This is a genomic window from Burkholderia sp. Bp9015, assembly GCF_003853505.1.
GTDB lineage: Bacteria > Pseudomonadota > Gammaproteobacteria > Burkholderiales > Burkholderiaceae > Burkholderia.
Map to the genome: position 1 here is coordinate 57,672 of NZ_QTPZ01000007.1, position 114,795 is coordinate 172,466.

Genomic DNA, 114,795 nt, shown 5'->3' on the forward strand with positions numbered 1-114,795 from the left:
GCAATCGACGGCGGGAGCCAGCTGTATCCGATCACGTCAGCGAGGATCGAGGATCGAGGATCGAGGATCGAGGATCGAGGATCGAGGATCGAGGATCGAGGATCGAGCCAGTGTATTCGACAGATGCAATTTTCTGCGTCTTCGTGCCGATTCTTGCTCGTTGAGTTCGCAGTCCGACCGACTAAGTTACGTGTTCGGTCCGTCGATCTTGTTGCGTCGTCTGCAAGTGACACGATCACTCTTCTCGCTCATAACACGTGGTTTTCCGACGTCACGTAGCCGATTCATTGACATGACGCAACCCGTGCCGTCCGCTGTCTTTTTTGATTACATGCGGATCGTCTTGTTGCGCGAGACGCGTTCCCTTCCTACGCACTACGAATACAACTTTTTTCAACCATGACTCCATCTTTCTGCATGGCCGCACTGCATCGCGCGTCGCAATTTGCAAACGGCGAAATAAAAGGATAAAAGAAACGGAACTGCAGGATAGGCTACCGCCGGTTTTTGGCGCCATTGCGATGCTGCTCGAAACATCAAGTCCGATCCAATGTCCCAGGTGTTTTCTAGATCAACTCCTACAGCGCGCGCCGCCAAGTATTTCCTGTTGTCCCCCATTCATCCACGTCTTCGCTCTTAGCGAGAACCTGAGTTCCTCAGCACGCAGAGATTCACGAAACAACGATCCACTGAAATTTTCGAAGTCGAGATTGTTCGTTCGTGGCCTAGCCGTCTATATTGGAAGGAAGGGCAGTCGACACATCACATTTCCCGGTTGTGTCATTCATGTCGGCAAAGGAGGCGTCCTGATCGGGGCGACAGTCTGGAGGAGTGTTCCGTGGAATTTCTTAAACTTGCAATCATCTTTGGTACAGTCATCGCGATTGCAAAGAGCATTCAGCTTTTTAGTCGTCACTCGCGACACCAGTACGGTTACAGCCTCTTCACGGCACGTGGATTTTGGCTTGCCGCAGTCGGCATCAATCTCACATGGTGGGGATACGTCGGATGGGGAACCGCACTACTGCATCACGAATCGACGTGGGCCGGTCTCGCCCTCATGGCAATGGGACTTGCTACAATCATCCGGTTGATCTACGAAAACGTCAGGAACACGGCATCCATATATGGTGTTCCCGGGTCGATCCTGCAACTTGTGCTGTTTTTTCCGGTCGCAGTCTACGGCATCCCGCTTCTCGCGATCACGCTCCTGTTTCTGCTCTTCGTGACGTTCAAGGCCGGACCAGCGTGGTTTTCCGATCGGGAATGAACCCAGCGGCGTGAAACTGCAGTCTCAAGTCGAGACACACGGAGCAATATCCGCGGCACTGTTCGAGATTACCATCAAGCCGGGTCCGACGGATCATCCGGGGTCCAGCGTAGAAGACCGCGTCGCATTTGCGAGTAAAAGGCGCCGCGTACCCAAACGGGCACTAACTTTCCACACACCTGGGATTTGGCTCACTAATACGATTGCTGCCGATTCGCGGCATGATAGCTATAGCCATCATGCACTCTGGTCATCAGCGTTCCACATCCGGCCTGGCGCCGTCTGAACGCTCTACGGTATCTGGCACCTGACGATCGGGCTTCTCGCCTCTATCATCCGGCTCACGCCCTACCATTGGTCGATTTCGTTGCACCGGCATGGACCCGACGAAGTACGCCATTTCAACGGCCATCGCGCGATCCTCGCGCGCCCCCGACCTCGCCATTGCGTAGGCCATTGCTCGCCAGGCGGCAAATACGCCACCTTGCGCGACCCATTCTGCATCCCGCTGCGCATCGGTCGGCATTGATTTCCAGTACCTCAGCGTTTCGCCACGCGCGACCATATGGATGACGGGCTGCTTCGGGTAGCGCTGCGTCACGCCACGCACACGCCGCTGCGTCGCATTCGCCTCGACACCAAGCTCACGCAGTTTCTCCGCAAAACGCTCACGCCATCGCTGAAGATCCTTGTGACGTGGATTCAGACGACGACCATCCGGTCCACGTACCTGCACGCTCAGATGCACATGCGGATGTGCTTCGTCGTTGTGCGCGGCGAAAACATATGCCCTACCATCACCGAACTCAAGTGCCGCGAAATCTCGCGCCGCATCGCACACCGCTTTCCGATCCGTTCCTGGTGGCATCGACAGCAGGATGTTGAAAGTCTCGCGACGCGTGCTGGTCTCGGGGATGCCCCACCCGCCGAGTTGCCAGGTCTTCGCTAGATCGCTCACCGCATCCTTGCCTTCAATCCGGTCACCGTTCTGATCTTCCAGTTCGATCCTGCCGTTACGAGAGATATAGCGCAGATGTCGACGTACGGCTCCCATGCCCTGCGCACCCGCCGTCTTGTTGGTAATCTTGACCATGACTTCCGGGGTACGCCTGAGCGTGCGGACAACCTGCGCGCGCATGCGAGCAGCAGCGTTGCGAATACCCACATGTGAGAGCCGCGACGCTTGCGCATGTCGTAGCGGATCATGAAACAGGCGATCGCCCCAGTTCACGAGCATCGCGTCGATGTAGATTTTCGGGTATGGCATGTCAGCGGCTCCATCGATCAAGGTTCGCACGCATGATCGCGGCCGTCGTACGCAGGTGTTCGTCAACACACTTTCGCAATTCCGCCCACTCGAACATCGAATCTCGACGCACTGGCTCGATTTCGTCGGCACGTGCAAGTTTGCCCAACAAACGGCTGATCTCAGCAAGTCGCTGGTTTGATACGAACAGTGCATTCAACTCGGGCTCACCCAACTGCGGTTCCCGGCTCAATTGCGCCCGAACCAGCGATACGATCCAGCGATTACTGCGTAGGCCCATTGCTGCGGCGCGCCGCTCGACTGCATCCAGCTCCGCACTGGTCAGTCGGATTTCGACGCGATGGCGCGGCTCCCCAACGATCGGTCGAGGCAAGCGCCACATGGTTGTGCCGGACTCGCCGTTCGCATCGGCGCAAATCGCGATTGCGACCAACTGGCGCACGCCCTCGCCCGCCGTCAAACCTCGGCGAGCGCACCAGTCGTCCCAGCGCAACCTGACTGCCCCGAGTTCGACGCACAAACGCTCGCGCACGACCACGATTCACCTCAGCGAGAAGGTGATGATCGCGACGGCTCGGCCGGCGTGGGCTCGAGTTCGCGGGCTGGCGTGCGTTCGGGAGCCTGATGCTTGCGACGATTCCGGCCCGATGGCGCGCTCGGATCGAACACCTTCGGCACCGGGAGCGGAGTGCCTTCGCGCTGGAACGCCGCCAGCATGCGTTCAGCGTGCTGCCGCACTCGGGTAACGGAGCGCTCGCTGAAACCCTGTTCTCGCATGGCGGCAGTCAGCACGGCCACATGCAATGCCCGTTCGCCGCCCAAATGGCGCGCATCGTGACTGCCGTGCAGTTCTGTCTCACCGACTGGAGCACCGAGTGAATCTACAGATCGTGCTTCGTCATCCTGCGGATAGTCCGGCTTGTTTGAGGCTGCAACGTCATGGCCGCGCTGTATGATCTCTACCTGCCAGGTATTGCGATGCACGACCTTCTCTTCTTCACCGATCACACTTCCTTCGTCGTTCAGGACCGGCATTCGCACGGTGACGAGGCGTTTGCCGAGATTTTCGAGTGTCACCTGCTGCCCGATCTTGGCATTCGCTTCACGCACCGCCCGCTCGAGATCCACACCCCATACGACCTGATCGACGCCCGCCACATCGCGAAATACCACGTAGTACGATTCGCTGCGCGCTGGATTGTGCTGATACGGGGCATCGCCATGCTCGAGCAGTTCCCCGACGTATCGTCGAGGGATATCGGCTTCGTCGTTTGCAGCACTACGGCTGCCTTCAGGAATAGGCGGTTCCGACACCGATGCTCGGACCGCAGGGGCTGAAGAATCTCCGTTACGATTCTCGCCTGGGTCAACCCGGGATGGGCTTGAAACCATGGCCTGACTATCTGCGAGAGTCGGCGCACTCGCAGCAGCTGGCGGCCCGACTTGCGCGACCACCTCGATGCGATTGTCCAACCTCGCCTGCCGCGCATCTGTCAGCCGCGCCAGATCTGCGGCTTTCGGCTCGTAGCCGCTCACTTCAATGCAGAGCAACGTGCCCTGCAACCAGGCCTCGCTACGAAACATTTCGTGGCCCGACACACGAATGCGCCGCCACGATTTCGCGTGCACCATGTCAATCATCGACTCGACCACGTCCGGCCGGTTATGCTCGGTGACGAGATATGGCCCTAAATCTTCGAACGCGAGTTGATACGGCGCATCCTTCAGGAAATACTGGTTCCCCGCGCGCAGGTAACGCTTGCGCACGCGTTCTGGCGGTTGGTCGAGCGGCACATTCGTCAAATCCATGTCCGCAGGCGTCCTGCTCGGCGAGCGAGTCTCGGCCTTCTGCAGCGTGGCCGCATCGTCACGGATCGCCTGCTCCCGCAATCTCGCCCGGGCGGCATCGAACTCACGTCCGCGCCGAACCGAAACGGCAGCAATTGCAGCCGATTCCAGCCTGTCCCGACGTTCATCCGACGCAGCCGGTCCGCCACCTATGGCCGGCAAATCCTGTTCAATCACGTTGATAACCGGATCGGTTTCGTCCGCGGAATTTCTCAGAGCCATGTGGCACCTCGCATGCTAGAGATCGGCGTTGAATGTCGGCGCGATGCTGGTATGCCTTATCGGTCGGGCATTGAACCGGCTTCGCGAGACGCTTCCTGTTCTCGCGACTTCTCGAGTGCGGCCGCACGCGCTTCGCGGATGCGTGTCCAAGATCTCGCCTGCAACTGATCGAGCATCGCCTCCAGATTGGGGCTGTAATTCAACTCGCGTGCCGATTTCTTCAGCGAACCGACCATACGTTCCAGCAGATCGCGCGCCCGGTCCCACGGATAGACCTTCGCCTGGCAGCCGTCATAACCCACTTGCAACTCGGATCCGTTCAGCCGGGCGTTTTCATCCATCCATTTCAGACGGTCGGATACAAACGTCATCTGATCCTTGCGGTGGAACACGACACTGCGTGTCGCGACCTGCTGGATCAGATAGTGTTCCGTATTGAACACCTCCCCCCGATAGGGGCCACCGTTTTCGCGCGGCGTCCCCATCTTGAGCGGTGAGCCAAACCGATGTTCCGCTAGCGCCTTGACCTCGTTTGGCACGTCACCCGCGCCAAACAACGGCTCGCCAATTGACGGACTCGTTGACGCGAATCGAGGTGGATCGGCAGCCGATGGCAACGCAACCGGCAGAACGGGCGGAGAGTCCACCGCGGGTGATGCCGAACCGGATGCACTATCCGTTGCCGACACCTCCGGTGTGGCCTGCTTCGGGGCACCGCGCTTTGCAGGCCGGCGACGCGACGTGCCGTCATCTTCTGCCAACAGCTTTTCCTTGACGTTGCTCATTTTCCTGCCCTCCTCATGCTCATTCACCTCAACCATAGTCACACCGGATTCGGTGGAGATTTCCGATTGACCATCTGCCCTTACAACGGAACGGACCACTGCGCGCAAGTATTCGCCGACCGCTTCAAATCCGCTCAGTACCACCATGTCACTGAAGTCGTTCGGTACCATGTCGTGGATGCGTGCATCTGCGGCGAATCGTGGCCAAACCAGATGTGCCCTCGCGTCTTGCGCCGCACGCCGAGCCTGCGCCTCGCCACTACCCAGTTCACCTAGCAGGATCAGCTCCGCGGCGGGATACTGTTCACGCAAGCTCTGCGCCACCAGCCCCAGGTTCCCACTGGACAGCGCCGCCGTCGCAAACCAGCCTGTGGCTCTTGAAGCCGCCAATGCCGTCGCCATGCCTTCCGCGATCAGAACCCGCGAGGGTGCGCTGGCCGGAACCCATATCGGCTCCGTCGTCCAATAGCCTCCCCTCTTCGCGCCGCCAGCTAGGGACGATTTGCGACCGTGTTCGTCGATCAGTTCGAGCGTCGAGATCGATCCATTCCAGACCGGCACGACCAAAACACGTCCATTCAGCGGTAGTTCCTCGCTGACCGGCAGGTAGCCAAGCAGCGCACGCAGTTCAAGTGCATCGAGCTCACGCAGCGTGTATGCAGGCTCAAGGTGCTTACGTACAAGATAGGGATGCTCCGGGCCGACTGGTCTCGCCCACTGCCAGATCGCTTCGGCCTCGTGGGCAACAGCTGCGTGACGTGCTTGCAGTTGCGCCTCCTCCCGTGCGCGCTGAGCCAACACCTCGGGTGACGCCGCCAGTACGGCGGTCATGCGATCCGGATAATTCGCCCGCTTCAGATCGAAGCCGTACTGACGTGCCTGCCAGAAGAGCGTCGCGAGCGTCTTACCACCCGATGCACTGGCCGACCGCCATGTGGTCCGGGCGGCACGCTCGTCGTAGTTGGCTGCCGTCCGGCTCCACGCGTCCCAGATTTCAAAGCCTTCGTCACCGAAGCCCTGCTTGAGCGCGAACGCCATATCGACCCAGGTCTCGTAGTCGTCGGCCGGAATCACGGCAAGCGCTGCACGTGCACGGTCCGAATCACGCACATAGGGCGCTGTCATTGCCGGGCTCCGACGACTGGCGGACCGTCCATGGCGCCCTGGCGCGCCGGTTCAACAAAATCGAGCTCAGCCACATCAAGATCATTCACGCTCAGGTAACGTCTCGCCTGCTCAACCTTACTGACCGGCACGCCCAGCAGCATGAAATGCCGGTCCACGTAGGCCACAGCCTCCTCCTCGCTGATGTCGGCCAGATTCGGCGGTAGATCACGCGGATCCCACGCCTGCAAGACTTCCAGGTACTCGTGCGGCAGATGGATGAGCCCCGCACCCTCCGGGTCGAGCTCATCAGGATGCAGATCGCGCAATCGGCGCTCGACCACTGCAGAGAAATGCGCCATGTTCAGGACGGGCACGGACGGCGCGGGCACGACGCGGGAGGCGAACTCGGGATCGCGCCAATAGCAAATCTTGTCGGCCAAAATCGGCTTGGTGTTTTCGAGCAAGATGATTTCCTTATCTCGCTCCAGTTCCTTCAACTCCTGCGGCAACAGCAACGGCCGGCGCTGTTCGGATACGCTTTCGCTTGAGCCACCTCGGCCGCCAAAGAATGCATTGGGGCGGCTCACACTGCGCGACTGGTCGGTGAACGTACCGAGCATTTCCGAGTATTCGTTCGCGTCCTTCTGCTCGCGCGGCGCATAGAGGATCTGCATCGCGTGGTTCGTGATGATGGTACGGGCATCGGATCGCCCGTAAACAGATTCGAATTGCGCGATCGATTGCACGATCGACAGCACGCGCAGGTTGAAGCCCGGCATATAGGCAATAGCGCGCGGAAGAATGTGGATCTTTCCGATTGCCGTCATCTCATCGAACAAAAGCAGGCATTGGAACCTGAGCGTAGGATCAGCTTCGGGCAGCTGCTTCGTGTTCAAGTTGATAATTTGCGAAAAAAGCAGGTTCACGATCAAGGCCGCTTCCGACAGATGATCGGGCGTGACACCGATATAGATGGAAATACGTCGACGCCGCAGATCACGCACATCAAAATCGTTCGCGCTCGTTGCTGCGTCGACAATCGGATTGGCCCAGATCGTCAGCGGCGCATTGAAGGTCGCCAACACGCTCGCCAGCACCTTGTCGTCATTGGACAGGAAGCGATTCAGTGCATCCACGCACGGTCCCGAGAGCAAACCACGATGCCGGACCAGCGCGCGCTGCAAATAGGGTTTGACCGGCATGCCATTGCCCGACGACTGCCGCAGCACTTCTCCCATCGTGACGGGAACATCGGGAGTCGACGCATCCTTGCCGGCCCGGTACGCATCGCGCCATTCGCACAGCAGAAGCACAATGCCGAGGAACAGATTTCGCGCCTGATCTTTCCAGAAATCGTCGTGGCCGCCTGGTGGATAAAGTGCATAGCCGATCGCGAGAATGTCGCCCACGCGGAACAAGCCATCGGAGATTGCCGAGAGGGGGTTGTAGCGGTGTGTCCGGCCATCTTCAGCAAACGGATTGAACAGAAACACATCCTGCCCATTCGCACGACGGAAACCGGCTGTGGCCGCATAGTTTTCCTGCTTGATGTCGAGCACCACCACCGAATCTGGAAAGGTGAGAAGATTCGGGATCACGACGCCGACACCCTTGCCGGAGCGGGCAGGTGCAGCAAGTAACACGAACTGCTGACCGGCAAACCGCAGATAGCGGCCGCGCCATACCCCCACGACAATCACAGGCGACGTATTGAGGTGGGCTTGCGTCGTCATAGCAACCCCGCCCGCCGAATTTCAGCCTCGTTCGCAAAACGCGCACTGCCATAGAGATGACGTCGACGTGAGCTCACCCATAGCGCATGGACGCCAAATACCGGACCACCCAAAGACACGAATACGCCAAACAGCGCCGCCCCCACCAGTTTGCGTCCGACGTTCGGCATCATCCCGTCTCGCCACATCAGCACCGCATCGAGCCAACCCCACAGTCCCGCGTGCAGCGGATTAATGCGCAGGCTGGCATAGAGGAGGAACGACGCAAGCCAGAGTGACGCTGCCAGTCCAGCCATCAAGCAAGCTAGCGCGACCAACGTCACTCCAGCTGTCCGAATGTGCTGGCACAAAGGAGAAGACGGATGGTCCATGGTCGCCCCCTATACAAACGCGGTGCGCGCCTTGCACCCCGGATCGAACCACACTTCGGTCATGCCCCAGCGCCTGCCGGTCTGGTTACCCTCTGCGTCGAACACCGGGCGTGATTCCATGTGCGCGACGACATCGACTGTCAGGAACAGCAACCTCTTGAGTGCAGCATCGTCCCAGGCAGCGGCCTCCGGATGTTCCTTTGCCATCAGCGCGAATCGCTCGATCGCGACGGTTACGTTGGGTGCGTGAAAGCTCGTGATCGACCCTGCGTGCCCCGTCGTCAGCAGTTTCAGAAAGTCGTAGGCTTCGGCACCACGCAGTTCTGCCAACAGCACGCGATCCGGACGCATGCGCATCGCGCATGCAATCAGGTCCGCAGGCGTCACCTGCGCGTGGCCATGCCCGCCCTTGCTGTATAGAAGATGTACGCAGTTCTCAATGTGCCGGATGAATAGCTCACGAACGTCCTCGATCGTCACGACCCGCTCAGTCGCAGGAATCGAGCGGCACAGGGTCTTCATGAAACTGGTCTTGCCGGACCCTGTATTGCCGACCACTGCGATGTTGCGTTTGCCCGAGACAGCGCGCTCGAAGAAGGTGCACCAGTCATGCTCTTCCAGGCACCGGACGAGATTGCGGTCTTCGACGGGCAAGTCCGCCAAAGCTGAATCGAGTCCGTCCGGCCTACGCCATACCGTAGCGTCGAACAATCCCTCGTCCCGACACGTATCGAGCGTCTTTTCGTCTGGGGACGGACGGCGGATCGTGACCGACACCGTCCGCGCCTGCACGACAGGCGGAACCACGATCTGGAGACGTGCGTCGTCCGGCAACAGTGCCGACAGAATCGGATGCTGCGACGACACTTCCTGGTTGGTCAGGGTAGCGACCGACACCGCGAATGACATCAACCGGTCGAAATCGAGATCGGCGTAGTCGTGGCCGTGCCAGCCAAGCGAGTTCTCGGTCAACACGCGCTGCGGCCGATTGATCACCAGTTCAGTCACATCGGGATCGTCGAGCAGCGGCGCGAACGGTCGCATCAGTTCGCGCACGGATGCGTCGTCGGGCAACCGAGCCAGCACCACATCGCGCGATCCATCTAGCAGGGGCGAATGAATCATCATCGCGTGCCCTCCGGCTGCAGGGCATAAACCGATCCGAAGTCCAGATCACGCGCAATCACGATCGTGAACTCCCCGCCTTGGTTTTGGGTGAGAGTCGGTGGGATACCGATCGTGCTGTCGAGAACGCGCGTGGCCATGTCGTTGCCCTGCTGTTGTGTGCTCTGGAACACCACCGATCCGTTGGTGTTGCCACCGCGAGTCGATAGATAGCCGATCGCGTCCTGGGTAACGCCAAGCAGCATTGCTGCGCCAATGCGCTGACTCCAGTGGTTGTCCACGTAGCCGTCGACGCCCATGCGGCCGAGTGCGTCGGCTGCCGGGGAATCGATCTCGACCGTGACACCGTTGGGTGTCTTAATACGGGCCGACAGCACGAATACCCGCTTCTGCCCCGGAGACATGTTCGAGCGATATTGACTGTTGATCTGCGAACCCCGTTCAATCAGCACGACGTTGCCATCGTCGGAATACACGTTCTTGGTCACCGTGCAGGTCGACAAACCGGCCTCGGTCGAATCAAACGCCGTATCCCCCGCGCAGTCGATCTTGGCGCCCTGCGCAAGCACCAGGCTCCGATTGCCGAGCGTCCCGGCCTGAACACGCGGTGTCACGGTCGGCATCAGCGCTTGGGCGAACCCGCCCCCGATCTGCCCCGAACCTTGAGCTGACGCGCCTGCACCGCCGTTTACGCCGGCGGCAAGCGGGAAAGGTGCACCACCCAACCCCGGCACGCCTGGCCCCGCACCTGTGGTTTCCTGTCCACCGCCCGTTGCAAGCAGTGGCGCATCGTAGTAGCTGTGAGGTGTCGCAGCGTGTGCGATGCGAGCAGGCGTGACCACGCCTGAATTCGATGCGGGGCGTACGGCAATCGCGCTTGCTGGTACCGTTGCCGAAGCGGCACTACCGGCCGACGACGCGGGCAGATCGTTGAACATGCGCCCCTGGGAAGACGTACCTGCCATCGAATCGCGCCGCGCCTTCGCTTCGGCATCGTGCCGCGCGAGAAAACCGTGCACGGTCCAGACGGCGCCCACCCCGACGATCAGCACGATCACGATAGGCGTCAGCCACCAGGCGCGCGGGCGTGCACCACGGTATTGCCCCAACGCTGGCATACCGCGATCAGCCGACGCATTTAATGCGCTCGCGTTCTGGCCATCTTCAGACTGACGGTCGGAGCCCTCGTCTGGCTCAATCACGTTGTGCGGGGTATCGTCATTCATCGCGATGGCTCCGCAGAATGCGCTTCACCCCGTTGACCGTCGTGCCGTCATGAGCCGGCACGCCGTCGATGTCGTAGGCGTCATTCCAGATTCCAACGACCTCCCGTGCGAGCCGCAGCACGAATCGCTTCGCCACCTCGTGCACGACGATCGTGTCACCGTCGATGTGCTTGTCGACCACGCTTTCCGTACCGTCGTCGGCCACCCGGAAAATCGCCGGCATGCGCCGGTTGTTCGGAATACGCAGATACGTAAAACGTCCGTCGTCCCATGCCGCGGTCGGCGCGATGTCGTCGGAGCTCGGCATCACCTGCATCGAATACCGTGCGTTACGCACGGTCGCCGGCTGCGCCAGGCGCTTCGCAACCAACTCGACATCCGACTCCCCCGACGCCCGCTTCGCCAACTCGTCCGGATAGACGAAAGTCACGCGATACATCACGCGGTCATTGCCGAACTTCGACTTCAGCGGAAGCACCACGAGATCAAAGCTGTAGCTATGCCGGTCGGTGCGAATTTCGAGATTTGAATCGTGGGCGGCAAGCTGCGGTTTCAAGTACACATCGTGATCGCCCTTGCTCGCGACCACCTGCCAGCCGTCTCGATCACCAGGCGCGACTACCTGAATGTGTTCGTTGGAACCCAACACGATATGCGTCGCAAAGCCGCGTTGAGCCTCCACGCGCACCACCTCGTCGGCTCGATAGATCACCTGGCGAACGCGCGAGTCACCGTTCCAACCGGGCAGATCAACCGCCCTCGCGCCCCCCACGAACAGTAGGCTCACCAGCGCGATGCCAAACGGAAGCACTCTCATGGCGTGCCTCCTACCGCCGAGGCCGACGGCGTATATTCCGCATCCCGGCTATAGGCCGTGACCTTGAAGCCGAATGGATTGACGATCGCCACGCTCTCACGCGTAAACACGGGCGGCCGGTAGGTATAGGCCAGCGTGATCACGAAGCGCTGCGTCGGCTCGGCATGGGCTTCGCCATTCTTGAACGAAGTCCGTTCGACATGCACAACCGCCCGACCAGGTTCGTCGGGCGGCAGCGTGACCGAGAGAATCCGGATGCGCCGCTCGACGCCAGCACCCAATTGCCGATCCAGTGCATCGGGACCGCTGTAGATGCCACGGAAATCGCGAGCAACCACGTCATCGCTCATCGTGAGCACGCTGTCGTAGTCCATCTGCAGCAGACCCCAGTTATAGCGCTCGCGTGCGCGCACATAAGTCTCGACCCAGTGCTTATCCTGGATTTCCTTCGTATGCACATGACGGGCGTCGAGCACGTCGATCACCTGGGATTCGCCCGTCAGACGATCGACCTCGATGGGTAGAGGCACGACTCGATAGAACGGCACCATCACTGCGAGTGCTACCGTGCTCAGCACAGCAATGCCAACTGCAGCGTAAGCGACATGCCACGCACGACGTTCGGAGCATTCCTGCAGGTACGTCAGCGACGCCTCAATGTCGAGGACGCGGCCATAATCGTGCGAGCTCATGAGTGATCCCCTGCATCCGGCGGCTGATCTGGAGCGGCCGGCACGGTCGCTGGCACGTCAGGCACGGGCGGTACACGATTGACTGGCACGCGATGCAGGCCGTCCGGCAATACGGTCTTGGGTGGCCCACTGCTGCAGGCGGCAAGACTCCAGGCAAGGCATCCGGCGAACGTCAACGAACTCAGTATGGACATGGTGTCGCCTCAGTTTCCGAATGACGCGGGCACCATCTGGTCCTGGAGCCGGTTGGTCTTACCCGCTCGGCTCAGCACCAGTTCACTTTGCTGCTCGGCTACGAGCTTGTCCTCCGTCTCGGCCAGCATGCGAAAGAGCTGCAGTTTGGTCATCTCGTTGCCGACCGCCGTGGATTCGGTCTGAATACGCGCCTGCAATTCCGCGACGCCCTTCGGGTCCTGCGTCGCGTTGATCTGTTGCGCAAGACTCTGGATCTGGTCCAGCTCCCGCAGCTCGGTCTGGTATGCCTGCAGGCCGAACGCCTTGTCCTGATAGGGTTTGTTGAGCGTGCGCCAGCACAACTGCTGATCCACCCCGGTTTGGTCATCGCAGTCGTAGACCTGACTGGCCGAGCGCAATGCCTGCGCACTACCCGTCAGGCCTGCATAGCCGCCGTTCTGGATCGCGGTATAGACGCTCTGCCAGTTCGACGGTAACGAGTTGGCGACGACCGGATTGCTCAGAAGCGTGCCGAAACCGCGTGAACCAATCGTCGACTGATAGATCTGCATTTCTTGCTGCACTTGCTGCTTGAGTTGGCCCACGGTGGCAATGGCCTGCACAACGTTCTGTGCGTCGTAAACCGGGATCCCTTGCGCGTGAGCGCCAGCGCATTGCGCCGCACACACGAATGCGACAGTGATCCATTTGCTTCGTCCATTCATGGTCGTTACCTCCTGGTCAGCTGTCCTGCTGGCCCAAATTCGCGCGCGCAGCGCGCTGGTAAGCTGGGGCCCCGTCGCCGCCCGACCCAAATCTCCCGCCCGAACCCGTCCGATCGCGAATTTCGCCACCGGAGGGCGGGCCTCGTCCGTTACGGCTAAACGCCCGCCCGATCGCCGTAACGAGGCTTCGCGATGCCATGCCGGCCACAAACGCACCGAAACCCGACAGCGTGGCGCCGCCAGACAAGCCCGCTGCAACCGAAGGCAACTGCCAACCGACCATCGCGAGAAACACCCCGGTCGCAAAGACCCCAATCGCGGCAGCCGCTGCGGCGGCATCGTCTAGAGAGGCGGAAACGGCTTGCATCAGGGCTGACGAGCCGTCACCGGGTGAACCGCCCGTCGCGTGGAACGAAGTGAGATCGGCCGAGAACGCCGTGAGCGCCATGCCAAGGAAGGCAGCAACCAGAACCTGTAGCAACGCGTAATTGGCAACCTTCGCGGTCCACGCCTCGAAAAATCGCGCAGTGGGCGCAAACGCGGCGCACGCGATGAAGATCGGGCCCAGTCCGAGCACGAGATCGAGCAGCATCCTCGCCATCACGACCTCGAAGGCCAGCACGATCAGAAAGATGGACCCGCCCAGCGCAGCAATGAGGCCGCAGAGGAAATCCCCAATCGCGGCGGCCAGACCGCTCGGACTGATTCCCTCATGCGTCGCCTTGTTGAAGTAGGCGTCCATCACGAGGTCGACTTGTTGGTCGTAGCAGTCGAGTGTCTGGTAAATGCTGGTCGCGGCGCCTTGTCCCGTCACGGTGCTGCCGTTGGCCGACCCGCATCCCGGGTTGCCCCCGCCCGTCGTGTTCGCCGCGTTCTGGATGGTCTGGGCCAGCCCAGCCGTCGCGCCGTTGACTGCTGTGACGACTTGCTGCTGGTAGATCCCGGTGCTCAGCGCGAACGCGAGCGTGATCGACACTTTCAGCCCTCGCCAGGCAAAGGCCGGCACCGCCTCGTGGGCTTCGCCGCGCACCACCGCGAGACCATAGGCCAGCACCCAGATCGTGACGCCCGTGGTCACGACGGGCACGAGTGCTCCGGAAAGCGCCGACGATACGGTCGTAACGTAGGTCGCAATGCCGTTTTCGAGCGTGCCCCCTACGGCGGTAAAGAGGCCACTCATCGCGCACCTCCCGGCCCGGGCGCTGGCGACAAGCGCGAGCTCGCCTGTGCCGCCCGGCGCTTCGCTAGTCGGTCATGAAAAACGGGCAGCCAGTCTTTCGGCATATCTCCGACTTCGGCACGGATCGCATCGAGCAGTTCGACGTTGTCGGTCGTGCCGGACAGGACATCGAGCACATCGCCAAGCCCTGCGAGATCGAGTCGGCCGATCGCGGAGCGATGGCCCTGCTTGACGAGGAACAAGCGGCTGCTCTCGCCCAGGTTGCGCACGATATTGAATTCGGCTTCGGTCAGCTTGAAGCCACGCACGTAATCGTCGTAGTCGGCGCGTGGATTCGGCAGGAAGAAAAAGGTCGCGCTCTGCTCGATCAGCGCACTTGCGATTTCGCTTCGCAATACGTCGGCCGGCGACTGGGTATCAAAAATCCCCAGCCCGTTCTGCTTGCGGATTGTCTTCTGCTTGTTCTTCGCAAAATCCGTGAAGACTGGATCGCCGAGCCGCTTCCAGAACTCGGTCATCACATAGATGAAACGTCGCCCGTCGATCAGGTTTTCGGTCCGGTGCAGCAGGTACATTGTCACCGGCGTCGACACCTCAGGGTCGTCCAGCAACTCGGTGTCATCGAAGCCAAACAGTTTCGCGTGCGAGAGATCGATGCGGTCCGTCGGGTTGTCGAGTACCCACCCCAGACGTCCGCCCGCACACCATTTGGCCAGTCGCGCATGCAGGCTGTTTTCGCCTACGTTCGGGAGAAGCTGCCGTACCATCGACAGACGGCGCAGGGACTTGTTCATACGCGCAACCTCTCGTACGGCACGTGAGATGTCGAGTTCGTCCTTTGCAGACAATGGCTCGCCGACGTCGACGAGCTTGCGCACGAGGCGCTCCCAGAAATCGATCACCGGCTCATCCGGTTCCATCTGGAACGCATTCAGCTCGGTGGGTTCGCCGCGACGGAACACGGTATAGGTGCCGCCCATCGCACGGATCGCGATCTCCGTGCCGCGATCCTTGTCGAACAACACCGCCGTCAGGTCGTACTTGGTCGCCATCGCGAGCAAGAACAGCTCGAGCACCGTCTTGCCGGCTCCTGCCCGGCCGATGATCTGCGAGTTGGCGAGTGCCTTCTCGTCGAGTGAGTCCTGCTTATCCGGTGTTGCGTGGAAGTTCAGATAGAGCGGCTGGCCGCTCGGTGTCTTGACGATCGTGATTGCCTCGCCCCACGGATTGCCTTCGCGCTTTCCGGTCGCGAAGTTGTGCAGGTTTGCCAGACCGCAAAAATTGCGCGACGTGAGCTTCGCTTCGCGCGGTCGATAGCGCCAGTTGGCCGGTAGTTGCGCAAACCAGGCCGTGTCAGCCACGAGATCGATCAATGCTGTCTGGAACCCAGCATCGGCCAGTTGCGTTCGTGCCTTCGCGACACTGCGAGACACTTCATTCAGCGAGTCACCGAGCACCGCCAGCGAATAGTGATACTCGCCAAGAACGAAATTTCCGTTGATCAGATCATCGAGCGCGCGGTCGATCGCGTCGACCTGAGACAGCGCAACGTCCTCACCGGCGATAAGCTGATTGCGCTGCCGCTCCAACGCCTCCTTCGCCGTCGGTTTATCCAGAATCGTGAAGCTCTGTGTCTCGATATATTCGAAGTCGCCGTACAGCAGGCCATTGAGCATGCCCGGTTCAGTGTCTTCCGGATAATCCTTGAGGTCGAGCATCGCCGCGAACCGCGTTGCCGTCGGCATGCGAATCTCGATTTTCTCGGCACCAACAAAGAGCCGCGAAATCGGTAGCGCCTCGCGAATCGTCCCGGTCGGCACGGGCTCAGGCTCCCAGACTCCGTTGACCAGATATCCGAGCAGTTCCAGCGCTGACGAATAGCGGCGCAAAGTGGCCACGATGGGACTCGGCCGGCGATAGACACCAAGTGCGACCGGATCATAGGGTTTCAGGCTGGATTCGACCTGGGCAGCGAGTTCCGACATCATCTTCAGTGCGTCGAGCTGATCGCGCCGAATATCGTCGCGCGTGCGGCGTGCCGCATGGCTGAAGACACGTCCGAGGCGGGTGCGGTTGGGCCGGTAGACCACCGTCAAATACAACTCGTTGGCCATCATCCGATAGCCGGCAAAACTCGCGTAGTAGCGCGTCGCCAGGTCCTCGCAGAAGCGGTTGTCGTACTGCGTCGAGAATCGGTCCGACACCCGTCGGCGCAGACGATGCGACCACAGCGCCACGTGGCCGCCCGCCAATCCGCGCACAAATTGGTTGAACCCATCATGTCGCGCGAGGATGTCGGCGGGATCGGCCGCCTCAAACGCAATGCCGGCTATCTTCCAGATCTGCAGGTAGTCGCCTTCACGCGTCTTGATGACGTGGTCGGTCACATGCGTCGAGTACGGGATATAGCCGGCAAGCGGCACTTCTCGGCTCGCGACGGATCCGACATGCGATTTGCGCGGCATGTCATGCCCTCCTCTTCAGGCGTACCGGCACATAGGCATGTACACCCCAGAAGCGGCGATTGCCCTGACGCAGCGCCATGCGAACGCGTCGCGCGTGCTGGGCAAGCCGTTGATCGTCATGGCGCGTCGTCACCCGCATCGCAACGAACACCGGGATCATCAAAAGGAGGATCCCGACACCCAGCGCAGGACTGGCCAGTAGTGCCCAGATCGCCGGGATCAGCATGCCGCCGCCGACCATCAGGAAGGGCACCAGTGGCACACCCCAGAGCATCGCGGGACGCGTGCAGCCTTTGAATACGGGATCCTTGAGCGAATACATGGTTCGGCGCCCCAGGATCAGCTCGACGGAATCAGCATGCCGGCGATGACGGTCGCGCAACCGACGAATAGACCACCGATAAACACGTTCGCGATATCACCGAACCGGGCGTGCTGGAACATCATCCGAAAGCCCGCCCAGATGATCGAAATCGAACAGATCACGCCCCCGACGCTCAGCAGCGTCGTCTGGATCGTGTTGAGCAGCGTATTGACCTGTGAGAGTTGTGCGCAGGCCGGCGACGTGAACATCAGGGACGAAGTGGATAGAATGATCGTCAGCGCCGTCTTTTGGTCAGACAGCAATCGCATCGTCATTCCGACCAATCCCCGCCATTTAAATCGTATTCCTAAACACATATTCGGATCCTGTTCGATATATCGCCGTCTATTTCGTCAATGGCGAGTTAGAACACCACTGCGCTACTGTTCGGTTTGAGTCGCTCCTGGGTGTCGGGCGAAGCGGCGTTCACCCCATCACGGTCCCGTCGCGATAGCTTCCGAACCTCAGGTTCAGAACGGGGAGCGCGAATCGGCGCTGCGGAATCCATCGGTACGACCGGAATAGGTGCAATTGCCGGAACGAACGAATCAGAGGACGCTTGCGCCGCTGCGCTTTCCACGACACGCTGGACGTAGCCTGTCTGGTAGCCGGTCGAGAAATTGCCGCTCGCATAGCAGGAAAGGCTGGCGCGTAGTGAAGCCTGTAGATCAGCCTGATAATCGGTCCGTGCGTGGAACTTTCCTGTCGTCACCGCCGCTTTAAAACAGCGCTGGAGAATGGCGGCGCCTGCTGCCAGGTTGCGACAAGGCTCGAATGCGTTCTCGACGGTCAGGCCATAGGTCGGCCAGTTCGCTCGATTCACCTGCGTGAGCCCGACACTGAAATTCCAGCCGCCCGCCTCCAACGCGCGCACCGTCGCGACCGCTTCGGCCATATTCGATGGCTGTCGACGCAGCCGCCCGTGAACGACGCCGATCGCATAGGGATTGAATCCCGATTCGGTGCGCACGATCGCCACCATCGTGGCCGGGGCGATCTGCGGCGCGCAGTCGTGCGCGAGCGACAAGAAATCGAGCGGCATTATCAATTCCCCTCTCCTGGGCGGACGACCTGCTGCAGGAGATGCACTGCTGACGTCGCAGGATAGCGGGCGGCATGTGCGTTGTTGCCTGCCGCTCCGTTCAACGTCACAGTTGTAGCAAGATCACAGGTTGGAAAAGGATCGCCGTCTCGCAGCGCGGCCCATAGTCTTTCGATCGGCGGCACGCAATCGGCGTACTGCTCCGGGCCATCGGGATTAGACAGACACAAGCTCACCTGACAACCCCAATCGTCCCCTCGTGCGACGTCGACCCACGCCATCGACACGCCAAGCGCGACCGCAAGCGACAGTACGCGACGCCACACGTTTTGTCGCACGTCCGAAAGCAACGCGGAATTACGCATGGCATACCTCGGCTATTTCCGACTGCAATGCCGGTTCATGCGCAGAGCCGAGTCGCCGAGCGAGCACATCGAAACACCCTCGCATAGCTTGCCATTCTCGATTGGCTGCCAAATCGGCTGAGCCGAGGTCCATAATCGAGACCCCGTTCGCCTGCGCCTGCGAGACAGTGTCGAGCCGAGGTAGCAATAGATGGCCGCTTGGACTCTGATCATGCGGAACAAGCCAGGCAGTCATGCATGCCTCGAGCCGCTTGAATTGAGTCTCCTGCCGCAGGCTCGTCTCGACGCAGTTGGGCAGGGTGCCGATAAAGCACAAGGAGGGATTGAGCCGGGCTCGGACGCTACGCACGCCATTGCTGCCATTGACGAATTCGACCACCTGCTCAAGCGTGTCAGGCGACAACAGAACGGGACTGATCAGCGCATCCACGAGCGCCGCTGCACAAATGGCTCGCGAATCAGGCCACGGCGAACTATCGATCAGACATACGTCAAACAACGGCGCGACTTGGGACAGTAGATGTCGCAAGTTGGCGTAGCAACGCGTACCGATCGGATCGTCTCGGTACGCAATACCCGCAATGGCGTCCGCGGCAAGCACGCCAATACAGGATCCAGTCGAATTGGGCAGTCTGTCAGACCTAACATTGAGCGCCCCGTACTTCATCAACCGCGCGCTTGCGCCGCGTGTAAGCGAAATGGCACTACGCGCCGGCTCGGCCAGATCAAGCACCAACACACAATATCCACACACAAGACGAAGATAGTGGGCGAACTGACACACCACTGTCGTTCTGCCTGTACCACCATGGGCCGAAGCCACCAGAAGCGATTTCATGGTCGTCATTCCTCGGATGGGGCTCCGAGCATCGACGTCCCTTCATGGAAATGAGGGCTTGTGGCATGTGGAAGGCTCGCGAGGTGTTCAACAGGCATTGTCGATACCGCGCCAGAAAACAAAAAAGCCTGCGATTGCAGGCTTTCTCACGAGCGCTACGGCACATCACGCCATCACACAGACATCAATGCTGCGGGGCCGCTAACGCGTACTCGGTCGTGCTGCGCACGTTGACCGGATCAGATTGTTGGCTTCACTGTAGGCCAGCCGGCAAGCCGATTCAAGAGCCGACATGCGTCGACGAGATGACACGATAGCCCTGTCGTACCGTGAAGTTCCCGGCTATTCCTAAATTTATTTTTTTGCTCGGGGTGAACGGGATATTTCCACGACACACCGACGCGAAGCAACTGCGATTCATGTTTCACCAGCGCGGACATTCCGGGAATCGCCTCCGCATTCATCCCGCGAACATCACACTCGGGTCTCGGCTTCGGCAAGGGCGTGGGCAAGCGCAGACCGTGCCGCATGGAGCTCCAGATCGAAATGCTGATGCGGATGGCGGGGAATCTTTAGCCTTCGACACACGACTTCCCGACTCGCATGCCAGAGATAGACCATTCGCAGCAGGTTCCGATTTCGAGGCGTCAGCGTTCGCCACGCTCGGGTCACATACTCGGCATCAACGGGGTCATGAGCACCACGATTCGACTGCCCCCAGTTGCGAAGACGCTCATCAAGCGACGGCGGCGGCTTATCGTTTTCCATCGCTGCCGCCCTGCTCTTCAGGTTCGCACGCCTGCGACGCTCGATATCGTGCAGGATCTGCCAAGAACTGTTCGATATCGGCCGCCCGCCACCCTACCATTCGCCCGCCAAGCGCGATCGCGCGGGGAAAAGTTCCGTCTTGCATGCGCTTGTAGATCGTCGACCTCGATAGACCCGTGCACTGCTCGACCTGTCGTCGGCGCAAGATTGTCCGCGTTCCGTCATCATTCCAAGACATGATTCGCCCTCCATATTCGGCACAAACGTGGCCGGAAGTGAAGAGCATTCAAGCAGCGAAGATGACGATGGTCCAAACCCGTCGTATCGACGGGACATCCCGTCGGTTCAGCGCGGAATCCCGGCGGAAATCGCGGATGGTATGACCGAGGCGCGGTGCGAGGTCATCGTGCGTTGATGCAACGTCCACGCGGCGGCCTACTTCGCAAACTCCCCATAGGCGGGAAAGGTGATCTCCGGGTGCTCTACGCGAGACTTGTCGGTCTCACGACGCCGCGCTCGACGCCGTAATGGGTGACGCGAGTTGCCCCGTCATCAGTCGTTGGAGCTTTTCCCAGGCAGCGCAGTACCTGTGCATCGGCACGGCCGCCAACTGTTCGTCATGAACAACCAATATCTGCTCGATCGTGGACTGCTCGCGATCGAGCAACAGCCAAGCTGCACCCTGCTCCGCACGAGCAATGCATGCATCCAAAGCGGCCTCGGCTTGCCGATACATACTCAAATCCGCGCCCGGTCCGGTCTCGCTGCGCATATAAAACGCGAGATAGACGACCCGGAGCAGACAACTGATTTGCTCTTCTCCTCCATGTCCGGCCCGCACCGCGGCCAGCGCCATATGATTTTCGAGGGACAGCGCACGGACCTTCGCGGTCGGCAATGGCAGGAGATCGCCTTTCATAAGCGGCTTGCGACCCGAGCGTCGGACTTTCGGCAAAACCATGAGCCATGAAGTGTTCATAATGATGTTGAGACATGATACCGCGAGCCTCACATCAAGCCGAACGCAAGCTGAGGCCGGTCGGAAAAAATGGAAGCCAACGTTTCGTAAAATCGAGAAACGGAGGCATGAATGAATCGAATTCCAAGGGCGGTCTATACGAAGGAGCTTCGCGACGAAGCGGTCAAGCTTGCGTTGACGGAAGGTGTCGGGGTATCGGAAGCTTCGCGGCGGTTATCGATCCCGATGAAGACGCTGGCAAACTGGGTGCGTGCGGCGAGGGCCGGCAAGCTGCAAGATGTCGGTCGGCACCAGAAGCCACTGCCGGAGATGGAGGCCGAGCTGGCGCAGGTCAAACGGGAGCTGGCCGAGGTCAAAATGGAGCGCGATCTCCTAAAAAAGTTCGCGACGTACTTCGCGAAGGAGTCGCGGTGAAGTACGGCATGATTGAACAAATGCGACAGGACTACCCTGTGCCGCCGATGTGCCGCGTGCTGAGCGTATCGGTAAGTGGCTACTATGCGTGGCGCAAGCGCAAGCCGTCCGCAAGAACTCGGCAGGAACCTCGCCTGGAAGCGGAGGTGCTCGCGGCCCATCAGCGAACCCGGGAAAGTTTCGGACCCGAGCGCCTGCAGCAACATCTCGAGGAACGTGGCGTGCGAATCGGCGTGCACCGGATCAGACGGCTGCGCAGAAAACTGGGACTGCGCTGCAAGCAGAAACGTCGGTTCAAGGCGACGACGAATTCGAAGCACGACCTGCCTGTCGCGCCGAATCTGCTGAACCAGGATTTCTCGGTGACGGCACCCAATCAAGCCTGGTGCGGTGACATCACCTATATCGCGACCGACGAGGGCTGGCTGTACCTCGCTGGCCTGAAGGATCTGTACAGTGGCGAAATCGTTGGCTATGCGATGAGCGAACGGATGACGAAAAATCTGGTGATGCAGGCGCTGTTTCGCGCTGCCGTGACCCGACGGCCTCCGGCGGGCCTGATTCACCATAGCGATCGCGGGTCGCAATATTGTGCGCTGGCCTATCAAGCACTCATCAGCCAATTTGACATGCGAGCGTCGATGAGCCGCCGTGGCAACTGTTACGACAACGCCCCGATCGAATCCTTCTGGGGAACGCTGAAGAATGAACTGGTCTATCATCAACGCTTCGCCACGCGCGAGCAGGCACGCCGGGCGATCAGCGAATACATCGAAATCTTCTACAACCGGCAGCGCACGCAGGCGCGTCTGAACTACCAATCGCCTGTCGCGTTCACGCAGCGTTTCTATCTGAATCAGATCGCTGCTTAACCCGTTGGCCTCCACGAATTCCGTCCGACCTCAAGCTGCCGTCTCGAACTCCAGCGAGCGGTAGGCTGAAAGCCGGATACCCACTCCGGCGATGTTCGGCTCTGACGGTTCAGTGCTGCTCAGAACTTGACCCGCATCCCGGCACCCACGCTGTTGCCAGTCGACACACCTGTGATCGTGTCATAACGCCAAGCTGCATACACATCGGTCCGCTTCGACAACGGGTAGTCATAACCCAGCGCGACCGTCGACCAACGGATATGATCGCCTACCGACGGTCGCCGCCGCGTTCCGGCCCACGACATCAGTACGCTTCCTAACCCTATCCGAACGCTTGCCCCCAACTGCACCGTATCGTCCGTGACGTGATTGTTGTTGTCCACGCGCTCGTACTGGGCGAACAGCTTGACCACACGCAACCGATACGCGCTACCGACCATCCATGCGGTCTGCGCGGTGGCGCCGTTGAGAAACAGCGATGCCGTATGCAAACTCTGCACGGCGGCCGTCGCGGAAAATGGACCGGCGAAGTACAACACGTTCGCGCTGTAGTTGGCTTGCCCGGCATGGCCGGCAACGCCGGCATTGCTGTACAGCAGGCTTCCGGACAAACCGGCAACCTCAGGGGTCTGATAAAGGAGCGAATTATCGATCGCCGTGTCGCTCTGGAGTGACGCAGCACCCAGGGCCGAGCCAAGAAAACTATGTACGACAATCGGCGAGAAGACGAACGAATTGCCGAATGGATTGAACAGCAGCGTCGACACGAACAGTGGCGCGGTATTGCGCCCCAGCGTCAACGCTCCGAAATTCCCGCTCAGACCAACGAAGGCATTTCGCCCAAAAAATGACTGTCCAGGAAACGAGCCGACCTGGCCGCCGTTGATGCGATAAAAGCTCTCGAGCGTGAAGATGGCCTTCATACCTCCGCCGAGATCTTCCGTACCGGACATCCCCCAATACGAAGTCGTCATCCCGCCAGAGCCGACTTGCCACGCATTGCCGGTTGCACCGGCGGGATGCACTTCGCCAACGAATGCGTCCGCGAGCCCATACAGCGAGACCGATGATTGCGCATGCGCGATCCCGGCACATGTGCACACGCCCAACATTACAGCCAACTTACCCGCGCTTCCCCGAAGTCTTCTTATCTGCATGATGTCTCCTTCCTCATTTTGATTGTTTGTTCGTGTCGTGCCGTATTGGCATCGACACTGTTCAGTCCGGTCGCACACGCGCGAGCGGTCTACCGCTGTCGGCCAGCGCGATCGCCACCACGATCTCGTTCGGCGCTGGTGCATCGGCGAGCGTCAGCGAGACCGTGTCGAAGTGGTCAAAGCTCCACATATCGGTGCTGCCGTGCAGCGGAACGTCCACACAGGTCCCTGGCGCACCGCGCTTGGTGACTGACGGGATCAACGACGTGGCGCCGGGCAAGCTCTCGCGCATGGCCTTGCCCATGCGGGGATGCAAGATCGCCGCCGCACATTCGAGCGGTACCTCGCTGCCCACAAGCGCTGCCTTGCCGTAGGCCTGAATTGCCGACGGCGGGACATCCAGCGCCCATCGCGCGCGGCCTGTGAGCAGCGTGCCGAGCTCAGCGCCCAATTCATAGAGCGACTCAAGCGTCGCAAGCGGCTCATCCGCTCGCCAGCCGTCGAACCGCAGGACCGCCGCCACGACGACTTGTCGATGCGGCGGGTCAACCGGTACGTGTAGTTCTGTACGTCGCTCGGCCAGATGAACCAGGATCTTGGCAATAGGCGGACTCACGTGCGCACCTCCATGTCCTCGATCCGATCCCGGATCGCCTCTGGCGGAGCCGGAAACGGACCACGTGCGCACTCATACGCCCGTGCCGTGCGCAGCACCAGCGCATCGCCTCCCGGTGGTCCGATGATCTGTAGGCCCGTCGGTAACCCACCAGGCAAACCACACGGCACGCTCGCTGCCGGCAACCCAGTCTGGTTGCACCACGACGTCAACGGCGGTGCCATGCGCGAGTGCACGGGCCGTCCCTGCGCGAGTGGCGGGGCACAATGGAATGTCGGCGTGAGCAGTAGGTCATAGTTTTCAAAGAACGCGGCCATCGCGACCGTGAGCGCGTGGCGCGCCTGAAGCGCATCGACGAAGGTCGAAGTGGGGACGCTATCGCCCGCTTCGGCCAGCGCACACACATCCGGATCGAGCTGCGGCCGCGCCGAGGGAGGAAGCTGCCGAGCCCTTTGTGCAAAGAAGACGGCCCATTGGATTGCGTGCATGCGGCTCTCCAGATAGCCGTCAAGCGGCTTCACAGCCGTTTCCTCGACATGTGCCCCGAGCGCCTCGAACAGGCCCATCGCCTGACGGACGCTCGAGGTGATGTCGGGTTCGACCTGTACCCCCGCAGGGGCCGGGCAATAGGCAATGCGCAACCCGGCGATGCCATCATCCAGACCGATACGCAGATCGGGACAAGCTGCATCCAGTCTTCGCGCATCGCTCTGGCGCGCCATCACGGTCAGCATCAGCGCCGCGTCGCTTACGCAGCGGGCGATCGGTCCAAGCGTCGATAGGTTCGTCCAACTCACCGCCGCGCCGGCTGGCACCCGGTTGAACGACGGCTTCATCCCGACCACCCCGCTCCAGCAGGCTGGGACGCGGATTGAGCCGCCGCCGTCGGTAGCCAGCGACAACGGTCCCATGCCGAGCGCAACTGCTACAGCTGATCCGCCGCTGCTCCCGCCGGACGTGAGACGCTGGTCCCACGGGTTACGGGTAATGCCGGTGAGCGGGCTGTCCGTGACGATCTTGTTGCCAAATTCCGAGGTCGTGGTCTTGCCGAATAGCAGCGCGCCTGCCTGTCGCAGTCGCGCTACCGCGGGTGCGTCATCGGCCTCCGGCGCGCTGGGTGACGTGAGCGATCCGTATCGGGTAGGCAATCCGCGCACGGCGACGAGGTCCTTGACCGAGACCGGTACGCCATCCAGCAATCCACATGGCTCCCCACGCATCCAGCGTTGCTCCGACTCGCGTGCGGCGGCCAGCACGCCGTCCTCATCGAGGCTGCACACGCCGTTGACAAGGGGATTGAAGAGTGCGACCCGGTCCAGAACCGCGCAAATAACCTCGACGGGCGAGAACGAGCGGCGTCGGTAGCCGACCATTAGCTGCTCGACGTTCATTCCCAATACGTAATTCATATGCAATCCTTAATAAATGAGAGAAATTCGAACGCGTTTGACTACCTCATGCCTATCCCTCGCACTGCGGTGGAATCGGTCCGGCCGAGTCCAACACCACGAAACTATTGTCCGACAGTGCCCTGCCGATACGGGTTTGGCACAACACATGGTCGCCGTCCTGGCTCACGCCCGCCTTGCCACGCGGCAGGTTCAACGAAACACCCGGCAGCGCGGCTTTCACGCGGGCAACGTCGACGCTGCCTGCCGCCTTGACGGCCGCTGCAAACAGGCGAAGTCCGGCATACGTGCACTCGCCATGCGGTAGGACCACGGCCAACTGCCCTAACCGCGGGTCGTGGGGCCCAGCTTCATGCGCCGTGTAGCGCGCGAGAAAGTCCCGGTTCTCTGGGTTGTCGACGCTCATGAAATACGAGGACACGCCAACGATCCCGGTCGACGCGCCGGTGGTTGCGATCGACAGCGACTCGTGCGCAATGTCAGTTACTAGTTGCGATTTCATGCCGAACGAGCGGTACTGTTTGACGAAGGTGACCGGGTCGTCGCCGATGCTGTGCCAGACGATTTGTGGGCGCTGGCTTGCGATCTGCTGCAGCACCGCACCATAATCGCGTGTGCCGAATGGCAACCAATACACGTTGAGAAGCTGCCCGCCGTAACGCTTCACCGCTTCCTGCAGTCTGGGCACCAGCACCTTGCGGTTGCTACCGATGTCCGAGACCACCGCGCACACCGTGCGACCACCCTTGCGCATCAGCCAATCGATCAGTGGGTCGACACGCTGGTTGACAGTCAGGCCTGTAGTGAACAGATTCGGATCGCAGCGCCCCTCGTCGAAGTTCGGGTAGATCACGAGCCGCCCAGCGGACTTGGCGGCCTGCATCGCTGCTTCGCGCTCCGACGGTAGCACCATGCCGGTCAGGACCGCGACCTCATCGCGCATCAACAGTTGCCGAGCCTTCTGCAGCGTCACAGCAGTGGACATCTGGGTATCCTCGACGCTCAGTTGCAACGGACGCCCCAGCAAGCCACCGGCGGCGTTGATTTCGTCGACGGCCAACTGCGCGCAGTTGCGGTTGGTCTCACCCACACGGGTGAGCGGACCGCTCAGCGGTGCAAGCAAGCCAATCTTGAGCGGCGTAGTGGCCCGTACCAACGATGGCATTGCAGAAGTGGTGAGTGCGCCGACGGCACTGAATAAGGCGGTTCGGGTAAAGGCACGGCGGTTCATCATGTTCTTCATTGGGTGCAGTTCAGGTTGGAATGTGTCGAATGTGGTGAAGAGATTGAAGGTGTGTCAGACTCGGCGGCCGGCGACAGGTATTGCGCCAACGGATGAGCCCCCGCGGCACCGCTTCGTGGCTCGATGCGACCGACATGGGCAACTCGCCCGTTCTTGAGCACGATGCAGCGCTGCGCGCTGCGCAGCACGAGATCGAGGTTCTGCTCGACCAGGAGCACGGCGAGCTGCGATCGGCGGCACAACGTTGGGATGACCTCGCCGATCAGCTCGACCAGATTCGGCTGCACACCGTCGGACGGTTCGTCCAGCAACAGCAGTCTCGGCCGACCGCACAGCGCGCGGGCAATCGCGAGCACCTGTTGCTCACCGCCTGACAGCGTGCCGCCGTGCTGCGAGAGTCGCGACTTGAGAATGGGGAAATATTCGAAGACCTCGTCGAGAATCGCACCGCCACCCGCAGCCTGCGTGCCCATCATGAGGTTCTCGCGCACGGTCAACTTGGGAAAAATCCAGCGCCCCTGAGGAACCAATCCGATGCCGCGTCGGGCGATCGCATGGGTGCGCAAGCCGCTGATGGATTGCCCCTGAAACCGCACGTCGCCTGTCACGCGTGGCAGCAAGCCCATGATCGCTTTGACCAAGGTCGTCTTGCCCACGCCATTACAGCCGAGCACGCCAACAACTTCGTTTGGCCCGACGTCGAGGTTGAGTTGATGCAGCACTGCAACGTCGCCATATCCGGCAGACAGATTCTCAATGTGTAGCATGACCCGCTCCCTGACCGAGATAGATGCGCCGGATTTCTTCATCGCGCGCGATGTCCGCATAGGAGCCTCGTCGAACGATCTGGCCGCGGTGCATAACCCAGGTCTCGCACCGTAGCGCCTCGACAAAGCTCAGGTCGTGCTCGATCGCGAGTACCGCGCAGCGCTCGCGCAGACTGTGAATCAGGCCTACAAGCCGCTGCGCATCGGCGACCGACAGGCCGGCAGCCGGCTCATCGAGCAAGAGCAACGCGGGTTGGCACATCATCGCCATTCCGATCTCCAGCCACTGGCGCTCACCATGCGGCAGGGTCATCGCACATAAGTTGGCCTGGTCCGACAGTCCTATCTCGTCCAGAATGGCGTCCGGGTCCGGCATCGGCGTGTCCCGGTACGAGGCAACACCGAGGCCCGCGACGACGAGGTTCTCGCGCACGCTCATTGATAGAAATGTGTTCGTGCCTTGGAACTTGCGAACCACGCCGCGTCGGCAGAATCGGTGCATCGGCCGACCCGTCATGCGCTCACCGGCGAGGTACAACTCTCCGGCCCCCGGCGCGATCGCACCGGACAACAGCCCGACCAAAGTGCTCTTGCCGGCGCCGTTCGGGCCAATCACGCACAGCAGATCGCGTGAGCCAATCGACACATCGACGTTGTCGACCGCATGAATGCCACCGAACGCGCGCTGCAACCCTTCACCCTTTATCAGCGGCATATCCATTACCGGCCTCCTTCCACGCGTTCGGCACGATGTAAGGGGCTACGTCCCCGTCGAATTCGGTCGATCCGACGTGCCCAAGCGATCAAGCCACCGAGCTGTACGCCGTTGGGCAGGAACAGCACGCAGCAGAGGAACAATGCGCCGAGCAGCAGCGGCCATCCGTCAGTAGTTGCGCTCGATACCGTTTGCTTAAGCAGCGTCAACCCGACGGCGGCGAGCACCGGACCACCGAGCGTGCCTTTACCGCCGATCGCCACCCATAGAATGACTTCGGTGGCCAGCACCGGCGAGAACACATCGGGCGCCACTACCCCCGAACAGGCAGCCATCAACGTTCCTGCGATAGCGGCAAGTCCGGCCGATGCGATGAACACCAGCAAAAGGTGCCCGGACGTGTGATAGCCGCACGCCTTTGCGCGCCATTCGTTCGTCGCGATCGCGGTCAGGACTTTGCCGTACTGGCTGCGGCATACGAGCCAGGTCGCGACGAGCAGTACGGCAAGCACGGTCACGACCGTGTACCAGGACCCGCTCGCTCCGTTCAAATCGAGCGTGTGCCCGACCAGTGAGAAGGACAACCCCGGAATGCCGAGGAGGCCCGTGTCACCGCCCGTGACCGACTGCCAGCTTGTCGCCAGTTGCTGGACGACAATCAGCACGGCCATGCTGATAATGGCGAAAAAGTGCAACCGCACACCAGCGAACAACAGGAAATAGCCCAACACGGCCGCGACGACCACGGCACAGACCAGTCCCACGATTACGCCGACGGCGGACGTCTGTCCAAATTGCACGGTGGCGATTGCGAAACCGTACGCGCCGAGTCCGAAGAAGGTCGTGTGTCCGAGCGTGAGCACGCCAGCCCTGCCCCACAACAGGTCGTAGCTCAGTGCCAGCAGCCCCATGATCAGCGCATCCCGCACGGTCGAAAGCAAATAGCTCCCCAGGCAAAACGGCAAGATCAATGCGGCCGCAACAATCGCGGCGCCGATTGCCATCGGAGAGATGTCTTCAATACTGATCGCTGGTTGAAACAGCCAGCGGCGCGTACTCGCAAGAAGTTGTTCGAGCATGATTCAACCTTTACCGTGTAGCTGATGAGCGGCGCTGAAACCGGGCAACAGGCCTTGCGGCCGAAAACGGATCAGAACGATGGACAGAATCAGCACGATCGCCGAGGCGAGAGACGGATCCACGCGATAGCTGAGCAGCGTTTCAGCCGTGCCGACGAAGGCGCTGCCCAGCAGACTGCCGGCGATCGAACCGATACCGCCCAACACAATCACGAAGAACGCCTTGGCCAGATAGGCGACGCCAAGATGGGACTCCACCGATATCATCGGCGCGACAAGGACGCCCGCCAGCGATGCGAGTGCGGCACCGCCACAGAACGCCAGCCGGTTCAGCCGCCTCGTGTCGATACCGACTGCCTCCGCCATCGCTGGGTGCTGGATCACAGCACGCAGCTGAGTTCCGAAGCGCGTATAGGCAAATAGCAGCCAGCAACCGGTCGTCACCACCGCTGCAACGCCAATCACGAAGAGTCGATACGCCGGATAGCTGCCCCCCGGCACGGGAATCGCCCCATCTAAGGGCGCGTACACCAGCATCGGATGTGTGCCGAAAATCAGTTCGAGGGCTTTCTGGACGATCAAGCTGATCGCGTACGTCGCAAGCAATGTATCGAGCGGACGGTCGTAAAGCAGTCGGATCACGAGACGCTCAAGGAACCACCCGAGCACCGCACCAACCACCGGCGCCACAAACAACGCGAGCCAGAACGCATGGGGCCCGCCCAACGATTGCGCCACGGCCAACGTGTAGGCACCGATCGTCACCCATTCCGCGTGTGCGAGGTTCACGATGTCCATCAGGCCGAAAACAATGGCTAGCCCCAAAGCAATCAGCATCAAGATGCAGACGTAACTCAATATATTAAGGATTCCTATCATATATCCCTCACAAGCTCACACCAATCAAAAGGGCGCGCGCCATCTCAACTTGACACGTCACCCTCGGGGGGAACGACGTCCCTTGCCCCCTCTCCATCGGTCCAGCGACTGGCCCACATCGCCCACAAAAACTAACAATATATTGTGAATTTTAGGACAAAACATATCGAACTCACAATATATTGTGAATTTTGGAGCGAATGCTCCCCGATACTCGATTTGCCTAATCAAATCGAGTTGGCATGACCACAGAATCATTCATCAAAGCGCTCGGCAACGAGATACGCAGCCGTCGCAAAAGAAAAAAGCTGACACAGGTCGGGCTCGCTGTTCGCGCAAACGTCCATCCCAATACCGTCTCGCTCATCGAACGCGCTGAGACGGTTGCCGGACTCGAAGCCCTGCTCGTTCTGGCTGAGGCACTCGACACGCCGCTATCGCAGATAGTCAAAGGCGCCGAGGACCGCATCAGTCTTCGTTGATCTGTTCTGTTTTGGCGCCCCATCTCTGCGGAGCCACTCCCCCGTCGCAACACTTGCCGTAACCCTCGCCTCCCGCCGCGCTGTCGGCCGTGGTGACGCGCGCTCGATGGATATATCTGACTTCTCCCCCAGGCGAGTTGGAAGTGCTAGACATACAGGCCGACCTCCGGCGGCGGCGATCCTCTTCGGCAAATTTATTATCACCAATCTACGAGCCTAGAAATCGGCTGTCAACGACCACCATCGTCGTGTTTACCCTACACATATCCATCCTCAAGCGCCCTTGACACACGTCATCACCGCGCCTATCTTTAATTTATTATAATTAATTGGAGGCGGGATGACCAACTACCTTTGTGAGCTAACGACGCACGAGCTCAGTGCCCTCTACGAAAGCGGTGAAGCCTCGCCGGTCGACGTCATGCGTGACGCGCTCGATCGCATTCAGTCGCTCGATCCGGTGGTCAATGCGGTCTGCGAAATCACCGACACAGCGTTCAGCATGGCAGAGGCCTCCGAGGCCCGATGGCGACACGGCATACCCCTGGGGCCGCTTGATGGTGTACCGATCACGATCAAGGACAACGTTTCCATCGCAGGCGTCGCAACTCGGTTCGGCTCTCGCGTTACCACGCCGGAAGCGTCTCATTCGGACAGTCCCTGCGTTGCAAGACTGCGTGAAGCGGGTGCAATCTGCTTTGCCAAGACCACGCTGCCCGACTTTGCACATAAGATCGTCACGGACAGCCCCCTTACCGGTACTACACGCAATCCGTGGGATCTCACGCGTACGCCCGGCGGTAGCAGCGGTGGTGCAGCAGCAGCAGTTGCGCTCGGGATGGGCTCCGCAGCAATCGGGACCGACGGCGGTGGTTCCATTCGTATTCCCGCTGCATTCACGGGAACGTTCGGGTTCAAACCCAGCTTCGGGCGCGTGCCTCATGCGCCCCGCGGCCCGTTCGGTTTGCTCAGCCATGTCGGCCCTATGACGCGCTGCGTCGAAGATGCGGCGCGCATACTGACCGTGATCAGCCTGCCAGACAGCCGTGACTGGTACGCCCTACCGTTCGATGGTGGTGACTACGCACGCGGTCTGCAATGTCGGCCTGTCCCCGACGGCATCCGTATCGCCTGTAGTCCAACTCTCGGGCTGCCGATTGCGGTTGAACCTGGAATCCACGCTGCAGTGATGCGTGCCGCAATCACACTCCGCGAATTAGGTGCCCGAGTTGATGCTGCCGACCCGCCCAGCATCGATCGATGCAACGCCGTCCATGCGACCCTATGGCGCGCGTTCTGCCGACAGCTCACGTCCGGCCTGCCCGGTGACATCGAGGAACTGGATCCGACACTGCAGGCACATGCTCGTGAAGGAGATGACGTTTCGCGTGAGGCATTGCTGGGCGCGCTGATCGAACGTGGCGACCTAGGTGCCGCGGTCAATGCTTTTTTCGAGCGGCACGATATCCTGATCTGCCCTGTGTACCCGCGTGTCGCCATGCCGCTCGCCGAGGTAGCGTCGAGCAATGAGCTGTTTCCACATTTCACTGCATGGTGTAATCAACTCGGCTTGCCCGCGGCGAGTCTTTACGCAGGCTTAACGGACGACCAACTACCCATTGGTGTACAGATCGTCGGAGGCCGTCACTCTGATGCGTTGGTTCTTTGGGTCAGCCATGTGCTCGAGCTCGCATTGGGAAGAGCGCCATTGGCTGAGATGACGCGCGCTCTGTTGGCTTCTGTCCCTGGCGGGAGACGCGAATGACCTGAGATAGCCAAACAGATTGCACCTCGTTCGCTGCGCACGTAAGCTGAGGTGAAATGCGGGTGGCGATGACCGGCCGAACCGACGGCAACGTCCGCGAACATCCAAATTTATCGAATCGACAGCACACTCTGTAGGTCCAGGCGATCCGATGATGTCATTTCCGTGTCTGCGAACCGGCGATCGCAGCGAGCGTCAACATTGACCGCCAATCACGACTCGCCGCGTTCGCTAAGATCCAATTCGGAATCCAGTACCAGCTTCTGCTGCAGCGCAGCGTGCACTGTGCGCAGCTGCGAATGCGCTTCATCCATGTGCGCCGTCATGAGTTGCGCGACTGCGTCGGCATCCCGGCGTCGCGCGGCGTCCAGTATCGCGCGGTGCGCGGCAACCGTGTGCCGCCCGAATGCCTGATAGTCCTGCTGCGTCACGTTTCCCGCCACGATCACGAGCGTGTGCAGCATCTGGTTGATGATCTGGCACAGGCTGCGCAGAAACGCATTCGGATGCGCAGCAGCCAGCACATCGTGGAAATGGATATCCTCATGGCGCTGGTCGAGCGCCTCGGCGTGACGTGTCTCGAACGGCTCACAAACGGACACACTGCGCTCGAGCGCCTCGAAATCCGCGTCTGTCAGATGGGGGACCGCACCCGCCGCCACCATGGGCTCCAGCGTGCGACGCACCACATAAATGTCTTCGAGCGTGACGCTCTCGAAAAAGAGATAGTTCTGCAGCGACTGAAATGCTCGGGCCAATGGCACGCGTGTGATCGTTGCCCCGCCATCCGGCCCGGTACTGAGGCTCACGAGCCCTTGTATCTCTAGGGCTTTGAGCGCGTCGCGCATCGAGCCTCGGCTGACATTGAACATCTGCTGAAGCTCAGCCTCCTTGTTCAAGCGTTTCCCTGGTCGCGCCTGCCCGTCGTTAATCCAACGCTTGATCTGCTCGGCCACTTGGTCGCCTCGCTTGATCGCGCGCGAGCCTCGTTTATCCGGCTGCGCCAGCGGCATCTTCTTTTCGGTTGTCGGTTTTCGCCCTGCCATATCGGTCACGTCCGTCGTTGGCCATTCGCTGCTGTATCCCGGCGCCATTATCAGGCATCCGCGCCCGACACGGCCAGATTTCCGGCTCCATGCAAGCCTCCCTCCCAACGTTGGGAGTAGCCGGGATAGTGCCCAAGACCTACGCTGCAATCCGAATGCCATGCGCCGAGTACCCATCACTTCCCTGGATGTCGGTCACTCGATATTGGTTGCCATCAGGAGAAATCCCTCATGTCAGAGTCGGTGAAGTCGTCTCAGGTGCAATCCACGCTTGCGACAATCCGGGCCAACCTCTCGGACGACGGGCTGGAACTGGATCAGCTTGCAGCACGCATGCGTTTGCACGGCCCCGAAGCCGACCGGACACGGCAGATTCCAGATGCAGTTTTTGCACCCTTGGACGTACCTGCGCTGAACTTGAATCTCGTTCCAGCCGCATACGGCGGTTGCGTGGACGTGCAATCACTGATGTCGCGCACCACACTGATGGAATATCTCGGGTACGCCGACGCGGCGCTAGCGCTCGCTCTGCCCGGCCCTGGCCTCGCAATGCCGCCCGTCCTCGCACTCGGCAGCGGCGAGCAACAGACCCACTTTTTCAAACGATTTCGCAGTGACACACCGCGCTGGGGTGCGTTTGCTATTACGGAGCCCGACTGCGGCTCTGATGCGACCGCGATGCGGACCACCGCTCGCAAGACGGCACGCGGCTGGGTACTGAACGGTACCAAGTGCTTCATCACCAACGGCGCACGCGCGGACGACGTGATCACGTTCGCCACCATCAATCGGCACGCTGGTCGCTTCGGCGTTCGAGCGTTCCACGTCGATCGCAATATCCCGGGCTTCTCCATCGATCGCGTCGAGCAAATGGTGGGGCTGCGCGCCAGTCAGCTCGCAGTTCTCTCTTACAACGAATGTGAAGTACCTGACGACGCGCTCCTCAGACGCGGTAACGAAAAACCCCTAAACGACGCGTTTTCGGGCGCACAACACGCATGGGACTACTTCCGCCCGCTACTGTCCGCGGTCATGGTCGGCGCATGTCGACGAGTACGCGACGATCTCGCGGCCTACTTCGAAGCAGGTGGACATCCTGTGAATCAACACCAGCGCACGGCCGACGTGAACGAAGCCCTGCTCGATATCGATCGGCAAATCACTACAGCCCAGTTGCTCTGCCGACACGCGGCGTGGAAAACCGATCAAGACATCGCGAATTCCATGGATGCGTCAATGGCCAAGGCATATGCGTCACAAGTAGCCGCCCGCGTCACCCGAGCGGCGATCGATCTCGCCGGTCTTGATGGTATCGCTGCCTTTCCTTCGCTTGAGCAAAGCTATCGCGATGCAAAGGCCTTCGACATCATGGAAGGCACCGGGGACCTGCAACGGCTCATGATTGCTCGCTCCGCACTACGTTCGGCATCACTTCCCTGGGAGGCTACCTCCCCCGCGTCGCACCGCTCCACAGAAGCGCCCCCATCCTGAACCCGTCCGAAATTCGCACTGGAGATCGTTCATGGCACCCCACCCCGCCTCCCCCAGCTCCGCTGGCGTGTCCGAGACAGTAAAAACCTGCTTGCTATCGGTACTTGGCAGCACCCTAAGCACCGATCTCATCGTAGACGACACCAACCTCTTCGACGTCGGCGTGGATTCGATGAATATGACGGACTTGCTGCTGCAACTCGAACAGCGCTTCGGCTTCACGCTGGCCCCTGAGGATCTATCCGCCGATCTGTTCCTGCGCTTCGGCAATCTCGTCTCGTTCGTCGAATCCCATGCATCCTTCGACTAACTTCACTGGCACCGAACCGCGCATTGTCGCCACGGCACGATATATCCCACAGCGCGATGTCCCGGCCGATGCACATATTGAACCATTCATGGTTTCGGGTGGGTCCGCACGAGAGGACGTGATGCAAGCAGTGTATGCCGATACGCTGCGGTGGCGCGACAGTGGTGCCCCATTCGGCGTGGCCGGTATTCCGTTGCCGCAAGCATCACGAGCTACTGATAACCGGGTCGCTGTGGAATCCGACCAGACATTGTCCGACATGGCACTTGCCACAGTGCGAACGCTGCTTGACTCGTCGTCTCAGGTCGACGCGTCCACACTCGATCAAATCATCGTATGCACAACGAGCTTCGAGCATGATCTGGCATTGTCGTGTGCCTGCCGTCTCCACAGCGAACTTGGATCAAGCCGAGCACCGCTTGCGGTCGGCCAGCTTCAAGGCGTGTCGTTCCTGATGGCGTTGGAAATTGCCGTAGCGATGATGGCCGCTGACATCAGACTGAATACCGTCGTGATTGTCGCCGCGGAACGCTGGCGCCGGCCGTTCTCACGTCGGGTCAGTGCATTGATCGACATGGGTGACGGGGCCGCTGCCGCACTGATCGCGAGACACCCCGGCCCCGGATGGCGCGTAAGCGGGCTCACCATACGGACGCCCGGAATCCCACATCTCGCAAGAGAGCGCGAACCCGTCTACATATCGACGCTCACAGACGTCATTAGCGAGACGTGCGCAAGCGCAGGTGTGCAACCTGCCAATGTCGACTGGGTACTTCCGGCGCCAATCGACACTCGACTGGCTCACGAAACCAATACACGTTGCGGACTGCGGCCCGAACGGGTCTGCCACATACGTATGGACGCGTCCGGCCATTTCTGTGCAGCAGACACGCCTGCACGGCTCGACGCGCTGCTGCGGTCGATCAACCCTAGCGAGGGACAACATGCCCTCGTTTGGTCCGCCGGCTTCCAAGGGCAGGCCGGTTGCGCTCTCCTTGAATTTCGTGGAGGTGGATCATGATTGCGTCGCAAGAGAATAGCTCCCTTGCGCTGTCTGGCATCGCATTCAGTCTGCCGGATCGAACTGTGGATGCACATCGCTGGGCGCAGCGCTGTGGCCAGCCGTCTACGCGTGCACGTGCACTGATCGAAAACGGCGTAACGCAGTTCCACGACGCGGCCGGCGAATCCCCAGTGACGCTTGCCGTCGACGCCATATCGTCCCTGCTGCGCGACACCAGGACGGCGCCTGAAACGATCGATGCGTTGGTGTACACGCACACGATTCAGACCAGCGTTATCGCACCACCAGCAAGTACCGCCCAACAGATTCAGTCCCGAACAGATCTGAACCGCGCGCTGGCATTTTCAGTCACGCAGCAGCACTGCGTCTCGCCAATGGCCGCGATCCGTGTATTGCAGGCGCTCGCCATGCGACGGCCCTCCATCCGGCACGCGATTGTGGTCTGTGCCGATGTGATCGGATCCCACTGCGACCGGCTGCGAGCAATCCAGGATCTTGCCCTCCATAGCGACGGTGCCTGTGCGCTATTGCTCGAACGAGACGGTCATCGAAACGCCATTGCGGGCCTGCACGTGTACACAGACGGACGATCCTTCCGCGGCACCGACGAGGATCTGCAGCCGGTTCCCGACGATCGGTACTACTGGTCTGCATTCACGACCATGCGGGCCGCCATCCAACAAGCAGGCATTACGACACGCGAGATCACGCATGTACTGCCTCATCACGCCAATCTGCCGGGCTGGTCCAGGCTGATGGCAATGCTAGCCATCCCTCGTGAGCGGCTTTTCACGGCTAACTTCGCGCCAGTCGGCCACGTCTTTGGCGCCGATCCCTTCATTAACTTCCAGACCTGTTCGAACCGGGAACCGGGTGGTTGGTCGCTGCTGTTTTCGTGTGGTCTCGCTGGCTGCTTCGGTGCCATGGTGGTCCGCCATTGATCCCCTGAACGATTTCCTTTCAACGCTCGACATTCGATCCGGATTCCATCATGAGAAACGTCCTCGACCTCGTGCAAGCCGCTGCAAACCGCACCCCAGACGCGGAAGCTCTCGTCTGCGGTTCCACCCGAGTAACCTATCAGGACCTGATTCACCGCGCGCGAGGCATGGGCAATGCGCTCTACGCGCTTGGATTCACGGCCGGCGCGCGCATTGCGATCTATCTGGACAAACGTGTCGAAACCGTCGTGTCGATGCTTGGTGCCGCTGCAGCGCAATGCGTGTTCGTTCCGATCAATCCGCTCCTCAAACCCCAACAGGTCGCTCACATCCTGCTCGACTCCGGTGCCGATTGCCTGATTACCAGTGCGCTGCGCGCCCGGGTCCTCGACGAACATGGTCTTACCGGCGTTTCCAACACAATCATCGTGGACGATGGTGGCTCCGCAAGCCGACATCTCCGAACAACAACCCACGTTCAAAGCTGGCCCGAGTCCGCAAGCGGTAATCGCACGGAATGGGATAGTGAAAAGCCACTGCACCCACCGGCATGGGCCAATGTCGACACGGATCTAGCCGCCATCCTGTACACATCAGGCTCGACCGGACTGCCCAAAGGGGTGATGCTAAGCCACCGCAACCTGCTCGAGGGTGCCTGGAGCGTTGCCCATTATCTGAATCACGCCTCATCCGATCGAATCCTCGCCGCCCTGCCGCTCAGTTTCGATGCTGGCCTGAGTCAGCTCACATCCAGCTGGGCCGTGGGGGCCACTGCCGTGCTCATCAACTATCTTGCGCCGCAAGACGTCATCGATGCCTGTGCGAGCGAACGTATTACAGCAATCACGGGCGTGCCGCCCTTATGGATGCAACTGGTCCGTGCGGCTTGGCCCGAGCCGGCACGCCGGACATTGCGCTACTTCGCGAACACTGGCGGCAGGCTTCCGGCGCCTGTCTTGCTGCAACTCCGGGCATTGTTTCCGCAGGCCAAACCCTATTTGATGTATGGCCTGACCGAGGCATTTCGTTCAACTTTTCTCGATCCCGCAGAGGTGGACCACCGCCCCGATTCAATCGGAAAAGCCGTCCCTAATGCCCGGATTCTGGTCGTGCGCGATGACGGCTCGCCTTGTGGACCCGACGAAACCGGAGAACTGGTCCATATCGGAGCCTGCGTCACGCTCGGTTACTGGAACGACGCGACGCGCACAGCCCAGCGCTATCGACCTTCGCCCGAACTGAAACCGGGCGGCGCACCACGAGATCGTGCGGTCTGGTCAGGTGATCTGGTACGGAGAGATGTAGAAGGATTCCTGTACTTCGTCGCGCGCAACGACGCGCAAATCAAGAGCTCCGGTTATCGCATTAGCCCTGAAGAGATCGAAGAAGTCGTTCATGACAGCGGCCTTGTCACGGAAGCGGTTGCCTTCGGCATCGCTGACGATGAACTTGGCGAAGCGATCGTCTTGTTGGTCGTGCCGGCCGCCACGGGCTTCGATGCTCAAACGCTTCAGGTCTGGTGTGTGGAGCATCTGCCGCGCTACATGGTGCCGCATCGCATCGTGGTTCGCGAGACGGTTCCACGCAACCCCAACGGGAAATTCGATCGGGCCGCATTGCGCGCCGCCTTCTCGAGCCCTGACGCCGCCGCCGAAGTGAGGCAATCATGAATGGACTGTTTGGCGAGCGCGATGGCGTCCTCACCGTCGGCGGCGTCGAGATCACTCGTCTGGCCGATCGCGCAGGGCGCACTCCGTTCTTCGCCTATGATCGCGCAACGCTCGACGAGCGAGTATGCACGCTGCGCGATACGCTGCCAGCCGGTATCGACCTACATTACTCGATCAAGGCCAACCCGATGGCGGCGGTCGTCCATCACCTCGCGCCACAAATGGACGGGTTCGACGTGGCATCGGCCAACGAGATGGCACTTGCGCTAAATGCGGGCATGCCCGCAGAACTGATTGGCTTCGCCGGCCCAGGCAAGAGCCGCGACGACTTGCGTCGCGCCGTCGCGAGCGGTGTCAACATTCACCTCGAATCGGTCACCCAGTTGCACCTCGTGACAGCACTCGGCTGGGAGCTGGGTGTGCAGCCGAAGGTCGCCATACGAGTCAACCCGGACTTTCACGTCGATCACAGCGGCATGCGCATGGGTGGCGGTGCCACCCCTTTTGGGCTCGATGCGGAGCAGGTGCCCGAGCTACTGCGCGAGCTCGATGCTAGAGAAGTGACGTTAGCCGGTTTTCACATTTTTTGGGGATCCCAGTGTCTGCACGCCCCGACCGTCATCGAGGCTCAACGGAAAAGCGCAGATCTCGTCGTGAAATTGGCCGCCGGCCTGCCGCTCGCTCCGCAATACGTGAACTTCGGAGGCGGTTTCGGCATCCCCTATTTCGCGGGGGAAACACCACTTGACCTCGCTGCGGTCGCCAATGCCATGCACGATTGGCTCGACGTATTCCGCGGTCGTTTGCCGGACACACGCACCGCCCTGGAACTTGGACGATATTTGGTCGGGGAAGCCGGCATCTATGTGTGCCGCGTCATCGATCGCAAGGTATCCCGAGACCGAACGTTCCTGATCACCGATGGCGGCCTGCACCACCACCTGGCTGCATCCGGGAACTTCGGGCAGATCCTGCGTCGCAATTTTCCGGTCACGATCGGGAATCGCCAGACACAAGCCCCTACGGAGCGTTGCCACATCGTCGGATGCCTGTGCACGCCGCTCGACCGGATCGCCGATGACGTGCTGCTTCCCGAGGCACGCATTGGGGACTTTGTGGTCGTCTTCCAATCGGGTGCGTATGGACGCTCGGCTAGCCCTGGAGACTTTCTCGGCCACCCGAATGCGATCGAGATGCTCGTCTGACCACCCTCGTTCTTTGTGGAGGATTGTGATGTTCTCCCCTGATTCCTTCCCGCCGGGACCTGCTCCGGCGCCGTGGGCACTGACCGATGATCAACGCAACCTCCATATCGCGAGCCAACGCTTCGCGCGCGACCGACTGGAGCCTTTGCTGACCGACTCACCCAGCGTAGCAGCATGGCAAGAAACCGTCAGACTCGCAGCCGCAACGCTTGATCTTGGAGCAATGGTCCTACCCGAGGAACACGGCGGCCTGGGAATCGACCGTCACGGTCTGGCACTTGTTGTCGAAGCGCTCGCCGCTGGACCGCTTGAGCGTGCATTGGAGTTGACGCTGACAGCACCCGCGCTCATGGTGCTCCGTACGCACAATGCGCTCGGTCCGGTTCTGGCTCGGCCTGTTCAGGCGTATTTCGACGGCACAACAGCGATCGCGTTGTCCGTGCCCGGCATCGAAAACGCAACAATATGGCAACTCGGTCCACTGGGCGTCGCGGTGACCCTCACCATGCGAATAGATGACGAGCGGCACCTCCTCCTCACCGAGCGCCCGCATGATCAGCGATCGTCGAGATCGACAGGCATCGCCACGCTCGGCGCCCTCGTGTTGGAGCAATTGCATTCTGACGAGGCCGCGGCCGAAACGCCGCTCGCCGTGATTGCACGAGCCGACAGCGATATCACTCCCCCCGCGCAAACGTACCTGACGGAAATCGGCCTCTATATCACTGCGCTCTTGACGGGCGCCATGCAACATAGCATCCGGTTCGCGTTCAATTACGCGGCGACTCGGCAAGCGTTCCGAAAGCCGTTGGCAAACCATCAACTCATCGCGGCGCGATTATCCGACATGCTGATCGCCGCCCATGGCACCCATCTTTTTCTGCAAGCTGTTAGTGCAGCCCGCCCGTCTCCGCCGGTCTTGCTGGTCCGTCAGTTACTACGACACGTCGCGGCCGAGTCGGTCAACGTCAGTCGTGAATTCGTGCAGCTTTGCGGCGGCCACGGTTATGTTGAAGGCCTCCCGCCGGCAGCACGCTTCCAGACCAGCCATTGGTTTGCCCAATTCCTGCTGCAGATCGACACAGCGCTCGGCTGGCTCTCGGAGCCGCGGGACGCGAATGAGGGGGGCGACTTATGAATGGCTGCGCCCCTACGGATGGCTCGCTTCAGCCCTCAATGGACAACGCTGTAACGCACGCAACGTCCTCCACTTGCTGGTTACGCGAACCAGGGCCGAATGACATCGACGACATCGTCGCCTGGCTCGCCCAGCCGACCATCAGTCGGTGGTTCGACTTCGGGCTCGGCCGCCAAGCCCTGCCCGCATTGGCGGTGCAAGCGATGGTCCATAGCAGACAGCATCGAATACGCGTGTTCGGTTCGGCTGGCTATACAGTGCCGAGTGGTGTGGTCGCCGTCAGTGACGTCACGCATCGCTTCGCGACGGGCTCATTCTGGATCCTTCGCGATCGGTTGCGGCCAATCTGCGTCAATATGGCTTACAACGCCGCGACATACCTCCTTCATGAAGCGTTCACCCGTGATCGGCTGCGGTGCATCACAGCATGGGCTGTCGACTGCAATGTTCCGTCACAACGTCTACTCGCGCGCTTGGGTTTTCGTCTGATCGGACTGCAACGAGACTGTCATCTCGTCGATGGCACGCGCGTCGGGCGGCTCATTTATGACCTGCTGCCCGAGGACCTCGCGCTACCACGCGCACCATGAATACACCCGTGATCACGGCACTTGCCAGCTATGTGCCGCGCACAGTCGCTGTACCTCGTGGGCGCGGAATCGAACCGACGCGTGGTGCTCCGATACGGTCCGGTTGGCACGCTTGGGTCACGTCGTGGCAAGCCGATTACGCCCCCCACTCCACAACGAAAGCGGCTGCAACCAGAAGCGCTGCGGTCAACGCAGCGGCGGACGAATTTCGTTGTGTGCCTATTGAGCGCGATACCGATCTATCCGGGCTCGCTGCAAAAGTGGCACAGACAATATGTGCAGCGCGGCCAGCCGATGCAGCGCCGATCGATATTGCCATGTTCTGCCACAGTAGCCTTAACGAGCATGTGTCCACAACGACCGCCGGACGCTTGCGCGCAGTAATCGGCGCGCCGTGCTTCCCGTTCGCCGTCTCCCAACAGCAGGGGGCCTCCACGTTCACGGCGCTGCAGCTGGCCAGCGATCTGCTGATTGCGGAGCCCGACATCCGCACCATCTTGATCGTCGCTGCAGAAAAGTGGTGTTCTCCGTTTTCGCGATGGACCGACCAGGGAATCGTGCAGGGCGATGCAGCCGGCGCCATCCTGGTGGAGCGCTCCGGACCTGCGTCTTGCGGACTGATGGTGATCGACGCTCGCGCCAGCCGCCTCCACCGGGTCGCGACACCCGCCCCGCTCTCAAGCCAAGATATCCGCACAGATTGGGTTCGAGCGCTGCGATCGACGATCGACGCGATACTGCTCCGACACGCGCTTCAACCCCACGACGTTGGCACCGTCGTAGGAGCAGGAATAGATCCGCCACTTGATGAAGCTATTTGCCGACATCTCGGTCGCCGTCTCATTGAATTTTCCGACTGCCGTCGCGCCAATCTAGGCGCAGCCGAACCTATCGTGCAGCTCGCCGATGTACTCGAATCTCACGACCTGCCAGTGTGCGAGCGAATCCTGACGTGGGGCGTCGGCCTAGGCGGCTTCGTCGGTTGCGCATTGTTCGGATCACATGGCAGGCCGCTCGTATATCTCAACCCGCCATGAGCGTATCCATTGGGATCGTCCATACCGCTTACTACCTACCTGAGCCGGTCGATGACGTTCGCAGCTGGGGCCAACGAACGAAGCAGTCCTCCGAGACCATCAAACGCCTCGAAGAAGCGGGGGTGCACGCCTTCTACGATGCTCGGGGACGCACTGCGCTCTCGCTAGCCACTAACGCCATCAAATCGCTCATTCATGCGACCCAGCTTGCGCCCGACACGGTCGACTTTCTCGTCTACGTTCACACGCTTCAGGGCAGTGTCGCCCCACCGCCGCTGTCCTTGCCACGCCTGCTATGCGAACACTTCAATTTCGAGCAGGCGGAGGCATTTTCGTTTGCGCAACAGCATTGCGCCTCATCACTGGGCGCGCTACGGATCATTCGCGCAATGTTTACGGCCCGTCCGGCCATCAACCGAGGCCTGCTGGTCGGCGCAGACGCCATGCCCATCGCAAGCGACCGGTCAATAGCCGGGGCCGGATTACTCAGCGACGGCGCATGTGCTGTGCTTGTCGAACGCGATGCCTCGGTCAATCGATTGGTCTCGCTCGCGTTTCACGCGAGTGGCGAAGGTTGGCGCGGCACTCTGGGACAAGATGAATCGCGTTTCGCAGCTCAATACTTCTTTGCGGCGCGTCGGCTCGCGACGCAAACCAGCGCCGAGGCAAATGTGCCCCCAGCCGAAATTCAGCGCATCTTGCCCTCCCATCTTGATCTGCCAACCTGGCGCAGAACTGTCGCATCGCTTGGCCTTCCCGCACGATGCCTGTTTACTGACAACTTTGTCCGCGTCGCGCATGTGACGGTCAGCGACCCATTTATCAATCTCGCCGACTGCGATGATCTGATTCCCGGTAAGCCTTTCCTACTATGCGCCCGGGGAGTGGGAGGATTTTCCGCAGCGGCGCTCTTCATTCGCTAACAGGATCATTGAATTCAGGAAATTTCGCCGATAGCGCGGTACGTGATCGCGAAATACGTCGCAATATCGTTCCTTTTTCTGACAGTGACTTTAAAAAATAAAATCGCGTATTAAATTATTACATTCTATTGGCTGACGTTCCGATCCCAACCATTAGACTCTATACTAGCTACGCACCCAACGTCCATCTCGACGCGACCTCCGGCGTCCGCCACAGCATTGCGGGTGCGCGGGCACTCAGCGCCCCACTACCATACTTTTTGTCCGAGTCGCCGCCACCGAGCCGGCGCCCTGCTCCAGAATTTCTCTCGAATGCCACTAGGTAATAAGCGAGGTATGAGTCATGAGAACGCGATTTCGGCATCGTGCAAACAAAAGAGCGCCCAAGCCACCACCATGGAATGTCACATTAGCCACCCGAATGGCGCCGCTCCTCGCACTCTTTACCGGTGCAAAAGATATTCCTTCACTTTCTGACTTGCTTGGCAATGCGGTGCTTCCACTCGGCTTTCCATGTTACGCCGTCACCCGGATCTCCCTGACTTGCATTCGCTCTCGACCCAGCATGTCTATGGAGGCAATTTTCTCGCATTATCCCAATAGCTGGGTGCAGCACTATCTACAGCACGACTATGGTCTCGTCGATCCTGTACATCGAGCTGCTTTTACTTCCTCCGGACCTTATCGCTGGGGTGATATAACCGATTTGAACCACGCTGAGCGACATGTGCTTGTGGAAGCAAGCGACGCCGGCCTCAAAAACGGTCTCAGCGTTCCAATTCGCGAGGTCGGAGGCAGCGTTTTGCTCATCAATCTGTCAGGGCCGTCATCCCGTATCAATGCGGGGACGAGCCGGCAGCTCGCGAGTGTAATCGGCAATCTATTTCGTTTGGAGCTGGATCGGTTCGCTCCTCCCGACCCTCAATCTTTCATTGAGCTTTCTCCACGTCAGCGTGAATGCCTTTCATGGGTCGCGCGAGGAAAAACGTCGTCGGATATCTGCATGATTCTTGGAATATCCCGCCATACTGTCGAATACCATATCGCTGAAGCGATGAAGGTTCTGAACGTGAATAGCAGGATAGCAGCCGCCGTCACTGCCTCACATTACGGTCTGCTTGATTAGCTCCTTATTTCCGACCAAAATTTTCCGAAGAATGTGCGGGCGTACTACTGGCATTTTTATCCATGCCCGCAGACCTCTCAAATCCCATATATTGAATAATCCCGGACCAACCGAAGATCTTCAATCTTGCTCGGATAATACGCGGCCAATGTTCATTTGCGCCTCCTCCCTACATCACTAGTTCCAGCTGTTATTTCGACTTGATAGCGTTGCGCCCATCAATAGACGATGGAGAACGCAAATGCCACTCATTATCGCCGGCAGATTGATCGACTTGCCACTTGAGCTTCGTGAAGGACTCGGCACGTTCCGATATGACGTGTTCGTGCGCCGCCTCGGCTGGCCGTTGCCCGACATTAAGGAAAATGAAACAATCGAGTGGGATCACTTCGATGGCGAAAACACCGTTCAGATTGTTGCACTCACTTCCGAACGACAGATATGTGGTTGCGCACGCCTGATGCCAACTACCTCTCCGTACCTGCTCCGAGAACTGCTTCCTCGATCGTCGAACCTCGACCTTCCCTCCTCACCCACTGTGTGGGAGCTATCCCGGTTCGCCGGCTCGGACATGCAACTCTTTCCCTATGTCATGGCCGTCGCTGCATCGCTCGGCGCGAATCGCATCATCGGTGTCGTCACCCACGCCATTGCACGACTGTACCGCCGCTTTGGCCTTGATCTGCAATATGTTGGACCGCACCAGGACACAGCTACCGCTCCGTTCCTGACCTGTGCAATTGATCTCACCCCCACCACATTCGCCAGCCTTGGAGCCAACCTCGACAACCTCCGATCGTCAATCACATGGCATCAGTCGCTCACACAGAATGTTCCCGGCTCACTGAGGACGCAGCCATGTGCTAGTCGTTGTTCAACAGACATGCGATAGCCGTTCTTCCCGGCAGGGGCCGTCGCGCTCCGCCGAGATTGGCACTCGGCAGCCAAGGCCACGACTAAGATGCGGATCGCCGGCGGTGATGCCGATTATCCGCATCCTTTACCCAATCTGGCCGGATGGCGGATGCGTAGGCCTGACCGGTTCGCGAACCTTCCCCGCTTGCCTGTGCGCGCAGTCCGAGACGTTCATCAATGGCATGAGCGACAGTCGAAGATTTTGGCAGGCGGCCGTCATCGCAGTCCGCCCAGAACAGGCGCATCGCGTCGAACAACACTGAGAGGATCGCGGTCAGGTAAGGCAGCCGAACGACTACACCGCCTCCCATTGAATCGCCATCAACAGGACCGTAGCGCGCGCTCGGCACGTCGGCCGGCAGATCAATCCGTAGCGCATCGAGTTCACGCTGCAAGCGCTCTTCAACGCAATAGTGCGCGGTCGCCGAGTTCGCCAGGACCTTCCCAAGCTCGCACAACTTCTCGTCTTTCAGTTGAACGCATCTTGTGAGACGACGAATCTGTGCTTCGGCGTGTCGCAAGCGGATCTGCAAAGCCTCGCAATCGCAGGCCGGTGCCAAGCATGCGTTTGTATCGCTCGATCGCCAAACATTATCGCGTTGCTCCATAGCAGGCCTCGCCTCGAACGTGGCGAAATGTACTCCACACACCGCGAGAAATCGGATCGCTGATGCATCGAACTGACCGGACGCATCGCGCCGGCGCAAATCGGTGAGTCTTTTTTCGTTCCTTCTCGCAACAGTGTCAACTGTGAAGATTGGGGGGCACTGATCAGCGCGCCTGCGAAGTTTAACGATATGGAAAAACGAAACACTCCACCACAGCATCGGCGCAGAATTGGTCTGTCAGTTGCACGAGATCACTCAAGTACGGAAAAAATAACGCGGCTTGTCTGAAGTTTTACGCTTTGGCGGAGCCGGCGATCTCAAAATAGGCCTCCTCATTGTCCGTCCGACGCAATCCAATGGAGATGGCCCCAATGCGCCCTCGCAGATCAGAGCGGCGAGCGCACAACGGGCGACCGCCCAACAAGACACTGATGATCGTCGGCAATTCGCGTACGCAACCGCAATAGTCCAATGTACAGCTTCGATTGTTCCACCAGGTCGGCGGCCTCGGACGATAAATGGTCGACTCCTGGTCCAAACGATGAGAAAATCGCGCAATCAATTCCAATTGCGCTGCCGACAATGACATGTCGCAGATCCGATGTGTCGCGCCGAATTGAACTCTTCGAAGCGACCATTTCAATACTGTTTCTTTTAACCACGTGGAGTGAAGAATGGCCACCTATCAAGAATTGAAAGCCAAGGCTGATGCACTGCTCGTGCAAGCGGAAGAAGCTAGGCAGGCCGAACTAGAGACCGTGCTCGAAGAAGTTCGCGCCCGTATTCAAGAGTACGGTCTTACGCCGGAACAGGTCTTCGGCCGCAAGCGCACACGTAGCGCGAATGGCAGCCAACCCGCGACGCCGAAGTATCAGGATCCGAAGACGGGCAAGACGTGGAGCGGGCGTGGCCGCGAACCGTCATGGATCAAGGGTAAGAAACGTGATCGCTTCTTGATCGCCGAATGATCTCCGCAGCGTAGCGATCGGTCGCCCTACGGGCACTCTCTGGGCTTGCAGTTTCATGCTGCAGGCCCATTGAATCTATATCAAGCCGTGCCGGCCCAAGCGATTCCGATCCGCCTTAGCTGCCCAACGTTGAAGACACCCCACGGTCCTTTGGAATTCATGCCGTTCGCCTCCGCGGCGCCCCAATTTCATACATAGCAGTGGTACCGCCAGATGTCGATGAATTCGGCCTGCATTGCACCAGGATCAAACGACATACCGACGACACAGCCTCGCACTCGCGATACCGGGCACGTGCAAACCCACCCGGCCCACAGCACCGTTTCCAGAACAAAAGCAGCGGCGATTTAGGCAGCGAACGTTTGCGGCATGATCGGCGCCATTGACTCTTCAAGCATGCGTCCGCTTGAACAATACGCACCCCAGTCTTCCATCATGAGCCGCCGTCTTTCGAGTTGATCGCGACGCCGATAAGCCGCTATCGTCTGCGAAGTAATGATGTGCGCCAAGGCTTCCTCTGCCAAAGAATCCGGATAGTCGGTGCATTCGGCGACCCAGTCACGAAATGTCGACCGAAAACCGTGCACGGTGATGCCGGAGTACGACATGCGTTTCAGCAGGGACAGCATCGCCATGTTCGACAGTGCGCGCCCTTCCGTGCAACCGGGAAACAAATATCCATACTTCGCCTTCGGCAGCGCACTGCGTACGATCTCGACGGCCCGCTTGCAAAGCGGCACGCGCAGCGGCCGTCCGCTTTTCGTGCGATCGCCAGGGATACTCCAGACACGGTTGTCAAGATCAAACTCCTCAACCCGCGCAAACCGCGCCTCGTTCGTGCGAGTCGCCGTCAGGACAAGCAAGTGCAGCACTCTTGCCGCTCGTCGCGGGCGTTGTTCCAATTCCCGGATGAATGCCGGGACGTCCTCCCAAGGCAACGCAGCGTGATGCCGGACCTGCGAGCGCTTCTTCGAGCGCGGCAATACTAATTGCAGATGATCAACGTATCGGGCCGGGTTACCGCCGGTTCGGTGGCCCATCACGGTCTCCGCGTCCAGGATCGCCTTGATACGCCCCCGCACACGGCGCGCCGTCTCTGCCTTTTTGGTCCAAATCGGCTGCAGAATGCGGACAATCATCGCTGTGTCGATGTCGCGCACACGCACATCGCCGATGATGGGATAGGCGTAAGTCTTGAGCGTATTGCCCCATTGCTGACTGTGCTTCCGGTTTCGCCACTCCGGTTCGTGCGCTCGAATGAACGCTTCAGCTGCCTCACGGAACGTCACGTTGGCATTGATGGAGATGTCGAGCAATCGGCGATGCTGCTCTTCGCGCCGCGCGAGGATGGGGTCAATCTGGTCCCGAACCATCTCGCGGTACTGAGTGGCCAGCTTTCGCGCTTCACCAAGCGAGACTCGTGAAAGCGGTCCGAGGCCCATTTCGCGTACTCGCCTGTTAAGCGTGAAGCGAAACACCCACGAGCGCGCGCCACTGCCGGCAATCTGCATGAAGAGGCCACCGCCGTCGGCATAATGTCCCGGATCCACCGCCTTCGCGACACGCAGCGCGCTAAGCCGATGCAATTGTCGTCCCGCCATGCCGCCCTCCTTTCCTACCCACAAAACCCATGTCGCTACCCATGTTTCGTGAGGAAATTGTGGGGGACCCGGCCGGACGCCGCAAGCATGCCGTTACCCACAAAACCCCGCAAAATCATGGGCTTGCGGACTTTCAGAGGAAGCTCAAGGAACGCCGCGGAAGCCCGGCATGGCGGAAGGCAGCCGGAGTCGAACCGACCCGGGAGTGTCTGACACCCCCAACCGGGTTTGAAGCCCGGCCGTACCACCGGATACGAATGCCTTCCGTGGGGAAAAAAACCAAAGAACGACGAGCGCCTACGCCTGTACACCCACCCAACCGCTGTCAGGCCGCAGGAAGTGAAGATCGCGGTGGAAGCGAGTATACCCAACCCGATCGAAGAACTCGAGAATCTGGATCGCGCGCTTGCGGCCGAGCCCCGTCGCGTCGCGAAACGTCGCCGCGTCGAGCCCGCCGCCGCGCGTCGGCGCGAGATGCGCGACCAGCCCGGCCAGCTCGCGCACGACATCCGCGTGATAGAACAGGTCGCGCACGACCTGATGCACGTCGCCGCGCCGCGCGAGCTTGCGCAGCAGCGTGCGCACGGCCTCCTCCTGCGCGCCCGTGTCGCGCGCCAGATCGCGGACCCACGGCGGATCGAAGCGCCCCGCATGAATCAGCGGCAGCAGTTGCCGCGCCAGCGCTTCCTCGCGCGCATCGAAACTCACCGAATGCGACGGCAGATGCAGCCACGGCCCGCTTCGCGCCACCTCACCGCCGTCCACCAGCGCATCGACCAACGCACGCCACAGCGCATCGCCGACGAGCGGCGCCGCCATCCGCCGCAGGCGCGCCGCATCGAGCCCCTGCTCGTCCGGCACGCGTTCGTGATACGCGCGCAGCGTATCGATCGCCCGCGCCTGCAGCGCGTCCCAATGCACTCGCGCGATCACCGTGCCGTCGTTCGACGCGCGCTCGCGCTGGCCGATCGCCAGCGCGTCGTCCGGCAACGCCAGCACGTCGGGCGCGAAGCCCGTCAGGTGCGTGAGCATCGCGCGCGCGACCCCGAGCGGCGCCTGCGCGAGCAGCGCATCGAGCCGCCCTTCGTCGAGCCACGCCGCCAGTGCGTCGAGCCATGCGCGGCGCGCAGGCGTGCGACGCTTGCGTGCGGGACCGAACGGATCGAGCACGCGACCGCCGCCGACGGTGCGCGTCGCCTGCGGATTGCGGACGATGAAGCGATCGCCCGGCAGCGCGAACACGGGTTCGTCGAACACCAGTTGCACGCGCATCATCTGGCCCGCCGCGAGCGTATCGCCGTCGAGCAGCGCGACGTGCGCGACGCGATGCAGCGTGCCGAGATGCACGTGCAGCGGCGCCCAGTGCGTCAGCGTGAGCCCCGCATCGGCCAGCAGCGTCAGTTCGACGTCGAGACGCGGCGACGTCGCGACGAGCCGCGCATCCGCGACGGTATCGCCACGCTCGACGTCCGCACGGTCGACGCCAGCCAGGTTCAGCGCGCAGCGCTCGCCCGCGCGGCCCGCGTCGACCGGCCGGTTCTGCGCATGGATGCTGCGCACGCGCGCAGCACTGCCGGTGCGCACGACCGCGAGCGTGTCGCCGGTCGCCACGCGGCCCGCGAACGCGGTGCCCGTCACGATGGTCCCCTGCCCGGCGAGCGTGAACACGCGATCGACCGCGAGCCGGAACAGGCCGTCGTCGCGGCGCGCACGCCATGCGAGTGCCGCATCGGCGAGATGACGCTTCAATGCGGCGACGCCCGGATCGTCGTCGCGCGTCGCGCAGGTTTCGAAGATCGGCGCGCCATCGAGCGTCGAGCCGTGCAGCCACGCAGCGATCTCGTCGCGCACCGCCGACAGGCGCGCGGCGTCGACCCGATCGCACTTCGTCAGCGCGACAGCACCATGCGCGACGCCGAGCAGTTGCAGGATCGCGAGGTGCTCGCGGGTCTGCGGCATCACGCCGTCGTCCGCGGCGATCACGAGCAGCGCGAAGTCGATCCCGCTCGCACCGGCCGCCATCGTATGAATCAGCTTCTCGTGGCCCGGCACGTCGATCAGGCCGAGCACGTCGCCGTTCTCGAGCGGCGTATACGCATAGCCGAGCTCGATCGAGATGCCGCGCGCCTTCTCTTCCTTCAAGCGGTCGGTGTCGACGCCGGTCAGCGCGCGCACGAGCGTCGTCTTGCCGTGATCGATATGTCCCGCGGTACCGACGATCACGCAGCCGGCCCCGCGGCCTGCACGCATTGCGCGACGAATGCCGCTTCGTCCGCCGCTTCGAGGCAGCGCAGGTCGAGCCGCAGCGCATTGTCGGCGATGCGGCCGATCACCGGGCGCGGCCATTCGCGCAACCGTTTCTCGAGCTGCGCGAGCGCACGGCCGCCGCGCTTGCCGTCCGGCGTGCGCACGACGAGCCCGGCGCTCGGCAACTGGTCGACCGGCAGCGCGCCGCTGCCGATCTGGCTGAACATCGGCTCGACCTGCACGTCGAAGCCGCCGCCGAGCGCGGCCTGCAACGCCGGACGCACGCGCTCGGCGGCCTCGGCGATCTCGCGCTGCGGCCGCGTCAGCAGACGCAGCGTCGTGAGCCGCTCACGCAGGAATTCCGGCGCCTGGTACAGCCGCAGCACGGGCTCGAGCGCGGCGAGCGTCAGCTTGCCGACGCGCAGCGCGCGCTTGAGCGGATGTTTCTTGATCTTCGCGACGAGCGCGCGATCGCCGACGATCAGCCCGGCCTGCGGCCCGCCGAGCAGCTTGTCGCCGCTGAACGTGACGAGGTTCGCGCCGGCCGCGACGGTTTCCTGCACGGTCGTCTCGTGCGGCAGGCCCCATTGCGACAGATCGGCGAGCGTGCCGCTGCCGAGGTCGACCGCCACCGGCAGGCCGTGCTCGCGCGCGAGCGGCGCGAGTTCGGCCAGCGTCACCTCCTTGGTGAAGCCGCTGATCGCGTAGTTGCTGCAGTGCACCTTCATCAGGATCGCCGTGCGCGGACCGATCGCGTCCGCGTAGTCGCGCAGATGGGTGCGGTTGGTGGTGCCGACCTCGCGCAGTTTCGCACCCGCACGGCTCATGATGTCGGGAATGCGGAACGCGCCGCCGATCTCGACCAGTTCGCCGCGCGACACGATCACTTCGCGTTTCGGCGCAAGCGCCGACAACACGAGCAACACGGCCGCGGCATTGTTGTTGACGACGGTCGCGGCTTCCGCGCCGGTCAGTTCGCACAGCAGATCGTCGATCAGGTCGTCGCGGTCGCCGCGGCGGCCCGTGGCGAGGTCGAATTCGAGGTTGACGGGCTGCGTGAGCGCGTCGACCACCGCGCGCACCGCGTCGTCGGGCAACAGCGCGCGCCCGAGATTCGTGTGCAGCACGGTGCCGGTCAGGTTGAACACCGCGCGCACGGTGCCCGCGCTCTGCTCGGCCAGCGTGCGGGCGACGGCCGCCGCGATGCGCGGCTCGTCGAGCGGCCCGGCCGCCGGCGGATCCTGCTGCGCGGCGGTGCGCCAGCGTTCGAGTTCGGCGCGCACCGCGTTCAGCACGCGCGTACGGCCATAGTCGGCGAGCAGCGGCTGCAGCGGCGCCGACGTCAGCACGCGCTCCACCGACGGCACGCGTGCGAGGACGGCATTCAGTTCATTCAAACCCGGTTCGGTCACGTAATGGTGGCTCCAATTCCATGCGCGGCAGGCAGCCGGCGCAGGCGCTCGCGCGCGCCCCGGCTCCGTACCGTCATTCCGCTTCGCGCGACATGTCCGGCCACAGCAGCGGGTTCGGCGAACTGCGCTGGTAGCCGGCTTCGTTCATCAGCAGGTCGAGCGTGAGGCTCGCGAGATCGTCCGCCAGCGGCTCGAACTCGTAGTCCTTCTCCTGGTAGCCGATCTTGCGATAGGTCTTGCATTCGTCACAGGACTCGGCCTTGACGGCTTCGCTGCCACCTTCGATCCCGTGGTAAGCGATGCCCTTGGTCGAATCGCAGTGCGAACATTTCGTGCGCACCATGTGCCACTCGGTCGTGCACAGGCCGCACTGCAGGAAACGGTAGCCCTGGTACTGGCCGCCGACGCGCACGACGCTCGCGACCGGATGCGTGCCGCACACGGGGCACAGCCCCGGCTGGTCGAGATACGGGACGTCGGCCGGTGCCACGCGGCTCGCGAGATCGGTCCAGACGACCTGCAGCGCGGCCATCAGGAACGGCGCGGTGGCCGGGTCGACTTCGGCGAAGCGCAACGCGAGGATCGCGTCGGCCTGCGCGTCGAGTTCGGCGGGCGCCATCAGGCGCAGCCGGTCGAGCAGCTTCGCGAGCGACGGATTGACGAGCCCGGCACTTTCGACGCGGTCGAGCAGTTCGTACAGCACGGCCCGCCACTGCGGGTTGCGCTCGCCGTCGAGCGCCGGCACGAGGGGCATCGAATGCTGTTGCGCGTGTGCGATCGCTTCGGGCGACGGCAGCGGCAGTTCCAGCGCCTGCAGCGTCGCGTGCTGCGCGTCGGCGACGGTCGCCATCAGCCGCAGGTAGCCGCTGATCGGGTTCAGGTCGGCAAGCTTGCGCAGCCGGGCGGCACGCGCGGCGAACGCGGTGCCGCGCTCCGGCAGGCGAAAGCGCGGAATGGCCGAGTGATCGAGCGCCGAAATCTCGGTCGGTTCGAGAATGCGTTGTGTCACGAAAATGTCTTCCAAATAAACAAGCGCCGACAGGTCGGCGCTTCAGGCGATTCCGACGGCTGACGGAACGGCCCGCCGCGATCGGCGAGCCGCCCCGCCCCAGTGCGTTATTTCACGCTTTCACGGAACCACTTCGGGTGATGCTTGCGGGCCCAGCCCAGCGTGACGGTGCCGCGCACCATCGCCCCGATCGAGCCCTTCACCCACAACGCCGCGTAAATGTGCACGATGATGCTCGCGATCAGCACGAAGGCCGCCACGGCATGCACGACGGCCGCCGCGCGGATCACCCCGATCGGGAAGTAGAACGAGAAGTAGCGCCGCCAGATCACGATCCCCGACAGCAGGAGCAGCAGCAGGCACGCCACCAACGTGAAGAATAGCAGCTTCTGTCCGGCGTTATAGCGCCCGACGGGCGGCAGCCTGTCTTCCTGGTTGGTCAGCACGTCGCCGATCTGCTTCAGCCATTGGCGGTCGTCCGCGTCGAGCGTGTTGTGATGCCAGAAGCGCACCACGAGAATCGCGAACGACACGAACATCACGAGACCGACGAACGGATGCAGGATCCGCGTCCACTGGCCGCCGCCGAACAGCGCGGTGAGCCAGAACATCGACGGATGGAACAGCGCGAGCCCGGACAGCGCGAGCAGCACGAACGTGATCGCGGTGATCCAGTGGTTCGTGCGCTCGTTCGGCGTGTAGCGGACGATCAGGTTGGGGTCGTCGTGCTTCATTTTGCGTCCTCCTTGATGCGTCGCGCCTCGTCGCGGGCGGCGGCTTCCTCTTCCTCGCTGACCTCGTTCGGACCGACCCGGGTGTAGTGGAAGAACCCGGCCAGCGCGGTCAGCGCGAGGCCGGCGACCGCGAGCGGCTTCGCGATGCCCTTCCACAGCCTCACCATCGGGCTGATCGACGGATTGTCGGGCAGCCCGTGGTACAGCGACGGTTTGTCGGCGTGGTGCAGCACGTACATCACGTGCGTGCCGCCGACGCCCTGCGGGTCGTACAGCCCCGCATGCTCGAAGCCGCGCTCCTTCAGGTCCTCGATCCGCTCGGCCGCGTGCTGCTTCATGTCCTCCTTGGTGCCGAACACGATCGCGCCGGTCGGGCAGGTCTTCACGCAGGCCGGTTCCTGGCCGACCGCGACGCGGTCGGAACAGAGCGTGCACTTGTACGCGCGATGATCCTTCTTCGAGATCCGCGGCACGTTGAACGGGCAGCCGGTCACGCAATAGCCGCAACCGATGCAGTTCTCCTCGTGGAAATCGACGATCCCGTTGTTGTACTGCACGATCGCGCCCGGCGACGGACACGCCTTCAGGCAGCCCGGATCCTCGCAGTGCATGCAGCCGTCCTTGCGGATCAGCCACTCGAGGTCGCCCGCCGGGTTCTCGTATTCGGCGAACCGCATCACCGTCCACGAGTGCTCCGACAGGTCGGCCGGGTTGTCGTACACGCCGACGTTGGTGCCGACTTCGTCGCGCAGGTCGTTCCACTCCATGCATGCCGTCTGGCATGCCTTGCAGCCGATGCACTTCGATACGTCGATCAGCTTCGCGACGCTCCCGGTCACCGGTTCGCGCGCCGTGGGCGGCGGCGTCGTGGTGGCCGAGACGCGCTTGATATCCAGCGATTGCAATGCCATCTCTTCCCCCTTACGCCTTTTCGACCTTCACCAGGAACGACTTGAATTCCGGTGTGTACGAGTTGCCGTCGCCTACGGACGGAGTCAGGGTATTGGCGAGATAGCCGGGCTTCGTCAGACCCTTGAAGCCCCAGTGCAACGGGACGCCGACCGTCTGGACCTTCTTGCCCTCGATCGTCAGCGGCTTGATCCGCTTCGTGACGAGCGCGACCGCGACGATGTAGCCGCGTTTGGACGACACCTTCACGCGATCGCCGTGCGCGACGCCGACTTCCTTCGCGAGGTCTTCGCCGATCTCGACGAATTGCTCGGGCTGGATGATCGAGTTCAGCCGCGCATGCTTGGTCCAGTAGTGGAAATGCTCGGTCAGCCGGTACGTCGTCGCGACGTGCGGGAACTCCGATGCCTTGCCGAACGACGCGCGGTCGTCCGGGAACACGCGGGCAGCCGGGTTGTTCAGCGCCTGCGGGTTGTCAGGGTGCAGCGGGTTCGCCGCGAGCGGCGTCTCGAACGGCTCGTAGTGCTCGGGAAACGGACCTTCGTTCATCCCCGCGCGGGCGAAGAAGCGCGCAACGCCTTCCGGGTTCATGATGAACGGTCCCATCCCGTTCTCGGGCGGTTCGTCCGCCTTGAAGTCCGGAATGTCGGGGCCCTTCCACGCGCTGCCGTTCCAGCCGATCAGCTTGCGGGTCGGGTCGAACGGCTTGCCGGCGACGTCGCACGATGCGCGGTTGTACAGGATCCGCCGGTTGGCCGGCCAGGCCCACGCCCAGTTCAGCGTCTGGCCGATGCCGGTCGGGTCCGAGTTGTCGCGCCGCCCCATCTGGTTGCCGGCCTGCGTCCAGGCGCCGCAGAAGATCCAGCAGCCGCTCGCGGTCGTGCCGTCGTCCTTCAGCTGCGCGAACGCGGCGAGCTGCTCGCCCTTCTTCACGAGCGTCTTGGCCGGATCCTTCGGGTCGGGCAGGTCGGCGAGCGCACGGCCGTTGAACTCCATCGCGAGCTCTTCGGGCGTCGGGCTTTCCGGGTTCGCGTACGGCCAGGTCAGGTTCACGATCGGGTCCGGATACTTGCCGCCGTCCGCCTGGTACATCTTGCGCATGCGCAGGAACAGCCCCGACATGATCTCGAGGTCGCTCTTCGCGTCGCCCGGCGGCTCCGCGCCCTTCCAGTGCCATTGCAGCACGCGGCTCGAACTGACGAGCGAGCCGTTTTCCTCCGCGAAGCACGTGGTCGGCAGCCGGAACACCTCGGTCTGGATCTTCGACGCATCGACGTCGTTGTAGTCGCCGTGATGCTTCCAGAACTCGGACGTCTCGGTCGCGAGCGGATCCATGATCACGAGCCACTTCAGCTTCGCGAGGCCGGCCGCCGTCTTCACCTTCGACGGCGCCGCCGCGAGCGGGTTGAAGCCCTGGCAGATGTAGCCGTTCATCTTGCCGGCATTCATCAGCTCGATCGCCTGCAGCAGGTCGTACTGCTTGTCGAGCTTCGGCAGGTAGTCGTAGGCCCAGTTGTTCTCGGCGGTCGCGGCGTCGCCCCACCACGACTTCATGAAGCTGACGTGGAACGCCTTGTAGTTCTTCCAGTAGCTCAGCTGGTTCGGCCGCAGCGGCAGCTGCACGCGCTTCTTGATGTAGGCGTCGAAATCCTGCTCGGCCTGCATCGGCAGCGTCATGTAGCCCGGCAGCAGGTTCGACATCAGCCCGAGGTCGGTCAAGCCCTGGATGTTCGAGTGGCCGCGCAGCGCGTTCATCCCGCCGCCGGCGATGCCGATGTTGCCGAGCAGCAGCTGCACCATCGCGCCGGTGCGGATCATCTGCGCGCCGACCGAATGGTGCGTCCAGCCGAGCGCGTACAGGATCGTGCCGGCTCGGCCTGGCACGGCCGTCGTCGCGAGCATCTCGCACACCTTCAGGAATTTCTCCTTCGGCGTGCCGCAGGTCTGCTGGACCATGTCCGGCGTATAGCGCGCGTAGTGCTGCTTCAGCAGGTTGTAGACGCAGCGCGGATGCTGCAGCGTCGGGTCGACCTTCGCGAAGCCGTCGTCGCCCCGCTCGTAGTCCCAGCTCGATTTGTCCGGATACGCGTGCTTCTCGGCGTCGTAGCCGGAATAGATGCCGTCGTTGAACGCGAAATCCTCGCGCACGATGAACGAGAAGTCCGTGTAGTTCTTCACGTACTCATGCTGGATCTTGTCGTTCGTCAGCAGATAGTTGATCACACCGCCCAGGAAGACGATGTCGGTGCCGGTGCGGATCGGCGCGTAGTAGTCGGCCACCGAGGCCGTACGCGTGAAGCGCGGGTCGACGACGATCAGCCGCGCCTTGCGGTGCGCCTTCGCCTCCGTCACCCACTTGAAACCGCACGGATGGGCCTCGGCTGCATTGCCGCCCATCACGAGAATCACGTCCGCGTTCTTGATGTCGACCCAATGGTTCGTCATCGCTCCACGGCCAAACGTCGGGGCAAGACCTGCCACCGTCGGGCCATGTCAGACACGCGCCTGATTGTCGAATGCGAGCATCCCGAGACTGCGGATGGTCTTGTGCGTGAGATAACCGACTTCGTTGCTGCCCGCCGATGCGGCCAGCATGCCGGTGGTCAGCCAGCGGTTGACCTTCGCGCCGTCTTCCGCCGTCTCGACGAAGTTCGCGTCGCGGTCGGCCTTCATCAGCTTCGCGATCCGGTCGAGCGCGTCGTTCCAAGAGATGGGTTCCCACTTGTCCGAGCCGGGCGCACGATACTCGGGGTGCGTCAGGCGGTTCGGGCTGTGGATGAAATCGATCAGGCTCGCACCCTTCGGGCACAGCGTGCCGCGATTGACGGGATGGTCGGGATCGCCTTCGATATGGATGATGCTCGGCTGCGCATTCTTCGCGCCGTCACCGAGGCTGTACATCAGGATGCCGCAACCCACTGAACAATAAGGACAGGTGTTGCGCGTTTCGACTGTGCGCGCCAGCTTGTACTGTCGGACCTCGGCGAGCGCTTCCGTCGGAGAAAAGCCCAGCAGGGCAAGACTCGATCCGGCAAGCGACGTGGCCGTCACCTTCAGGAACTGGCGCCGGGACATTTGTAGCATGATGGTCTCGGCGTTTTTGTGGGGTGGGGTGAAACTGAAAGGAATTATAGACAGTTCAGGCAACTATGATCGATTCGTCGGATCAATACCGATTTGCCGATCCACCGATGTCCTGCGTTCAACGCACAACCGAACCGTCATGAAACGACAGATCACGTCCGAGGCGACCCGCCTCGCGCAACAACAGGCCAACTGGGCACTCAACGCGTTCAGGCGCTTCTCCTCCGACCGCTGCTCGGCGATGGCCGCGAGCATCGCGTTCTTCTCGGCGTTCTCGCTCGCGCCGACGCTCGTGATGGTGATCGCCGTGGCCGGCTGGTTCTACGGCGACGATGCCGCACGCGGCCAGGTGTTCGAGCAGGCCCACCAGTTGATCGGCGACGATGCGGCGGCCAGCATCCAGACGATCGTGCAGAACGCGCATCGCGCGGGCCAGCGCGGCGGCATCGCGACGCTGATCTCGTTCGCCGCGCTCGCGATCGGCGCGTCGGCGACGTTCGCGTCGCTGAACACCGCGCTTTCCGTGATCTGGCCGAGTACGGAAAGCCGCTGGTCGAGCATGCTCGGGCTCGTGCGCGTGCGGCTCATTTCGTTCGGGCTCGTGCTCGGCGTCGCGTTCCTGCTGATCGTGTCGCTCGTGCTCGATACCGCGATCACGTTCATCGGCACCTGGCTGCTCGGCGATTCACCGTATGTCGCGATCACCAACCTGTTGCAGTTCTTCGTCGGCATCGCGGTGCTCGCGGGCGCGTTCGCCGCGCTGATGAAGTTCCTGCCCGATGCGCGCGTCGCATGGCACGACGCGACGATCGGCGGGATCGTGTCCGCGATCCTGTTCTCCGGCGGCAAGAAGCTGTTCGCGTTGTATCTCGCGCACGCGGGCACGGCCAGTGCGTTCGGCGCGGCCGGATCGTTCGCGGTCCTGCTGATGTGGCTGTACTTCTCGGCGGCCGTGCTGCTGCTCGGCGCGGAATTCGCGGCCGCGCGCGGCGATGCGCATCGCCGCAACGGCAACGTCCCGGCCGCGGCCGCGCCGACGGATCGCGCCGCCGATCGCTCAGGCGGCAACTGAATCCCCACGTATTTTTTTCCGCGCGGCCGCGCGTCGCGCGCGCCGCATCGTCGCCCTACGCGACTGCCTTCGCTTGCGCAACCCACCCGGCCGCCGCGCGTTGATGCGCTCTTTGCATCAGCGCGCGATGCAGCCTGCAACAGCAAACGTTTGCACGCGTCAATTTCCGTGCGCCAACCGGCCAAACCCGCCCCTCCGCCGCCGAACGCACCAACCGCTGCAACAATCGCGGCGCAGCAATTGTCAACTATTTCAAAAAGAGGAACAGTCCTTGATGTGCTTGATATATATAGACTTTTTCTCGCTGTTACCTTTTCGAGACACTTTATTTTTTAAGCTTTCTTGCAGGGATGGCACTGAGCTATTCTCCAATCCGCAACAAATAATGAATGACGAATCATTTGCGTGGAGATACTCAACGATGAAGAAACTCGCACTCTCGACCCTCTCGCTCGCCCTGCTGGGCGCCGCTGGCGCTGCTCACGCTCAGTCGAGCGTGACGCTGTACGGCGTGATCGATACGTCGATCGCATGGGTCCACGGCAACGACGGCCAAGCCAACAACTCGTGGCAAATGCTGTCGGGCAACCTGCAAGGCAGCCGTTGGGGCCTGAAAGGTGCTGAAGACCTCGGCGGTGGCCTGAAGGCGATCTTCCAGTTGGAAAACGGTTTTGATCCGGGCACGGGCCACCTGAACCAGGGCGGTCGCATGTTCGGTCGTCAGGCATACGTCGGCCTCGAGAGCGCCCAGTACGGTACGCTGACGCTCGGCCGCCAGTACGACCCGCTGGTCGACCTGGTCCAGGCAGTCACGGCTGACAACTACTTCGGCAGCGTGATGGCAACGCCGGGCGACGTCGACAACAACGACAACTCGCTGCGCGTCAGCAACGCAATCAAGTACACGTCGCCGGTCTGGGCAGGCTTCCAGGTCGAAGGCATGTACGCCCTCGGCGGCGTCGCAGGCAAGACGGGCGCAGGCCAGACGTGGTCGGTCGCAGCTGCCTACAACAACGGCCCGGTCGGCGTTGCAGCAGGCTACTTCTACGCAGCCAACCCGTCGCCGACGACGGCGATTGCACGCGGCGGCTGGGGTTCGACGACCTCGGACAACATCATCGACGGCCCGATCAACTCGGGTTACGCAACGGCGAAGTCGATCGCGATCGCACAAGTCGCAGGCCAGTACGCACTCGGCCCGGTGACGTTCGGCCTCGGCTACAGCAACGCACAGTACAAGCCGGACGCATTCTCGGGCTTCGGCTCGACCGAAAAGTACAACACGGGCCGCGCGTTCGTGACGTACCAGGTCACGCCGCCGCTGCTGCTGGGCCTCGGCTACTCGTACACGAAGGCGAGCGGCGATACGGACGCGAAGTACCACCAGGTCGGTATCGGCGCGGACTACTCGCTGTCGAAGCGCACGGACATCTACCTGGTCGGCGCATACCAGCACGCGAGCGGCACCCAGCGCGTGGACGCGACGACGACGCAAAGCGCGCAAGCGTCGATCGCTTCGTACGGCTTCGCTGGCAAGAGCTCGGCCGAACTGGTCGCACTCGGCATTCGCCACAAGTTCTAAGAAGTACGTTTCCGGTGTGCATGGCGTCTCCGACGCCGTGCCGCCGAACTGCAAAACCAGTCACCGGTTTCGGCCGTGGCTGGTTTTTTTTCGTCCGTTGCCGGCGCCGCCATGGCGAGCGGCGATCGTGGCCGGCACCGTGGGTACGGCAAACGGCCGGGAGCGGCGCCTGGGCCGCCTGTCGCGCGCCGGAAGCCTGTCTGGAGGCATCCGGATACACTGCATTGTCAGACAGCGGCATACGGCCGGTCAGGCGCATGCCGCCCTGGCTGCCACCGCGCTCCCATATTCCTCCTGACGCGCGCCTGGAGGATCCGGCGTCGCAACGGACGCATGTGTGTCCACCCTGCCGATTTCGATACCGCGACGCGAAGCACTATGCTTCGACGTGTCGATTTCGACGGCCTTCGTCCGTCGTATCGATGGCGGCACGCAGATTGCCCCGTTCCTCACCGACACACCCGACAGGAGACGCTCCATGACGATTCAGAAGATCACGCCGTTCCTCTGGTACTCGACGGAAGCCGAAGAAGCCGCGGCCTTCTATGCGGGCATTTTCCCGGACTCGCGCGTCGTGCGCGTCACGGCGGTCGCCGGCACCGGCGGCACCCGGATGGTCGAGTTCGAGCTGTTCGGGCAGCCGTTCATCGCGATGAGTCACCCGCGCACCGAGACGTTCAACCACGCGATCTCGCTGATGATCAGTTGCGCCGACCAGGCGGAGCTCGACCGCTACTGGAGCGCGCTGCTCGACAACGGCGGCACGGCCGACGGCTGCGGCTGGCTGCGTGACCGCTTCGGCGTCTCGTGGCAGATCGTGCCCGACGCACTGATCCCGATGATGGCCGACCGCGACGAGGTCAAGGCGGCGCGCGTGGCCGCTGCCATGATGCAGATGACGAAGTTCGACGTCGCCGCGCTGAAGGCCGCATACGCCGGCACGGCGGGCTGACGAAGTCACGGACGCTGCGTGCCCTTCGCGCGGGCAGCAGCACGCATGTGCAGCGCGCGCGGTTCGCGCACGACCGCGGTCGTCCACCGGATTGCATCGCGCCGCGACGCAATCGCAGGCGGCGGCATGCTCGCGAGCCGCTACGTCGACAGCATCGCTTCGACGATCCGTCGCGCGTAGCGCGCGAACGCGCCGACCGTGACCAGCAGGTCGATGTCGCTGCGCGGTGTCGGCCCGCCGTCGCACGCCGAGCCGAATCCGAACGGATGCATCGCCTGCGGCATCGCGCCGGGATGGCGCTCGATCGCCGCACACGCGGCAGTCGCCTGGTCGGCGATCCCGACGGGAACGATCGCTGCGTTCATCACGCGAGACTCGCGCGACACCCGCGCAATGCGCAGCGATACAAGACCGCGCGCCGGCACGAACACGACGATCCGGCCATCGGCGCAAGCGGCCCGCGACACCGGATGCGCGTCACGTCATGCCGTATCCGCGCTGTGCGATGCCGACGCGGCCGCGCGATTTGCGCGGCGCAATAAAAATCCCCGTACGCTTTCGCGTACGGGGATCGTCGGACATCGCAACGGCCGCCGACCTGCAATCGGCGACCGTTACGCGGCATTACGCAGCCGCGTCCTTCAGCTTCTTCAGCGCACGTGCCTTCACGCGCACGCTGGCCGGCTTTGCCGGGAACCAGCGCTCTTCGCCCGTGAACGGATCCTTGCCGAAGCGCTTCTTCTTCGCCGGCACGACTTGCGCCGTGATCTTCAGCAGACCCGGCAGCGTGAACTCGCCTGCGCCCTTCTTGTGGACCGAGCCCAGCACGACGTTCTCGAGCGCGACGAGCACTGCCTTGACCGCCTTCACTTCGACAGCTGCACGCTCAGCGATGTGCGTTGCGAGCGATGCCTTCGTGAACTTGTCCTTCAGCGGCGTCGGAGCGGCCGGTGCTGCCTTCGCGACAGCCTTCTTGGCCACTACTTTCTTCGCGGGCGCAGCCTTTTTGGCAGCCACTTTCTTGGTGGCCGGTGCGGCAGCCTTCTTGGCCACCTTTTTTGCGGAAGTCGCCATGTTTCTCCTACCAGGTGTGGTCGTTGGATACACGAAGCGTGCAACGCGCGCGCTTCAACGCCGGATTCTACAAGCGCCGTGACGCTTCGTGCAGTACTTTTATGCGTTTTCGCGGGGTTTCCCGCAGGTTTTGTTGCGCGCGACCGACTTCGCCGACGCTCGAGCAACGAAAAACGCCTTCACGTATACGTCGAAACGCGTCCGAACGCGAATTACGTTCGATATTTGCGCGCCTATACTGACCTCGCTCAGTGCCCCGGATGCCTTCATGCGCGAAGTCAGATACGTCAAAGGACTCGACGGCCTGCGAGCCCTCGCCGTCATCCTCGTTTTCCTGTCCCACAAGGGCCACGTCCTCGCTGTCGACGTGGGCAAGCTCGGTGTGTGGACGTTCTTCTTCATCAGCGGATTCCTGATCGTCGGCGAACTGCATCGCAACCGTCAGGCAATCGAGAGCGGCACGATGACGCGCCGCCATGCGCTGGCGCTGTTCCTCGCGAAGCGCGCGCTGCGGATCTTTCCCGTCTACTACCTGCTGCTCGCCGCGCTCGCGATCGCGCACGCGCTGTTCTACCAGCGCGGCGTCAATCTCGGGCTCGCGTGGCACGCCACGTTCCTGTCGAACTACTGGATCGGCGTCGTCAAGGACGGCTGGCCAGGCTCCACGTCGCACTTCTGGAGCCTCGCGGTCGAGCAGCAGTTCTATCTGATCGCGCCGCTCACGCTGCTCGCGGTGCCGGCCGCGCGCCACGTCGCGCTCGGCGTCGCGGCCGTCGCGCTGTGCGCGCTCGCGCATCTCGTGCTCTACGCGCTCGACGCATCGCCGGTGCTGATCTACGCGTTTTCCCCGTGGAATTTCGCGCTGATCGCGCTGGGCGGCGTCGGCGCAATGGCGCTCGCCGATCGCGGCCAGGACGTCGTCCGCCGCATTCCGCCCGGCTGGCTCGGCGCCGCCGGCGTCGCGTTCTTCCTCGCGCTGCCCGCGCTCACGACGCTGCCGGACGTCGTCACGGGGCTCACGGATCTCGGCCTGTCCGCGTCGCTCGGCGCGCTGATGCTGTGGATCGTCACCGAACCCGACCACCCGGCCGTGGCACTGCTCGACTGGGCGCCGCTCGTCTATCTCGGCACGATCAGCTACGGCTTCTACCTGTTCCACAACCTGATTCCGGCACGTCTCGGCGAGATGCCCACGCTGTTCGCGCGCGTGCCGATGCCCGCAATCGCCCGGGACGTGCTGCCGGAACTGCTGCAGTTCGCGCTCGCCGTGCTGCTCGCGCATCTGTCGTGGCGCTATCTGGAAAAACGCCTGCTCGACTTCAAGAAGCCGATCGCCGCGATGCTGGCCCGGTACTTCGTCGCACGGCCGGGCACGTCGCCGCGCTGAGCGGCGCACCGGAATCGTCGCGCACGCACCCGTTCGACGCAGCCCGGATTCAGCACCGCCGATTACCCGCCGGCCCACGCCTGCGCGGCGAATGCACGCAAAAAAGCCCCGGCGCACAAGGCCGCCGGGGCCAACGGAACAACCACCACCTGAAACAGCGGAGCAGCGCGGCTGCTTATGCGACAGCAGCCAGCGCGGGCAGGCAGGTACGCAGGTACGCCTCGAATTCGCGGCTCACTTCCGGATGCTGGAGCGCGAGTTCGACGGTCGCCTTGAGGTAGCCGATCTTGCTGCCGCAATCGAAACGCGTGCCGTAGTAGCGATACGCGAGCACCTGTTCGTTCGCGAGCAGCGACTGGACGGCGTCGGTGAGCTGCAGCTCGCCGCCCGCGCCCGGCTTGAGCTTGCGCAGGTGATCGAAGATCGTCGGCATGAACACGTAGCGGCCGACCACGCCGAGGTTCGACGGCGCGTCTTCCGGCGCCGGCTTCTCGATGATGCCCGACAGCTTGATGATGTCCTCTTCCCACTCGCGGCCTTCGATGACGCCGTACGAGCGGCTGTCCTCGCGCGGGATCGTCTCGACCCCGATCACCGAGCTGTGATAGTGGTCGAACACGTCGACGAGCTGCTTGAGCACCGGCTGTTCGCCATGCAGCAGGTCGTCGGCGAGAATCACCGCGAACGGCTCGCCGTGCACGAGCTTCTCCGCGCACAGCACCGCATGGCCGAGGCCGAGCGCTTCCGGCTGGCGCACGTAGAAGCAGTTCACGTGGCTCGGCTTGATGCCGCGCACGAGTTCGAGCAGCTTTTCCTTGCCGCGCGCCTCGAGTTCGGCCTCGATCTCGTACGACTTGTCGAAGTGATCCTCGATCGCGCGCTTGCTGCGCCCGGTCACGAAGATCATCTCGGTGATACCGGCGTTGATCGCTTCCTCGACCGCGTACTGGATCAGCGGCTTGTCGACGACGGGCAGCATTTCCTTCGGGCTCGCCTTCGTTGCCGGGAGGAACCGCGTGCCGAGACCGGCGACGGGGAACACGGCCTTGGTGACTTTCAACATGTTCGCATCCTGATTGCGTTGACTGCGCCGCGTCGCTGGACGACCCGGCGCGATTGTTTTCCGAACGGCATATCGAGAACCGGCGGCACGGCCAATTCCACTCCGCTCATTTTCGATATGGACCGATTGCCCCTGTTTTCCGGAAAAGAGATAATCTGCGCATCCGGTCGATATTGCCGAACCCGGCGCCGATACAGAAACAAATTACCGATTTTCCGGATACAAATTCTTACGATTCGAATTCCTCGATATACGGGACGCCGCCCCGCTCGAGCCCCGGGCGAATCGGCTCGTTCTTCAGCGCCTCGCGGTACGCCGACAGCACGGCCATGACCAGCAGTACTGCCGCGCTCGCGATCCAATGCATGTCCATCTTGCCGCTCCTTGCATCAATCAACTGGAGCTTCAAACTATCAGAAAAAAATCGGCAAATAATTGTGGCGGCGTCGAAACCGCTTTCAGACCGGAATAACACCACTATCTGAAATAGCACTATTTCCCGGCGCGATTTTTTTATTGATTCGAGCGAATTCTTGCGCATTACGATTGGACCATCCCCTTCATCCGTCGCAAGGAATCGAATCGCATGCAAGCTTTCAGCGGATCGTCTTTGGCTGCGCCGCCCGTCGCCGACCACAAGGAACACGTGATCGACGCGATGCGCGGGTTCGCGGCGCTGCTCGTCGCCTATTTCCACTGTCGCCAGGTCGTCTGGGTCGGCATGCAGAGCTTCCATCACGCTTACGGTCATGCGCTGAACCCGAGCGCGATCGCCGGCTACCTGACCTTCCCGTTCGCATGGGGCTCCGCCGGCGTGCCGATCTTCTTCGTGATCAGCGGCTACTGCATCCACCGCAATGCAGCGCTCAAGCTCGCGGCCAACCCCGCGTACCGGCTCGACGCGCCGAACTTCTGGGCGCGCCGCTTCGCGCGCATCTACCCGGTGCTGCTCGCCGCGCTGCTGTTCACGCTCGCGATGGACGCGGTCAGCCTGCAGATCGCGCCGGTCAGCCACAAGATCCGCGACGTCGGCATCACCGCGTTCCTCGTGAACCTGTTCTCGCTGCAAGGCGTCGCCGGCTACACGTACGGGTCGAACGGCGCGCTGTGGACGCTGTCGCTCGAAGTGCAGTTCTACGCGATCTACCCGCTGCTGTTCGCGCTGCGCCGGCGCATCGGCATGCCGGCCATCGTGGCGGCCGTCGCGCTCGTCAACGTCGCGTCGGCGTGGCTGCTCGAACGGCACGACCTGCAGTTCTTCACGTCGTACTGGCTGTCCTGGACCGTCGGCGCGTGGATCGCCGACGTGCGCGCGCAGCCGGTGCGCGGCACGGCCGCCGTGCCGTCGCGTGCGTGGTACCTCGCGGCGGCCGTGCTGCTGGCCGCAGGCTGCGGCGCGTTCCATTTCGGCCAGTACGGCGCGTTCCAGCTGTGGGCGGCCGGCTTCGCGTGCTTCCTGTACCGCGCGCTCGCCTGCCCGCCGCGCCCGACGCCGCTGCTGCGCGTGCTCGGCTGGTTCGGCGACTTCAGCTACTCGCTGTACCTGATCCATCTGCCGCTGTTCGTCTGCCTCGGCTCAGTGCTGTTCCACTCCGAACTGCAACTGTCGATCTGGCCGTCGATCGCGTTCATGGCCGCCGCGATTCCGGTCGCCTACGTGTTCTACCGGCTGTTCGAACGCCCGGCGATGATGTGGGCGGCCAGCCTGAAGCCGACCCGCACCGCCCGCGTCGTCGCACCGGCCCCCGAACGGGCCGCCTGAACGGCGCCGTTCGCGCGCTCGCGGCCCCCGCCCGGCGTCAGGCTGGGCGAGGGCTTTTTTACGGGCAGGACGGCGCGGGAATGCATTTGCGCGTCGCGACGCGGCGGGCACGACGTACCGAAGTACGCAAGCCGCGGCGTCATGCGCCGCCTGGGCGGCTGCACGGCGGTCGCGTCGCCCGACCCCTCACGCGATCCGCGGCAGGACCGCACGGCGCCGCTCCTGGCGTCCCGCGCAGCGATTCCGAACCGGGCGGCGGCCGGATTCACGCCCGCTGCGACGCATCGCTCCGCCGCCCGAGCGCATCGTCGTTGCAGCCCGCATCCCGCGACCCGGGGCGGCCCCGCATTCCGCCGCTCACGCTCACGCAATCGCTCGGCTTTGCGCAGATTACGGATTCGTCACGTGCGGCGTGCCCGGTGCGCGACAGCGCTCGGCCGCGCCCAAAGCGCAAAGCCCCCATGCAGCGCAACGCCGCATGGGGGCCCGGTTCCGCCGGTTCACGACGACACGCTTCACATGCCGCAGCAAGCCGCCACCTACCGCTTCTTCGCCTTCGCGGCCTTCGCGGTATCCGCGAGGATCTTCTCGACCCGCGCTACATAGGTTTCGGTGCCGAACCGGCGCACCGCGGTCGCCCGCCCGCTCACGACGAGCCGCTCGCGCAGCGCGGCGTCGCGCTGCAGCCTGCCCAGCGCGTCGGCCAGCGCGGCCGCGTTGCCCGGCTCGCAGAGCAGCCCGTTTTCGCCGTCCTCGATGATCTCGACGACCCCGCCCGCGCGAGCCGCGACCACCGGCCGCCGCGCGAGCATGCCCTCGACGATCACGCGCCCGAACGGCTCCGGCGTGATCGACGTATGCGCGACCACGTCGACCGCCTTCATGCACGCGGCCACGTCGCGCTGGAAGCCGAGGAAATGGACACGGTCGTCCATCCCGTGACGCGCGACGATCTCGTGCAGCTGCGCCGCGTATTCGTCCTCGCCGAACAGCGGCGCGCCGACCAGCACCACGTGCATGCCGGGATGGCGAGCCGCGGCCTCCAGCAGCAGGTGCTGCCCCTTCCAGTGCGCGAGGCGGCTGAACGAGCCGACCAGCCATGCGTGCTCGGGCAGCCCGAAGCGCGCGCGCAGCGCGGCCTGGCTCGCATCGTCCAGCGCGTCGAACGGTTCGGCCGAAATGCCGTTGAACACGACGTCGACGTGCTGCGGCGTGAAGCCCGTCAGCGCACGAAATGCCTGCGCGGACGCGTCGGAGTTCGCGATCACGCGCGTGACGCCGAACCGCGCGCAGTACTTGATCGCCATCAGCTGCTTGCTGCCGAAATGGTCGCCGCTGACGATGTCGCGCAGGTGCCAGACCACCGGCTTGCGCGCGAGCCGCCCGGCCAGCGCGGCGACCACCATCGCGCGCTGCGTGTTCGCGTAGATCACCTCGGCGCGGCGCGCGCGCCGTGCGACGTCGCGCACGAGCGCGACCAGCTGCTTCAACGCGCCGGCCGACACGCCGCCCTGCTTGCGCACCCCGGCGAGCGCGCCCTGGTCGAGCACGTCGACGCGCGCGCCGATCTCGTCGAGCGCCGCGCGGAACGGGCCGTCGTCGAACAGCAGCACATCGGCGTTCGCGCGCATGTGCTTCATGATCTCCAGCAGCGACAGCTCCGCACCGCCGAGCACGCCGCTCTGGTCCAGCACGAGCGTCGCCGGGCCGCGCGCGGCCGGCATCGGCGCGACGGCCGTGCCGCGCTGCGCGGTCGAGCCGGGCAGCGCCGTCTCCACGTAATCGAGAAAGCGCCGCCGAAAGGTGTCGGCCGAAAAGCGCTCCGCATTCGCGCGGCACGCGTGCGCCGTGAAGCGCTGCGGCGCGCGCTCGAAATCGTCGACCGCCGCGACGATCGCATGCGGCGTCTGTTCGTCGAAGAACAGCCCGGTCGGCTGCGCGTGCGAGCGCGGCTCGAGCACGGTCTCGAGCGCGCCGCCCTTGCCGTACGCGATCACGGGCGTGCCGCACGCCTGCGCCTCGACCACCGAAATCCCGAAATCCTCCTCGGCCGCGAACACGAACGCCTTCGCGCGCCGCATCCGGTCGTGCAGCACCGCGAACGGCTGGTAGCCCATGATCTCGACGTTGGGGCCCGCCTTCGCGCGGATCTTCTGCATCTCCGGACCGTCGCCGATCACGACGAGCTTGCGCTCCGGCGTGCGCGAGAACGCTTCGACGATCAGGTCGATCTTCTTGTACGGCACCATCCGCGACGCCGTCAGATAGAAATCGTCCTTCACCTCGTTCAGCGAGAAGCCGTCCACGTCGACCGGCGGGAAGATCACCGCCGCGTCGCGGTGATACACCTTGCGGATGCGGCGCGCGATGAACGCGGAGTTCGCGACGAAGCCGTCCACCGCGTTCGCGGTGCGCGTGTCCCAGTTGCGGATGTAATGCAGGATCATCCGCGCGAGCAGCGACTTCGGCCCGTGCGTGAGGTTCGACTGTTCCAGATACTGGTGCTGCAGGTCCCACGCGTAGCGGATCGGCGAATGCACGTAGCTGATGTGCATCTGGTCCGGCCCGGTCAGCACGCCCTTCGCGACCGCGTGGCTGCTGGAGATCACGAGGTCGTAGTCCGACACGTCGAGCTGCTCGATCGCGAGCGGCATCAGCGGCAGGTAGCTGCGGTACTTGGTGCGTGCGAACGGCAGCTTCTGGATGAACGAGGTCGTCACCGGCTTGCCGCGCACGAACGCGCGGTCGTCGAGAAAATCGACGAGGCTGAACAGGTCCGCGTCGGGAAAGCACGCGACGATCTGTTCGAGCACGCGCTCGGCGCCGGCGTACGTGACGAGCCAGTCGTGGACGATCGCCACGCGCAGCGGGCGCGACGCATCGCGTGCGCTCGCCTGCCCGGCCGGTTTGCCCCGGCGCAGCGTAGCGGCGTCGCCGGCTTCGGCCGCGGCGGCATCGGCCGTGGCGACGTTCAGGATGGCGTGTTCCGCCAGATCGCGATTCATACGGTTTTCCTCGCATTGAGACGGACGAACAAGTCACGCACCAGCGCGCGCAAGGCCGGCGTCATCGTGAACGACCACGCCAGGTTCAGCGCCAGCACGACCGCGCAGAGGCCGATCGACTCGCCGAGCCCCGACCACGCTTGCGCGAGAAACAGGCTCGCGAGCAGGAAGGCGAGATGCGCGAGCATGTCGAGCACGATCGCGCGCATCCGGATCGCCGACAGGTAAAGCAGCACGCCGTAGTCGACCAGCGCGCGGGTCGCGACGACCACTGCCGCGCCGATCAGCCCGAAGTGATGGATGCCGAACCACAGGCCGCCGACGAAGAACGGCATCTCGATGAGCCCGGCGAACGCGGCGCGCGCCGGGTTGACCTGCGACTGGATCAGGATCCGCGTGACGCTCGCCTGGCCGACGAGCCACACGCTGATCACCAGCACGCGCCCGACCGGCGCGGAATGCGCGGCGAGATCGGCGCCGACCCACAGCGTGAGGAACGGCGCGAGCGCGAAGATCGCGACGATGCCGACCGGCGTGAACACGCCGTTCAGGAATTCGAGCGACTGGCGCGCGAGCGTGTCCGCGTGATCGCGGCCGACCGCCGACAGGCGCGGGAACAGCGTGCGCACCAGCGCGTTCGGCAGCATGTTCAGCCGCGTGACGAGGTTCTGCGGAACCGTGTAGTAGGTGACGAACTTCGCGCCCATGCCGGCGCCGAGCATCACGCGATCGAGCGTGTCGGCGATCATGCTCGCCATGCTCGCGATCAGCATCCAGCCGCCGAAGTTGAACAGCCCTTTCGCGGTGCCCCACTGCGGCGGGTCGATGCGCCGGATCCCGAGCACCTTGATGCTCGCGTGACCGAGCATCACCGCCGCGATCAGCCGCGCGACGACCGCGGCGGCGAGCACCGTCTGCAGGTTCGGCGCGATCCACCACGCAGCGCCGAGCGGCAGCAGCTGGAACAGGAACGTGCCGATCGTCTGGTTCGTGTTGAACACGCCGAACCGTTCGGCGCCGTTGATCGCGCCGGCGAACACCCACGACACGTTCGCGAGCGGAATCGCGAGCGCGAGCCACGGCAGCGCGAGATACACCTCGTGCTGCATCGCCGCCGACACCTTCGTGAAGTACTCGGTGTAGATGAACGCGCCGAAATAGATCAGCAGCCCGCCGACGATGCCGGTGCCGAGATTCAGCCAGAACGCGCTCCAGAACACGCGCGCGCTTTCGTCGGCGTCGCCACTCGCGAGCGCCTTGGAGATGTGGTTCTGCGCGGCCATGCTCATCCCGAGATCGAGGATCCCGAAATAACCGATCAGCGTCCACACGAGGCTGACGACGCCGTAGCGCTCGACGCCCAGCGCGTGGATATACGCGGGCACCGTCACCAGCGACACGAAGGTCGGCAGGATCAGCCCGATGAAGTTGATCGAAACGTTCTTGAGTATGCCTTTGTCCATGCTTCTGCCTTGTGTGACGGCGACTGCAACGACGGTGCGCCGCCCGTCACGGTTTCCAGCGATACATCAGCACCTTGCCGCGCGCGTCTTCCTCGACGAACACCAGGTACTCGCCGTTCTCGCGCCGGAACGCGCTGATGCCGAACGGCACGTCGACCCAGCCCGACGCCTTGCCGACCTCGGCGCCCGGGCTCATCACGCCGACCTCCTTGCCGGTTTCCTTGTCGTACACGTGGATCTTCCCGACCGGCTCCACCGTGAAGATGTAGCGGCCCTCGACCGTGATCCCGATCAGGTCGAGGATCGGCTTCGCGTCGAGCTGCCACGGCAGCGCGACCGTATAGCGCACCACCGGCGAGCCGCTCGACCACTTGTCGAAGCGCACCAGCACGCGGCCGACTTCCTTGTTGATGCCGGGCTGCGGCGGCGCGTCGGCCGTGTAGCCCGTCACGTACAGCGTGTCCGTCTGCGGCTCGTAGATCGCGCGGCGCAGCTGCGTGAACGGCTGCGGCATCGGATAGGTCGTGACCTTGTCGTACGAATAGATCGGGTTGCCGGCCTTGTCGACGCCGCCGTAGCCGAAGCGGTGAATCCCGCGCACGTCGCTCGTGCGCCAGATGTCGCCCTTCGTGTCGACCCACCAGCCCCAGCCGCCCGCCTTCGCCTTGCCGGTCGTGTTGGTCGTGAACTCGTCCTCGTCGAGCCGGCCGTTGCCGTTCGCGTCGCGCCAGATCCAATCGCCGCCCGGCGGCTTGTTCGGCACCTTGTCGACCGGCCGCGCACGGCCCGCGATCAGGCCCGACGGAATCGCGACCTCGCCGTCGCGCTTCGCGTCGAAGCGGTAGATCTTCAGGTGATCGGCGTACATGTCGGTCAGGTACAGGAACGTGCGGCCGTCGACGCGCCGCGCGAACGGCATGCCGGGGTACTGGTCCGTGTGGAACACGGGATCGTCCGGATACTTGAAGCGGTTCGACAGGAAGCCGGCGTATTTCCAGTCCTGGCCGGGCGGCTTCGACAGGTCGAGCTCGAAGCGCTTGTTGCCCGTGTACACGCTGTTCGGCCGTACGGGATCGAGCCACGCGCCGTCGACGAACAGCAGCCCCTGCACCTGCCAGCGCAGCTTGCCGTCCGGCGTGTAGCTCTCGAGCACCGCGCCGAGCCCCGCACCGATCGTGTCGTGGCGCGGCCCGATGCCGTTCATCGACACGTACACGTTGCCCGCGCGATCGACGCCCACGCCCGTCAGCCCGTTGAAGCGTTGCGGCCCGGGGCGGCCCGGCACCGGGCCCGCGAAGATCCCGCCGCGCTCGCCGAGCGTGCCGGACGGCGCATAGCCGTTGCCGCCTTTCGAGAAAATCAGCACCTGCTGGCGCGGGCCGTTGTCCGCGACCAGCACGCGCCCTTTCGCGTCGACCGCCACGTCCACCGCGTCGGTCCTCTCGGGCAGCGCGGGCGCGTCGTCGAGCTTGCGGCCGTCCGCGCGCACGTGCACGAGGTGCGCGGGCCCGTTGAGCGTATCGGTGAGCAGCCACAGCGTGCCGTCGCCGGCGAGCGCGATGCGGCCCGGCTCGTGCGCACTCCACGTGCCCTTCTTCTGCATCGTTTCGGCGTCGTACACGTCGACTTCGTCATGCGAAGGATTCGTCGCGAACAACGTCTTGTCGTCGGCCGCGAGGCCGCCCACTTCCGCCTTCAGCTCACCGACTTCCGACCGCGCGGGCGCCGCCACCTCGTTCATCACCATGAAGCTCGCGGCCATCCGCGCCCGGCCGGCATCGGCGCGCCCGCCGGGCGCGACCTGCGGCGCCACGCGGAACGGCGCGGGCTGCTTCATGTCGCCGATCGTGCGCCGCGAAATGCCGTACCACTGCTTGCCCTTGTCCGGCCAGATGCCCGGCGACTGCAGATGGCCGCGCTCGTTGCCGACGCCGATCGCGACGTACGCATACTTGCCGTTCACCGCGACCGCGTTGCCGCCGAGATTGCCCCAGCCATGCGTGCCGCCGGCGAAGCCGAGCATCTTCCCGTCCTGGTAGACGCTCGCCTCGGCGCCGCTCTCGTCCCACGGCGCGTTCGTATACACCTTGCCGTCGGGCGTCACCGCGATCGCGCGAATGTCGATCTGCGTCCAGCTGCCGTCGCCATAGCCGAACGTGTTGCCGATCCACGACGTGGTCGCGGGCAACACGGTTTTAGCCGGTGCGGCGCTCGCGGACAGCGCCGCGCATACCGTCATGCCAACCAGAATCAGACGTCGCAATGCGCTCTCCAGACTCGATGCAAAAGCGACCGGCGCCCGCGGCGTGCTGCGTGCCTGGATGACCTGTCACTAAATGGGTTTCAAACGTCGCGATGCAGGTTACAAGCAAAAATAATCACAAGAAATTTGGAAATATTTGGGGATGTTTCCGCCTGAAATATTGAACCGGAATCGTCCGGAATAGCCCCGGCGAAGCGGAAATAACGACCGCCTTTCACGCGACGATCCGTAGAAAATTCCGCTCCGGCCCGTCCGACGGGCTACCTGGCCTGCAAATCTTTCATCTCGCGATTGAAACGACCGGCATTTGAATGTTTTCAGCCGAATAAATGACATGCGTTTTTTTGCCGATTTCTTTTCCCTAGAATCGATTTCGAATCAATATTCCCTTTAAACGCATGCATTACGTTCACGCATCGAATGCGCGGCGCGCGTCGGCATCGGCCGCGCGTCGCGAAGGAGCGGCGCGATGACGGGCATCTCGCGCACCGCCGACCTCGCCCCGCCGCAACACGGCCGCATCGTGCAGCTCGACGGGCTGCGCGCGATCGCCGTCGGCGCCGTGTTCCTGCAACACGCGCTGAAGGCGCCGCTGTGGATGGGCGTCGACCTGTTCTTCGTGCTGAGCGGCCTGCTGATCACCGGCATCCTGCTCGAGCGCAAGGCGCGCGGACAGTCGTACTTCAGCCACTTCTACGCGCGCCGAGTGCGCCGGATCCTGCCGCCGTACGTGTTGCTGCTGGTCGTGTCGACGCTGCTGTTCGGCGCGAGCTGGCTGCCGCACTGGCCGTGGTTCGCGTTCTTCTCGACCAACATCGGGCTGTCGCTCGGCAGCATCGGCCACGACAGCCTGAACGTGCTGTGGTCGCTCGCCGTCGAGGAGCAGTTCTACATCTTCTGGCCGTTCGTCGTGCTGTGGTGTTCGGAGCGCGCGCTGCTGTGGATCGCCGCCGCGCTGATCGTCGCGGCGCCCGTGCTGCGCGCGATCGCGACGCCGTGGTTCGATTCGTTCTGGCCGATCTACTACCTGACGCCGTTCCGGATGGACCTGCTCGCCGCTGGCGCGCTGCTCGCGATCGTGCTGCGCCGCGACCGGCGCGCGCTGGAGCCGTTCTATCCGCTCGCGATCGTCGGCGCGCTCGTGTCGCTCGCGATCCTCGGCTGGCTGCACCTGTCGTTCCCGCGTTTCCGCGCCGCGAACACGCCGCTGTCGAACGCCGCGCTCTACAGCATCTCGCTGCTGCTGTGCACGTCGATCGTCGTGATCGCACTGCGCGGACGCGGCGTCGTGCAGCGCGTGCTGACGAACCCGCTGCTCGTGTACGTCGGCACCGTCAGCTACACCGTCTACCTGATTCACCTGAGCGTGCTGTACGCGCTGTGGCCGCTGCACCTGAACCGCTTCGTCACGGCCGCGCTCGCGCTGGCCATCACGCTCGTGTACGCCACCGTGAGCTGGTACGGCTTCGAGCGGCGCCTGACCCGCGGCCCCGCGCGCAGCACGGTACCCGCCGCCGCGCGCACGACCGCCTGACTTTCTCAATCCATCGTTTCGACCAGGACATTGCCATGAGCCAAACTCGCAAGAAGGCCATCATCACGGGGATCACCGGGCAGGACGGCGCCTACCTGACCAAGCTGCTGCTCGACAAGGGCTACGAAGTCACGGGCACCTACCGCCGCACCAGCTCGGTCAACTTCTGGCGCATCGCCGAGCTCGGCGTCGACACGCACCCGAACCTGTCGCTCGTCGAGCACGACCTGACGGATGCCGGCTCCAGCCTGCGGCTGCTCGAACGCACGCAGCCCGACGAGCTGTACAACCTGGCCGCGCAGAGCTTCGTCGGCGTGTCGTTCGACCAGCCGGCGACGACCGCCGAGGTCACGGGCGTCGGCCCGCTGAACCTGCTCGAGGCGATCCGCGTGGTGAGCCCGAAGACGCGCTTCTACCAGGCGTCGACGTCCGAGATGTTCGGCAAGGTGCAGGCGATCCCGCAGACGGAAACCACCGCGTTCTACCCGCGCAGCCCGTACGGCGTCGCGAAGCTGTACGCGCACTGGATGACCGTGAACTACCGCGAGTCCTACGGCCTGTTCGGCTGCAGCGGCATCCTGTTCAACCACGAATCGCCGCTGCGCGGCCGCGAGTTCGTCACGCGCAAGATCACCGACACCGTCGCGAAGATCAAGCTCGGCAAGGCGACCCGGCTCGAGCTCGGCAACCTCGACGCGAAGCGCGACTGGGGCTTCGCGCTCGAATACGTCGAAGGGATGTGGCGGATGCTGCAGGCCGACGAGCCCGACACCTACGTGCTCGCGACCAACCGCACCGAGACCGTGCGCGACTTCGTGCAGATGGCGTTCGCGGCCGCCGGCTACCAGATCGAATGGACCGGCAAGGGCGAGCAGGAACGCGGCCTCGACGCGTCGAACGGCGACGTGCTCGTCGAAGTGAATCCGAAGTTCTACCGCCCTGCCGAAGTCGACCTGCTGATCGGCTCCGCCGACAAGGCGAAAGCCAAGCTGGGCTGGGCGCCGGAGACGACGCTCGAACAGCTCTGCCAGATGATGGTCGAAGCGGACCTGACGCGGAACCGGCACCATGACACGTACTGAAGCCAGGCGCCCGTCGCGCCGGGCGTTCGTCACGGGCCTGGCGGGCTTCACCGGCCGCTACATGGCGCAGCGGCTCGCTGCGGCCGGCTACGACGTGTGGGGCACCGTGGCGCCCGGCGCGGCGCGGCCCGACGATCCGGCGCTCGCCCACTGCACGCTGCTGCCGGTCGACCTGCTCGATGCGGACGCGACCCGTGCGGCACTCGCCGATGCGCGGCCCGATGCGGTCGTGCATCTCGCCGCGCGCGCGCACGTCGCGCAGGACGAACCGTCGCAGACCTACGCGGTCAACATCGTCGGCACGCGCAACCTGCTGGCCGCGCTCGCGGGCCTCGACCGCCGCCCGTCGGCGGTGCTGCTCGCCAGCAGCGCGAACATCTACGGCAATTCGACGGCCGGCGTGCTCGACGAAAGCGTCGCGCCCGCGCCCGCGAACGACTACGCGGTCAGCAAGCTCGCGATGGAATACGCGGCGAAGCTGTGGGCCGACCGCCTGCCGATCGTGATCGCGCGGCCGTTCAATTACACGGGCGTCGGCCAGGACGATGCCTATCTGCTGCCGAAGCTGGTATCGCACTATGCGCGCAACGCGCCGCGCATCTCGCTCGGCAATCTCGACGTGAGCCGCGATTTCTCCGACGTGCGCGACGTAACGGCCGCCTATCTGAAGCTGCTCGAAGCCGCGCCGGCCGGCGAGACGTTCAACATCTGCTCGGAGCGCGCGTATTCGCTGAAGGAGGTGCTGGCGATGCTGTCGCGAATCGCCGGTTACGTGATCGACGTGACGATCGATCCGCGCTTCGTTCGGCATAACGAAGTAAAGAGCCTGAGCGGGTCGCGCGACAAGCTGCGGCGCGCGGTGGGCGAGTTGCCCGTGACGCCGCTCGACGAAACCTTGCGCTGGATGATGGACGCGATGCGCGACGCGCGGGCCGGCTGATTCCGGCAACGCAACACGCGTTCGTCGCCGACTGAAAAGAAAACGGGCCGCCCTGTCTGAGCGGCCCGTCGTCATGCCGGCCCTGAAACCGGCGTCGCCGCGCTCAGCCCTCGAGGCCGCGCGCGAGATCGTTGCGCAGGTCGCCCGCGTTTTCCAGGCCGACCGCGAGGCGGATCAGCCCTTCGGTGATCCCCGCGGCCGCACGCGCTTCCGGCGTGATGCGCGCGTGCGTCGTCGTCGCCGGATGCGTGATCGTCGTGCGCGTGTCGCCGAGGTTGCCGGTGATCGAGACCAGCTTCGTGCTGTCGATCACGCGCCACGCGTTCGCGCGCTGCTGCTCCGGCGTGTCGCCCTTCAGCTCGAACGATACGATCGCGCCGCCCGCCTTCTGCTGGCGCTTCGCCAGCTCATGCTGCGGATGCGATTCGAGCCCCGGATAGAACACGCGCTTGACCGCAGGATGCGAATCGAGCCAGCGCGCGATTTCCAGCGCGTTCGCCGACTGCTTCTCGACGCGCAGCGACAGCGTCTCCATCCCCTTCAGCAGCACCCACGCGTTGAACGCCGACAGCGTCGGGCCCGCGCTGCGCACGAACGGGAACACCTTGCCCATGATGAATTCCTTCGAGCCGACCAGCGCGCCGCCGAGCACGCGGCCCTGGCCGTCGAGGAACTTCGTCGCCGAGTGCATCACGACGTCCGCGCCGAGCTTCAGCGGCTGCTGCAGCACCGGGCTGCAGAAACAGTTGTCGACGACGAACAGCGCGTTCGCGGCCTTCGCGATCTTGCCGATCGCCTCGATGTCGGCGAGTTCGGTCAGCGGGTTCGACGGCGTTTCGAGGAAGAACATCTTCGTCTCGGGCCGCACCGCTTCCTGCCAGGCGTTCAGGTCGGTCGGATCGACGAAGGTCGTCGTGATGCCGAACTTGCTGAAGATCTGTGAGAACATCCCGAGCGTCGAGCCGAACAGGCTGCGCGAGCTGACGAGGTGATCGCCCGCCTGCAGCGCGGACATCACGACCGACATGATCGCGGCCATGCCCGACGCCGTCGCGATGCAGGCCTCGCCGCCTTCGAGCGCGGCGAGACGATCCTGGAACATGGTGACGGTCGGGTTCGTGAAGCGCGAATAGGTGAAATAGTCTTCCGAATTCGCGAAGCGCTCGGCTGCCTCGGCCGCGCTCGTGAAGCAGAAGCTCGACGTGAGGAACAGCGCTTCCGAGTGCTCGTTGAAGTCGCTGCGCAGCGTGCCCGCGCGCACGGCGAGCGTGTCGAAGTTGAGGGAGTCGTCCATGTTCCGTTATCCGTATTCGAGGGGTCGCGCCGAGGGTCGTGCATCGGGCGCGCGCCCAGCCACAAAAATCAGGCCAAAACAAAAAGCCCGCTATGCGTCGGCATCAGCGGGCTTCGGTGCGGTACGACAGCGATCGACTCGGGCCGGCTGCCGCCGACCTTCGCTTTAGCTGTTTTGGGAAGTCGCCCCGCGTCCGCAAGCTGAATCAAATCGACGCAAGGCCACATCCTATCACGCTTCATCCGAAGCGTGCGCCGGCATCACTCGACCGACAGCTGCAGGTTCATCTGCGAACGCGCGGTGTCGCCTGCCGTGTCGCGATCGGCCTGCGACGCCGGTGCGAGACGGGCGCGCTCGATCGCGTCGAGGTACTCGGGCGTCACGGCGCCGGTGATGTAGTTGCCGTCGAAGCACGACGCCTCGAAGCCCTCGAGCTTCGGGTTGATGTCGCGCACCGCGCGGCGCAGGTCGTCGACGTCCTGATAGATCAGGTGGTCGGCACCGATGATCTTCGCGACTTCCTCGTCGGTGCGGCCGTGTGCAACCAGCTCGCCGCGCGTCGGCATATCGATGCCGTACACGTTCGGGAACTTCACGGGCGGCGCCGCCGACGCGAAGATCACCGACTTCGCGCCCGCATCGCGCGCCATCTGCACGATTTCGTGCGAGGTCGTGCCGCGCACGATCGAGTCGTCGACGATCAGCACGTGCTTGTCCTTGAACTCGATGCTCATCGCATTGAGCTTCTGGCGCACCGACTTCTTGCGCACGGCCTGGCCCGGCATGATGAAGGTACGGCCGACGTAGCGGTTCTTGAAGAAGCCTTCGCGATACTCGACGCCGAGCTTCGCGGCGACCTGCATCGCAGCCGGACGCGACGAATCGGGAATCGGCATCACGACGTCGATCGGCACGTTCGGCAGCTCGCGCTTGATCTTCTCGGCGAGGTAGTCGCCCATGCGCAGGCGCACGTTGTAGACGGGCACGCCGTCGAGGCACGAATCCGGACGTGCAAGATACACGTATTCGAACATGCACGGATTCAGCGTCGGGTTCTCCGCGCACTGCTGGCTGTGGAAGTTGCCGGCCTTGTCGATGAAGATCGCTTCGCCCGGCTGCACGTCGCGCACGAATTCGAAGCCGATGCCTTCGACCGCCACCGACTCCGACGCGACCATCCATTCGGTGCCGTGTTCGGTCTCGAGCTTGCCGATGCAGAGCGGACGGATGCCGAACGGATCGCGGAACGCGACCAGGCCGTAGCCGGCGATCAGCGACACGATCGCGTACGAGCCCTGCAGGCGGCGATGCACGCCCTCGACCGCCTTGAACAACGCGGCCGGATCGAGTTCGAGGCCGGTCGTCGACAGCTGCAGCTCGTGCGCGAACACGTTGAGCAGCACTTCGCTGTCGGAATTGGTGTTGATGTGCCGGCGGTCGATCCGGAACATCTCGTCCTTCAGCTGTTCCCAGTTCGTCAGGTTGCCGTTGTGCGCGAGGATGATCCCGAACGGCGCGTTCACGTAGAACGGCTGCGCCTCGGCTTCGCTCGACGCCGAACCGGCCGTCGGATAGCGGACCTGGCCGATGCCGAAGGTGCCGGGCAGGCTGCGCATGTTGCGCGTGCGGAACACGTCGCGCACCATGCCGTTCGCCTTGTACATGTGGAAATTGCTGCCGTCCGCCGTCGCGATGCCCGCTGCGTCCTGACCGCGATGCTGCAGCAGCAGCAGGCTGTCATAGATCAGCTGATTGACGGGGGCTTGGGAGATAACACCTACGATGCCGCACATGGCATGTCCTTCAAGATGACAAAATCGGTTCCGTCCTGCCCGGCCGCGTCGTCACACGCGTACATACTGGGCCATGCCGTCGGGCAGGAGCTGCTTCAGCTCGTGCACGCCCTGTTCGGCGAAAGGACGCAATAGCGCATTGCGCCAGAAATCCTGTTTGGGCAATTCGGTCAGCCCGGCCGCCGCGACCAGCAGCACCACCAGCACGCAGCCGCGGACGAGCCCGAACATCATGCCCAGCGAGCGATCGACCCCGCCGAGGCCCGTCGCCTGCGCGATCCGCGACAACAGCGCGTTCGCGACACCCGCGACGAACACGACGCCGATCACGATCAGCGCGAACGCGATCACCCACTGCGTCAGCGCGCCGCCCGGCCAGTTCGCCGGGATATACGGCACCACCAGTCCGACATAGCGGGCGGCGATCGCGATCGCCGCGATCCAGCCGATCAGCCCGAAAATCTCGGAAACGAAACCGCGCCACGCGCCACGCAGCGCAGACAACGCGATCACCGCCAATACAGCGTAGTCGAAAGCCGTCAGCATCGCACGTTACTGCGTGAGTCCGGCTTCGCGCACCTTCGCGATCGCGGCGGACGCCGCCGCGCGATCCGCAAACGGTCCGGCACGCAGCTGGCTAGCCGTGCTGCCGTCCGCCTGCTTGCGATGCTCGACATATGCGGGCACGCCCGCCGATTTCAACTTGGTGGCCCACGAACGGGCCGTTGCGTCGTCCTTGAACGAGCCGAGCTGCACCGCGAAACGCGCACCGGCCGGCGACGCCGGCGACGACGCATCGCCGCTGTCGGCCGCGGCGTCTGCGTTCGCGACCGCCGCGGGCGCCGGCTTCGGCGCGGCCGGCTTCGCCGCGGGTGCGGGCGCCGCCGCGGCCGGCTTCGCAGCGGGCTTCGGCGGCGTCACGCTCGCCGTGGTCGTCGAGGGTTCGGGCTTCGCGGCCGGCTTGGCCGTGTCCTTCTCCGCGGGGGCCGGAACGGCCGCCACCGCGGCGTCGGAGGCCGGCGGCTCGTCGTGCGCGACGCCCGCCTGCACGTCGGACGCGTCGTCGTCACGCGGCGCGACCGCCTGATGCGCGGGCCGGTTCGGAATGTCGATCGCGATGTCGTCCGTCACCGGCTTCGGGTGCGAATCGAGCACCATCGGCAGCACGATCACCGCGGCGACGACGAGCGCGATCGCGCCGACGAGGCGCCGGCGGGCGCGTTGCTTTTCAGGAAGGGTCGGATCGAGGAGCAGCGCGTCCGATTCCGGACGCTCGGTGCGGCGCGTGCGCCGCTCGACGCGTTCAGTGCGCTCCGTGCGCACGTTCCGGGAGGCCCCGGTACGACCGCCGCGCCGCGGGGGCGCGTCGTCGTCTTTCTTGCCGAACGAGAAAATTCCCATGAATGGCTGAGTCCGAAACTGCCCTTCAGTCAGTGTTGCTGCGATTTCCGGTAGGCCATCACACCCGCCACCGTATGGAAACTGCCGAAAACCACGATTCTATCATTCTCGGATGCTCTTTTTAGTGCATCGCGAAACGCTTCGGCGGGCGACGCGTACCGCGTCACGCTCGAATCGGCCCCGTCCTCCACGCCGGCCTTGCGCAGCGCGGCTTCGAGCTGCTCCGCGCTCGCCGCGCGCGGCAGCGGCAGGTCGGTCACGCACCAGTGGTCGATCTCGCCCTTCAGGTGCCGCAGCACGCCGTCGATGTCCTTGTCGTGCATCGCGCCGAACACCGCGTACGTGTACGGGAAGAAGCCCATGTTACCGAGATTCTGCTCGAGCACGGCCGCCGCATGCGGGTTGTGCGCGACGTCCAGCACGATCGCCGGCTTGCCGGGCAGCACCTGGAAGCGCCCCGGCAGCTCGACGTTCGCGAGCCCGAGCCGGATGTCCTGCGCGGACACCGGCAGCACCGGGCGCAGCGCCTCGAGCGCGGCCAGCGCGGCCGATGCATTGATCAGCTGGTTCGCACCGCGCAGCGCCGGGTAAGCGAGCGCCGGATAGCGCTTCTCGCGGCCGAGGTAGCTCCATTGCTGGCGCTCCGCGCCCGGCTGCGCTTCGTAGCGAAAATCGCGGCCGACCAGCCACAGGTCGGCGCCGATCGCGTCGGCATGCTCGACCAGCGTGTTCGGCACTGCGGGATCGCCGCAGATCGCCGGCTTGCCCGCGCGGAAGATCCCCGCCTTCTCGAACGCGATCTTCTCGCGCGTGTCGCCGAGGTATTCGGTATGGTCGATGTCGATGCTCGTGACGATCGCGCAATCGGTATCGATGATGTTGACCGCGTCGAGCCGGCCGCCGAGGCCGACTTCGAGGATCACCGCATCGAGCCCGCGCGACGCGAACAGGTGCAGGATCGCGAGCGTCGTGAATTCGAAGTACGTGAGCGACACCGGCTCCGGCAGCGACGTGCGCGCCGCTTCGACGGCTTCGAAGTGCGGCAGCAGCTCGGCGTCGCTGACCTGCTGGCCGTTCACGCGCGCACGCTCGCCGAATTCGAGCAGGTGCGGCGACGTGTGGCAGCCGACCTTGTAGCCCGCGTGAACGAGGATCGCCTCGAGGAACGCGCAGGTCGAACCCTTGCCGTTCGTGCCGCCGACCGTGATCACGGGGCACGTGAATTCGAGCTGCAGCGCCGCCTTGACCTGCCCGATGCGGGTGAGGCCCATGTCGATGCCGACCGGGTGCGCGCGTTCGAGATGCGAAAGCCACGCGTCGAGAGTGGGAAAAGTGCTCATCGGATCAAATCTGAATCGGTACCGCCACTACGCCAAAAAACGAAACGCGCCGCCCGGCGGTTCAGCCGGGCGACGCGCGCAGTTCACAACGCCGCGCCAATCAGGCCAGCGCGTCGGCCGGCTGTCGCTGCAGCAGCGCGAGCAGTTGCGCGATCTCGTCGCGCATCTTGCGGCGGTCGACGATCATGTCGATCGCGCCCGTCTTCAGCAGGAATTCCGCGCGCTGGAAGCCTTCCGGCAGCTTTTCGCGAACCGTCTGCTCGATCACGCGCGGGCCGGCGAAGCCGATCAGCGCCTTCGGCTCGGCGATCACGACGTCGCCGAGGAACGCGAAGCTCGCCGACACGCCGCCCATCGTCGGGTCGGTCAGCACCGAAATGAACGGCAGCTTGGCTTCGGCCAGCTTGGTCAGCATCGCGGTGGTCTTGGCCATCTGCATCAGCGACAGCAGGCTTTCCTGCATCCGGGCGCCGCCCGAAGCGGTAAAGCAGATGAACGGCACCTGCTGCTCCAGCGCGTTCTGCGCGCCGCGCGCGAAGCGCTCGCCGACGACCGAGCCCATCGAGCCGCCCATGAACGAGAACTCGAAGCAGGCCGCGACGACGGGCAGCGTGTGGATCGCACCGCCCATCACGACCATCGCGTCGGTCTCGCCCGTCTCGTCCATCGCTTCCTTCAGACGATCGGGGTACTTGCGGCTGTCCTTGAACTTCAGCGAGTCGACCGGCACGATTTCCTGGCCGATTTCATAGCGGCCTTCCGGATCCAGCAGCCCGTCGAGGCGCTCGCGCGCGCCGATGCGCATGTGGTGATCGCACTTCGGGCACACGTGCAGGTTCGCGTCCACGTCGTTGCGGTACAGCACGGCCTCGCAGGACGGGCACTTGACCCACAGGCCCTCCGGAATGCCCTTGCGGCTTTTCGGGTCGGTCTGCTTGATCTTCGGCGGCAACAGTTTGTCGAGCCAGCTCATCGTATGGTTTCCTGTTCCGTGGCGGGGCGGGCCGACCGGCCCGTTCCCGCTTCCTGTGTTGTGTTTATCGCGCCGTGTTGCCGGCGCCGTCCAGGGCGGCGCGCAGCTCGGCGATGAAAGTCTTCAGCGCGGCGGCGGCGCCCTCCGGCGCGGTGCTCTCGAGCAGCTGCACCAGGCGGCTGCCGATCACGACGGCGTCCGACACTTCGGCCACCGCGCGCGCCGTTTCGGCGTCGCGGATGCCGAAGCCGACGCCCACCGGAACCGGCACGCGCGACTTGATGGCCGGGATTTTACCCGCAATGCTCGAAACATCCAGATTTCCGGCGCCGGTCACGCCCTTGAGCGACACGTAGTACACGTAGCCGCTCGCGATCTTGCCCACGTCTGCGATGCGTTCGTCGGTCGACGTCGGCGCGAGCAGGAAGATCGGATCGATCTGCGCGGCACGCATTTTCTCGGCGAACACGCCCGCTTCCTCGGGCGGATAGTCGACGACGAGCACGCCGTCGACGCCCGCCGCCTGCGCTTCGGCCGCGAACGCGTCGACGCCCATCCGCTCGATCGGGTTCGCATAGCCCATCAGCACGACGGGGGTTTTCTGGTCGGTCTCGCGGAAGCGCTTCACGTCGGCGAGCACGCTCTTCAGCGTGACGCCGCGCGCGAGCGCGCGTTCCGACGAGCGCTGGATCACGGGGCCGTCGGCCATCGGGTCCGAGAACGGCACGCCGAGCTCGATCACGTCGGCGCCGCCTTCGGCGAGCGCGTGCATGAATTCGACGGTCTTCGCGGGATCGGGGTCGCCGGCCGTGATGAACGGGATCAGGCCCTTGCGGCCTTGTTCGGCGAGTGCGGCGAAGGTCTGCTGGATACGGGAGGACATGGCAATTTTCCTTGATGCGATCGGCGACTCGGCGGCGCGACTCACGCGCACGCCGGCGCGACGAGCGCGCTCACGCGCTCATGCGCGATCGCGCAATAACTTTCGTTGATCTCGTAGCCGACGAAGTCGCGCCCCTGCCGTGCGCAGGCCACCGCGGTCGTGCCGCTGCCCATGAACGGATCGAGCACGCGGCCGCCCGGCGGGCAGCTTGCGAGCACCATCCGCTCGATGATTTCCAGCGGCTTCTGGGTCGGATGATCGACGCGCTCCGCGTGCTGCCGATGCAGGCGCGAGACCGACCAGACGTCCTTCGGGTTGTAGCCCATCTCCAGCCACTTGCTGCCTTCGAACAGCTTGCGCGAGCGGGCCTTCTTCGTGTCGGCGTCGTACGGGATGCGGACCGGATCGAGATCGAAGTAATACGCTTTGGAAACCGCGAAAAAGCCGATGTTGTCGTGCACCGACGTGAAACGGCGCGTCGTGCCGCCCATGCTCGGCACGCGCCGGTCCCAGATGATCTCGTTGACCATCGTGAGCTTCGTCTTCAGGAAGCTGAAGATTTCCGGCGCGTACTGCCACGTGCAGAAGATGTACATCGACCCGCTCGGCTTGAGCTTCGGAATCGCGAGCTCGAGCCACTCGCGCGTCCACGCGAGGAAATCGTCGCCCGAACGCTTGTCCGAGTCGTTGCCGTAGTCCTTGCCGAGCCCGTACGGCGGATCGGCGACGATCAGGTCGATCGACGCATCCGGCAGGCGCGCGGCTTCGGTCATGAAATCGCGGTTGTGCAGCTCGATCCCGGACGGTCGTGCGCGCGGCACGGCGACGGCAGGCTGCACCGCCTCCGCTTCGCTCGCGGCGCCGCCGCCCGGTTGTTCGATCAGGTCACGCATCGGTCGGGGTCAGAGCGCGATGCCCGATCGCTCGGCGACCGTGTGCATGTCCTTGTCGCCGCGGCCCGACAGGTTGACGAGCAGGATCTTGTCCTTCGGCAACGTCGGCGCGAGCTTCACGCCGTACGCGATCGCGTGGCTCGACTCGAGCGCGGGGATGATCCCCTCGATCCGGCAGCAGTCGTGGAACGCCTTCAGCGCCTCGTCGTCGGTGATCGGCACGTACTGCGCGCGGCCGCTGTCCTTCAGCCATGCGTGCTCGGGGCCGACGCCCGGATAGTCGAGGCCGGCCGACACCGAATGCGTCTCGATGATCTGGCCGTTGTCGTCCTGCAGCAGGTACGTGCGGTTGCCGTGCAGCACGCCGGGGCTGCCGGCGATCAGCGACGCCGCGTGACGGCCGGTGTCGAGGCCGTCGCCGGCCGCTTCGACGCCGATCAGCTGCACGGAAGCATCGTCGATGTACGGATAGAAGATGCCCATCGCGTTCGAGCCGCCGCCGACGCACGCAATCACCGCGTCCGGCTGCCGGCCGGCGAGTTCCGGCATCTGCACCTTGCACTCGTCGCCGATCACGCGCTGGAAGTCGCGCACCATCGCCGGATACGGGTGCGGGCCCGCGACCGTGCCGATGATGTAGAACGTGCTTTCGATGTTCGTGACCCAATCGCGCATCGCTTCGTTCAGCGCGTCCTTCAGCGTGCGCGAACCCGATTCGACCGGCACGACCGTCGCGCCGAGCAGCTTCATCCGGTAGACGTTCGCGGCCTGGCGGCGCACGTCCTCGGCGCCCATGTAGACGATGCACTCCATGCCGAAGCGCGCGCAGATCGTCGCCGTCGCGACGCCGTGCTGGCCGGCGCCGGTCTCGGCGATCACGCGCTTCTTGCCCATCCGCTTCGCGAGCAGCGCCTGGCCGATCACGTTGTTGATCTTGTGCGCGCCGGTGTGGTTCAGGTCCTCGCGCTTCAGGTAGATCTGCGCGCCGCCGAGCGTCTCGCTCCAGCGCTGCGCGTGATAGATCGGCGACGGACGGCCGACGAAGTACTTCAGTTCGCGCTCGTACTCGGCGACGAAATCGGGGTCGTTCCGGAATTTTTCATACGCCGTGCGCAGTTCGTCCAGCGCGTGAATCAGCGTTTCGGCGACGAACACGCCGCCATACGGGCCGAAGTGGCCGCGATCATCAGGAAGGTTGTACATGGTGTCACTCTCGATCGGTCGGTGCGCCCCGCTGTCGGGGCCGCACCTTCTTGCATCACCCGGCGTCCGCTTCGCGCACCGCGCGTACGAACGCCGCCATCCGGGCGTGATCCTTCACGCCCTTCGCGCCCTCCACTTCGATGCCACTCGAGACATCGACAGCAAACGGACGCAACTGGCGAATCGCATCACCGACGTTTTGCGCGCTCAAGCCACCACTCAAAACGGCCCGATGCGCGAGCTCTGCGGGAATAAGAGACCAATCGAAGACCTTGCCGCTACCACCGTAGTCCGGCACCAAGGTGTCGAACAGGAAGCCGCGCGCTTTCGAATAATGAAGAGCCGATTCTACCAAATCGGCCGGCTGCGTCGAGGGGCCGACGCGCACCGCGCGCAACCACGGCAGGCGCGCCGCGCGGCCGAGGGCGTCGCACTGCTCGGGCGTCTCGTCGCCGTGCAATTGCAGCATCGTGAGCGGCACGTCGCGCACGACCGCCTCGATCTCCGCTTCGGTCGCGTTCACGAACAGCCCGACCACCGACACGAACGGCGGCGCGAGGCTCGCGAGTTCGGCCGCCAGCGCGATCGACACCGCGCGCGGGCTCTTCGGATAGAACACGAGGCCGATCGCGTCGGCGCCGAGCGCGGCGGCATGCAGCACGTCCTCGGGGCGCGACAGGCCGCACAGCTTGATGCGCGTGCGCGGCGCGAGGCCGGCCGCGGCAGAGATCGAAGAAGACACGGCGTGATCCGTCATGGTTGTGGGTCCAGATCGGCCCAGACGCTGCTCCACGGCACGCTGCCGAGCTGCGCGGGCGGGACGGCGAATTCCGCCGGGTAGCCGACATGGGCGAGGTACAGCCCGTCGGCCATGAACGTGGGCGCCGCGAGATTGCGATCGCGCCCGGCCAGCACGTCGGCGAGCCAGTCGGCCGGATAGCGGCCGCGCCCCACCGCGACGAGGCAGCCCATCAGGTTGCGCACCATGTGGTGCAGGAACGCGTTCGCGCGGAAGCGGAAATGAATGAAGTGGCCCGCGCGCCGCACGTCGATCTGGTACAGGTGTTTGACCGGCGTCTTCGACTGGCATTCCGACGACCGGAACGACGAGAAGTCGTGCTCGCCGATCAGATGCGCGGCGGCCGCGCGCATCGCGTCGTCGTCGAGCGGCGTGTGGATCCAGCCCGCGCGGCCGGCCAGCATCGGCGAGCGCACGGGATGCACGTACAGCGCGTAGTAGTACGTGCGTTCGAACGCCGAGAAACGCGCGTGGAACGCGTCCGGCATCGGCTTCGCCCACTGCACGGACACGGTCGGCGGCAGAAATGCGTTGGTGCCGCGCACCCACGAGAAATCCGCGCGATCGAGCTCCGTATCGAAATGCACGACCTGTCCGAGCCCGTGCACGCCCGTGTCGGTCCGCCCCGCGACCGTCGTGTGCAGCGGCACGCATGCGAACGCGCCGAGTGCGCGCTCGAGCGCATCCTGCACGGTCTTGCCGTGCGGCTGCGCCTGCCAGCCGCAGAAAGCGGCGCCGTCGTACTGAATCCCGAGCGCGATCCGCATCACGCCTCTTCCGCGAGTTTCGCGAGCAGCGCACGCGCATCGTCGCGCGTGGCGGCGTCGTTCGCGTCGACCACTTCCTGCAGCAGCGTGCGCGCGCCAGACAGATCGCCCAGTTGCACGTACTCCGACGCGAGATCCAGCTTGTTGCGGGCGATGCGGGCGAGTTCCTCCGGCGTCAGCGCGGGCAGCACGGCACCCGGCGCGGACGGCAGGTCGAGATCGAAATCCAGCTTCAGCGCGCCGAACTGCGCGACGCCGAGCGGCGGCAGCGACGACGGCGCGGCGGCACCGCCCGGGTGAGAGGCAGGCGTTGCCGCGTCCGGATCCCAGTCGAACTCGTCGTCGTGGTCGGCCGGATGTTGCGGGGACGGATCGGTCGCGCCAACTGGCGGGTGCGCGGCGGATTGACCGTTAGTTGCGATTTGCCCGCCTTCGGCTGGCCCTTCCCGTGCGGACGGCTCATCGGCCGTACGCGGCGGCAGCGGCATGTCGAGGCTGTTGAGCGCGCTGATCGCGTTCTGCATCAGCGCTGCGTGCTGCGCGTCGTTCGTCGCGGGTGCTGCGGCGGGCGTGACGAGCGGCTCGTCCGCGGCCGGTTCCGCGACAGGCTTCTCGTCGTGCGGGGCCGGCGTTGCTTCGCTGTCGGGTGCGATGCGCGCGGACGATGCTTCCGCCTGAACGTCGTGCGGCTTCGCCGTTTCCGACGGCGACGGGATTTCGGGTTCGTGCGTCTCGAACGTCTCCGCCGCTGCGGCCGCGGCCGTGACTAGACTCAGATCGGCGGCCGCGTCGCGGGCCAACGGCGTCTCGGGGAGAATCGGCTGCACTGGCTCGGTGGATGCGACCGGCGACGACGATGCACCGCCGTCGGCAACAGCCGTCCCGCCGGATGCCGGTGCGGTTTCGTCGGTCGGCCGCGCTTTCCGGCGCTTGCGCCACGCAAAACCGGCCGCCAGCACGACCACGGCGGCGCCGGCCGCTGCGGCCGGACGCCAGTCGATCTGTTCCGAACCGCGTGCAGGCGCGGCGGTCGCCGCCGGCACGGCCGGCTGCACCGCACTCGCGGCCACGCCGGACGACGCTTCGCTCGCAGCCGACGACGACGCGGCAGCTGACGCCGCCGCATCATTCGCGCCGTTCGCGCCGTTCGTGCCGTTCGTGCCGTTCGTGCCGTTCGTGCCGTTCGTGCCGTTCGTGCCGTTCGCAGCGGGACGCGGCGCAGCGGGCGCCGGCGCCGGTGCAACGTTGTTCGTGGCGGCCGGCTTCCCGATCCCGTGCTTCTGCAGTTCCATCAGCACGCGGTTCTTCAGCGCGAGCAATTGCTGCAGGCTCGACGGCCGCGGCTGCGACGCACCCGCGACGGGCGCTGCTGCAGACGGTTCGTGCATCCCTTGAGCCGCACCGCCCGGTCCGGCCTGCGTCACGGCCTCGCTGGCGGACGACGGTGCGGACTGGATCGCGCCGTTCCACACGTGCGGCCCGCTTGCGCCGGCCGCAGCCGCTGGCGACTGGACGGATTCGACCGTCGACGCGCCGTGCGCGGCGGACGCGCCGCTCGAAGCCGACGCGCCTGCCGCTGCCCCGGCTGCAACCGTGACGCTCGCCCCGCTGACCGGCGCCGTATGCGCGGCCGATACGGCCGGCGCGGTTTGCACGGCCGACCCAGGATGCGGCGCCGACGCGCCATGCTGCGCGACCGCCGCCGTGCCCGACGCAGCAGCCGGCACGAGCGCCGCGCCGGTCGCATCGAGCGCCGGCACCGTCAGCGTCGCGCCGACTTTCAGGCGGCTCGGGTCGTGCTTCATGAACGCCTGCGGATTGGCGTCGAACAGCGCGCGGCCGGCGCGCGCGAGCACGCCCGGATCGTGCGATTGCGTCGCGGCTTTCGCGAGGTCGTTCAACGATTGGCCCGGCTGGACCGTCACGTTGAGCGGCGCGGCACCGCCGGCGGCAGACGCCGGCAGCTCGCCGGAACCGGCCGCCCAGGCCGAAGCGGCCGCGCCGAGCGCCAGGATCGCCAGCGCGCCACGCACGGCGCGCGCCAGACGGGACTGACGCGGAAACAAGGAAATTCGGGACATCGTAGGCTCTATCGCCGCGCGCGGGCGCGGCTCGGATTCGCGTAGGGAAGCGTCAATAAAGTCGCCGCAGAAATGCAAAAGCGTCGCGCAGAACGCGACGCTTTGGGCGGCTCTGCGCGTCGTAACCGCATAGTTTACTTCACACGATCGCGTTCCGGCCGAATTCGTCGCCTGCGGATGCGGCCGTCCGCGCCTGCGCCGCGACCTTACGGCCGACCGCGTCGGGCCGTCGGTGCGCGAATCGCGCGAAGGCATCGCCGATCCGGGCACAGAATCGCACGCGCCGGTTTTGTCAAAAGAGGATCATCAATCGATGAAAAACCGGACGACGGCATCGGGTTCCGGAACGAATTCGGCCCCTCCTTGTACTTCGCGTCGCATCGATTCCTCGTGCCAAAGGATGGCGATGCAGGAAAAGCCCCGGCCGCGCGAGCGGTTCGGGACTTCCGCGCAATGGGCGGTCCGCACAAGACCTGACGCCGGACAAAAAAACGCCTGCCGCCCCGCGAAGGGCTGGCAGGCGTTTCGCGTCACGCGCGCACCGCGCGCGGCGCGGCCCGACTTACTTGTCGAGCAGGATGCGCAGCATGCGGCGCAGCGGCTCGGCCGCGCCCCACAGCAGCTGGTCGCCGACCGTGAACGCCGACAGGTATTCGCCACCCATCGCGAGCTTGCGCAGGCGACCGACCGGCACCGTCAGCGTGCCGGTGATCTTCGCCGGCGACAGGTCGCGCATCGACGCTTCGCGCTCGTTCGGCACGACCTTCACCCAGTCGTTCGCCGACGCGAGGATGCCGTTGATTTCGTCGAGCGGGACGTCCTTCTTCAGCTTGATCGTCAGCGCCTGCGAGTGGCAGCGCATCGCGCCGATCCGCACGCACAGGCCGTCGACCGGGATCGAGCCCGGCTCGCCCATGGCCGGCTTGCCGAGGATCTTGTTGGTTTCCGCGCCGCCCTTCCACTCTTCCTTCGACATCCCGTTGCCGAGATCCTTGTCGATCCACGGGATCAGCGAGCCGGCGAGCGGCACGCCGAAGTGGCTCGTCGGCATCGCGTCGCTGTTCATCGTCGCGAGCACGCGGCGGTCGATGTCGAGAATCGCGGAAGCCGGATCGGCGAGTTGCTCCTGCACCGAACCGTGCAGCGTGCCCATCTGCGACAGCAGTTCACGCATGTTCTGCGCGCCCGCGCCCGATGCGGCCTGGTAGGTCATCGCCGTCATCCAGTCGACGAGGTTCTCGCGGAACAGGCCGCCGAGCGCCATCAGCATCAGGCTGACCGTACAGTTGCCGCCGACGAAGTTCTTCGTGCCCTTGACGAGCGCGTCCTTGATCACGTCGAGGTTGACCGGATCAAGGATGATGACCGCGTCGTCGTTCATCCGCAGCGACGAGGCCGCATCGATCCAGTAGCCGTTCCAGCCGGCCGCGCGCAGCTTCGGGAACACGTCGTTCGTGTAGTCGCCGCCCTGGCACGTGATGATCACGTCGCACTTCTTCAGCTCGTCGACGTTGGTCGCGTCCTTGAGCGTAGTCTCGTTTTTCGCGAACGACGGCGCCTTGCCGCCCGTGTTGCTGGTGCTGAAAAACACCGGTTCGATCAGGTCGAAATCACCTTCTTCCTGCATGCGCTGCATCAGCACGCTGCCGACCATGCCGCGCCAACCTACGAGACCTACGTTCATGACTAACCCTTTGCTTGAATGGAGCTTCCCCGCCATTTCCGTCCCCGCGTGACCGCGCGGGGAAACAGGCGGGCACGACGGCGATCAGCGTTTAATGATCGTTTTCGTGGTAATGGTTTTCGTGATGACGATGGCGCGCGCACCCGCACGGGCAGTGTTGCCGTGGAGTTTCAGGACCGGGGAGATCAGGGAAATCAGCGCCATCGTTCGAGTCTACACAAAGCCGGTTGCCCGCACAACGGCCAACCGCGCGCGAACCGGCCGATTTCGCGGCCCGTTCGCGCCCTTTTCTATCTTGACTGCCTGTTGCCTTGCCGCGCGCTTACAGCGCGGCGACCACCGCGTCGCCCATCGCCGCCGTGCCGACCTGCTGGCAGCCCGGCGTCGCGATGTCGCCGGTGCGGTAGCCTTGTTCGAGCACCGTTTTCACGGCGCGCTCGATGCGATCGGCCTGCTCCGCGCGATTCAGCGAATAGCGCAGCAGCATCGCGGCCGACAGGATCGTCGCCAGCGGATTCGCGATGCCCTTGCCCGCGATGTCCGGCGCCGAACCGTGCGACGGCTCGTACAGACCCTTGTTGTTCTTGTCGAGCGACGCCGACGGCAGCATGCCGATCGAGCCCGTCAGCATCGACGCTTCATCCGACAGGATGTCGCCGAACATGTTGCCGGTCACGATCACGTCGAACTGCTTCGGCGCCTTCGCGAGCTGCATCGCCGCGTTGTCGACGTACATGTGCGACAGCTCGACGTCCGCGTATTCCTTCGACACGTCGATCATGACGTCGCGCCAGAACTGCGACGTCTCCAGCACGTTCGACTTGTCGACCGACAGCAGCTTCTTCGCGCGCTTTTGCGCGGCCTGGAACGCGACGTGTGCGATGCGGCGCACTTCCGGTTCCGAGTAGCGCATCGTGTCGAAGCCTTCGCGCGCGCCGGCGAACGGGCCGTCCGGTGCCGCGCGCACGCCGCGCGGCTGGCCGAAGTAGATGTCGCCGTTCAGTTCGCGCACGATCAGGATGTCGAGGCCCGCGACCAGTTCCGGCTTCAGCGGCGACGCATCGACGAGCTGCGGATAGCAGATCGCCGGACGGAAGTTCGCGAACAGCTCGAGATGCTTGCGCAGCCCGAGGATCGCCTGCTCGGGGCGCAGCGCGCGCTCGAGCGAGTCGTACTTCCAGTCGCCGACCGAGCCGAACAGGATCGCGTCGGCTTCCTTCGCGAGTTTCAGCGTCGCGTCCGGCAACGGATGACCGCTCGCCTCGTAGCCCGCGCCGCCAACCGGCGCCCGCTCGAGCTCGAACTTTTCGTCGAGGGCGTTCAGCACCTTGACCGCTTCGTTGACGATTTCCGGACCGATGCCGTCGCCGGGCAGCACTGCAATCTTCATGCGTTATTCCTGACTGGATAGGTATGGGTGGCAGGTCGGCGAGCGCGCGTCATGCGCGCCCGCCCGGAGGCAATCTCAGCCGACCAGCTTGTTGTTGAGCCACGGCTGCTTCGCGAGCCGCTCGGCTTCGAACTGGCGGATCTTGTCCGCGTGACGCAGCGTCAGGCCGATGTCGTCGAAACCGTTCAGCAGGCAGTACTTGCGGAACGCGGTGATGTCGAACGCATACTCGCGGCCGTCGCCCGTGCGCACGACCTGCGCATCGAGGTCGATCGTCAGCTGATAGCCGTTGAACGCATACGTGTCGTTGAACAGGTGATCGACCTGCTGCTCGGTCAGCACGATCGGCAACAGCCCGTTCTTGTAGCAGTTGTTGAAGAAGATGTCGGCGAAGCTCGGCGCGATGATCGCGCGGAAGCCGTACTGCTGCAGCGCCCACGGCGCGTGCTCGCGCGAGCTGCCGCAGCCGAAGTTCTTGCGTGCCAGCAGCACCGATGCGCCCTGGTAGCGCGGCTGATTCAGCACGAAGTCCGGGTTCAGCGGGCGCTTCGAGTTGTCCTGGCCCGGCTCGCCGTGGTCGAGGTAACGCCATTCGTCGAACGCGTTCGGACCGAAGCCCGTGCGCTTGATCGACTTCAGGAACTGCTTCGGGATGATCGCGTCGGTGTCGACGTTCTCGCGATCGAGCGGCGCCACGACGCCGGTATGTACAGTGAATTTTTCCATGATCCGTCTATCCGGTTGGAGGGCCGGCATTCAGCCGGCGCACATCGACAAATTCTCGGTGGGCGTCAGTCCGCGGCGCGCTGCAGCGCATTGCCGGCGGCGTTGACGTCCTGGCCGAAGCCTCGGACGGTATTGCAGCCCGCGAGGCCGAAGCCCAGCCCCGCGAGCGCCAGCGCGGCCACCAGCCGCGCGATGAGCTTCGATGCCGTCACGCGTTACCCCAGCTGGCGAATGTCGACGAAATGGCCTTCGATCGCCGCCGCCGCCGCCATCGCGGGGCTCACGAGGTGCGTGCGACCGCCCGCGCCTTGCCGGCCTTCGAAGTTGCGGTTCGACGTCGACGCGCAGCGCTCGCCCGGCTCGAGCCGGTCGGCGTTCATCGCGAGGCACATCGAGCAGCCCGGCTCGCGCCATTCGAAGCCCGCGTCGGTGAACACCTTGTCGAGCCCTTCGCGCTCGGCCTGCGCCTTCACGAGGCCCGAGCCCGGCACGACCATCGCGAGCCGCACGTTCGACGCAATGCGGCGGTTCAGCTTCTTCACGACGTAGGCGGCTGCGCGGATATCTTCGATGCGCGCGTTCGTGCACGAACCGATGAAGATCTTGTCGACCTTGATCGACTCGATCGGCGTGTTCGGCTCGAGCGCCATGTAGGCCAGCGCGCGCTCCATCGCGTCGCGCTTGACCGGATCCTTCTCGCGCTCGGGGTCCGGCACGCGACCGTCGATCGACGTGACCATTTCCGGCGACGTGCCCCACGTGACCTGCGGGACGATCTCGGCCGCGTTCAGCTCGACGACGCGGTCGAACTGCGCGCCTTCGTCGGACTTGAATTCGCGCCAGTACTCGACGGCCTGGTTCCATTCCGCGCCAGTCGGCACGAACGGACGACCCTTCAGGTAGTCGATCGTCGTGTCGTCGACCGCGACCATGCCCGCGCGCGCGCCGGCTTCGATCGCCATGTTGCAGACGGTCATCCGGCCTTCCATCGTCAGCGCGCGGATCGTCGAGCCGCCGAATTCGATCGCGTAGCCCGTGCCGCCGGCCGTGCCGATCTTGCCGATGATCGCGAGCACGATGTCCTTCGCGGTACAGCCGCGCGGCAGCGTGCCCTCGACCTTCACGAGCATGTTCTTGCTCTTTTTCTGCAGCAAGGTTTGCGTCGCGAGCACGTGCTCGACTTCCGACGTGCCGATGCCGTGCGCGAGCGCGCCGAACGCGCCGTGCGTCGACGTGTGCGAGTCGCCGCAGACGATCGTCATGCCCGGCAGCGTCGCGCCCTGCTCCGGCCCGATGATGTGCACGATGCCCTGACGCACGTCGTTCATCTTGAACTGCGTGATGCCGAACGCATCGCAGTTCGCGTCGAGCGTGTCGACCTGCAGCTTCGAGACCGGATCGGCGATGCCGTGGCTTCGATCCGTGGTCGGGACGTTGTGGTCCGACACGGCCAGGTTCGCGCTGATGCGCCACACCGGGCGGTGCGCGACGTTCAGCCCTTCGAACGCCTGCGGGCTCGTGACTTCGTGCAGCAGCTGACGGTCGATGTAGAGCAATGCCGTGCCGTCGTCCTCGGTGTGGACGACGTGGGTATTCCACAGTTTGTCGTAGAGAGTCTGTGCCATGGGTATGCGGGGTCGTTGTGACTACAAGCCTTGCGGATGCGGTCGATTATGCCACGCAGAACGCGCCGCGGCGCGGGCGCGGCGCGAAAAAACCCATTAAAAACAGTGGTTTGGCTGGTAGTGTCAATACCTGTATCGGCATTACCAGCCAAACGGGGAACGTCAGCCGTTCGGGTATTCGCGGTTGATCAGCGCGAGCCGCAGCATGCCGAGCTGCACGCCCGCGCTGCTCAGCAGGTAGAGATCGCGACGCCGCAATGCAGGCAATTGCGCGGCGCTGTCGTAGAACACCGGCAGCGTCAGCCCGGCCGGTACCGCGGCCTGCATTCCCGCAGCGCTCGACACGCGCACGGCGAGCGACGCCTGATCCCGATGCGTGACGATGCCGACCTTGCCGAGCGCCGCGGCCGAGCCGGCCTGTCGGACGATCGCGGCGACGACGCCGTCGGGGGTCGGGATCGGGCTGCCGGCGGCCGGCGCCCGCGTCGCGATCGACGTCACGCCGGCCGTCAGTCCGTACTTCGACGCGAGCACGCTCGCGACTTCCTGCTGCGCGTAAATCGGCGCCGCGGCCTTTTGCCGAAGCTGGAACACCGCATCGGCGATCGCCTCGTTCACCGGGCCCGGGACGGGCGCGGCACCGGACGCGCCCGCGCGGCTGCCGAAGCCGAACGCGGCGATCGTGTTGATGGCGGCCGCATCGACGCCCGGCGGCGTCCATGAGAACAACGTGTCGAGCAGGTAGCCGGTCTCGTCGGCCGCGGTCGCGCGATCGTTCAGTTCGTCGGTCAGCTTGCCGAGCATCTGGCGCTGGAGTTCCGCATCGGACACGGGAGCACCGCTCGCGCGCGCGGGCGCGACGGCGGCGCACGATGCAGCGAGCAGCGAAGAGGAAGCGAGGAGCTGGCGGCGGGTCGTCATGGTCATGAGATTCGAGTGGAGAACGGCAGACGTCAGCCCTTCGGAAACGCCTGCATCGTCGCGGCGATCGCGCGGCTCAGCATCTGCGCATACATGTCGTGCACGAGGTAGAGGCTGCGGTTGCGCGTCCACGGCTGGCCCGATTGCGGGTCGTACACGGTCGGGAGCGGCACCTCGGCGACGGCGGCCGCCTTCATGCCGGCCTGCTGCGAGGTCTGGATGCAGCGCTTCGCATGGTCGCGATGGCCGACCACCGCGACGGTGCCCATCGCAGCCGCGCCGCCCGCGCGCGTAACCGCCTCGGCCGCGACGCCGGCCGTGCTCAGGTACACGATCGTGCCGTCGCTCGCGATCACCGGCTCGACCGACGACAGCACGTCGGCGCCCATCCCGTATTTCGACACGAGAAAGCGCGCGATTTCCCACTGCGCGTAGACCTTGACCGGCTTCAGCTGGCGGATGCGGTACACGGCGTCCGCGAGCGCTTCATTGACGGGCCCCGGATCGGGCAACGCGGACTGGTTGCCGCCCGTGCTCGACGTGTTGCCGCTCGCGGCGTTCGGGCGATTGCCGAAGCTGTACGCGACGATCGCGCCGATCTGCGCGGCCGGCACCGTCGGCAGGTCCCAGGTGAAGCCGACATCGGTCAGCGCGGGCAGGATCGCGTCGACCGTCGCCGCATCGCCGAGCTGGGCGTTCAGCTTCGCGGACATCTGCGCGGCCAGCGCCGCATCGGTGAGCGGCGCCGATGCGACGTCGTCGCCACCGCATGCGCTCAACAGCGGCGCCGCCGCGATGCCGGGTGCGGCGGCAAGGAATTTTCTGCGTGAAGCAGTCGATGCATTCGAATTCATAAGAAATACGAAACAATGCGAATCGCATGCGGCGGCATCGCGCGGCGGTGAAATTCGCGGGGTCACGGGAAATGGCAATCTGGCGAATCGCGGAGATCCGCGACGGGCGGCAGCGTCGAAGCGTGAAACGCAGCACGACGCTCCGTCGATTGACGATGCGCGATCGTAGTGCGCGTTTATTAAATTGCGGTGAAGCTGTCGCACACATGCCGACGATCGCCGCGCCGTTTCACCGGCGGACCGATTCGTTTCATCGGTGGTGAGATCGTGGTGCCGCCGTTTCATCGATGGCGCGCGACGCGATTCGCAGGCAGGGTCGCGCACCGCCGGCCGAGCTGCGGATTTCGCGCTACGATGGTGCAACCCGCATGCCCTCGTTCCCACGATCCGTAACCCGGAGCCCACGACGATGAAGCTCGGCATCAACGAATCGCTCGCCCGCCTCGACGATGAAGGCACGCTGTTCACGACGCTGTTTCGACACGGCACGCTCGACATCGAGCTGTACCGGCCGCGCGGCGAGGATCTGCAGACGCCGCACACGCGCGACGAGGTCTACGTGATCGCCGCCGGCACGTCGCGGTTCATCGTGGACGGGCGCGAATGCGGCGTCGCGACGGGCGACGTGCTGTTCGTCCCCGCATTCGCGTCGCACCGCTTCGTCGGCTTCTCCGACGACTTCTCGACCTGGGTGTTCTTCTACGGCCCGGAAGGCGGCGAGCGCGACGAGCGCGGTGCGTGATGCGCGGCAAGCACCGCACTTCCCGCACGATCTCCTAGACTGTCTATTCGCAACGGGCGGCGCGCGCCGCCCTTCCCGCCATCACGATGCTGGCATCGCCCGACGCATCGACCGGACAGGAGCACTGCATGCGATACGAACTCTATTACTGGCCCGAAATCCAGGGCCGCGGCGAGTACGTGCGGCTCGCGCTCGAAGCGGCCGAGGCCGACTACGTCGACGTCGCGCGCGAATCGGGGCGCGGCATGGGCGTGTCGGCGATGATGCGGCTGATGGACAGCACGAAGGCCGAATGCGTGCCGTTCGCGCCGCCGTTCCTGAAGGCCGGCGACATGGTCGTCGGGCAGGCCGCGAACATCCTGCTGTTTCTCGGCGCGCGGCTGGGGCTCGCGCCCGACGACGAAGCCGGCCGGCTGTGGGTGCATCAGCTTCAGTTGACCGTCGCCGATTTCGTCACCGAGATCCATGACACGCATCACCCGATCGGCAGCGGCCTTTACTACGAGGACCAGAAGGCCGAAGCCGCCGAGCGCGCGGCCGATTTCCTCGAACATCGGCTGCCGAAATTCCTCGGCTACTTCGATCGCGTGCTCGCGCAGAATCCGCACAAAGGCGGGCACATCGCCGGCAGCGCGCTCAGTTACGTGGATCTGTCGATCTTCCAGCTGATCGAAGGCCTGCGCTACGCGTTCCCGAAGGCGATGAAGCGCGAGGAACGCAAGGTCGCGGGGCTCGTCGGGCTGCACGACCGCGTCGCGGCGCATCCGCCCGTCGCGCGCTATCTCGAGTCGGAGCGCCGCATCCCGTTCAACGACATGGGGATCTTCCGGCACTACCCGGAGCTGGACAAGTAGCGGCGCCACGCCTCCCGCGCGGGTGGATTTCATGAAGGCGCAGCGGCAGCACGCCTGCTTCACCGGAGCCGGCCGCGTTGCGCGAGCCGGCCCCGTCGCCGCGCATGCGCCGCGTCACGCTCAGTGCGGCTGCCCGTGCTGCGCGACCGCCGCATCGACGGCCTCGACCGAGCGCGTGAGCCACGGCCCGATCTCCATCTCCTCGTAGCGCACGAGCCGGCTCTTGCGCACGCGGCGATACGCCCACCAGATCGCGACGAACAGCGGGATCCACACATAGATCGACAGCACTTCCATCCAGTCGACGCGGGCGGCGAAGAACGCCTGGTAATCCTGCCCGAGCGAGATCACGATGCAGATCGCGATCGCGAACAGCGGCCCGAACGGGAACCACTTCGCGCGATACGGCAGCTGCTCGAGCCGGTAGCCTTGTTTCAGAAAGCCCTTGCGGAACCGGTAGTGGCAAACGGCGATGCCGAGCCACGCGATGAAGCCGGTGATGCCGACCGTATTGAGCAGCCACAGATAGATGCTCTGGTTGTTGGTCAACGACGTGAGGAAGCACAGCCCGCCCACCGCCATCGTCGCGTACAGCGCGTTGCGCGGCACGCCGCCCGGCGACAGCGTCGCGAACATCGCGGGCGCACGGCCTTCCGCCGCGAGGTTGTACAGCATCCGCGTGGCCGCATACGTGCCCGAGTTGCCGGCCGACAGCACGGCCGTCAGGATCACGAGGTTCATCGCGCCCGCGGCGAGCGGAAAGCCCGCATGGCTGAACACGAGCGTGAACGGGCTGACGCCGATATCGGTCACGTCGCTCTTGAGCAGGTTCGGATCGGTGTACGGCACCAGCAGGCCGATCACGAAGATCGCGAGCACGTAGAACAGCATGATGCGCCAGAAGATCTGCTTCACCGCGCGCGGGATCGTCTTGCGCGGGTTTTCCGACTCGCCCGCCGTGATCCCGACCAGCTCGGTGCCGAGGAACGAGAAGCCCGCGATCAGCGCGACGCTCATCATCGCGTGCACGCCGCCGACGAACGGCGCGTCGCCAGTCCTGAAGTTGCGCCAGCCGACCGGCTGCCCGTTGCCGAGCAGGCCGGCCGCGATCAGCAAGCCCGCCGCGGTGAACGCGATCACGGTGACGACCTTGATCAGCGAGAACCAGTATTCGGATTCACCGAAACCGCGCACGGACAGCGTGTTCAGCAGGAAGATCAGCACCAGGAACCCGGCGCCCCACCACACGCCCGGCACCGCCGGAAACCAGTAGCGCATCACGATCTGCGCGGCGACCAGCTCGATCGCGATCGTCACGGCCCAGCTGTACCAGTAGGTCCAGCCGAGCGCGACGCCGAAGCCTTCGTCGACGTACTTCTCGCCGTAGATCGCGAACGAGCCCGACACCGGCATCAGCGCGGCCATCTCGCCGAGCCCGGTGACGACGAAGTAGACCATCAGCCCGATCGCGATATACGCGGCGATCGCCCCGCCCGGCCCCGCCTGCGCGACCGACGCGCCCGACGCGACGAACAACCCCGTGCCGATCGAGCCGCCGATCGCGATCATCGCGATGTGGCGGCTCTGCAGCCGGCGCTTGAGCGCCGTTCCGGACGGCGCGGCCGTCTGCGCTGCCGCTTGCAAAGCATCCATAGTGTTCACCCTGTTGGATTCGGGCCGCTCGAATTGATTCGGAATACAAATCGATCGGCCCGGTTATCCGCGTCAAAAAATGGTCCTGCCGCCGGGTCGCGCGTCCGATGCCGGCGGCCCGGACGCGCACGGCCGCGTCAGACGACGCTGCGCTTGATCGCCTGCAGCTCGGCCGTCGTCACGATCTTCTCGATCCGGAACCGCGGGCTTTCCAGCCACGCGTTCGCGATCCGCCGGTATTCGTCGAGATCCTCGCACGCGAGCCGCACGAGAAAATCGAACGTGCCGCTGACGAGCCAGCAATCGAGCACGGCCGGATTGGCCCGCATCTCGTCCTCGAACGGCGCCTGCGAACGCCCGTGATCGGCCAGCACGATCTGCGCGATCACGACGATCGGCTTGGTCGCGCGAGGCGCGTTGATCACCGCGCGGTAGCCTTCGATCACGCCGAGCGCCTCGAGCCGCTCCACGCGCGCCTGGCACGGACGCGGCGTGAGGTTCACGAGCTCGGACAGCTTCCGGTAGGAAATCCGCCCGTCGGTACGCAGGATGTCGAGGATCCGGAGATCGATCTTGTCGAGCTGCATCTTCTTGTCGGTCATCCGCGTTCGCTCCGGTCGGGTCGTGGGCTGGTGCGCGGAGCGTCTCCTCCGGTTCCGCGCGGGGGCCACATTATCCGGCCGAAGCGGCCGCGCGCCAATCGGCTAGAACCGCAGCGACAGGCAGGTCAGGCCGCCGTCCATCTTGCGGAACTCGCTCGTGTCGATCACGTGCAGCGGCATCCCGAGCGACTGAATCGCGTCGTGCACGCGCGGATAGCCGGCCGGCGTGATCAGCGTGCCGTTCACGCGCAGCGTGTTGCCGGCGTATTCGTCGGCGGCCGAGATCGCGATGCGGCGATAGTCGGCGAACGCCGGATGCGCGGCCAGCGCCTCGGTCACGAGCAGCGTGTCGTCGCCGAGCGCGTTGACGACCGATTTCAGATGCAGCCCCGCGCCGACCGGCACCGCGACGACCGAATAGCCGTAGCGCGCCACCAGCGACTCGAATGCGGCGATGCCTTCGGCATCGGTGCGGCCCGTCAGGCCGATGTAGAAACGCTTGCCGACCTGCATCACGTCGCCGCCGTCGAGACGGCCTTCCTGCATCGGCAGCAGGTCGCGATGCGCGGCGAGCGCCGCTTCGATGTGCACCGTCTCGCCGCGCCGCGCGGGTGCGCCGGGACGCGTGATCACCGCGAATTCGGGCGTGACGACGGCGACGTCCTCGACGAAGTGCGAATCGGGAAACGCGTCCAGCGGCGGCAGCTCGGTCAGCTCGACGCCGAGCCCACGCAGCGCGTCGCAGTACGCGTGGAACTGCGTGAGCGTCTTGTCGTAGTCGGGCGCGCCGAGCGCGGCGGTGGTGAGACCCGCGCCGCAGGACGGCGCGGGACGGCGAACGATCGCTTGCGTGAATTGCATCGACTCCTCCATGGTCACGCTGCCCCCGTGCGGCGCACGGGGCAGCTGCGTTGTGTCCGGACCATTATCGGAAGCCAAATTGCGCAATTCGCGTCGAATTCGGGCGCGCCCGCAGCCGATCGCGTCGAATTGCAGGCAGGATGCAGCGGATTCGGCAGACGGCCGCCGGACGCGGCGCAAACGGCCGTTCCGCGCGGTGTGGATGCGGCCGATGCATGCGGCGCGTCCGTCATGCGCCGACGGGCGCGAACCCCATTTGCGCACGGCCCAGCGGCGTGAGATCGCCCTCGCCGCCGCGTCCGTCGAAGTCGACCTCGAAATGATCGGCCGGGAAATCCGGCGGGCTGTCGCCGCGCAGGAATGCGAGCCGCTGGCGCTGCAGGTACGCGTCGTTCTTCGCGCACCCGGGCGCGGCCGGGATGTACATCACGTTGCTGTCGCCGCTGCCGCGATGCGCATCCTCGACCGCATGCACGACGTCGCCGTGCCAGAACACCGCGTCGCCCGGCTCCATGTGCGGGATCGGCACCAGCGCGTCGAGCAGCAGCGCGTGCCATGCGGGCAGGATCGACAGCGCGCGGCCCGGACGCGCGCCGCACAGGTCGTCGTCGGCGACGTCGTCCTGCAGCGCGCGCAGCACGACATACGCCATCGCGTTCGCGACCGGAATCAGCTGCAGGGTGCCGTCGCCGGGCCCCTGCGGCGTCAGCGCGGTCCAGCCCTGGAACGTGCGGAACATCGAGCACACGGCCGGCGACGGGATCTCCTCGACGTCGGGGCGGAACGCCGCGTCGAACGGATCGTAATCGCGCCAGCGGCCGGCCAGCACGTGACGATAGACCTGCCGGAAATTCGCGCCGAGCCAGCGTTCGACAGAGCCGCCGTCGACATGCGGCGACAGCCCGAGCGACGTCGAACCCGGCGGCCGGCGGCGGATCCGGTCGGCGTAGGCCGGCACCTGGTCCGGGTCGAAATGCCTGCGCGCGCCGTCGGCATGACGCCACAGGCTGTTCAGGAACACGCGCGCCTGCGTGAGGGCCGGCGACTGCCGCGCGGCCACCTGCGGCTTCGACCAGTAGACGCCGTAGATCTGCGGCTTGCCCGATGCGAGATTGCCGAAGTAGCGGTCCTCGGCGCGTGCGTGCAGCCGCTCGGCGAAGCGGTTCGCATCCAGATAGGCGCCGATCTCGTCGTTCCAGTCGCGCGCCTGCTGCGCGTCGAATACGCCGCGGATCACCGCGGCGCCGTGCGTGCGGATCGCGGCGATCGCCTGCGGATCGACGGTGCCGTTCGCGATATCCGCGAATCGCAATACCGGGATCACGTCGCGGCCGTGCGCGTGCGCGCGACGGATCGCGTCGACCTGCCGCGCGATATCGCCCTCCAGTTCGCGGAACGTGGCCGCGTAACCGGGCAGATCGGCGCGCAGCGCCCTTTTCGCCGTGCGGATCGCAACCGGCAGATCGTCAATCGTCAGGTGCATCGTCGTCTCCTCGCTGAATCGTGTGGTGATGAGCATTCAGCGTATGGCGGACGCATCGCCGCCATCGGCACTATCCGGCCAACTATCGATACAATCCTGACAACCGCCTGCTACTCCGGACGATGGCAGACCACGCACAGCTTGTTGCCGTCCGGGTCGCGGAAATACGCGCCGTAGTAGTCGGGGTGATAGTGCGGCCGCAGGCCCGGCGGCCCTTCGCAGGTGCCGCCCTGCTGCAGCGCGAGCGCGTGGCAGCGGTCGACCTGCGCGCGGGTCGGCGCGTCGAATGCGATCGTATGGCCGTTGCCGGGTTCGGGCGCGCGGCCGTCGAGCGGCCGGCCGAGGAAGAACAGCGGCCGGTCGGTATCGGCCGGCATCCAGCCCGACCAGCCGTCCGGCTCGCTGAACTTCAGCCGCAGCCCGAGTTCCGCGAACAGCGGCGCGTAGAAGTCGTACGCGCGCGCGGTATCGCTGACGCCCACGCAAACATGTGAAAACATGGCATCGCTCCGTCGTGACGATCGATCACGATCATGCCACGGCGCGCTGCCCGCCCTCGCCCGGAGGCCGCGATGAAACCGCAGTACGAGCACGTGACGTTCGCCCCCGGCTGTTCGATCCGCGTGTACCACCGCCAGCTCGCGCGCATTCCGTTCGAATGGCACCGTCATCCCGAGTACGAACTGACGCTGACGCTGAACAGCCGCGGCCAGCGCTTCATCGGCGATCACGTCGCGCACTATGCGGACGACGATCTGGTGCTCGTGCCGCCCAACCTGCCGCATACGTGGTCGTCGAATGCGCGCATCGATCGCGCGGCGCCGGAAGTCGCGCTCGTCGTCTGGTTCGACGGTGACTGGGCACGACGCGTGGCCGACTGCTGCCCCGAGTACGCGCCGCTGCGCTCGCTGCTGCGGCGCGCGGCGCCCGGCCTCGCATTCGACGCCGATACGGCCCGTGCGATGCGCGCGCGGCTGCCGCAGTTGCTCGACCCTTCGCCGCGCATTCGCCTCGCGGCCGCACTCGACACGCTCGCCGATCTCGCGGACGCCGGCGGCGAACCGCTCGCCACCGCGCAGGCCTACGATCAACCCGATGCAGCGTCGCCGTCCGCGAACGCCGCCGCGCCCGAAGCCGAGAGGCTCGATCGCGTGCTCGACGCGATCGACCGGCAGTTCCACGAGCCGCTGCGCGTCGATGCGCTCGCGGCCGTCGCGCACATGTCCGAACGCACGCTGCAGCGGTTGTTCGTACGGCACCTCGGCGAAAGCGTCGGCCGCTACGTGCAGCGGCTGCGGCTCGCGCATGCGTGCCGCCATCTGGTCGGCACCAACTGGCCGATCGCGACGGTCGCCGCGCGCTGCGGCATTCCGAACGCCGCGAACTTCAACCGCCAGTTCCTCGCCGCGCGCGGGATGACGCCCGGCGCATACCGGCAGTTCTTCGCGCAGCACGGCCACGCGCCCGACAGCGACCCCGGCACCGACTCGCCGCCGCTCGACACACGCCCGCCGTCGCTGGAACGCCGCGCCGGCTCGGGCCAGCGTCGGCCGCGCAAATGAAAACACCCCGGCGGGATGTCCCACCGGGGTGTCGGGGCGTTGCAGTTGCCGGACGCGAGCGGCCTTGCGGCCGTTCGCGCCGCGCACGACTTAACGTGCGTTGATCGGCTTCGCTTCGCGCGGCGTGTCGCCGATGAACAGCTGACGCGGACGGCCGATCTTCTGTTCCGGATCCGCGATCATTTCGTTCCACTGTGCGATCCAGCCGACCGTACGTGCCATTGCGAAGATACACGTGAACATCGACGTCGGGATGCCCAGCGCGCGCTGGACGATACCCGAGTAGAAGTCGACGTTCGGGTACAGCTTGCGCGACACGAAGTATTCGTCTTCCAGCGCGATCTTCTCGAGCTGCATCGCGAGCTTGAACAGCGGGTCGTCGTGCAGGCCGAGTTCGTTCAGCACTTCGTAGCACGTTTCGCGCATCAGCTTCGCACGCGGGTCGTAGTTCTTGTACACGCGGTGACCGAAGCCCATCAGCTTCACGCCCGAATTCTTGTCCTTCACCTGCTTGATGAATTCGGGGATGTTGTCCGGCGAACCGATCTGCTCGAGCATGTTCAGCGCGGCTTCGTTCGCACCACCGTGCGCCGGGCCCCACAGACAAGCGATACCGGCCGCGATACACGCGAACGGGTTCGCGCCCGACGAGCCGGCCAGGCGGACCGTCGACGTCGATGCGTTCTGCTCGTGATCGGCGTGCAGGATCAGGATGCGGTCGAGTGCGCGGACGAGCACGTCGTTGACCTTGTACTCTTCGCACGGGTTCGAGAACATCATGTGCATGAAGTTCGCGCTGTACGACAGCGAGTTCTTCGGATACACGAACGGCTGGCCGATGCTGTACTTGTACGCCATCGCGACGAGCGTCGGCAGCTTCGCGATCATGCGGATCGCCGACACTTCGCGGTGACGCGGGTCGTTGATGTCGAGCGAGTCGTGGTAGAACGCGGACAGCGCGCCGACCGCGGCGACCAGGATCGCCATCGGGTGCGCGTCGCGACGGAAGCCGCGGAAGAAGAAGTGCATCTGCTCGTGCACCATCGTGTGCTTCGTGACGGTGTCGACGAATTCCTTCTTTTGCGCCGCGTTCGGCAGCTCGCCCTTCAGCAGCAGGTAGCAGGACTCGAGAAAGTCGGCGTTCTGCGCGAGGTTGTCGATCGGGTAGCCGCGGTACAGCAGTTCGCCCTTGTCGCCGTCGATGTACGTGATCGCCGAATTACAAGCTGCCGTCGACATGAAGCCCGGGTCGTACGTGAACTTGCCGGTCTGGCCGTACAGCTTGCGGATGTCGATCACGTCCGGGCCCATCGTGCCCTTGTAGATCGGCAGTTCGACGCTCGGCGAGTTGTCGCTGAACGATAGCGTGGCTTTAACATCAGACGGAGTCATGGCACATCCTCAATCGAAAATAGAAACGGGATTCGATAACGGGCACAGCGCGTTACACCTTGGCGTTACACGTTGCGCAGCATCTCCAACAGCCGGTGAATATCCTGGCTGTCTAGGTCGCCCTCTGGTTCCTTGCGCGCGAGGAGCAAGTCCATCAGGTCGTTGTCGCTCAGATCGAGCAGGCGCGACAACGCGCCTACGTCTGCATCGGTGAGGTCATGCTCGTATCTGCTGAAGAAACGCTCGAATACGATGTCGTTTTCCAGCAGACCCCGCCGCGCGCGCCAGCGGAGGCGCGCGCGACGGTGCGGGTCGGATTGATGCGAATCGTCGCTCATCACAAACTTTAAACCGCGCGGCGAACCATCAGTTCCTTGATCTTGCCGATCGCCTTCGTCGGGTTCAGGCCCTTCGGGCAAACGTCGACGCAGTTCATGATCGTGTGGCAACGGAACAGACGGTACGGGTCTTCCAGGTTGTCGAGACGCTCGCCGGTGGCGGTGTCGCGGCTATCCGCGATGAAGCGGTAAGCCTGCAGCAGGCCGGCCGGGCCGACGAACTTGTCCGGGTTCCACCAGAAGCTCGGGCACGACGTCGAGCAGCTCGCGCACAGAATGCACTCGTACACGCCATCGAGTTCGTCGCGTTCTTCCGGCGACTGGAGGCGTTCCTTCTCCGGCGGCGGCGCGTCGTTGATCAGGTACGGCTTGATCGAGTGATACTGGTTGAAGAAGTGCGTCATGTCGACGATCAGGTCGCGCACGACGGGCAGGCCCGGCAGCGGGCGCAGCACAATCTTCTGCGGCAGGTCGTTCAGGTTCGTCAGGCACGCGAGACCGTTCTTGCCGTTGATGTTCATCGCGTCCGAACCGCACACGCCTTCGCGGCACGAACGGCGGAACGACAGCGTCTCGTCGACGGCCTTCAGCTTGACCAGTGCGTCGAGCAGCATGCGCTCATGCTGGATCTCGAGCTCGTACGTCTGCATGCGCGGTGCCGCGTCCTTGTCCGGATCGTAGCGGTAGACTTCAAAAATGCGTTTTGCCATTTCGGATTCCTTTGACTCGGCTTAGAACGTGCGCGGCTTCGGCGGCACGGAGTCGACCGTCAGCGGCTTCATTTGAACCGGCTTGTAGTCGAGGCGATCGCCTTCGCTGTACCACAGCGTGTGGCGCAGCCAGTTGTCGTCGTCGCGGTGTTCGTAATCGCTGTGCGCGTGCGCGCCGCGGCTTTCCTTGCGCGCTTCCGCCGACACCATCGTCGCGCGGGCGACTTCGATCAGGTTCTCCAGCTCGAGCGCTTCGACGCGCGCGGTGTTGAACACCTTCGACTTGTCCTTCAGGTGGATGTTTTCCACGCGGGCCTTCAGGCCGGCCATCTGGTCGACGCCTTCCTTCAGCAGCGCCGACGTGCGGAACACGCCTGCGTGCTTCTGCATCGTCGCACGGATGTCGTTCGCGACGTCCTGCGTGTACTCGCCCGAGCTCGACTTGTCGAGCTTGTTCAGACGCGCCAGCGAGAACTCGCCTGCATCGGCCGGCAGCGGCTTGTGTTCCTTCTGGTTCTTCACGTGCTCGACGATGTGGTTGCCGGCCGCACGGCCGAACACCACGAGGTCCAGCAGCGAGTTCGTGCCGAGGCGGTTCGCGCCGTGCACGGACACGCACGAGCATTCGCCCACTGCGTAGAAGCCGTTGACCGGATCCTTGTGGCCGCGCGACGTGCCGACGACCTGACCGTGGATGTTGGTCGGGATGCCGCCCATCTGGTAGTGGATCGTCGGGACGACCGGGATCGGTTCCTTGATCGCGTCGACGTTCGCGAACTTCAGCGCGATTTCGCGGATCGACGGCAGACGCTTCATGATCGTCTCGGCGCCGATGTGCGACAGGTCGAGCAGCACGTGATCCTTGTTCGGACCCACGCCGCGGCCTTCCTTGATTTCCTGGTCCATCGAACGCGACACGAAGTCACGCGGCGCCAGGTCCTTCAGCGTCGGTGCGTAGCGTTCCATGAAGCGCTCGCCGTTCGCGTTGCGCAGGATACCGCCTTCGCCGCGCACGCCTTCGGTGATCAGCACGCCCGCGCCAGCCACGCCGGTCGGGTGGAACTGCCAGAACTCCATGTCCTGCAGCGCGATGCCCGAGCGGGCAGCCATGCCGAGGCCGTCGCCGGTGTTGATGAACGCGTTGGTCGATGCCGCGAAGATCCGGCCTGCACCGCCCGTCGCGAACAGCGTCGTCTTGCCTTCCATGATGTAGACGTCGCCCGTCTCCATCTCGAGGGCCGTCACGCCGAGCACGTCGCCGTCCGCGTCGCGGATCAGGTCGAGCGCCATCCATTCGACGAAGAACTGCGTCTTCGCCTCGACGTTCTGCTGGTACAGCGTGTGCAGCAGCGCGTGACCGGTACGGTCGGCGGCCGCGCATGCGCGCTGGACCGGCTTCTCGCCGTAGTTCGCGGTGTGGCCGCCGAACGGACGCTGGTAGATCGTGCCGTCCGCGTTACGGTCGAACGGCATGCCGAAGTGTTCCAGTTCGTACACGACGTTCGGTGCTTCGCGGCACATGAACTCGATCGCGTCCTGGTCGCCGAGCCAGTCGGAACCCTTGATCGTGTCGTAGAAGTGGAAGTGCCAGTTGTCTTCGCTCATGTTGCCGAGCGACGCGCCGATGCCGCCCTGTGCGGCCACCGTGTGCGAACGGGTCGGGAACACCTTCGACAGCACGCCGACCGACAGGCCCGCGCGCGACAGTTGCAGCGCTGCGCGCAAGCCCGAGCCGCCCGCGCCGACGATCACCACGTCGAACTTGCGGCGCGGCAGGGAAGTTTTGATTGCAGCCATTCTTTACACTCTCCAGAGAATCTGCGCGGCGTAGCCCGCACATGCGAGCAGCCAGACGATGGTCAGCGATTGCAGCAGCAGGCGCACACCGACGGGCTTCACGTAGTCCATCCAGATGTCGCGCACGCCGACCCATGCGTGGTAGAAGAGGGAAAGCAGCGTCACGAAGGTCGCGAGCTTCATCCATTGCGCGGAGAAGATCGATGCCCAGCCTTCGTACGAGAAGTCATGCGCGCCGAAGAACAGGACGAGCAGAATGACCGTGTAGACCGCCATGATCGTGGCGGTGACGCGCTGCGCGAGCCAGTCGCGCAGGCCGTAGTGAGCGCCGACGACGAGGCGCTTCGAGCCGATTCGGTTATTGGCTGCCATTTTCTTAGAATGCTCCGAACAGTTTGAGTGCCATGGCGATCGTCAGCGCGATCGAGACGACAAAGACGACGACGGCCGTCCGCTTGCCGCCTTCCTTCGAGACGGCGTCGTGGTTGACGTCCATCAGCAGGTGGCGAATGCCGGCGCAGAAATGGTGGAGGAACGCCCAGGACAGCGCGAGGACGATCAGCTTGACGACGATGTTGGAGAGGAAAGCCTTGAAGACTTCGAAGCTGAGCTCGGAGGTGAGGCTCTGGTCGAAGAGGAACAGCAGGAACGGCAGGAACAGGAACAGCAGCGCGCCGCTGACTCGGTGGAGAATCGACAATATCGCCGCCAGCGGCATGCGATATTTCAAGGTGATGTCGCCGATTCCGATGTTCCGGTATTCCGGCCTCGGCTTTCTTACTGCGTCAGTCATGCTAGACCCCTACTATGTTGTCACACTAATCCGCGATTTTAGCGCCTTTTTATATCGCGCTGCAGCGAAAGTCTGCTCTGGATCATTACGCGAACGGGAATAAAGGCGGCCCGAAACGTGCTACGCGAAAACGGGAAACCCGCGTGCACGCTGCTTGTGCCGATCCGTCGTCAGCTCAAGTCATTCTGATAGTAATACCCGGTTGTGACATACCAGCCGCGCCGCACTTCCACCGGCCGGTCTCCGTATGTATAGGACACGCGCTCGACCGACAGCAACGGAAAACCCGCCGGCACGTGCAGCAGGTCGGCCACCGCCGGCTCCGCCGCCACGGCGCGGATCTTCTCCGTCGCGCGGATCATCCGCGTGCCGAATTCCGTCTCGAACATCGCGTAGAGCGGACCCTTGTACTCGCTCAGCCGCTCGAACGTCAGCCCGCGGAACATCGCGCCCGGCAGCCAGATCTCGTCGAGCACCGTCACTTCGTTCTCGAATTCCAGCAGGCGACGCACCTGCACGACCGGATCGGCCGGCTTCAGGTCGAGCTGCCGCGCGATCTCGGCCGGCGCGCGCAGGCGCCGGCATTCGAGCAGGCGGCTCACGTGCGGATGCTCGGCGCCGTCGTCGGCCAGCAGCCGCAGGAAGCGGAACTGCGCGCGATCCTCATTGTGCGTCGCAACAAAAGTACCCTTGCCTTGCCGCCGGACCACGAGGTTTTCCGCGGCCAGCTCGTCGATCGCCTTGCGAACGGTGCCCTGGCTGACCTTGTAACGGGCAGCCAGCTCCACTTCGCTCGGGATGATCTCGCCCGGCTTCCATTCACCGGATTCGAGACTTTGCGTGATCAATGACTTGATCTGCTGGTATAACGGACTGAAGGTCGGCGACGGCGAAGCGGCAGGCGCAGGCGCCGGCACGGAATCGCCCGCGCCCGGCTGCCCTGGGCCGCCTGCGCCGGTCGGATTCGCGTTGTTCGCCTGGTTCGATGTCATGGCGCGCATTTCATCACAAACCGCGCTTTTCCGTCCACTCAAATTCCGCAAAACATCTGTCTTATATAAGACATATGATACCGTTTGACTTTGGGTCCATCGGCTCCTACACTCCGGGGCGAGCAAGGGTTCGCGGGTGCAAAATGCGTCCCCGGCTACGTGCCACGGCCGTCTCCAGGTTCACCGCGTCTGCCTTTCGCGAATCCTCCGCCCTGCTTCAATGCAACGCTACGCGTAACGCGCATAGAATGGCGTTTTGCCTAGCGTCCACCGCTTCACCCGTCCTGGAGATTTTCAATGGCTAAGCCCGCAAAGCGCGTTGCCGTCACCGGCGCCGCAGGTCAAATCGCTTACTCCCTGCTGTTCCGCATCGCGAACGGCGACCTGCTCGGCAAGGACCAGCCGGTCATCCTGCAACTGCTCGACCTCCCGCAAGCCCAAGCCGCCGTCAAAGGCGTCGTGATGGAACTCGACGATTGCGCGTTCCCGCTGCTCGCGGGCGTCGTGATCACCGACGATCCGAAGGTTGCATTCAAGGATGCAGACGTCGCGCTGCTGGTCGGTGCACGTCCGCGCTCGAAGGGCATGGAGCGCAAGGACCTGCTGTCGGCGAACGCCGAGATCTTCACGGTCCAGGGCGCTGCGCTGAACGAAGTCGCGAGCCGCGACGTGAAGGTGCTGGTCGTCGGCAACCCGGCGAACACCAACGCGTACATCGCGATGAAGTCGGCACCGGATCTGCCGAAGAAGAACTTCACGGCGATGCTGCGCCTCGACCACAACCGCGCGCTGTCGCAGCTCGCCGCCAAGTCGGGCAAGCCGGTCGCGTCGATCGAGAAGCTCGCCGTGTGGGGCAACCACTCGCCGACGATGTACCCCGACTTCCGCTTCGCGACCGTCGAAGGCGAGTCGCTGCTGAAGCTGATCAACGACGACGTGTGGAACCGCGACACGTTCATCCCGACCGTCGGCAAGCGCGGCGCGGCGATCATCGAAGCGCGCGGCCTGTCGTCGGCGGCGTCGGCAGCCAACGCGGCGATCGACCACGTGCGTGACTGGGTCCTCGGCACGAACGGCAAGTGGGTCACGATGGGCATCCCGTCGGACGGCTCGTACGGCATCCCCGAAGACATCATCTACGGTGTGCCGGTCACGTGCGAAAACGGTGAGTACAAGCGTGTCGAAGGCCTCGAAATCGACGCGTTCTCGCGCGAGAAGATGGACGGCACGCTGGCCGAGCTGCTCGAAGAGCGCGACGGCGTCGCCCACCTGCTGAAGAACTAAGCAGGCTGCACGGCCGGGCCGCCTGCGGGCGGCCCGGTCACGGCACGGGCGGCGGGGCTGCAACCGGCCCCACCGCCCGATCCGATCCGGGCACGTTTTGCCGCTCGAGGCGCCCCGCGCGCCGGCCCAGAACGTGCCCGAATCCGATTTTCTCCACGTTGCCCGCTTCCTTGACGTAGAAGAGATGTCCGCGCTCACTCCTGCACAAGTGCTGTACGACGGGGCGTCCCCGCCCGCGATCCTGCCCTGCTGCGATCACTACGCGGGCAGCGAGAAGCTGATGCGCAAGTCGCTCACGCTCCAGGCCGAACTCGGCCCCGTGTTCGACATCACGCTCGACTGCGAGGACGGCGCGGCCGTCGGCCAGGAAGCCGCGCACGCGCAGCTCGTCGCCGAACTCCTCGGCGGCGCCGAGAACCGCTTCGGGCGGGTCGGCGTCCGCATCCACGACTTTTCCCATCCCCACTGGCGCGACGACGTGCGCATCGTGCTGCGCGCCGCGCGCGCGCCGGCCTACGTCACGCTGCCGAAGATCGCGAGCGCCGCCGACGCGGCCGAGATGGTCGCGTTCATCGAAGGCACGCGCCGCGAGCTCGGCCTCGCGCAGCCGATTCCGGTGGATGTGCTGGTCGAGACGCACGGCGCGCTCGCCCAGGCGGCCGCCCTCGCCGCGCTGCCGCTGGTCGGCACGCTGAGCTTCGGGCTGATGGACTTCGTGTCCGCGCATCACGGCGCGATTCCCGATGCGGCGATGCGCTCGCCCGGCCAGTTCGACCACCCGCTCGTGCGCCGCGCGAAGCTGGAAATCGCCGCCGCCTGCCATGCGCACGGCAAGACGCCGTCGCACAACGTGACGACGGAAGTGCGCGACATGGCCGTCGTCGCCGGCGACGCACGCCGCGCGCGCGATGAGTTCGCGTTCACGCGGATGTGGAGCATCCATCCCGCGCAGATCCGCCCGATCGTCGACGCGTTCGCGCCGCGCACCGATGAAGTCGCGCTGGCCGCCGACATCCTGCTGGCAGCGCAGGCCGCCGACTGGGGCCCGACGCGCCACGGCGATACACTGCACGATCGCGCGAGCTACCGCTATTACTGGTCGGTGCTGCGCCGCGCACGGGCGACCGGCCAGCCGGTGCCGGCCGAGGCCGCGCCGCTGTTCGGCCCGGCCGCCGGA

105 protein-coding genes and 1 tRNA gene (1 of these 106 cut by a window edge) are annotated in these 114,795 nt (G+C 64.1%); 30 read left to right on the plus strand and 76 right to left on the minus strand.

The features are described from left to right. Positions 1 to 838 precede the first annotated feature (838 nt). On the plus strand, positions 839 to 1,270 hold the full coding sequence (locus tag DIE12_RS10030; protein WP_124551149.1) for a hypothetical protein: 432 nt from the start codon (positions 839 to 841) through the stop codon (positions 1,268 to 1,270). Between the two features lie 253 nt (positions 1,271 to 1,523). Here the strand turns inward: DIE12_RS10030 and DIE12_RS10035 are convergent, their stop codons facing one another. The 19 genes from DIE12_RS10035 to DIE12_RS10140 all read right to left on the minus strand — a co-directional run bounded on the left by DIE12_RS10035 (position 1,524) and on the right by DIE12_RS10140 (position 21,303). Continuing rightward, positions 1,524 to 2,537: a relaxase/mobilization nuclease domain-containing protein gene (locus DIE12_RS10035; RefSeq protein WP_124551150.1), complete on the minus strand. Its 1,014-nt coding sequence runs from the start codon at positions 2,535 to 2,537 to the stop codon at positions 1,524 to 1,526. A 1-nt stretch (position 2,538) separates the two neighbouring features. Continuing rightward, positions 2,539 to 3,075, minus strand: coding sequence for a plasmid stabilization protein (locus tag DIE12_RS10040; protein WP_124551151.1), 537 nt, complete (start codon positions 3,073 to 3,075; stop codon positions 2,539 to 2,541). An 8-nt stretch (positions 3,076 to 3,083) separates the two neighbouring features. Beyond that, entirely contained in the window at positions 3,084 to 4,607 is a 1,524-nt protein-coding gene (locus DIE12_RS10045; RefSeq protein ID WP_124551152.1) for an LPD7 domain-containing protein, read from the minus strand. A gap of 56 nt (positions 4,608 to 4,663) precedes the next feature. Continuing rightward, a complete protein-coding gene (locus tag DIE12_RS10050; RefSeq protein WP_124551153.1) occupies positions 4,664 to 6,517 on the minus strand; it encodes a PriCT-2 domain-containing protein in 1,854 nt (617 codons plus the stop codon). Then, positions 6,514 to 8,232 carry a type IV secretory system conjugative DNA transfer family protein gene (locus tag DIE12_RS10055; RefSeq protein ID WP_124551154.1) on the minus strand — a complete coding sequence of 573 codons (1,719 nt, stop codon included), beginning with the start codon at positions 8,230 to 8,232 and terminating at the stop codon, positions 6,514 to 6,516. Before DIE12_RS10055 ends, DIE12_RS10050 begins: the two co-directional genes overlap by 4 nt. Continuing rightward, positions 8,229 to 8,603, minus strand: coding sequence for a hypothetical protein (locus DIE12_RS10060; protein WP_124551155.1), 375 nt, complete (start codon positions 8,601 to 8,603; stop codon positions 8,229 to 8,231). The genes DIE12_RS10055 and DIE12_RS10060 overlap by 4 nt, the downstream gene beginning before the upstream one ends. A 9-nt stretch (positions 8,604 to 8,612) precedes the next feature. After that, positions 8,613 to 9,731 (minus strand): P-type DNA transfer ATPase VirB11, encoded by a 1,119-nt coding sequence (virB11, locus tag DIE12_RS10065; protein WP_124551156.1) that lies wholly within the window; start codon positions 9,729 to 9,731, stop codon positions 8,613 to 8,615. Beyond that, positions 9,728 to 10,954 carry a type IV secretion system protein VirB10 gene (gene virB10, locus DIE12_RS10070; RefSeq protein ID WP_124551157.1) on the minus strand — a complete coding sequence of 409 codons (1,227 nt, stop codon included), beginning with the start codon at positions 10,952 to 10,954 and terminating at the stop codon, positions 9,728 to 9,730. Before virB10 ends, virB11 begins: the two co-directional genes overlap by 4 nt. Further along, on the minus strand, positions 10,947 to 11,771 hold the full coding sequence (locus DIE12_RS10075) for a TrbG/VirB9 family P-type conjugative transfer protein (protein ID WP_124551158.1): 825 nt from the start codon (positions 11,769 to 11,771) through the stop codon (positions 10,947 to 10,949). The genes virB10 and DIE12_RS10075 overlap by 8 nt, the downstream gene beginning before the upstream one ends. Continuing rightward, positions 11,768 to 12,463 (minus strand): virB8 family protein, encoded by a 696-nt coding sequence (locus tag DIE12_RS10080; protein WP_124551159.1) that lies wholly within the window; start codon positions 12,461 to 12,463, stop codon positions 11,768 to 11,770. Before DIE12_RS10080 ends, DIE12_RS10075 begins: the two co-directional genes overlap by 4 nt. 203 nt (positions 12,464 to 12,666) lie before the next feature. After that, entirely contained in the window at positions 12,667 to 13,362 is a 696-nt protein-coding gene (virB5, locus tag DIE12_RS10090; protein WP_124551161.1) for a P-type DNA transfer protein VirB5, read from the minus strand. Between the two features lie 16 nt (positions 13,363 to 13,378). Then, positions 13,379 to 14,542: a type IV secretion system protein gene (locus DIE12_RS10095; RefSeq protein WP_124551162.1), complete on the minus strand. Its 1,164-nt coding sequence runs from the start codon at positions 14,540 to 14,542 to the stop codon at positions 13,379 to 13,381. Then, complete coding sequence (locus tag DIE12_RS10100; protein ID WP_124551163.1) at positions 14,539 to 17,007, minus strand: VirB4 family type IV secretion/conjugal transfer ATPase; 2,469 nt, start codon at positions 17,005 to 17,007, stop codon at positions 14,539 to 14,541. Before DIE12_RS10100 ends, DIE12_RS10095 begins: the two co-directional genes overlap by 4 nt. 1 nt (position 17,008) lies before the next feature. After that, positions 17,009 to 17,329, minus strand: a complete 321-nt coding sequence (locus DIE12_RS10105; RefSeq protein WP_124551164.1) for a type IV secretion system protein VirB3 — start codon at positions 17,327 to 17,329, stop codon at positions 17,009 to 17,011. Positions 17,330 to 17,346: 17 nt separating this feature from the next. After that, complete coding sequence (locus DIE12_RS10110) at positions 17,347 to 17,640, minus strand: TrbC/VirB2 family protein (protein WP_260429010.1); 294 nt, start codon at positions 17,638 to 17,640, stop codon at positions 17,347 to 17,349. Positions 17,641 to 17,735: 95 nt separating this feature from the next. After that, on the minus strand, positions 17,736 to 18,413 hold the full coding sequence (locus DIE12_RS10115; RefSeq protein WP_124551166.1) for a lytic transglycosylase domain-containing protein: 678 nt from the start codon (positions 18,411 to 18,413) through the stop codon (positions 17,736 to 17,738). A 357-nt stretch (positions 18,414 to 18,770) separates the two neighbouring features. Continuing rightward, complete coding sequence (locus DIE12_RS10125) at positions 18,771 to 19,616, minus strand: ParA family protein (RefSeq protein WP_185641232.1); 846 nt, start codon at positions 19,614 to 19,616, stop codon at positions 18,771 to 18,773. Positions 19,617 to 20,370: 754 nt separating this feature from the next. Continuing rightward, entirely contained in the window at positions 20,371 to 20,670 is a 300-nt protein-coding gene (locus DIE12_RS10135; RefSeq protein ID WP_409364549.1) for a helix-turn-helix transcriptional regulator, read from the minus strand. A gap of 216 nt (positions 20,671 to 20,886) precedes the next feature. Beyond that, positions 20,887 to 21,303, minus strand: a complete 417-nt coding sequence (locus tag DIE12_RS10140; protein ID WP_260429007.1) for a hypothetical protein — start codon at positions 21,301 to 21,303, stop codon at positions 20,887 to 20,889. 171 nt (positions 21,304 to 21,474) lie between these two features. Between DIE12_RS10140 and DIE12_RS10145 the strand changes: the two genes are divergently transcribed. Beyond that, positions 21,475 to 22,649 (plus strand): IS3 family transposase gene (locus DIE12_RS10145; RefSeq protein ID WP_124551171.1). Its coding sequence is split into 2 segments (ribosomal slippage): positions 21,475 to 21,736 and positions 21,736 to 22,649, totalling 1,176 coding nucleotides; the frame shifts between segments, so codons are not numbered across the junction. A gap of 119 nt (positions 22,650 to 22,768) precedes the next feature. Here DIE12_RS10145 and DIE12_RS10150 read toward each other — a convergent pair. The 8 genes from DIE12_RS10150 to DIE12_RS10185 form a co-directional block, all read right to left on the minus strand. Continuing rightward, the gene (locus DIE12_RS10150; RefSeq protein WP_409364550.1) at positions 22,769 to 23,761 is read right to left on the minus strand and encodes a porin; all 993 of its coding nucleotides are present in this window, start codon (positions 23,759 to 23,761) and stop codon (positions 22,769 to 22,771) included. A 106-nt stretch (positions 23,762 to 23,867) separates the two neighbouring features. Next, positions 23,868 to 24,422, minus strand: a complete 555-nt coding sequence (locus DIE12_RS10155; RefSeq protein ID WP_124551173.1) for an amino acid synthesis family protein — start codon at positions 24,420 to 24,422, stop codon at positions 23,868 to 23,870. After that, entirely contained in the window at positions 24,419 to 25,831 is a 1,413-nt protein-coding gene (locus DIE12_RS10160; RefSeq protein ID WP_124551174.1) for an amidase family protein, read from the minus strand. The genes DIE12_RS10155 and DIE12_RS10160 overlap by 4 nt, the downstream gene beginning before the upstream one ends. Positions 25,832 to 25,883: 52 nt before the next feature. After that, positions 25,884 to 27,062 (minus strand): ABC transporter substrate-binding protein, encoded by a 1,179-nt coding sequence (locus DIE12_RS10165; RefSeq protein WP_124551198.1) that lies wholly within the window; start codon positions 27,060 to 27,062, stop codon positions 25,884 to 25,886. Positions 27,063 to 27,070: 8 nt separating this feature from the next. After that, complete coding sequence (locus DIE12_RS10170; RefSeq protein ID WP_124551175.1) at positions 27,071 to 27,841, minus strand: ABC transporter ATP-binding protein; 771 nt, start codon at positions 27,839 to 27,841, stop codon at positions 27,071 to 27,073. Continuing rightward, entirely contained in the window at positions 27,828 to 28,562 is a 735-nt protein-coding gene (locus DIE12_RS10175) for an ABC transporter ATP-binding protein (RefSeq protein ID WP_124551176.1), read from the minus strand. Before DIE12_RS10175 ends, DIE12_RS10170 begins: the two co-directional genes overlap by 14 nt. Next, positions 28,562 to 29,635 (minus strand): branched-chain amino acid ABC transporter permease, encoded by a 1,074-nt coding sequence (locus DIE12_RS10180; RefSeq protein ID WP_124551177.1) that lies wholly within the window; start codon positions 29,633 to 29,635, stop codon positions 28,562 to 28,564. Before DIE12_RS10180 ends, DIE12_RS10175 begins: the two co-directional genes overlap by 1 nt. A gap of 3 nt (positions 29,636 to 29,638) precedes the next feature. Beyond that, entirely contained in the window at positions 29,639 to 30,514 is an 876-nt protein-coding gene (locus tag DIE12_RS10185; RefSeq protein WP_124551178.1) for a branched-chain amino acid ABC transporter permease, read from the minus strand. 242 nt (positions 30,515 to 30,756) lie between these two features. Here DIE12_RS10185 and DIE12_RS10190 point away from each other — a divergent pair, with 242 nt between their 5' ends. Together DIE12_RS10190 and DIE12_RS10195 are read left to right on the plus strand one after the other, a co-directional pair. Then, a complete protein-coding gene (locus DIE12_RS10190) occupies positions 30,757 to 30,996 on the plus strand; it encodes a helix-turn-helix domain-containing protein (RefSeq protein ID WP_124551179.1) in 240 nt (79 codons plus the stop codon). 340 nt (positions 30,997 to 31,336) lie between these two features. Continuing rightward, on the plus strand, positions 31,337 to 32,761 hold the full coding sequence (locus DIE12_RS10195) for an amidase family protein (RefSeq protein WP_124551180.1): 1,425 nt from the start codon (positions 31,337 to 31,339) through the stop codon (positions 32,759 to 32,761). Positions 32,762 to 32,973: 212 nt separating this feature from the next. On the opposite strand, the gene DIE12_RS10200 is transcribed toward DIE12_RS10195, so the two are convergent. Beyond that, complete coding sequence (locus DIE12_RS10200) at positions 32,974 to 33,807, minus strand: FadR/GntR family transcriptional regulator (protein ID WP_124551199.1); 834 nt, start codon at positions 33,805 to 33,807, stop codon at positions 32,974 to 32,976. Positions 33,808 to 34,038: 231 nt separating this feature from the next. On the opposite strand from DIE12_RS10200, the gene DIE12_RS10205 reads away from it, so the two are divergent. The 12 genes from DIE12_RS10205 (at position 34,039) to DIE12_RS10260 (ending at position 46,154) form a co-directional block, all read left to right on the plus strand. Beyond that, a complete protein-coding gene (locus DIE12_RS10205; RefSeq protein ID WP_124551181.1) occupies positions 34,039 to 35,298 on the plus strand; it encodes an acyl-CoA dehydrogenase family protein in 1,260 nt (419 codons plus the stop codon). Between the two features lie 31 nt (positions 35,299 to 35,329). Then, on the plus strand, positions 35,330 to 35,608 hold the full coding sequence (locus tag DIE12_RS10210) for an acyl carrier protein (protein ID WP_124551182.1): 279 nt from the start codon (positions 35,330 to 35,332) through the stop codon (positions 35,606 to 35,608). After that, positions 35,592 to 36,629, plus strand: coding sequence for a 3-oxoacyl-[acyl-carrier-protein] synthase III C-terminal domain-containing protein (locus DIE12_RS10215; RefSeq protein WP_124551183.1), 1,038 nt, complete (start codon positions 35,592 to 35,594; stop codon positions 36,627 to 36,629). The genes DIE12_RS10210 and DIE12_RS10215 overlap by 17 nt, the downstream gene beginning before the upstream one ends. After that, positions 36,626 to 37,573: a 3-oxoacyl-[acyl-carrier-protein] synthase III C-terminal domain-containing protein gene (locus DIE12_RS10220; protein WP_124551184.1), complete on the plus strand. Its 948-nt coding sequence runs from the start codon at positions 36,626 to 36,628 to the stop codon at positions 37,571 to 37,573. The genes DIE12_RS10215 and DIE12_RS10220 overlap by 4 nt, the downstream gene beginning before the upstream one ends. A gap of 50 nt (positions 37,574 to 37,623) precedes the next feature. After that, the gene (locus DIE12_RS10225; protein ID WP_124551185.1) at positions 37,624 to 39,243 is read left to right on the plus strand and encodes an acyl-CoA ligase (AMP-forming), exosortase A system-associated; all 1,620 of its coding nucleotides are present in this window, start codon (positions 37,624 to 37,626) and stop codon (positions 39,241 to 39,243) included. Further along, positions 39,240 to 40,448 (plus strand): pyridoxal-dependent decarboxylase, exosortase A system-associated, encoded by a 1,209-nt coding sequence (locus DIE12_RS10230; protein WP_124551186.1) that lies wholly within the window; start codon positions 39,240 to 39,242, stop codon positions 40,446 to 40,448. The genes DIE12_RS10225 and DIE12_RS10230 overlap by 4 nt, the downstream gene beginning before the upstream one ends. Positions 40,449 to 40,476: 28 nt before the next feature. Further along, positions 40,477 to 41,586, plus strand: a complete 1,110-nt coding sequence (locus DIE12_RS10235; protein WP_124551187.1) for an acyl-CoA dehydrogenase family protein — start codon at positions 40,477 to 40,479, stop codon at positions 41,584 to 41,586. A gap of 38 nt (positions 41,587 to 41,624) precedes the next feature. Further along, a complete protein-coding gene (locus tag DIE12_RS10240) occupies positions 41,625 to 42,176 on the plus strand; it encodes a GNAT family N-acetyltransferase (protein WP_260429008.1) in 552 nt (183 codons plus the stop codon). A 317-nt stretch (positions 42,177 to 42,493) separates the two neighbouring features. Next, the gene (locus DIE12_RS10245) at positions 42,494 to 43,213 is read left to right on the plus strand and encodes a hypothetical protein (protein ID WP_185641233.1); all 720 of its coding nucleotides are present in this window, start codon (positions 42,494 to 42,496) and stop codon (positions 43,211 to 43,213) included. Continuing rightward, positions 43,210 to 44,136, plus strand: a complete 927-nt coding sequence (locus DIE12_RS10250; RefSeq protein WP_124551190.1) for a 3-oxoacyl-ACP synthase — start codon at positions 43,210 to 43,212, stop codon at positions 44,134 to 44,136. Before DIE12_RS10245 ends, DIE12_RS10250 begins: the two co-directional genes overlap by 4 nt. Positions 44,137 to 44,557: 421 nt before the next feature. Then, positions 44,558 to 45,262, plus strand: coding sequence for a LuxR family transcriptional regulator (locus tag DIE12_RS10255; protein ID WP_260429009.1), 705 nt, complete (start codon positions 44,558 to 44,560; stop codon positions 45,260 to 45,262). A 241-nt stretch (positions 45,263 to 45,503) separates the two neighbouring features. Next, the gene (locus DIE12_RS10260) at positions 45,504 to 46,154 is read left to right on the plus strand and encodes an acyl-homoserine-lactone synthase (RefSeq protein ID WP_185641234.1); all 651 of its coding nucleotides are present in this window, start codon (positions 45,504 to 45,506) and stop codon (positions 46,152 to 46,154) included. A 64-nt stretch (positions 46,155 to 46,218) separates the two neighbouring features. On the opposite strand, the gene DIE12_RS10265 is transcribed toward DIE12_RS10260, so the two are convergent. Continuing rightward, positions 46,219 to 46,785, minus strand: a complete 567-nt coding sequence (locus DIE12_RS10265) for a hypothetical protein (protein WP_185641235.1) — start codon at positions 46,783 to 46,785, stop codon at positions 46,219 to 46,221. 674 nt (positions 46,786 to 47,459) lie between these two features. On the opposite strand from DIE12_RS10265, the gene DIE12_RS10270 reads away from it, so the two are divergent. Then, on the plus strand, positions 47,460 to 47,753 hold the full coding sequence (locus tag DIE12_RS10270; RefSeq protein WP_059620058.1) for an H-NS family nucleoid-associated regulatory protein: 294 nt from the start codon (positions 47,460 to 47,462) through the stop codon (positions 47,751 to 47,753). 347 nt (positions 47,754 to 48,100) lie between these two features. Here DIE12_RS10270 and DIE12_RS10275 read toward each other — a convergent pair whose 3' ends face one another. The 8 genes from DIE12_RS10275 to fdnG all read right to left on the minus strand — a co-directional run bounded on the left by DIE12_RS10275 (position 48,101) and on the right by fdnG (position 58,749). Further along, positions 48,101 to 49,354 (minus strand): site-specific integrase, encoded by a 1,254-nt coding sequence (locus DIE12_RS10275; RefSeq protein ID WP_124551192.1) that lies wholly within the window; start codon positions 49,352 to 49,354, stop codon positions 48,101 to 48,103. Positions 49,355 to 49,524: 170 nt separating this feature from the next. Further along, positions 49,525 to 49,620: transfer RNA gene (locus DIE12_RS10280), tRNA-Sec, on the minus strand. 31 nt (positions 49,621 to 49,651) lie between these two features. Next, positions 49,652 to 51,577 carry a selenocysteine-specific translation elongation factor gene (gene selB, locus DIE12_RS10285; RefSeq protein WP_124521874.1) on the minus strand — a complete coding sequence of 642 codons (1,926 nt, stop codon included), beginning with the start codon at positions 51,575 to 51,577 and terminating at the stop codon, positions 49,652 to 49,654. Next, the gene (gene selA / locus DIE12_RS10290) at positions 51,574 to 53,013 is read right to left on the minus strand and encodes an L-seryl-tRNA(Sec) selenium transferase (RefSeq protein ID WP_124521876.1); all 1,440 of its coding nucleotides are present in this window, start codon (positions 53,011 to 53,013) and stop codon (positions 51,574 to 51,576) included. The genes selB and selA overlap by 4 nt, the downstream gene beginning before the upstream one ends. 73 nt (positions 53,014 to 53,086) lie before the next feature. Beyond that, entirely contained in the window at positions 53,087 to 54,022 is a 936-nt protein-coding gene (fdhE, locus tag DIE12_RS10295) for a formate dehydrogenase accessory protein FdhE (RefSeq protein WP_185640991.1), read from the minus strand. Between the two features lie 107 nt (positions 54,023 to 54,129). Further along, positions 54,130 to 54,756: a formate dehydrogenase subunit gamma gene (locus tag DIE12_RS10300; protein WP_124486369.1), complete on the minus strand. Its 627-nt coding sequence runs from the start codon at positions 54,754 to 54,756 to the stop codon at positions 54,130 to 54,132. Continuing rightward, the gene (gene fdxH / locus DIE12_RS10305; RefSeq protein WP_124521880.1) at positions 54,753 to 55,667 is read right to left on the minus strand and encodes a formate dehydrogenase subunit beta; all 915 of its coding nucleotides are present in this window, start codon (positions 55,665 to 55,667) and stop codon (positions 54,753 to 54,755) included. Before fdxH ends, DIE12_RS10300 begins: the two co-directional genes overlap by 4 nt. Before the next feature lie 10 nt (positions 55,668 to 55,677). Then, entirely contained in the window at positions 55,678 to 58,749 is a 3,072-nt protein-coding gene (gene fdnG, locus DIE12_RS10310) for a formate dehydrogenase-N subunit alpha (RefSeq protein ID WP_148092715.1), read from the minus strand. A 139-nt stretch (positions 58,750 to 58,888) separates the two neighbouring features. Here fdnG and DIE12_RS10320 point away from each other — a divergent pair, with 139 nt between their 5' ends. The 3 genes from DIE12_RS10320 to DIE12_RS10330 all read left to right on the plus strand — a co-directional run bounded on the left by DIE12_RS10320 (position 58,889) and on the right by DIE12_RS10330 (position 62,355). Then, on the plus strand, positions 58,889 to 59,821 hold the full coding sequence (locus DIE12_RS10320) for a YihY/virulence factor BrkB family protein (protein ID WP_124486372.1): 933 nt from the start codon (positions 58,889 to 58,891) through the stop codon (positions 59,819 to 59,821). 421 nt (positions 59,822 to 60,242) lie between these two features. Then, positions 60,243 to 61,403 (plus strand): porin, encoded by a 1,161-nt coding sequence (locus tag DIE12_RS10325; RefSeq protein WP_124486373.1) that lies wholly within the window; start codon positions 60,243 to 60,245, stop codon positions 61,401 to 61,403. A 478-nt stretch (positions 61,404 to 61,881) separates the two neighbouring features. Then, positions 61,882 to 62,355 (plus strand): VOC family protein, encoded by a 474-nt coding sequence (locus DIE12_RS10330; RefSeq protein ID WP_124521884.1) that lies wholly within the window; start codon positions 61,882 to 61,884, stop codon positions 62,353 to 62,355. A gap of 140 nt (positions 62,356 to 62,495) precedes the next feature. Here the strand turns inward: DIE12_RS10330 and DIE12_RS10335 are convergent, their stop codons facing one another. Then, the gene (locus DIE12_RS10335) at positions 62,496 to 62,720 is read right to left on the minus strand and encodes a hypothetical protein (protein WP_260426287.1); all 225 of its coding nucleotides are present in this window, start codon (positions 62,718 to 62,720) and stop codon (positions 62,496 to 62,498) included. 259 nt (positions 62,721 to 62,979) lie between these two features. Beyond that, a complete protein-coding gene (locus tag DIE12_RS10340; protein WP_011548077.1) occupies positions 62,980 to 63,429 on the minus strand; it encodes an HU family DNA-binding protein in 450 nt (149 codons plus the stop codon). 268 nt (positions 63,430 to 63,697) lie between these two features. Between DIE12_RS10340 and DIE12_RS10350 the strand changes: the two genes are divergently transcribed. Further along, positions 63,698 to 64,816 carry an acyltransferase gene (locus DIE12_RS10350; protein ID WP_124521886.1) on the plus strand — a complete coding sequence of 373 codons (1,119 nt, stop codon included), beginning with the start codon at positions 63,698 to 63,700 and terminating at the stop codon, positions 64,814 to 64,816. A 175-nt stretch (positions 64,817 to 64,991) separates the two neighbouring features. Here DIE12_RS10350 and galU read toward each other — a convergent pair whose 3' ends face one another. Beyond that, positions 64,992 to 65,879, minus strand: coding sequence for a UTP--glucose-1-phosphate uridylyltransferase GalU (gene galU / locus DIE12_RS10355; protein ID WP_124486375.1), 888 nt, complete (start codon positions 65,877 to 65,879; stop codon positions 64,992 to 64,994). 229 nt (positions 65,880 to 66,108) lie between these two features. Beyond that, a complete protein-coding gene (locus DIE12_RS38045) occupies positions 66,109 to 66,252 on the minus strand; it encodes a hypothetical protein (protein ID WP_006479318.1) in 144 nt (47 codons plus the stop codon). A gap of 213 nt (positions 66,253 to 66,465) precedes the next feature. Between DIE12_RS38045 and DIE12_RS10365 the strand changes: the two genes are divergently transcribed. Continuing rightward, on the plus strand, positions 66,466 to 67,641 hold the full coding sequence (locus DIE12_RS10365) for an acyltransferase (RefSeq protein WP_124521890.1): 1,176 nt from the start codon (positions 66,466 to 66,468) through the stop codon (positions 67,639 to 67,641). Between the two features lie 539 nt (positions 67,642 to 68,180). Here the strand turns inward: DIE12_RS10365 and DIE12_RS10370 are convergent. From DIE12_RS10370 to DIE12_RS10380, 3 genes are read right to left on the minus strand one after another with little or no spacing between them, the layout of a single operon-like run. Beyond that, the gene (locus tag DIE12_RS10370) at positions 68,181 to 70,646 is read right to left on the minus strand and encodes a glycosyltransferase family 4 protein (protein WP_124486379.1); all 2,466 of its coding nucleotides are present in this window, start codon (positions 70,644 to 70,646) and stop codon (positions 68,181 to 68,183) included. After that, on the minus strand, positions 70,643 to 72,109 hold the full coding sequence (locus DIE12_RS10375) for a flippase (RefSeq protein WP_124521892.1): 1,467 nt from the start codon (positions 72,107 to 72,109) through the stop codon (positions 70,643 to 70,645). Before DIE12_RS10375 ends, DIE12_RS10370 begins: the two co-directional genes overlap by 4 nt. Positions 72,110 to 72,155: 46 nt before the next feature. Beyond that, complete coding sequence (locus tag DIE12_RS10380) at positions 72,156 to 74,348, minus strand: hypothetical protein (RefSeq protein ID WP_185640992.1); 2,193 nt, start codon at positions 74,346 to 74,348, stop codon at positions 72,156 to 72,158. A gap of 493 nt (positions 74,349 to 74,841) precedes the next feature. Here DIE12_RS10380 and DIE12_RS10385 point away from each other — a divergent pair, with 493 nt between their 5' ends. From DIE12_RS10385 to DIE12_RS10395, 3 genes are read left to right on the plus strand one after another with little or no spacing between them, the layout of a single operon-like run. After that, positions 74,842 to 75,906, plus strand: coding sequence for an acyltransferase (locus DIE12_RS10385; protein ID WP_124521352.1), 1,065 nt, complete (start codon positions 74,842 to 74,844; stop codon positions 75,904 to 75,906). 35 nt (positions 75,907 to 75,941) lie between these two features. Then, positions 75,942 to 76,988 (plus strand): GDP-mannose 4,6-dehydratase, encoded by a 1,047-nt coding sequence (gmd, locus tag DIE12_RS10390; RefSeq protein WP_044843827.1) that lies wholly within the window; start codon positions 75,942 to 75,944, stop codon positions 76,986 to 76,988. Further along, positions 76,975 to 77,928: an NAD-dependent epimerase/dehydratase family protein gene (locus DIE12_RS10395; RefSeq protein WP_124521895.1), complete on the plus strand. Its 954-nt coding sequence runs from the start codon at positions 76,975 to 76,977 to the stop codon at positions 77,926 to 77,928. The genes gmd and DIE12_RS10395 overlap by 14 nt, the downstream gene beginning before the upstream one ends. Positions 77,929 to 78,031: 103 nt before the next feature. On the opposite strand, the gene DIE12_RS10400 is transcribed toward DIE12_RS10395, so the two are convergent. From DIE12_RS10400 to DIE12_RS10500, 20 genes are all read right to left on the minus strand, one after another. Then, on the minus strand, positions 78,032 to 79,222 hold the full coding sequence (locus DIE12_RS10400) for an O-succinylhomoserine sulfhydrylase (RefSeq protein WP_124486385.1): 1,191 nt from the start codon (positions 79,220 to 79,222) through the stop codon (positions 78,032 to 78,034). Positions 79,223 to 79,482: 260 nt separating this feature from the next. Then, the gene (gene purF / locus DIE12_RS10410; RefSeq protein WP_044843824.1) at positions 79,483 to 81,015 is read right to left on the minus strand and encodes an amidophosphoribosyltransferase; all 1,533 of its coding nucleotides are present in this window, start codon (positions 81,013 to 81,015) and stop codon (positions 79,483 to 79,485) included. 51 nt (positions 81,016 to 81,066) lie between these two features. After that, positions 81,067 to 81,561 carry a CvpA family protein gene (locus tag DIE12_RS10415; protein ID WP_044843823.1) on the minus strand — a complete coding sequence of 165 codons (495 nt, stop codon included), beginning with the start codon at positions 81,559 to 81,561 and terminating at the stop codon, positions 81,067 to 81,069. Positions 81,562 to 81,567: 6 nt separating this feature from the next. Beyond that, on the minus strand, positions 81,568 to 82,416 hold the full coding sequence (locus DIE12_RS10420; RefSeq protein WP_124521899.1) for an SPOR domain-containing protein: 849 nt from the start codon (positions 82,414 to 82,416) through the stop codon (positions 81,568 to 81,570). Between the two features lie 29 nt (positions 82,417 to 82,445). Next, complete coding sequence (folC, locus tag DIE12_RS10425; RefSeq protein ID WP_124521901.1) at positions 82,446 to 83,756, minus strand: bifunctional tetrahydrofolate synthase/dihydrofolate synthase; 1,311 nt, start codon at positions 83,754 to 83,756, stop codon at positions 82,446 to 82,448. Between the two features lie 100 nt (positions 83,757 to 83,856). Continuing rightward, on the minus strand, positions 83,857 to 84,729 hold the full coding sequence (accD, locus tag DIE12_RS10430; RefSeq protein WP_044843820.1) for an acetyl-CoA carboxylase, carboxyltransferase subunit beta: 873 nt from the start codon (positions 84,727 to 84,729) through the stop codon (positions 83,857 to 83,859). Between the two features lie 64 nt (positions 84,730 to 84,793). Continuing rightward, the gene (trpA, locus tag DIE12_RS10435; RefSeq protein ID WP_124521342.1) at positions 84,794 to 85,612 is read right to left on the minus strand and encodes a tryptophan synthase subunit alpha; all 819 of its coding nucleotides are present in this window, start codon (positions 85,610 to 85,612) and stop codon (positions 84,794 to 84,796) included. Positions 85,613 to 85,653: 41 nt separating this feature from the next. Beyond that, positions 85,654 to 86,505, minus strand: a complete 852-nt coding sequence (locus tag DIE12_RS10440) for a site-specific DNA-methyltransferase (protein WP_124486388.1) — start codon at positions 86,503 to 86,505, stop codon at positions 85,654 to 85,656. 9 nt (positions 86,506 to 86,514) lie between these two features. Then, positions 86,515 to 87,708, minus strand: a complete 1,194-nt coding sequence (gene trpB / locus DIE12_RS10445) for a tryptophan synthase subunit beta (RefSeq protein ID WP_044843817.1) — start codon at positions 87,706 to 87,708, stop codon at positions 86,515 to 86,517. 55 nt (positions 87,709 to 87,763) lie between these two features. After that, positions 87,764 to 88,465 carry a phosphoribosylanthranilate isomerase gene (locus DIE12_RS10450; protein ID WP_124521511.1) on the minus strand — a complete coding sequence of 234 codons (702 nt, stop codon included), beginning with the start codon at positions 88,463 to 88,465 and terminating at the stop codon, positions 87,764 to 87,766. After that, positions 88,462 to 89,274, minus strand: coding sequence for a tRNA pseudouridine(38-40) synthase TruA (gene truA, locus DIE12_RS10455; RefSeq protein WP_185500371.1), 813 nt, complete (start codon positions 89,272 to 89,274; stop codon positions 88,462 to 88,464). Before truA ends, DIE12_RS10450 begins: the two co-directional genes overlap by 4 nt. Beyond that, positions 89,274 to 91,355: a FimV/HubP family polar landmark protein gene (locus DIE12_RS10460; RefSeq protein WP_124551193.1), complete on the minus strand. Its 2,082-nt coding sequence runs from the start codon at positions 91,353 to 91,355 to the stop codon at positions 89,274 to 89,276. The genes truA and DIE12_RS10460 overlap by 1 nt, the downstream gene beginning before the upstream one ends. 562 nt (positions 91,356 to 91,917) lie before the next feature. Beyond that, positions 91,918 to 93,039, minus strand: coding sequence for an aspartate-semialdehyde dehydrogenase (asd, locus tag DIE12_RS10465; protein WP_057923940.1), 1,122 nt, complete (start codon positions 93,037 to 93,039; stop codon positions 91,918 to 91,920). An 84-nt stretch (positions 93,040 to 93,123) separates the two neighbouring features. After that, the gene (locus DIE12_RS10470; RefSeq protein ID WP_006756675.1) at positions 93,124 to 93,243 is read right to left on the minus strand and encodes a hypothetical protein; all 120 of its coding nucleotides are present in this window, start codon (positions 93,241 to 93,243) and stop codon (positions 93,124 to 93,126) included. 118 nt (positions 93,244 to 93,361) lie between these two features. Continuing rightward, on the minus strand, positions 93,362 to 94,429 hold the full coding sequence (gene leuB, locus DIE12_RS10475) for a 3-isopropylmalate dehydrogenase (RefSeq protein ID WP_124521338.1): 1,068 nt from the start codon (positions 94,427 to 94,429) through the stop codon (positions 93,362 to 93,364). 75 nt (positions 94,430 to 94,504) lie between these two features. Next, positions 94,505 to 95,155, minus strand: coding sequence for a 3-isopropylmalate dehydratase small subunit (leuD, locus tag DIE12_RS10480; RefSeq protein WP_044843811.1), 651 nt, complete (start codon positions 95,153 to 95,155; stop codon positions 94,505 to 94,507). Positions 95,156 to 95,220: 65 nt separating this feature from the next. After that, complete coding sequence (locus DIE12_RS10485; RefSeq protein WP_011658379.1) at positions 95,221 to 95,367, minus strand: entericidin A/B family lipoprotein; 147 nt, start codon at positions 95,365 to 95,367, stop codon at positions 95,221 to 95,223. A gap of 3 nt (positions 95,368 to 95,370) precedes the next feature. Then, positions 95,371 to 96,780: a 3-isopropylmalate dehydratase large subunit gene (leuC, locus tag DIE12_RS10490; RefSeq protein WP_044843810.1), complete on the minus strand. Its 1,410-nt coding sequence runs from the start codon at positions 96,778 to 96,780 to the stop codon at positions 95,371 to 95,373. Positions 96,781 to 96,942: 162 nt separating this feature from the next. Beyond that, positions 96,943 to 97,701 carry a Tat pathway signal protein gene (locus DIE12_RS10495; protein ID WP_124521954.1) on the minus strand — a complete coding sequence of 253 codons (759 nt, stop codon included), beginning with the start codon at positions 97,699 to 97,701 and terminating at the stop codon, positions 96,943 to 96,945. Between the two features lie 32 nt (positions 97,702 to 97,733). Beyond that, a complete protein-coding gene (locus DIE12_RS10500) occupies positions 97,734 to 98,555 on the minus strand; it encodes a hypothetical protein (protein ID WP_124521905.1) in 822 nt (273 codons plus the stop codon). Positions 98,556 to 98,964: 409 nt separating this feature from the next. Between DIE12_RS10500 and DIE12_RS10505 the strand changes: the two genes are divergently transcribed. Further along, the gene (locus DIE12_RS10505; RefSeq protein WP_044843808.1) at positions 98,965 to 99,297 is read left to right on the plus strand and encodes a cupin domain-containing protein; all 333 of its coding nucleotides are present in this window, start codon (positions 98,965 to 98,967) and stop codon (positions 99,295 to 99,297) included. Positions 99,298 to 99,425: 128 nt separating this feature from the next. Next, a complete protein-coding gene (locus DIE12_RS10510; RefSeq protein WP_124521907.1) occupies positions 99,426 to 100,151 on the plus strand; it encodes a glutathione S-transferase in 726 nt (241 codons plus the stop codon). Between the two features lie 120 nt (positions 100,152 to 100,271). On the opposite strand, the gene DIE12_RS10515 is transcribed toward DIE12_RS10510, so the two are convergent. From DIE12_RS10515 to DIE12_RS10535, 5 genes are all read right to left on the minus strand, one after another. Continuing rightward, on the minus strand, positions 100,272 to 101,804 hold the full coding sequence (locus DIE12_RS10515) for an amino acid permease (protein WP_124521909.1): 1,533 nt from the start codon (positions 101,802 to 101,804) through the stop codon (positions 100,272 to 100,274). A gap of 137 nt (positions 101,805 to 101,941) precedes the next feature. Beyond that, complete coding sequence (locus DIE12_RS10520) at positions 101,942 to 102,406, minus strand: Lrp/AsnC family transcriptional regulator (RefSeq protein WP_124486396.1); 465 nt, start codon at positions 102,404 to 102,406, stop codon at positions 101,942 to 101,944. A 102-nt stretch (positions 102,407 to 102,508) separates the two neighbouring features. Then, entirely contained in the window at positions 102,509 to 103,267 is a 759-nt protein-coding gene (locus DIE12_RS10525) for a dimethylarginine dimethylaminohydrolase family protein (RefSeq protein ID WP_044843999.1), read from the minus strand. 229 nt (positions 103,268 to 103,496) lie between these two features. After that, positions 103,497 to 104,750, minus strand: coding sequence for a DUF1479 domain-containing protein (locus tag DIE12_RS10530; RefSeq protein ID WP_124521911.1), 1,254 nt, complete (start codon positions 104,748 to 104,750; stop codon positions 103,497 to 103,499). A gap of 110 nt (positions 104,751 to 104,860) precedes the next feature. After that, on the minus strand, positions 104,861 to 105,250 hold the full coding sequence (locus DIE12_RS10535; RefSeq protein WP_124521913.1) for a VOC family protein: 390 nt from the start codon (positions 105,248 to 105,250) through the stop codon (positions 104,861 to 104,863). Positions 105,251 to 105,322: 72 nt separating this feature from the next. Between DIE12_RS10535 and DIE12_RS10540 the strand changes: the two genes are divergently transcribed. Further along, positions 105,323 to 106,312 (plus strand): AraC family transcriptional regulator, encoded by a 990-nt coding sequence (locus DIE12_RS10540; protein ID WP_124521915.1) that lies wholly within the window; start codon positions 105,323 to 105,325, stop codon positions 106,310 to 106,312. A gap of 90 nt (positions 106,313 to 106,402) precedes the next feature. Here DIE12_RS10540 and gltA read toward each other — a convergent pair whose 3' ends face one another. The 7 genes from gltA to DIE12_RS10575 all read right to left on the minus strand — a co-directional run bounded on the left by gltA (position 106,403) and on the right by DIE12_RS10575 (position 112,343). Continuing rightward, entirely contained in the window at positions 106,403 to 107,704 is a 1,302-nt protein-coding gene (gene gltA / locus DIE12_RS10545) for a citrate synthase (RefSeq protein WP_014899964.1), read from the minus strand. Positions 107,705 to 107,769: 65 nt separating this feature from the next. Next, the gene (locus DIE12_RS10550; protein ID WP_044843801.1) at positions 107,770 to 108,042 is read right to left on the minus strand and encodes a succinate dehydrogenase assembly factor 2; all 273 of its coding nucleotides are present in this window, start codon (positions 108,040 to 108,042) and stop codon (positions 107,770 to 107,772) included. 8 nt (positions 108,043 to 108,050) lie between these two features. Beyond that, the gene (locus tag DIE12_RS10555; RefSeq protein ID WP_011658352.1) at positions 108,051 to 108,752 is read right to left on the minus strand and encodes a succinate dehydrogenase iron-sulfur subunit; all 702 of its coding nucleotides are present in this window, start codon (positions 108,750 to 108,752) and stop codon (positions 108,051 to 108,053) included. A 21-nt stretch (positions 108,753 to 108,773) separates the two neighbouring features. Further along, complete coding sequence (gene sdhA / locus DIE12_RS10560; protein ID WP_044843800.1) at positions 108,774 to 110,549, minus strand: succinate dehydrogenase flavoprotein subunit; 1,776 nt, start codon at positions 110,547 to 110,549, stop codon at positions 108,774 to 108,776. Between the two features lie 3 nt (positions 110,550 to 110,552). After that, positions 110,553 to 110,921 carry a succinate dehydrogenase, hydrophobic membrane anchor protein gene (gene sdhD / locus DIE12_RS10565; protein ID WP_006399546.1) on the minus strand — a complete coding sequence of 123 codons (369 nt, stop codon included), beginning with the start codon at positions 110,919 to 110,921 and terminating at the stop codon, positions 110,553 to 110,555. A gap of 4 nt (positions 110,922 to 110,925) precedes the next feature. Next, a complete protein-coding gene (gene sdhC / locus DIE12_RS10570; protein ID WP_012365678.1) occupies positions 110,926 to 111,342 on the minus strand; it encodes a succinate dehydrogenase, cytochrome b556 subunit in 417 nt (138 codons plus the stop codon). A gap of 170 nt (positions 111,343 to 111,512) precedes the next feature. Continuing rightward, positions 111,513 to 112,343 carry a GntR family transcriptional regulator gene (locus DIE12_RS10575; protein WP_082088449.1) on the minus strand — a complete coding sequence of 277 codons (831 nt, stop codon included), beginning with the start codon at positions 112,341 to 112,343 and terminating at the stop codon, positions 111,513 to 111,515. A 288-nt stretch (positions 112,344 to 112,631) separates the two neighbouring features. Here DIE12_RS10575 and DIE12_RS10580 point away from each other — a divergent pair, with 288 nt between their 5' ends. Continuing rightward, positions 112,632 to 113,618, plus strand: coding sequence for a malate dehydrogenase (locus DIE12_RS10580; RefSeq protein WP_044843799.1), 987 nt, complete (start codon positions 112,632 to 112,634; stop codon positions 113,616 to 113,618). A 184-nt stretch (positions 113,619 to 113,802) separates the two neighbouring features. Beyond that, on the plus strand, positions 113,803 to 114,795 hold the 5' portion of the coding sequence (locus DIE12_RS10585) for a CoA ester lyase (protein WP_124521917.1). Its footprint extends 12 nt past the window's final position; 993 of the gene's 1,005 nt are visible here — the first part of the coding sequence; the start codon lies at positions 113,803 to 113,805; the stop codon falls past the right edge of the window.

Coding starts and splice junctions, on each gene's coding strand:
- DIE12_RS10190 (WP_124551179.1), top strand. CDS start 30,757: ATGACCACAGAATCATTCATCAAAGCGCTCGGCAACGAGATACGCAGC.
- DIE12_RS10535 (WP_124521913.1), bottom strand. CDS start 105,250: ATGTTTTCACATGTTTGCGTGGGCGTCAGCGATACCGCGCGCGCGTAC.
- DIE12_RS10180 (WP_124551177.1), bottom strand. CDS start 29,635: ATGCTCGAACAACTTCTTGCGAGTACGCGCCGCTGGCTGTTTCAACCA.
- sdhC (WP_012365678.1), bottom strand. CDS start 111,342: ATGACTGACGCAGTAAGAAAGCCGAGGCCGGAATACCGGAACATCGGA.
- DIE12_RS10245 (WP_185641233.1), top strand. CDS start 42,494: ATGTTCTGCCACAGTAGCCTTAACGAGCATGTGTCCACAACGACCGCC.
- DIE12_RS10450 (WP_124521511.1), bottom strand. CDS start 88,465: ATGACGGATCACGCCGTGTCTTCTTCGATCTCTGCCGCGGCCGGCCTC.
- DIE12_RS10255 (WP_260429009.1), top strand. CDS start 44,558: ATGGCGCCGCTCCTCGCACTCTTTACCGGTGCAAAAGATATTCCTTCA.
- DIE12_RS10055 (WP_124551154.1), bottom strand. CDS start 8,232: ATGACGACGCAAGCCCACCTCAATACGTCGCCTGTGATTGTCGTGGGG.
- DIE12_RS10105 (WP_124551164.1), bottom strand. CDS start 17,329: ATGTATTCGCTCAAGGATCCCGTATTCAAAGGCTGCACGCGTCCCGCG.
- DIE12_RS10385 (WP_124521352.1), top strand. CDS start 74,842: ATGACGGGCATCTCGCGCACCGCCGACCTCGCCCCGCCGCAACACGGC.
- trpB (WP_044843817.1), bottom strand. CDS start 87,708: ATGTACAACCTTCCTGATGATCGCGGCCACTTCGGCCCGTATGGCGGC.
- DIE12_RS10515 (WP_124521909.1), bottom strand. CDS start 101,804: ATGGATGCTTTGCAAGCGGCAGCGCAGACGGCCGCGCCGTCCGGAACG.
- truA (WP_185500371.1), bottom strand. CDS start 89,274: ATGCGGATCGCGCTCGGGATTCAGTACGACGGCGCCGCTTTCTGCGGC.
- DIE12_RS10520 (WP_124486396.1), bottom strand. CDS start 102,406: ATGACCGACAAGAAGATGCAGCTCGACAAGATCGATCTCCGGATCCTC.
- DIE12_RS10175 (WP_124551176.1), bottom strand. CDS start 28,562: ATGGATATGCCGCTGATAAAGGGTGAAGGGTTGCAGCGCGCGTTCGGT.
- DIE12_RS10510 (WP_124521907.1), top strand. CDS start 99,426: ATGCGATACGAACTCTATTACTGGCCCGAAATCCAGGGCCGCGGCGAG.
- virB11 (WP_124551156.1), bottom strand. CDS start 9,731: ATGATGATTCATTCGCCCCTGCTAGATGGATCGCGCGATGTGGTGCTG.
- DIE12_RS10115 (WP_124551166.1), bottom strand. CDS start 18,413: ATGCCGCTCGATTTCTTGTCGCTCGCGCACGACTGCGCGCCGCAGATC.
- DIE12_RS10170 (WP_124551175.1), bottom strand. CDS start 27,841: ATGCTACACATTGAGAATCTGTCTGCCGGATATGGCGACGTTGCAGTG.
- DIE12_RS10550 (WP_044843801.1), bottom strand. CDS start 108,042: ATGAGCGACGATTCGCATCAATCCGACCCGCACCGTCGCGCGCGCCTC.
- DIE12_RS10500 (WP_124521905.1), bottom strand. CDS start 98,555: ATGAATTCGAATGCATCGACTGCTTCACGCAGAAAATTCCTTGCCGCC.
- sdhD (WP_006399546.1), bottom strand. CDS start 110,921: ATGGCAGCCAATAACCGAATCGGCTCGAAGCGCCTCGTCGTCGGCGCT.
- DIE12_RS10150 (WP_409364550.1), bottom strand. CDS start 23,761: ATGTTGGGCGTGTGCACATGTGCCGGGATCGCGCATGCGCAATCATCG.
- DIE12_RS10330 (WP_124521884.1), top strand. CDS start 61,882: ATGACGATTCAGAAGATCACGCCGTTCCTCTGGTACTCGACGGAAGCC.
- DIE12_RS10250 (WP_124551190.1), top strand. CDS start 43,210: ATGAGCGTATCCATTGGGATCGTCCATACCGCTTACTACCTACCTGAG.
- DIE12_RS10540 (WP_124521915.1), top strand. CDS start 105,323: ATGAAACCGCAGTACGAGCACGTGACGTTCGCCCCCGGCTGTTCGATC.
- DIE12_RS10185 (WP_124551178.1), bottom strand. CDS start 30,514: ATGATAGGAATCCTTAATATATTGAGTTACGTCTGCATCTTGATGCTG.
- DIE12_RS10370 (WP_124486379.1), bottom strand. CDS start 70,646: ATGAATCGCGATCTGGCGGAACACGCCATCCTGAACGTCGCCACGGCC.
- DIE12_RS10135 (WP_409364549.1), bottom strand. CDS start 20,670: ATGCTCTTCACTTCCGGCCACGTTTGTGCCGAATATGGAGGGCGAATC.
- DIE12_RS10365 (WP_124521890.1), top strand. CDS start 66,466: ATGCAAGCTTTCAGCGGATCGTCTTTGGCTGCGCCGCCCGTCGCCGAC.
- DIE12_RS10275 (WP_124551192.1), bottom strand. CDS start 49,354: ATGGCGGGACGACAATTGCATCGGCTTAGCGCGCTGCGTGTCGCGAAG.
- galU (WP_124486375.1), bottom strand. CDS start 65,879: ATGTTGAAAGTCACCAAGGCCGTGTTCCCCGTCGCCGGTCTCGGCACG.
- DIE12_RS10415 (WP_044843823.1), bottom strand. CDS start 81,561: ATGCTGACGGCTTTCGACTACGCTGTATTGGCGGTGATCGCGTTGTCT.
- DIE12_RS10230 (WP_124551186.1), top strand. CDS start 39,240: ATGAATGGACTGTTTGGCGAGCGCGATGGCGTCCTCACCGTCGGCGGC.
- DIE12_RS10265 (WP_185641235.1), bottom strand. CDS start 46,785: ATGGAGCAACGCGATAATGTTTGGCGATCGAGCGATACAAACGCATGC.
- DIE12_RS10200 (WP_124551199.1), bottom strand. CDS start 33,807: ATGGCAGGGCGAAAACCGACAACCGAAAAGAAGATGCCGCTGGCGCAG.
- DIE12_RS10160 (WP_124551174.1), bottom strand. CDS start 25,831: ATGAATTACGTATTGGGAATGAACGTCGAGCAGCTAATGGTCGGCTAC.
- DIE12_RS10215 (WP_124551183.1), top strand. CDS start 35,592: ATGCATCCTTCGACTAACTTCACTGGCACCGAACCGCGCATTGTCGCC.
- DIE12_RS10375 (WP_124521892.1), bottom strand. CDS start 72,109: ATGGACAAAGGCATACTCAAGAACGTTTCGATCAACTTCATCGGGCTG.
- folC (WP_124521901.1), bottom strand. CDS start 83,756: ATGAGCACTTTTCCCACTCTCGACGCGTGGCTTTCGCATCTCGAACGC.
- sdhA (WP_044843800.1), bottom strand. CDS start 110,549: ATGGCTGCAATCAAAACTTCCCTGCCGCGCCGCAAGTTCGACGTGGTG.
- leuD (WP_044843811.1), bottom strand. CDS start 95,155: ATGGAAAAATTCACTGTACATACCGGCGTCGTGGCGCCGCTCGATCGC.
- DIE12_RS10110 (WP_260429010.1), bottom strand. CDS start 17,640: ATGCGATTGCTGTCTGACCAAAAGACGGCGCTGACGATCATTCTATCC.
- DIE12_RS10045 (WP_124551152.1), bottom strand. CDS start 4,607: ATGGCTCTGAGAAATTCCGCGGACGAAACCGATCCGGTTATCAACGTG.
- DIE12_RS10580 (WP_044843799.1), top strand. CDS start 112,632: ATGGCTAAGCCCGCAAAGCGCGTTGCCGTCACCGGCGCCGCAGGTCAA.
- DIE12_RS10555 (WP_011658352.1), bottom strand. CDS start 108,752: ATGGCAAAACGCATTTTTGAAGTCTACCGCTACGATCCGGACAAGGAC.
- DIE12_RS10270 (WP_059620058.1), top strand. CDS start 47,460: ATGGCCACCTATCAAGAATTGAAAGCCAAGGCTGATGCACTGCTCGTG.
- DIE12_RS10335 (WP_260426287.1), bottom strand. CDS start 62,720: ATGAACGCAGCGATCGTTCCCGTCGGGATCGCCGACCAGGCGACTGCC.
- DIE12_RS10400 (WP_124486385.1), bottom strand. CDS start 79,222: ATGGACGACTCCCTCAACTTCGACACGCTCGCCGTGCGCGCGGGCACG.
- gltA (WP_014899964.1), bottom strand. CDS start 107,704: ATGACTCCGTCTGATGTTAAAGCCACGCTATCGTTCAGCGACAACTCG.
- DIE12_RS10210 (WP_124551182.1), top strand. CDS start 35,330: ATGGCACCCCACCCCGCCTCCCCCAGCTCCGCTGGCGTGTCCGAGACA.
- accD (WP_044843820.1), bottom strand. CDS start 84,729: ATGAGCTGGCTCGACAAACTGTTGCCGCCGAAGATCAAGCAGACCGAC.
- DIE12_RS10380 (WP_185640992.1), bottom strand. CDS start 74,348: ATGACGGTATGCGCGGCGCTGTCCGCGAGCGCCGCACCGGCTAAAACC.
- DIE12_RS10140 (WP_260429007.1), bottom strand. CDS start 21,303: ATGAAAGGCGATCTCCTGCCATTGCCGACCGCGAAGGTCCGTGCGCTG.
- DIE12_RS10035 (WP_124551150.1), bottom strand. CDS start 2,537: ATGCCATACCCGAAAATCTACATCGACGCGATGCTCGTGAACTGGGGC.
- DIE12_RS10050 (WP_124551153.1), bottom strand. CDS start 6,517: ATGACAGCGCCCTATGTGCGTGATTCGGACCGTGCACGTGCAGCGCTT.
- DIE12_RS10420 (WP_124521899.1), bottom strand. CDS start 82,416: ATGGGAATTTTCTCGTTCGGCAAGAAAGACGACGACGCGCCCCCGCGG.
- DIE12_RS10495 (WP_124521954.1), bottom strand. CDS start 97,701: ATGACGACCCGCCGCCAGCTCCTCGCTTCCTCTTCGCTGCTCGCTGCA.
- DIE12_RS10530 (WP_124521911.1), bottom strand. CDS start 104,750: ATGCACCTGACGATTGACGATCTGCCGGTTGCGATCCGCACGGCGAAA.
- DIE12_RS10080 (WP_124551159.1), bottom strand. CDS start 12,463: ATGAGCTCGCACGATTATGGCCGCGTCCTCGACATTGAGGCGTCGCTG.
- DIE12_RS38045 (WP_006479318.1), bottom strand. CDS start 66,252: ATGGACATGCATTGGATCGCGAGCGCGGCAGTACTGCTGGTCATGGCC.
- DIE12_RS10525 (WP_044843999.1), bottom strand. CDS start 103,267: ATGCAATTCACGCAAGCGATCGTTCGCCGTCCCGCGCCGTCCTGCGGC.
- DIE12_RS10060 (WP_124551155.1), bottom strand. CDS start 8,603: ATGGACCATCCGTCTTCTCCTTTGTGCCAGCACATTCGGACAGCTGGA.
- DIE12_RS10240 (WP_260429008.1), top strand. CDS start 41,625: ATGGACAACGCTGTAACGCACGCAACGTCCTCCACTTGCTGGTTACGC.
- DIE12_RS10340 (WP_011548077.1), bottom strand. CDS start 63,429: ATGGCGACTTCCGCAAAAAAGGTGGCCAAGAAGGCTGCCGCACCGGCC.
- DIE12_RS10075 (WP_124551158.1), bottom strand. CDS start 11,771: ATGAGAGTGCTTCCGTTTGGCATCGCGCTGGTGAGCCTACTGTTCGTG.
- DIE12_RS10225 (WP_124551185.1), top strand. CDS start 37,624: ATGAGAAACGTCCTCGACCTCGTGCAAGCCGCTGCAAACCGCACCCCA.
- DIE12_RS10220 (WP_124551184.1), top strand. CDS start 36,626: ATGATTGCGTCGCAAGAGAATAGCTCCCTTGCGCTGTCTGGCATCGCA.
- DIE12_RS10320 (WP_124486372.1), top strand. CDS start 58,889: ATGAAACGACAGATCACGTCCGAGGCGACCCGCCTCGCGCAACAACAG.
- DIE12_RS10440 (WP_124486388.1), bottom strand. CDS start 86,505: ATGCGTGACCTGATCGAACAACCGGGCGGCGGCGCCGCGAGCGAAGCG.
- trpA (WP_124521342.1), bottom strand. CDS start 85,612: ATGTCCTCCCGTATCCAGCAGACCTTCGCCGCACTCGCCGAACAAGGC.
- DIE12_RS10125 (WP_185641232.1), bottom strand. CDS start 19,616: ATGAAATCGCTTCTGGTGGCTTCGGCCCATGGTGGTACAGGCAGAACG.
- DIE12_RS10470 (WP_006756675.1), bottom strand. CDS start 93,243: ATGGCGCTGATTTCCCTGATCTCCCCGGTCCTGAAACTCCACGGCAAC.
- fdxH (WP_124521880.1), bottom strand. CDS start 55,667: ATGGCATTGCAATCGCTGGATATCAAGCGCGTCTCGGCCACCACGACG.
- DIE12_RS10165 (WP_124551198.1), bottom strand. CDS start 27,062: ATGAACCGCCGTGCCTTTACCCGAACCGCCTTATTCAGTGCCGTCGGC.
- DIE12_RS10505 (WP_044843808.1), top strand. CDS start 98,965: ATGAAGCTCGGCATCAACGAATCGCTCGCCCGCCTCGACGATGAAGGC.
- DIE12_RS10260 (WP_185641234.1), top strand. CDS start 45,504: ATGCCACTCATTATCGCCGGCAGATTGATCGACTTGCCACTTGAGCTT.
- virB5 (WP_124551161.1), bottom strand. CDS start 13,362: ATGAATGGACGAAGCAAATGGATCACTGTCGCATTCGTGTGTGCGGCG.
- DIE12_RS10205 (WP_124551181.1), top strand. CDS start 34,039: ATGTCAGAGTCGGTGAAGTCGTCTCAGGTGCAATCCACGCTTGCGACA.
- virB10 (WP_124551157.1), bottom strand. CDS start 10,954: ATGAATGACGATACCCCGCACAACGTGATTGAGCCAGACGAGGGCTCC.
- DIE12_RS10350 (WP_124521886.1), top strand. CDS start 63,698: ATGCGCGAAGTCAGATACGTCAAAGGACTCGACGGCCTGCGAGCCCTC.
- DIE12_RS10095 (WP_124551162.1), bottom strand. CDS start 14,542: ATGAGTGGCCTCTTTACCGCCGTAGGGGGCACGCTCGAAAACGGCATT.
- DIE12_RS10100 (WP_124551163.1), bottom strand. CDS start 17,007: ATGCCGCGCAAATCGCATGTCGGATCCGTCGCGAGCCGAGAAGTGCCG.
- DIE12_RS10300 (WP_124486369.1), bottom strand. CDS start 54,756: ATGAAGCACGACGACCCCAACCTGATCGTCCGCTACACGCCGAACGAG.
- DIE12_RS10325 (WP_124486373.1), top strand. CDS start 60,243: ATGAAGAAACTCGCACTCTCGACCCTCTCGCTCGCCCTGCTGGGCGCC.
- DIE12_RS10460 (WP_124551193.1), bottom strand. CDS start 91,355: ATGTCCCGAATTTCCTTGTTTCCGCGTCAGTCCCGTCTGGCGCGCGCC.
- DIE12_RS10195 (WP_124551180.1), top strand. CDS start 31,337: ATGACCAACTACCTTTGTGAGCTAACGACGCACGAGCTCAGTGCCCTC.
- DIE12_RS10235 (WP_124551187.1), top strand. CDS start 40,477: ATGTTCTCCCCTGATTCCTTCCCGCCGGGACCTGCTCCGGCGCCGTGG.
- asd (WP_057923940.1), bottom strand. CDS start 93,039: ATGAACGTAGGTCTCGTAGGTTGGCGCGGCATGGTCGGCAGCGTGCTG.
- leuC (WP_044843810.1), bottom strand. CDS start 96,780: ATGGCACAGACTCTCTACGACAAACTGTGGAATACCCACGTCGTCCAC.
- DIE12_RS10395 (WP_124521895.1), top strand. CDS start 76,975: ATGACACGTACTGAAGCCAGGCGCCCGTCGCGCCGGGCGTTCGTCACG.
- DIE12_RS10575 (WP_082088449.1), bottom strand. CDS start 112,343: ATGCGCGCCATGACATCGAACCAGGCGAACAACGCGAATCCGACCGGC.
- leuB (WP_124521338.1), bottom strand. CDS start 94,429: ATGAAGATTGCAGTGCTGCCCGGCGACGGCATCGGTCCGGAAATCGTC.
- gmd (WP_044843827.1), top strand. CDS start 75,942: ATGAGCCAAACTCGCAAGAAGGCCATCATCACGGGGATCACCGGGCAG.
- purF (WP_044843824.1), bottom strand. CDS start 81,015: ATGTGCGGCATCGTAGGTGTTATCTCCCAAGCCCCCGTCAATCAGCTG.